Origin of the sequence: Mycobacterium colombiense, from assembly GCF_001953985.1 — a bacterium.
Taxonomy (GTDB): domain Bacteria; phylum Actinomycetota; class Actinomycetes; order Mycobacteriales; family Mycobacteriaceae; genus Mycobacterium; species Mycobacterium colombiense_B.
In genome coordinates, this window is record NZ_MBEI01000083.1 from 1 (window position 1) to 93,825 (window position 93,825).

The 93,825-nt window shown below is 68.7% G+C and carries 95 protein-coding genes, 3 tRNA genes and 1 pseudogene; 61 read left to right on the forward strand and 38 right to left on the reverse strand.

Annotated elements, in window-relative coordinates; genetic code table 11:
* Positions 1 to 361, reverse strand: a pseudogene (locus A5732_RS25955) (L-seryl-tRNA(Sec) selenium transferase); the annotation flags it as partial.
* An 18-nt stretch (positions 362 to 379) separates the two neighbouring features.
* Positions 380 to 474: transfer RNA gene (locus A5732_RS25960), tRNA-Sec, on the reverse strand.
* A gap of 45 nt (positions 475 to 519) precedes the next feature.
* Here A5732_RS25960 and selD point away from each other — a divergent pair.
* The 9 genes from selD (at position 520) to A5732_RS26010 (ending at position 10,288) form a co-directional block, all read left to right on the forward strand.
* Positions 520 to 1,521, forward strand: coding sequence for a selenide, water dikinase SelD (gene selD / locus A5732_RS25965; protein WP_081396096.1), 1,002 nt, complete (start codon positions 520 to 522; stop codon positions 1,519 to 1,521).
* A gap of 130 nt (positions 1,522 to 1,651) precedes the next feature.
* Entirely contained in the window at positions 1,652 to 4,987 is a 3,336-nt protein-coding gene (fdh, locus tag A5732_RS25975; protein WP_253189121.1) for a formate dehydrogenase, read from the forward strand.
* On the forward strand, positions 4,962 to 5,945 hold the full coding sequence (locus A5732_RS25980) for a 4Fe-4S dicluster domain-containing protein (RefSeq protein ID WP_076103845.1): 984 nt from the start codon (positions 4,962 to 4,964) through the stop codon (positions 5,943 to 5,945). The genes fdh and A5732_RS25980 overlap by 26 nt, the downstream gene beginning before the upstream one ends.
* Positions 5,942 to 7,027, forward strand: coding sequence for an NrfD/PsrC family molybdoenzyme membrane anchor subunit (gene nrfD, locus A5732_RS25985; RefSeq protein ID WP_076103771.1), 1,086 nt, complete (start codon positions 5,942 to 5,944; stop codon positions 7,025 to 7,027). Before A5732_RS25980 ends, nrfD begins: the two co-directional genes overlap by 4 nt.
* A gap of 46 nt (positions 7,028 to 7,073) precedes the next feature.
* Entirely contained in the window at positions 7,074 to 8,060 is a 987-nt protein-coding gene (locus A5732_RS25990) for an LLM class F420-dependent oxidoreductase (RefSeq protein ID WP_076050795.1), read from the forward strand.
* Positions 8,061 to 8,247: 187 nt separating this feature from the next.
* Positions 8,248 to 8,655, forward strand: a complete 408-nt coding sequence (locus tag A5732_RS25995) for a malate dehydrogenase (protein WP_076050794.1) — start codon at positions 8,248 to 8,250, stop codon at positions 8,653 to 8,655.
* A 31-nt stretch (positions 8,656 to 8,686) separates the two neighbouring features.
* Positions 8,687 to 9,241, forward strand: a complete 555-nt coding sequence (locus A5732_RS26000) for a type 1 glutamine amidotransferase domain-containing protein (RefSeq protein ID WP_076050793.1) — start codon at positions 8,687 to 8,689, stop codon at positions 9,239 to 9,241.
* 106 nt (positions 9,242 to 9,347) lie between these two features.
* Positions 9,348 to 10,037 carry a HemK2/MTQ2 family protein methyltransferase gene (locus A5732_RS26005; RefSeq protein ID WP_075235154.1) on the forward strand — a complete coding sequence of 230 codons (690 nt, stop codon included), beginning with the start codon at positions 9,348 to 9,350 and terminating at the stop codon, positions 10,035 to 10,037.
* A complete protein-coding gene (locus A5732_RS26010; RefSeq protein WP_075234956.1) occupies positions 10,034 to 10,288 on the forward strand; it encodes a CDGSH iron-sulfur domain-containing protein in 255 nt (84 codons plus the stop codon). The genes A5732_RS26005 and A5732_RS26010 overlap by 4 nt, the downstream gene beginning before the upstream one ends.
* On the opposite strand, the gene A5732_RS26015 is transcribed toward A5732_RS26010, so the two are convergent.
* The 6 genes from A5732_RS26015 to A5732_RS26040 all read right to left on the reverse strand — a co-directional run bounded on the left by A5732_RS26015 (position 10,215) and on the right by A5732_RS26040 (position 15,871).
* Entirely contained in the window at positions 10,215 to 11,237 is a 1,023-nt protein-coding gene (locus A5732_RS26015; protein WP_436971842.1) for an iron-containing redox enzyme family protein, read from the reverse strand. The genes A5732_RS26010 and A5732_RS26015 overlap by 74 nt on opposite strands.
* Before the next feature lie 79 nt (positions 11,238 to 11,316).
* Positions 11,317 to 13,542, reverse strand: a complete 2,226-nt coding sequence (locus tag A5732_RS26020) for a SpoIIE family protein phosphatase (protein WP_076103775.1) — start codon at positions 13,540 to 13,542, stop codon at positions 11,317 to 11,319.
* Positions 13,539 to 14,111 carry a SpoIIE family protein phosphatase gene (locus A5732_RS26025; RefSeq protein WP_170879905.1) on the reverse strand — a complete coding sequence of 191 codons (573 nt, stop codon included), beginning with the start codon at positions 14,109 to 14,111 and terminating at the stop codon, positions 13,539 to 13,541. The genes A5732_RS26020 and A5732_RS26025 overlap by 4 nt, the downstream gene beginning before the upstream one ends.
* A 46-nt stretch (positions 14,112 to 14,157) precedes the next feature.
* Positions 14,158 to 14,568, reverse strand: a complete 411-nt coding sequence (locus A5732_RS26030; protein WP_064952621.1) for an ATP-binding protein — start codon at positions 14,566 to 14,568, stop codon at positions 14,158 to 14,160.
* Positions 14,558 to 14,947, reverse strand: a complete 390-nt coding sequence (locus A5732_RS26035) for an STAS domain-containing protein (protein WP_064952620.1) — start codon at positions 14,945 to 14,947, stop codon at positions 14,558 to 14,560. Before A5732_RS26035 ends, A5732_RS26030 begins: the two co-directional genes overlap by 11 nt.
* 21 nt (positions 14,948 to 14,968) lie before the next feature.
* A complete protein-coding gene (locus tag A5732_RS26040) occupies positions 14,969 to 15,871 on the reverse strand; it encodes an STAS domain-containing protein (RefSeq protein WP_076050788.1) in 903 nt (300 codons plus the stop codon).
* 160 nt (positions 15,872 to 16,031) lie between these two features.
* Between A5732_RS26040 and A5732_RS26045 the strand changes: the two genes are divergently transcribed.
* Complete coding sequence (locus A5732_RS26045) at positions 16,032 to 16,400, forward strand: STAS domain-containing protein (RefSeq protein WP_249266647.1); 369 nt, start codon at positions 16,032 to 16,034, stop codon at positions 16,398 to 16,400.
* Positions 16,401 to 16,655: 255 nt separating this feature from the next.
* Positions 16,656 to 17,156 (forward strand): DUF6328 family protein, encoded by a 501-nt coding sequence (locus A5732_RS26050; protein ID WP_076103847.1) that lies wholly within the window; start codon positions 16,656 to 16,658, stop codon positions 17,154 to 17,156.
* A 15-nt stretch (positions 17,157 to 17,171) separates the two neighbouring features.
* Here A5732_RS26050 and A5732_RS26055 read toward each other — a convergent pair whose 3' ends face one another.
* Positions 17,172 to 17,855 (reverse strand): HAD family hydrolase, encoded by a 684-nt coding sequence (locus A5732_RS26055; protein WP_076103778.1) that lies wholly within the window; start codon positions 17,853 to 17,855, stop codon positions 17,172 to 17,174.
* A gap of 242 nt (positions 17,856 to 18,097) precedes the next feature.
* Between A5732_RS26055 and A5732_RS26060 the strand changes: the two genes are divergently transcribed.
* The 3 genes from A5732_RS26060 (at position 18,098) to A5732_RS26070 (ending at position 19,659) form a co-directional block, all read left to right on the forward strand.
* Positions 18,098 to 18,415: a hypothetical protein gene (locus A5732_RS26060; RefSeq protein WP_076103781.1), complete on the forward strand. Its 318-nt coding sequence runs from the start codon at positions 18,098 to 18,100 to the stop codon at positions 18,413 to 18,415.
* Positions 18,416 to 18,597: 182 nt separating this feature from the next.
* Positions 18,598 to 18,900, forward strand: coding sequence for a DUF4193 domain-containing protein (locus A5732_RS26065; protein ID WP_065054529.1), 303 nt, complete (start codon positions 18,598 to 18,600; stop codon positions 18,898 to 18,900).
* 108 nt (positions 18,901 to 19,008) lie between these two features.
* Positions 19,009 to 19,659 carry a restriction endonuclease gene (locus A5732_RS26070; RefSeq protein WP_076103783.1) on the forward strand — a complete coding sequence of 217 codons (651 nt, stop codon included), beginning with the start codon at positions 19,009 to 19,011 and terminating at the stop codon, positions 19,657 to 19,659.
* A gap of 46 nt (positions 19,660 to 19,705) precedes the next feature.
* Here A5732_RS26070 and A5732_RS26075 read toward each other — a convergent pair whose 3' ends face one another.
* Positions 19,706 to 20,395, reverse strand: coding sequence for a GAF and ANTAR domain-containing protein (locus A5732_RS26075; protein ID WP_076050778.1), 690 nt, complete (start codon positions 20,393 to 20,395; stop codon positions 19,706 to 19,708).
* A gap of 290 nt (positions 20,396 to 20,685) precedes the next feature.
* Between A5732_RS26075 and A5732_RS26080 the strand changes: the two genes are divergently transcribed.
* Genes A5732_RS26080 through A5732_RS26090 form a run of 3 tightly spaced genes read left to right on the forward strand, consistent with a single transcriptional unit; the run spans position 20,686 to position 23,612 of the window.
* Entirely contained in the window at positions 20,686 to 21,246 is a 561-nt protein-coding gene (locus tag A5732_RS26080) for a hypothetical protein (protein ID WP_076050777.1), read from the forward strand.
* Between the two features lie 19 nt (positions 21,247 to 21,265).
* A complete protein-coding gene (locus A5732_RS26085; RefSeq protein WP_076050826.1) occupies positions 21,266 to 22,582 on the forward strand; it encodes a Dyp-type peroxidase in 1,317 nt (438 codons plus the stop codon).
* Positions 22,583 to 22,598: 16 nt separating this feature from the next.
* Complete coding sequence (locus A5732_RS26090) at positions 22,599 to 23,612, forward strand: hypothetical protein (RefSeq protein ID WP_076050775.1); 1,014 nt, start codon at positions 22,599 to 22,601, stop codon at positions 23,610 to 23,612.
* A gap of 5 nt (positions 23,613 to 23,617) precedes the next feature.
* Here A5732_RS26090 and A5732_RS26095 read toward each other — a convergent pair whose 3' ends face one another.
* Positions 23,618 to 23,821 carry a hypothetical protein gene (locus tag A5732_RS26095; protein ID WP_076050773.1) on the reverse strand — a complete coding sequence of 68 codons (204 nt, stop codon included), beginning with the start codon at positions 23,819 to 23,821 and terminating at the stop codon, positions 23,618 to 23,620.
* Positions 23,822 to 24,062: 241 nt separating this feature from the next.
* Between A5732_RS26095 and A5732_RS26100 the strand changes: the two genes are divergently transcribed.
* A complete protein-coding gene (locus tag A5732_RS26100) occupies positions 24,063 to 24,296 on the forward strand; it encodes a DUF7218 family protein (RefSeq protein WP_075234960.1) in 234 nt (77 codons plus the stop codon).
* Positions 24,297 to 24,380: 84 nt separating this feature from the next.
* Here A5732_RS26100 and A5732_RS26105 read toward each other — a convergent pair.
* The 4 genes from A5732_RS26105 to ponA2 all read right to left on the reverse strand — a co-directional run bounded on the left by A5732_RS26105 (position 24,381) and on the right by ponA2 (position 29,138).
* Positions 24,381 to 24,454: transfer RNA gene (locus tag A5732_RS26105), tRNA-Pro, on the reverse strand.
* Between the two features lie 60 nt (positions 24,455 to 24,514).
* Positions 24,515 to 25,621, reverse strand: a complete 1,107-nt coding sequence (locus A5732_RS26110) for a PLP-dependent cysteine synthase family protein (RefSeq protein ID WP_076103785.1) — start codon at positions 25,619 to 25,621, stop codon at positions 24,515 to 24,517.
* Positions 25,618 to 26,577 carry a metallophosphoesterase gene (locus A5732_RS26115; protein WP_064952607.1) on the reverse strand — a complete coding sequence of 320 codons (960 nt, stop codon included), beginning with the start codon at positions 26,575 to 26,577 and terminating at the stop codon, positions 25,618 to 25,620. Before A5732_RS26115 ends, A5732_RS26110 begins: the two co-directional genes overlap by 4 nt.
* A gap of 113 nt (positions 26,578 to 26,690) precedes the next feature.
* The gene (gene ponA2 / locus A5732_RS26120; protein WP_076050769.1) at positions 26,691 to 29,138 is read right to left on the reverse strand and encodes a transglycosylase/D,D-transpeptidase PonA2; all 2,448 of its coding nucleotides are present in this window, start codon (positions 29,136 to 29,138) and stop codon (positions 26,691 to 26,693) included.
* Between the two features lie 353 nt (positions 29,139 to 29,491).
* On the opposite strand from ponA2, the gene A5732_RS26125 reads away from it, so the two are divergent.
* Positions 29,492 to 29,842 carry a WhiB family transcriptional regulator gene (locus A5732_RS26125; protein WP_007772220.1) on the forward strand — a complete coding sequence of 117 codons (351 nt, stop codon included), beginning with the start codon at positions 29,492 to 29,494 and terminating at the stop codon, positions 29,840 to 29,842.
* Between the two features lie 113 nt (positions 29,843 to 29,955).
* Here the strand turns inward: A5732_RS26125 and A5732_RS26130 are convergent, their stop codons facing one another.
* Together A5732_RS26130 and A5732_RS26135 are read right to left on the reverse strand one after the other, a co-directional pair.
* Entirely contained in the window at positions 29,956 to 31,113 is a 1,158-nt protein-coding gene (locus tag A5732_RS26130; protein ID WP_076050767.1) for an ArsA family ATPase, read from the reverse strand.
* The gene (locus tag A5732_RS26135; protein ID WP_076050765.1) at positions 31,110 to 32,129 is read right to left on the reverse strand and encodes an ArsA family ATPase; all 1,020 of its coding nucleotides are present in this window, start codon (positions 32,127 to 32,129) and stop codon (positions 31,110 to 31,112) included. The genes A5732_RS26130 and A5732_RS26135 overlap by 4 nt, the downstream gene beginning before the upstream one ends.
* Before the next feature lie 70 nt (positions 32,130 to 32,199).
* Between A5732_RS26135 and A5732_RS27195 the strand changes: the two genes are divergently transcribed.
* From A5732_RS27195 to A5732_RS26150, 3 genes are read left to right on the forward strand one after another with little or no spacing between them, the layout of a single operon-like run.
* The gene (locus A5732_RS27195; RefSeq protein WP_007772224.1) at positions 32,200 to 32,361 is read left to right on the forward strand and encodes a DUF4177 domain-containing protein; all 162 of its coding nucleotides are present in this window, start codon (positions 32,200 to 32,202) and stop codon (positions 32,359 to 32,361) included.
* Between the two features lie 10 nt (positions 32,362 to 32,371).
* Positions 32,372 to 32,827 carry a RidA family protein gene (locus A5732_RS26145; RefSeq protein ID WP_076050763.1) on the forward strand — a complete coding sequence of 152 codons (456 nt, stop codon included), beginning with the start codon at positions 32,372 to 32,374 and terminating at the stop codon, positions 32,825 to 32,827.
* A 4-nt stretch (positions 32,828 to 32,831) separates the two neighbouring features.
* Entirely contained in the window at positions 32,832 to 33,635 is an 804-nt protein-coding gene (locus A5732_RS26150) for an MBL fold metallo-hydrolase (protein ID WP_076103787.1), read from the forward strand.
* Positions 33,636 to 33,907: 272 nt separating this feature from the next.
* On the opposite strand, the gene crp is transcribed toward A5732_RS26150, so the two are convergent.
* Both crp and A5732_RS26160 read right to left on the reverse strand, forming a co-directional pair.
* A complete protein-coding gene (crp, locus tag A5732_RS26155; protein ID WP_036465140.1) occupies positions 33,908 to 34,582 on the reverse strand; it encodes a cAMP-activated global transcriptional regulator CRP in 675 nt (224 codons plus the stop codon).
* 104 nt (positions 34,583 to 34,686) lie between these two features.
* Positions 34,687 to 35,082, reverse strand: a complete 396-nt coding sequence (locus A5732_RS26160) for a hypothetical protein (RefSeq protein WP_231127968.1) — start codon at positions 35,080 to 35,082, stop codon at positions 34,687 to 34,689.
* Positions 35,083 to 35,222: 140 nt separating this feature from the next.
* Here A5732_RS26160 and nth point away from each other — a divergent pair, with 140 nt between their 5' ends.
* The 4 genes from nth to marP are packed head-to-tail and all read left to right on the forward strand — an operon-like array spanning position 35,223 to position 38,646.
* On the forward strand, positions 35,223 to 35,903 hold the full coding sequence (gene nth, locus A5732_RS26165; RefSeq protein ID WP_065054795.1) for an endonuclease III: 681 nt from the start codon (positions 35,223 to 35,225) through the stop codon (positions 35,901 to 35,903).
* A 30-nt stretch (positions 35,904 to 35,933) separates the two neighbouring features.
* A complete protein-coding gene (locus A5732_RS26170; RefSeq protein WP_076050761.1) occupies positions 35,934 to 36,602 on the forward strand; it encodes a TlpA family protein disulfide reductase in 669 nt (222 codons plus the stop codon).
* Between the two features lie 29 nt (positions 36,603 to 36,631).
* Complete coding sequence (locus tag A5732_RS26175) at positions 36,632 to 37,447, forward strand: NUDIX hydrolase (protein ID WP_076050759.1); 816 nt, start codon at positions 36,632 to 36,634, stop codon at positions 37,445 to 37,447.
* Between the two features lie 5 nt (positions 37,448 to 37,452).
* A complete protein-coding gene (gene marP / locus A5732_RS26180) occupies positions 37,453 to 38,646 on the forward strand; it encodes an acid resistance serine protease MarP (RefSeq protein ID WP_139334491.1) in 1,194 nt (397 codons plus the stop codon).
* 10 nt (positions 38,647 to 38,656) lie between these two features.
* Here the strand turns inward: marP and A5732_RS26185 are convergent, their stop codons facing one another.
* On the reverse strand, positions 38,657 to 39,616 hold the full coding sequence (locus A5732_RS26185; protein WP_076050757.1) for an alpha/beta fold hydrolase: 960 nt from the start codon (positions 39,614 to 39,616) through the stop codon (positions 38,657 to 38,659).
* Complete coding sequence (locus A5732_RS26190) at positions 39,617 to 40,159, reverse strand: phage holin family protein (protein WP_076103790.1); 543 nt, start codon at positions 40,157 to 40,159, stop codon at positions 39,617 to 39,619.
* Between the two features lie 250 nt (positions 40,160 to 40,409).
* On the opposite strand from A5732_RS26190, the gene A5732_RS26195 reads away from it, so the two are divergent.
* Positions 40,410 to 41,108: a S1 family peptidase gene (locus tag A5732_RS26195; RefSeq protein WP_142256683.1), complete on the forward strand. Its 699-nt coding sequence runs from the start codon at positions 40,410 to 40,412 to the stop codon at positions 41,106 to 41,108.
* A gap of 11 nt (positions 41,109 to 41,119) precedes the next feature.
* Here the strand turns inward: A5732_RS26195 and acs are convergent, their stop codons facing one another.
* Positions 41,120 to 43,072: an acetate--CoA ligase gene (gene acs / locus A5732_RS26200; RefSeq protein ID WP_076103795.1), complete on the reverse strand. Its 1,953-nt coding sequence runs from the start codon at positions 43,070 to 43,072 to the stop codon at positions 41,120 to 41,122.
* Positions 43,073 to 43,206: 134 nt separating this feature from the next.
* Between acs and A5732_RS26205 the strand changes: the two genes are divergently transcribed.
* Positions 43,207 to 43,749 (forward strand): DUF4232 domain-containing protein, encoded by a 543-nt coding sequence (locus A5732_RS26205; RefSeq protein ID WP_170879898.1) that lies wholly within the window; start codon positions 43,207 to 43,209, stop codon positions 43,747 to 43,749.
* A gap of 5 nt (positions 43,750 to 43,754) precedes the next feature.
* Here the strand turns inward: A5732_RS26205 and A5732_RS27700 are convergent, their stop codons facing one another.
* Positions 43,755 to 44,534, reverse strand: a complete 780-nt coding sequence (locus tag A5732_RS27700) for a hypothetical protein (RefSeq protein ID WP_076103798.1) — start codon at positions 44,532 to 44,534, stop codon at positions 43,755 to 43,757.
* An 84-nt stretch (positions 44,535 to 44,618) separates the two neighbouring features.
* Here A5732_RS27700 and A5732_RS26215 point away from each other — a divergent pair, with 84 nt between their 5' ends.
* The 5 genes from A5732_RS26215 to A5732_RS26235 are packed head-to-tail and all read left to right on the forward strand — an operon-like array spanning position 44,619 to position 50,411.
* A complete protein-coding gene (locus A5732_RS26215; RefSeq protein ID WP_171975109.1) occupies positions 44,619 to 46,247 on the forward strand; it encodes a peptide ABC transporter substrate-binding protein in 1,629 nt (542 codons plus the stop codon).
* 2 nt (positions 46,248 to 46,249) lie between these two features.
* Positions 46,250 to 47,176, forward strand: coding sequence for an ABC transporter permease (locus A5732_RS26220; protein WP_076103802.1), 927 nt, complete (start codon positions 46,250 to 46,252; stop codon positions 47,174 to 47,176).
* Positions 47,169 to 48,032 (forward strand): ABC transporter permease, encoded by an 864-nt coding sequence (locus A5732_RS26225; RefSeq protein ID WP_076103805.1) that lies wholly within the window; start codon positions 47,169 to 47,171, stop codon positions 48,030 to 48,032. The genes A5732_RS26220 and A5732_RS26225 overlap by 8 nt, the downstream gene beginning before the upstream one ends.
* Positions 48,029 to 49,648 (forward strand): dipeptide ABC transporter ATP-binding protein, encoded by a 1,620-nt coding sequence (locus tag A5732_RS26230; protein ID WP_076103808.1) that lies wholly within the window; start codon positions 48,029 to 48,031, stop codon positions 49,646 to 49,648. Before A5732_RS26225 ends, A5732_RS26230 begins: the two co-directional genes overlap by 4 nt.
* Before the next feature lie 4 nt (positions 49,649 to 49,652).
* Positions 49,653 to 50,411: an oxidoreductase gene (locus A5732_RS26235; protein ID WP_076103810.1), complete on the forward strand. Its 759-nt coding sequence runs from the start codon at positions 49,653 to 49,655 to the stop codon at positions 50,409 to 50,411.
* Between the two features lie 450 nt (positions 50,412 to 50,861).
* Here A5732_RS26235 and A5732_RS26245 read toward each other — a convergent pair whose 3' ends face one another.
* A complete protein-coding gene (locus tag A5732_RS26245; RefSeq protein ID WP_064952585.1) occupies positions 50,862 to 51,719 on the reverse strand; it encodes an HAD-IB family hydrolase in 858 nt (285 codons plus the stop codon).
* Between the two features lie 489 nt (positions 51,720 to 52,208).
* Here A5732_RS26245 and ssd point away from each other — a divergent pair, with 489 nt between their 5' ends.
* The 7 genes from ssd to A5732_RS26280 all read left to right on the forward strand — a co-directional run bounded on the left by ssd (position 52,209) and on the right by A5732_RS26280 (position 56,749).
* Positions 52,209 to 53,261, forward strand: coding sequence for a septum site-determining protein Ssd (ssd, locus tag A5732_RS26250; RefSeq protein ID WP_076103852.1), 1,053 nt, complete (start codon positions 52,209 to 52,211; stop codon positions 53,259 to 53,261).
* Positions 53,258 to 54,421, forward strand: coding sequence for a TadA family conjugal transfer-associated ATPase (locus tag A5732_RS26255; protein WP_076050740.1), 1,164 nt, complete (start codon positions 53,258 to 53,260; stop codon positions 54,419 to 54,421). The genes ssd and A5732_RS26255 overlap by 4 nt, the downstream gene beginning before the upstream one ends.
* Entirely contained in the window at positions 54,418 to 55,215 is a 798-nt protein-coding gene (locus A5732_RS26260; protein WP_076050739.1) for a type II secretion system F family protein, read from the forward strand. The genes A5732_RS26255 and A5732_RS26260 overlap by 4 nt, the downstream gene beginning before the upstream one ends.
* A gap of 61 nt (positions 55,216 to 55,276) precedes the next feature.
* Positions 55,277 to 55,870: a type II secretion system F family protein gene (locus A5732_RS26265; RefSeq protein ID WP_076103849.1), complete on the forward strand. Its 594-nt coding sequence runs from the start codon at positions 55,277 to 55,279 to the stop codon at positions 55,868 to 55,870.
* Positions 55,871 to 55,888: 18 nt separating this feature from the next.
* Positions 55,889 to 56,089, forward strand: coding sequence for a DUF4244 domain-containing protein (locus tag A5732_RS26270; RefSeq protein ID WP_076050737.1), 201 nt, complete (start codon positions 55,889 to 55,891; stop codon positions 56,087 to 56,089).
* A 23-nt stretch (positions 56,090 to 56,112) separates the two neighbouring features.
* Positions 56,113 to 56,415 (forward strand): TadE family type IV pilus minor pilin, encoded by a 303-nt coding sequence (locus A5732_RS26275; protein ID WP_170879895.1) that lies wholly within the window; start codon positions 56,113 to 56,115, stop codon positions 56,413 to 56,415.
* Complete coding sequence (locus tag A5732_RS26280) at positions 56,375 to 56,749, forward strand: Rv3654c family TadE-like protein (RefSeq protein WP_076050735.1); 375 nt, start codon at positions 56,375 to 56,377, stop codon at positions 56,747 to 56,749. The genes A5732_RS26275 and A5732_RS26280 overlap by 41 nt, the downstream gene beginning before the upstream one ends.
* Here A5732_RS26280 and A5732_RS26285 read toward each other — a convergent pair.
* Complete coding sequence (locus A5732_RS26285) at positions 56,746 to 57,783, reverse strand: PAS domain-containing protein (RefSeq protein ID WP_076103812.1); 1,038 nt, start codon at positions 57,781 to 57,783, stop codon at positions 56,746 to 56,748. The two genes, A5732_RS26280 and A5732_RS26285, sit on opposite strands and share 4 nt — an antisense overlap.
* A gap of 95 nt (positions 57,784 to 57,878) precedes the next feature.
* Entirely contained in the window at positions 57,879 to 60,218 is a 2,340-nt protein-coding gene (locus A5732_RS26290; RefSeq protein WP_076050732.1) for a DEAD/DEAH box helicase, read from the reverse strand.
* A gap of 297 nt (positions 60,219 to 60,515) precedes the next feature.
* Between A5732_RS26290 and cspA the strand changes: the two genes are divergently transcribed.
* The 3 genes from cspA (at position 60,516) to topA (ending at position 64,513) form a co-directional block, all read left to right on the forward strand.
* Positions 60,516 to 60,719, forward strand: a complete 204-nt coding sequence (gene cspA / locus A5732_RS26295) for a cold shock protein CspA (protein ID WP_007166602.1) — start codon at positions 60,516 to 60,518, stop codon at positions 60,717 to 60,719.
* A gap of 166 nt (positions 60,720 to 60,885) precedes the next feature.
* Positions 60,886 to 61,485 (forward strand): hypothetical protein, encoded by a 600-nt coding sequence (locus tag A5732_RS26300; RefSeq protein WP_065057028.1) that lies wholly within the window; start codon positions 60,886 to 60,888, stop codon positions 61,483 to 61,485.
* A 214-nt stretch (positions 61,486 to 61,699) separates the two neighbouring features.
* The gene (topA, locus tag A5732_RS26305) at positions 61,700 to 64,513 is read left to right on the forward strand and encodes a type I DNA topoisomerase (RefSeq protein ID WP_076103814.1); all 2,814 of its coding nucleotides are present in this window, start codon (positions 61,700 to 61,702) and stop codon (positions 64,511 to 64,513) included.
* Here the strand turns inward: topA and A5732_RS26310 are convergent, their stop codons facing one another.
* On the reverse strand, positions 64,514 to 66,142 hold the full coding sequence (locus A5732_RS26310) for an adenylate/guanylate cyclase domain-containing protein (RefSeq protein ID WP_249266643.1): 1,629 nt from the start codon (positions 66,140 to 66,142) through the stop codon (positions 64,514 to 64,516).
* 154 nt (positions 66,143 to 66,296) lie between these two features.
* Here A5732_RS26310 and A5732_RS26315 point away from each other — a divergent pair, with 154 nt between their 5' ends.
* Complete coding sequence (locus A5732_RS26315; protein ID WP_076103816.1) at positions 66,297 to 67,505, forward strand: DNA polymerase III subunit delta'; 1,209 nt, start codon at positions 66,297 to 66,299, stop codon at positions 67,503 to 67,505.
* Between the two features lie 85 nt (positions 67,506 to 67,590).
* Positions 67,591 to 67,666: transfer RNA gene (locus A5732_RS26320), tRNA-Thr, on the forward strand.
* 5 nt (positions 67,667 to 67,671) lie between these two features.
* Here the strand turns inward: A5732_RS26320 and A5732_RS26325 are convergent.
* Positions 67,672 to 69,489: a hypothetical protein gene (locus A5732_RS26325; RefSeq protein ID WP_253189122.1), complete on the reverse strand. Its 1,818-nt coding sequence runs from the start codon at positions 69,487 to 69,489 to the stop codon at positions 67,672 to 67,674.
* Here A5732_RS26325 and A5732_RS26330 point away from each other — a divergent pair.
* Complete coding sequence (locus A5732_RS26330; protein ID WP_142256684.1) at positions 69,455 to 70,399, forward strand: NAD-dependent epimerase/dehydratase family protein; 945 nt, start codon at positions 69,455 to 69,457, stop codon at positions 70,397 to 70,399. The two genes, A5732_RS26325 and A5732_RS26330, sit on opposite strands and share 35 nt — an antisense overlap.
* Here the strand turns inward: A5732_RS26330 and A5732_RS26335 are convergent.
* The 3 genes from A5732_RS26335 to A5732_RS26345 are packed head-to-tail and all read right to left on the reverse strand — an operon-like array spanning position 70,396 to position 72,730.
* The gene (locus A5732_RS26335; protein WP_007772279.1) at positions 70,396 to 70,737 is read right to left on the reverse strand and encodes a DUF2304 domain-containing protein; all 342 of its coding nucleotides are present in this window, start codon (positions 70,735 to 70,737) and stop codon (positions 70,396 to 70,398) included. The two genes, A5732_RS26330 and A5732_RS26335, sit on opposite strands and share 4 nt — an antisense overlap.
* Entirely contained in the window at positions 70,734 to 71,426 is a 693-nt protein-coding gene (locus A5732_RS26340) for a glycosyltransferase family 2 protein (protein WP_064952565.1), read from the reverse strand. Before A5732_RS26340 ends, A5732_RS26335 begins: the two co-directional genes overlap by 4 nt.
* A gap of 35 nt (positions 71,427 to 71,461) precedes the next feature.
* The gene (locus A5732_RS26345; protein ID WP_076050724.1) at positions 71,462 to 72,730 is read right to left on the reverse strand and encodes a hypothetical protein; all 1,269 of its coding nucleotides are present in this window, start codon (positions 72,728 to 72,730) and stop codon (positions 71,462 to 71,464) included.
* 128 nt (positions 72,731 to 72,858) lie between these two features.
* On the opposite strand from A5732_RS26345, the gene A5732_RS26350 reads away from it, so the two are divergent.
* Positions 72,859 to 73,953 carry a DUF475 domain-containing protein gene (locus tag A5732_RS26350; protein ID WP_076050722.1) on the forward strand — a complete coding sequence of 365 codons (1,095 nt, stop codon included), beginning with the start codon at positions 72,859 to 72,861 and terminating at the stop codon, positions 73,951 to 73,953.
* A 21-nt stretch (positions 73,954 to 73,974) separates the two neighbouring features.
* Here A5732_RS26350 and A5732_RS26355 read toward each other — a convergent pair whose 3' ends face one another.
* Both A5732_RS26355 and A5732_RS26360 read right to left on the reverse strand, forming a co-directional pair.
* Positions 73,975 to 74,697, reverse strand: coding sequence for a hypothetical protein (locus A5732_RS26355; RefSeq protein WP_076050720.1), 723 nt, complete (start codon positions 74,695 to 74,697; stop codon positions 73,975 to 73,977).
* Between the two features lie 76 nt (positions 74,698 to 74,773).
* On the reverse strand, positions 74,774 to 75,262 hold the full coding sequence (locus tag A5732_RS26360) for an inorganic diphosphatase (protein WP_076050719.1): 489 nt from the start codon (positions 75,260 to 75,262) through the stop codon (positions 74,774 to 74,776).
* Positions 75,263 to 75,368: 106 nt separating this feature from the next.
* On the opposite strand from A5732_RS26360, the gene dacB reads away from it, so the two are divergent.
* The 4 genes from dacB to hpt are packed head-to-tail and all read left to right on the forward strand — an operon-like array spanning position 75,369 to position 79,427.
* The gene (dacB, locus tag A5732_RS26365) at positions 75,369 to 76,754 is read left to right on the forward strand and encodes a D-alanyl-D-alanine carboxypeptidase/D-alanyl-D-alanine endopeptidase (RefSeq protein ID WP_076050717.1); all 1,386 of its coding nucleotides are present in this window, start codon (positions 75,369 to 75,371) and stop codon (positions 76,752 to 76,754) included.
* Positions 76,751 to 77,812, forward strand: coding sequence for a zinc-dependent metalloprotease (locus tag A5732_RS26370; protein WP_076050820.1), 1,062 nt, complete (start codon positions 76,751 to 76,753; stop codon positions 77,810 to 77,812). The genes dacB and A5732_RS26370 overlap by 4 nt, the downstream gene beginning before the upstream one ends.
* The gene (gene tilS / locus A5732_RS26375; protein WP_076103820.1) at positions 77,791 to 78,765 is read left to right on the forward strand and encodes a tRNA lysidine(34) synthetase TilS; all 975 of its coding nucleotides are present in this window, start codon (positions 77,791 to 77,793) and stop codon (positions 78,763 to 78,765) included. Before A5732_RS26370 ends, tilS begins: the two co-directional genes overlap by 22 nt.
* A gap of 50 nt (positions 78,766 to 78,815) precedes the next feature.
* Positions 78,816 to 79,427 (forward strand): hypoxanthine phosphoribosyltransferase, encoded by a 612-nt coding sequence (hpt, locus tag A5732_RS26380; RefSeq protein WP_076050713.1) that lies wholly within the window; start codon positions 78,816 to 78,818, stop codon positions 79,425 to 79,427.
* Positions 79,428 to 79,492: 65 nt separating this feature from the next.
* On the opposite strand, the gene A5732_RS26385 is transcribed toward hpt, so the two are convergent.
* Entirely contained in the window at positions 79,493 to 80,233 is a 741-nt protein-coding gene (locus A5732_RS26385) for an SIMPL domain-containing protein (protein WP_076103823.1), read from the reverse strand.
* Between the two features lie 416 nt (positions 80,234 to 80,649).
* On the opposite strand from A5732_RS26385, the gene A5732_RS26390 reads away from it, so the two are divergent.
* Together A5732_RS26390 and A5732_RS26395 are read left to right on the forward strand one after the other, a co-directional pair.
* Positions 80,650 to 80,949 (forward strand): PE family protein, encoded by a 300-nt coding sequence (locus A5732_RS26390; RefSeq protein ID WP_064952557.1) that lies wholly within the window; start codon positions 80,650 to 80,652, stop codon positions 80,947 to 80,949.
* A gap of 13 nt (positions 80,950 to 80,962) precedes the next feature.
* Entirely contained in the window at positions 80,963 to 82,198 is a 1,236-nt protein-coding gene (locus A5732_RS26395) for a PPE family protein (RefSeq protein ID WP_076103824.1), read from the forward strand.
* A gap of 351 nt (positions 82,199 to 82,549) precedes the next feature.
* Here A5732_RS26395 and A5732_RS26400 read toward each other — a convergent pair whose 3' ends face one another.
* The 4 genes from A5732_RS26400 to A5732_RS26415 all read right to left on the reverse strand — a co-directional run bounded on the left by A5732_RS26400 (position 82,550) and on the right by A5732_RS26415 (position 86,284).
* Positions 82,550 to 82,951 (reverse strand): nuclear transport factor 2 family protein, encoded by a 402-nt coding sequence (locus tag A5732_RS26400; RefSeq protein WP_253189123.1) that lies wholly within the window; start codon positions 82,949 to 82,951, stop codon positions 82,550 to 82,552.
* A 176-nt stretch (positions 82,952 to 83,127) separates the two neighbouring features.
* A complete protein-coding gene (locus A5732_RS26405; RefSeq protein WP_076103830.1) occupies positions 83,128 to 84,141 on the reverse strand; it encodes a zinc-binding dehydrogenase in 1,014 nt (337 codons plus the stop codon).
* Complete coding sequence (locus A5732_RS26410) at positions 84,141 to 85,328, reverse strand: LLM class flavin-dependent oxidoreductase (RefSeq protein WP_076050703.1); 1,188 nt, start codon at positions 85,326 to 85,328, stop codon at positions 84,141 to 84,143. Before A5732_RS26410 ends, A5732_RS26405 begins: the two co-directional genes overlap by 1 nt.
* On the reverse strand, positions 85,325 to 86,284 hold the full coding sequence (locus A5732_RS26415) for an alpha/beta fold hydrolase (protein ID WP_142256685.1): 960 nt from the start codon (positions 86,282 to 86,284) through the stop codon (positions 85,325 to 85,327). Before A5732_RS26415 ends, A5732_RS26410 begins: the two co-directional genes overlap by 4 nt.
* 107 nt (positions 86,285 to 86,391) lie before the next feature.
* Between A5732_RS26415 and A5732_RS26420 the strand changes: the two genes are divergently transcribed.
* The 8 genes from A5732_RS26420 to A5732_RS26460 form a co-directional block, all read left to right on the forward strand.
* Positions 86,392 to 86,805 carry a VOC family protein gene (locus A5732_RS26420; RefSeq protein ID WP_076050702.1) on the forward strand — a complete coding sequence of 138 codons (414 nt, stop codon included), beginning with the start codon at positions 86,392 to 86,394 and terminating at the stop codon, positions 86,803 to 86,805.
* Between the two features lie 137 nt (positions 86,806 to 86,942).
* Positions 86,943 to 89,372 carry an ATP-dependent zinc metalloprotease FtsH gene (gene ftsH, locus A5732_RS26430; protein ID WP_076103832.1) on the forward strand — a complete coding sequence of 810 codons (2,430 nt, stop codon included), beginning with the start codon at positions 86,943 to 86,945 and terminating at the stop codon, positions 89,370 to 89,372.
* A gap of 16 nt (positions 89,373 to 89,388) precedes the next feature.
* Positions 89,389 to 89,991: a GTP cyclohydrolase I FolE gene (gene folE, locus A5732_RS26435; RefSeq protein WP_064952550.1), complete on the forward strand. Its 603-nt coding sequence runs from the start codon at positions 89,389 to 89,391 to the stop codon at positions 89,989 to 89,991.
* On the forward strand, positions 89,988 to 90,839 hold the full coding sequence (gene folP / locus A5732_RS26440) for a dihydropteroate synthase (RefSeq protein ID WP_139334483.1): 852 nt from the start codon (positions 89,988 to 89,990) through the stop codon (positions 90,837 to 90,839). Before folE ends, folP begins: the two co-directional genes overlap by 4 nt.
* Positions 90,832 to 91,233 carry a dihydroneopterin aldolase gene (gene folB / locus A5732_RS26445; RefSeq protein WP_076103834.1) on the forward strand — a complete coding sequence of 134 codons (402 nt, stop codon included), beginning with the start codon at positions 90,832 to 90,834 and terminating at the stop codon, positions 91,231 to 91,233. The genes folP and folB overlap by 8 nt, the downstream gene beginning before the upstream one ends.
* Positions 91,230 to 91,778 carry a 2-amino-4-hydroxy-6-hydroxymethyldihydropteridine diphosphokinase gene (folK, locus tag A5732_RS26450; protein WP_076103837.1) on the forward strand — a complete coding sequence of 183 codons (549 nt, stop codon included), beginning with the start codon at positions 91,230 to 91,232 and terminating at the stop codon, positions 91,776 to 91,778. The genes folB and folK overlap by 4 nt, the downstream gene beginning before the upstream one ends.
* On the forward strand, positions 91,778 to 92,254 hold the full coding sequence (locus A5732_RS26455; protein WP_076103840.1) for a DUF3180 domain-containing protein: 477 nt from the start codon (positions 91,778 to 91,780) through the stop codon (positions 92,252 to 92,254). The genes folK and A5732_RS26455 overlap by 1 nt, the downstream gene beginning before the upstream one ends.
* A 126-nt stretch (positions 92,255 to 92,380) precedes the next feature.
* Positions 92,381 to 93,825, forward strand: a 1,445-nt coding sequence (locus tag A5732_RS26460) for a DUF6779 domain-containing protein (RefSeq protein ID WP_253189124.1), incomplete at its 3' end; no start/stop codon positions are given.

Consider the following 93,825-nt stretch of genomic DNA (forward strand, 5'->3'; position numbering starts at 1 on the left):
CACCCCGGCCGCGGCGCGCGCGCCGCCCGGGCCCCCGGGCGAACTCGCGGGGGGTGGCCCCGCCGGCGGCGACCACCGCGTCCAGCGCGGCCCGCGACAGCGGGGCGCGGCCCAGATTGGTGTGCACCACCACCCCGGTGGCGTTGATGACCGGGCGCAGGCTCGAGGCGGTGGCGGGAAGGGCGGCGACCGCGTGCTCGGCGACCTGCTCGGGTGCGATCTCGCCGGCCCGCGCCCGCTGCTGGGCCGCGGTGATCACCGACTTCACCAGGTCGCGGCCCAACACCCGCTGCGCCGCGACCAGCCGCGGATCGGCGAGCAGCGTGTCGGTGCCGGGCACCCGTCGGCGCGGGTCGCTCATGCCGGGCCCGAAAGAACATGGCGGAGGCGGACGGGAATTGAACCCGCCAACGGCAGCGACTGCCGTTCGACGGTTTTGAAGACCGCGCCGGTCACCAGACCGGACACGCCTCCTTCAGCCATGGCGCCAATTGTCGCAGCCTCCGCGGCGCGGGCACCATGGACGCCGTGACGTACCGACTGACCCAATACGCCCACGGCGGCGGCTGCGCCTGCAAGATCCCGCCTGGTGAGCTCGAGGAGGTGGTCCGCGGGCTGGGATCCAACCCGCCCCGCGATGCGGTCGGGGAGCTGCTGGTGGGCCTGGACAACGGCGACGACGCGGCGGTGGTCCGCATCCAGGACGGTACGGCGCTGATCGCGACGACGGACTTCTTCACCCCGGTGGTGGACGACGCCTACGACTGGGGCCGGATCGCGGCCACCAACGCGCTGTCCGACGTCTACGCGATGGGTGGGCGCCCGGTGGTCGCGGTGAACCTGCTGGGCTGGCCGCGCGAGGTGCTGCCGTTCGAGCTGGCCGCCGAGACGCTGCGCGGCGGGCTGGACGTGTGCGGCCTGGCCGGTTGCCACCTGGCCGGCGGACACAGCGTCGACGACCCCGAGCCCAAATACGGGCTGGCGGTCACCGGAATCGCCGATCCAAACCGCCTGCTGCGCAACGATTCCGGCAAGCCGGGAACGCCGCTGTCGCTGACCAAGCCGCTCGGTGTCGGCGTGCTGAACAACAGGCACAAGGCCACCGGCGAGCGATTCGAGGAGGCGATCGCCGTGATGACCACGCTCAACGCCGAGGCGGCCGCCGCGGCGCTGGCGGCCGGCATCGAATGTGCCACGGACGTAACCGGTTTCGGGCTGCTCGGACATCTGCACAAGCTGGCGCGGGCCAGCGGCGTGACGGCGGTGATCGACTCGGCGGCGGTGCCCTACCTGGACGGCGCGCGCGAGGCGCTGGCGGCCGGCTACCTGTCCGGCGGCACCCGGCGAAACCTCGACTGGGTGGCGCCGCACGCCGACCTGTCGGCCGTCGGCCGGGACGACGCCCTGTTGCTCGCCGACGCGCAGACCTCCGGTGGGTTGCTGATCGCCGGGGAGATTCCCGGGGCGCCCGTCATCGGCGAGCTGGTGCCGCGCGGCGAGCACACCATCGTGGTGCGCTGAGCGGGCCGATCGCACTAGGGCAAGGGCATGGCGACCCGTCCCCCGCAAGCGGGCGGGCCCACACCGAAGGTAGGGGAGTACCCCCGGCGCCCGGCTTCGCCGCGCTTGCGATCGCCATTAAGGTGAGCACATGGCCCTGCGCAAAGTCTTTCTGGAATGGCCCGTCCTGCGCCAGCTGCGGTCGACAGACAAGCTCGGCCGCGGCTCGGCGGTGACCTCCAAACACACCCGCGCGCTCACGCCGCGCACCTCTACCGCCGACCGCGTCGTGCAGAGCATCTGCCCGTACTGCGCCGTGGGCTGCGGGCAGCGGGTGTACGTCAAGGATGAGCGGGTCGTTCAGATCGAGGGCGATCCCGATTCGCCGATCTCGCGAGGGCGATTGTGCCCCAAGGGTTCTGCGAGTGAGCAGCTGGTGAATTCGCCCGGGCGGCAACTGCAGGTGCTCTACCGGCCGCCCCGGGCGACCGAATGGCAACCGCTGGAGCTGGACACCGCGATCGACATGATCGCCGACCGCTTCGTGGAATCGCGCCGGAACACTTGGCAGGACATCGACAAGAAGGGCAACCTGCTGCGCCGCACCATGGGTATCGCCGCGCTCGGCGGTGCGACCCTGGACAACGAAGAGAACTACCTCATCAAGAAACTCTTCACCGCCGCGGGCGCCATCCAGATCGAGAACCAAGCTCGTATTTGACACAGCGCAACGGTTCCCGGTCTGGGAGCCTCCTTCGGGCGCGGCGGCGCCACCCAATCACTGCAAGACATGGCCAATGCGGACTGCATCGTCATCCAGGGCTCCAACATGGCCGAGTGCCACCCGGTCGGGTTCCAGTGGGTGGAAGAGGCCAGGGCCCGCGGCGCGCGGGTGATCCACGTCGACCCGCGCTTCACCCGCACCTCGGCGGTCTCCGACCGGCACATCCCGATCCGCGCCGGTTCGGACGTGGTGCTGCTCGGCGCGCTGATCAACCACATCCTGTCCAATGATCTGTGGTTCAAGGAGTACGTGGTTGCGTACACCAACGCCGCCACCCTGATCAACGAAAACTTCAGGGACACCGAGGATCTCGGCGGCCTGTTCTCCGGATTCGACCCCGAAACCGGGCACTACGACACGTCGAGCTGGGCCTACGACGAGCAGGGCGACGGCCAGACGGAGTTCCCCGGCGGAGGCCACACGCACGGCGCCACCGCCTCGCAAAGCGCCGCGGGCGACGAGCACGGCAGCGGCGGTCCGCCGCTGGCGCACGCCAAGGTGAAGCGTGACGAAACCCTGCAGCACCCCCGGACGGTCTTCCAGATCGTCAAGCGCCACTACGCCCGCTACACCCCGGAGATGGTCAAGGACGTTTGCGGAATCAGCCGCGAGGACTTCGACTATCTGGCCCGATCCATCGTGGAGAACTCCGGGCGCGAGCGCACCACCTGCTTCGCCTATGCCGTCGGCTGGACCCAGCACACCCTCGGCGCCCAATTCATCCGCACCGCAACGATTTTGCAACTTCTGACCGGCAACGTCGGCAGACCCGGTAGCGGGATCATGGCGCTGCGCGGGCACGCCACCATCCAGGGCTCCACCGACATCCCCACGCTGTTCAACCTGCTGCCCGGCTACCTGCCGATGCCGAAGGCGGGCATGCACGACACCCTCGCCGATTACCTCGACGCGGTGGGCTCCAAGAAGCAGAAAGGCTTCTGGGCCAACGCCGATGCCTACACCGTCAGCCTGCTCAAGGCGTGGTGGGGCGACGCGGCCACCGCGGACAACGACTGGGCCTACGACTACCTGCCGCGGCTGACCGGCCCGCACGGCACCTATCAGACCGTGATGGGGATGCTGGACGACGAGGTCGAGGGCTACTTCCTGCTCGGGCAGAATCCCGCGGTGGGTTCGGCCCACGGCCGCATGCAGCGCATGGGCATGTCGCATCTCAAGTGGCTGGTGGTCCGCGACCTCAACCTCATCGAATCGGCCACCTGGTGGAAGGACGGGCCGGAGATCGCGTCGGGCGAACTCAAGACCTCCGACATCGAGACCGAGGTGTTCTTCCTGCCCGCCGCAACGCATGTCGAGAAGGCGGGATCGTTCACCCAGACCCAGCGACTGGTGCAATGGCGTCACAAGGCCGTCGAGCCGCCGGGCCAGTGCCAGAGCGAACTGCAGTTCTTCTACGAACTCGGCAAGCGGATCCGGCAGCGGCTGGCCGGCTCGACCGACGAGCGGGACCGCCCGCTGCTGGACCTGACGTGGGACTACCCGACCGACGAGCACGGCGATCCCGACGGGGAGGCGGTGCTGGCCGAGGTCAACGGCTATCGGGTCGGCGGCGCACGAGAATCCTTGTCGTCGTACACCGAGCTGCGCGCCGACGGGTCGACGGCCGCCGGCTGCTGGATCTACACCGGGGTGTACGCGAACGCCACCAACCAGGCCGCCCGCCGGGTGCCGCACGGCGGTGACTCGCCGAGCCAATCCGAGTGGGGCTGGGCGTGGCCGGCCGACCGGCGGGTGCTCTACAACCGCGCGTCGGCCGACCCCGAGGGCAAGCCGTGGAGCGAACGCAAGAAGTACGTCTGGTGGGACTCGGACGAAAAGCGCTGGGTCGGCTACGACGTGCCGGACTTCGTGGCCGACCGGGCGCCCGGCAGCCGGCCCGACCCTGAGCTTGGCGGTCCCGATGCACTCGCCGGGGACGACCCGTTCATCATGCAGGCCGACGGCAAGGGCTGGCTGTTCGCGCCGAAGGGTGTGGTCGACGGGCCGTTGCCCACTCATTACGAGCCGCAGGAGTCGCCGGTCACCAACGCGCTCTACCCGCAGCAGCGCAATCCGGCGCGAATCACGTTCCCGCGCAAGGATAATCTGAGCGCACCGAGCGCCGGTGACCCCGGCGCCGAGGTCTACCCCTTCGTCTTCACGACCTATCGGCTCACCGAGCACCACACCGCGGGCGGCATGAGCCGGTGGCTGCCTTACCTGTCGGAGCTGCAACCGGAGATGTTCTGCGAGGTGTCCCCGGAACTGGCCGCCGAACGCGGCCTCGAGCCCTACGGGTGGGCCACCATCATCTCGCCGCGCGCCGCGATCGAAGCCCGGGTGCTGGTCACCAAGCGGGTCAGCCCGCTGATCATCAACGGCCACACCGTGCATCAGATCGGGCTGCCGTACCACTGGGGCGTGGGCAGCGACGCGGTGGTCAGCGGCGACGCGGCCAACGACCTGCTCGGCGTGACGCTCGATCCCAACGTGCAGATCCAGGAGTCCAAGGCCGGCTCGTGCGACATCCGCCCGGGCCGCCGCCCGCAGGGCCAGGAGCTGCTGCGCCTGATCGCCGAATACCAGTCCCGGTCGGGCGTCACCACCGAGACGGACAATGTACGGGTCGACGATGCCGTGTGGGACATCGTCGGGCCGCCGGACACGAGGAGGGCCGATGGGTCAGCTGATCGGACGGACTGACCCGGCCGCCGATGCCGGTTGGTCGGATCGCAAGCCGCGCAAGGGGTTCTTCACCGACACTTCGATCTGCATCGGCTGCAAGGCCTGCGAGGTCGCGTGCAAGGAGTGGAACCGCAACCCGCGCGACGGTGACCTCGAGCTGCTGGGCTCGTCGTACGACAACACCGGGGCGCTGGGCGCCAGCACCTGGCGGCACGTGGCGTTCATCGAGCAGGGCCGCGACCGCATCGAGGAGGCCCGCGAATCCGGTCGCGCGCTGATCAATCTCGGCATGCCCGCCATCCCCGGTGCCGCGAAAGCCGAGGAGCCGGAGCATGTTTCGCAGCCGCTGCACACCCCGGAGTTCCGCTGGCTGATGTCGTCTGACGTGTGTAAGCACTGCACGCACGCGGGCTGCCTGGACGTCTGCCCGACGGGCGCATTGTTCCGCACCGAGTTCGGCACCGTGGTGGTGCAGCACGACGTCTGCAATGGCTGCGGCACCTGCGTGGCGGGCTGCCCGTTCGGCGTCGTCGAACGCCGCAGCGACGGCACCTACGCGACGCCCGTGGAACGCCCCGGCAGGCCGAAAGAAGAGTTCGTCACCGGGGTCGCCCAGAAGTGCACGCTCTGCTACGACCGCCTGGTCGTGGACCAGACACCGGCGTGTGCTCAGACCTGCCCGACGACGTCGATCAAGTTCGGCGATCACGACGAGCTGATCACCCAGGCGCGCGAGCGGGTCGCGCAGCTGCACGCCGAGGGACGCACCGAGGCAAGGCTTTACGGCGCCAACGAGAACGACGGCGTCGGCGGCATCGGGTCGGTGTTCCTGCTGCTCGACGAGCCGGAGGTGTACGGACTGCCGCCCGACCCGCGGGTGTGCACGGCCGACCTGCCTAGCATGTTCAAGCGTGCCGGCCTGGCCGCGGCCGGCATGGTCGGCGCGGCGGCGCTGGCGTTCTGGAGGAGCCGATGAGCACCTCGGAATTCGACAGCTTCCGTCCGCCGGAGCCCGCGGGCGGCAAGCGCCGCAAGGGCAGGCGCGCGGGCCGGCGCGGCGGCGCGGATGGCTCGCGCGAGATGCCGATGGTGCCCGACGCCGAGTTCACCTCCTATTACGGGCGGCCGGTGGTCAAGCCCGCGCCCTGGGGGCACGAAGTGGCGGCGTACCTGTTCCTGGGGGGCGTCGCGGGCGGGTCCGGTCTGCTGGCGGCAGGTGCCCAGCTCACCGGCCGAAATACGTTGCGCCGCAACACAAGGCTGTCCGCGCTGATCGCGGTGGCCCTGGGCGCGGTCGCGCTGGTGAAGGACCTGGGCCGGCCCGAGCGCTTTGTCAACATGCTGCGGACGGTCAAGCTGACCTCGCCGATGAGCGTCGGCTCGTGGATTCTCAGCCTGTTTTCCGCCGGGATCGGAGTCGCCGCGGCCGCCGAGGTGGACCGGATGACCGGCGAGCGAATCCCGTTGGGCCCGTTGCGGCCCGTGCTCCGCGCCGCCGAGGGGCCGGCGGGGCTGGAAGCCGCGGTCTTCGCGGCGCCGCTCGCCGTCTACACCGCGGTGCTGCTCACCGACACCGCAACCCCCACGTGGAACGCCGCGTACCGGGACCTGCCGTTCGTGTTCGTCAGTTCGGCGAGCCTGGCCGCCTCGGGGTTGGCGATGATCACCACCCCGGTCGCCGAGGCGGGGCCGGCCCGCAAGCTGGCCGTCCTCGGCGCGGTCGGCGACCTGATCTCCACCCGGTTCATGGAGCACCGGATGGACCCGGTGACCAGGGAACCGCTGCATCACGGCACGCCCGGCCAGTTGCTGTCGGCCAGCGAATGGCTCGCCGCCGCAGGGGGTTTGGGTGCGCTGCTGGGCGGACGCCGCCGCGGTGTCGCCGCCCTGTCCGGTCTGGCGCTGCTGACGGCGTCGGCGCTGCTGCGGTTCGGCTTCTTCGAGGCTGGCAAGGAATCGACCGGCGACCCCCGCTACACGATCGAGCCGCAGAAGCGCAGGCTCGCCGCCCGCCGGGCGGCCGGCATCACCGGGGATTCCATCACCACCGCGGGCTGAACGCCGGGATCGTTTGCGCCCTGCGCAGCCGGGTACTCCGTCACGCATGACGAATTTTGGCTACACTTTGATGACCGAGCAGAGTGGACCCAAAGACCTTGTCCGGTATGCGGTTTCGGCTGAAGAGCGTGGCTTCGACTTCCACGTGTGCAGCGATCACTTCTCGCCGTGGCTCACCACGCAAGGACACGCGCCGAACGCCTGGGCGGTGCTGGGTGCGGTGGCACAGGCCACCGAGCGGGTCGACCTCTATACCTACGTGACCTGCCCGACGATGCGCTATCACCCCGCCATCGTCGCCCAGCAGGCGGCCACCGTGCAGATCCTGTCCGACGGCCGGTTCACCCTGGGCCTGGGCAGCGGTGAAAACCTCAACGAGCACGTCGTCGGCAGAGGCTGGCCGACCGTCACCCGCCGGCAGGACATGCTGCGCGAGGCCATCAAGATCATTCGGGAGCTGTTCGGCGGGCAATTGGTGGACTTCACCGGCGATTACTTCCAGGTCGATTCGGCCCGGCTGTGGGACGTGCCCGACGTCCCGGTGGGCATCGGCGTGGCGATGGCGGGTGCGCGGGGTGTCGACAAGTTCGCCAAGCTGGCCGACCACCTCATCGCGGTGGAGCCGGACGCCGAACTGGTCAGGGAATGGCACTCGGCCCGCCAAGCCGCCAACCTCGCCGGCGGCGGGCGGGTGATCGGCCAGATACCGGTGTCCTGGGATCCCGACCGCGACACCGCGGTGAAACGCGCGCACGACCAGTTCCGCTGGTTTGCCGGCGGCTGGAAGGTCAACGCCGATCTGCCGACGCCGGCCGGCTTCGCCGGGGCGACCCAATACGTGCGGCCCGAAGACGTCGCCGACACCATTCCCTGCGGTCCTGACCTCGATGCCATCGTCGAGGGCGTCCGGCCGTACTGGGAAGCCGGGTTCACCGATATCGCGCTCGTACAGATCGGCGGGGAAGCCCAGGAGCGGTTCCTGGCAGAAGCCGCCGAGCCGTTGCTCGCGGCTCTGCGCGACGCAGCAAACTGATCGCAGGTTTGACCGCTGCGCGCCGGGGTATTCGCTTCGCAGTCGTGCGCAGCCAGCCAACGCGCGTCGGACGCCGGTAGAGCTGGGACGTGAACGCCGCGTTCCGGCGTGCGTTGGCCCCACAAGCTGCTGCCGCACAGCCGGCCTGCAAGCGTCCGCATTCCGGCAAAGCAGGGGGAGCGAGTTCATGAGCGATCAAGCCGGCGACACCACGAACACACTCGTCAAGGCGCTCAGCGGCGCCAGTTTCGGCTTGGGTGTGAGCGAAATGGTGGCCCCCGGGAAAGTCGCCGCCATCGCGGGCGTAGACGACACCGGCCGGTCGCGGCGGGTGATCCGCGCGCTCGGGGTTCGGGAATGCGGCCACGGCGCGGCGCTGCTGGCCGGGCCGGCCAAGCTGGTGTGGACCCGCGTGGCCGGTGACGTCCTGGACATGGCGCTGTTGATCGCGAGCGTGGTCGCCCGCGGGCCGGGGCGACGGCGCCGGGGTGCCATTTCGGCCACGCTGCTGTCCGGTATCGCCGGACTCGACCTCTACACGGCGTTGCGAACCGCCGGGGCTCGACGCGGCGCTCCGCAGCTACGAGCAGTTTGATCCGACGGGCGATCGCAGAAAGGAAGCGACGATGTCAAATGAATTGCAGGGCAAAACGATAGCGATTCTGGCGGCCGACGGCGTGGAAAAGGTGGAGCTCGAACAGCCGCGTGCGGCGCTGCAGGATGCCGGCGCCCAAGTGCAGCTGCTGTCCCTGAAGGACGGCGAAATCCAGGCACGCAACCACGATCTCGAACCGGCCGGAACCTTCGCCGTCGACCGGAAGGTATCCGACGCGTCGGTGGACGAATATGACGGCCTGGTCCTGCCGGGCGGCACCGTCAACCCGGACAAGCTGCGCATGGACAGCTCCGCCGTGTCCTTCGTCCGTGATTTCGTCGGGTCGGGCAAGCCGGTGGCGGCCATCTGTCATGGCCCCTGGACGCTGGCGGAAGCCGGTGTGGCAGTGGGCCGCACGCTGACGTCGTACCCCAGTATCCGCACCGATCTGCGCAATGCGGGCGCACACGTCGTCGACGAGGAGGTCGTCGTCGACGGCAATCTGATCTCGAGCCGCTCGCCGTCGGACCTCCCGGCGTTCTGCGCGGCCATCCTCAAGCAGTTCGCCCACGTGGCGACGGGTTAGCCGCCAAGACTTTCCGGCTGGTCCGTTTGAATGCGCCGGTTTGCGGGCATTATCCCGCCAAGCCGTGATGAGCGGCAATCCTTGTAGGGTTCTCGAAAGGCCAACAGTGACAACCACGTATCCCGAGCCCGCTGTGTCGACGGTTCCGAATGTGTATCAGCCGCAAGAGGACTCTCGATTGCTGGTCGACGTGATGCACGACACCGGCCTGATCCCTGGGCGGCGGGTTCTCGATCTGTGCACCGGCAGCGGTTTCGTCGCCATCGCGGCCGCCACGATGGGATGCGCCGGCGCGACGGCGTTCGACATCTGCCCGCAAGCGGTGCGCTGCGCCCGGGAAAACGCGGCGGTGGCCGGTGTCGAGGTCGACGTGCGTGAAGGATCGTGGGTCGCGGCGGTGGACTGCGCGCCGTTCGACGTGGTCGTGTCGAACCCGCCTTATGTGCCCACGCCGCCCGGTGCGGAGATGGAAGAGATCTGCCCGACCGCGGGACCGTCCTGGGCGTGGAACGCGGGTGTGGATGGCCGGATGATCCTCGACCCGCTGTGCGAATCGGCGCCAAAGCTCCTGCGCGACGGCGGATCCCTGCTGCTGGTGCATTCCGCGCTCGCCGGCGTTCAGCAGTCCCTGGATTCGCTGAAGTGGGCCGGCATGGATGCGAAAGTGATTGCCTCCAAATGGATACCGTTCGGCCCGGTGATGTCTTCGCGGGCGAAGTGGCTGGAGGAGGTCGGCCTGATTCCGCGCGGGCGGCGGGAAGAAGAGCTGATCGTGATCCGCGCGGAGAAGCGATGACCACCACCCGGGTGCAGGTGGTGCCCAACGGGCCCGTGCTGGTGTCGGGCCCGGTGCGGATCGAGATGCCCGGTGGCGAGGTCGTCGAGTCCGACCGGTTCATGGTGGCCATCTGCACCTGCCGCCGCAGCGGCCGCTACCCGCTGTGCGACACCAGCCATCGGCGGTGCCGCCGCCTCAAGGCGTCGGCAGACTCGTCTGCTCCAGCGGGCTCCGCAGCGACGTCTGATTCCGCCCCCACGACGTCATAATCCGTTCTGCCAAGCGGTCTTCCACGGCCGCATGGGCGCGGATGCCGAAGATGACGTCGTGCTCGAGCCGCGGGTCCTGGGCCACGAGATCGCCCACCACATCGTTGCGCACGACGTGTTCGTGCACCGCGTCGGCCTCGACGTGCTCGCTGTAGAACTCGATGCAGGCCGCCGGTGCCTGCAGGCGCCGCAGGGCCTTCACCATCCGCTGCGATCCCGGCGGTGAGGTGATTTCCGTCGAGGCGAAGTGCCCGATCGCCGCGCCTCGCATCGAGCGGTGCAGACCGAACAGCGACATGAGGTTGACCACCGCCAGGGACTCGGCGGGCACCGTGTCGACATAACCCCAATACGTCGCGTCCAGACCCGCCGCCGCCAGCAGATCGGCGAACAGCTGCTGGTGCAGCCGCGGGCCCCGTCCGGCGCCGTATTCGTCGAATTCGATTGCCACAAATGCCGCTTTAGCCACGCCGGTGAGGCGCGGGATGGCAAAGGCGTGCGGATCGCCCTCTTTGAGGTGGTACAGGGACCGATGTACGAAGTATTCGCACATCTGCTCCCAGGTTCCGGTGTCGCGCAGGTAGTACGACGGGCCGGTGCCGTCGACGGGTTCGACCGTGAGCGCTTCCATCTCGGCGGCCGCCGTCTGACCGGGATCGATGTGCCCGACGTCGCGGCGCACGCCGGACAGGAACACCCGTTCGAGTTCAGCGCGCAGCCCCAGCAGCGCCGGATTCCATTCCCAGGCGGGGTCCACGCCGGCGAGACCGCGGTAGTGCAGCTCGTAGCACATCGACAGCGCCAGTTGCAGATCGAGGCCGTAGGGATCGGATTCGCGCACGGAGGCGCCGATGCGCGCCAGGTGGTCGACCGAGGGTGGACCGGCCAGCGCGCAGCGTACGGCTGTTGACAGGGGCCCGTGCGCCGCAGGCAGGACGGGTTCGGTCAGGGTCGTTGCGTGGGTCACGCCGATGTCTACCCGCTGCGCGGGGCGGGCAAACGGCAGGGCGGCTAGCCGAAAACGGCCTTCAACGCGCCTCAGACGGCCCTGAGGGCAACCGGAAGGCGATGTCCGCGGTGGTTCCGCTGGCCGTCTTGTCGAGCTCCATCGAGTCGCTGAGCACCCGCATCAACGGTAGGCCGCGCCCGCCGTTGCCCGGGGGAATGGCCGGCGTCTTCCATGACCCGTAATCGGTGATCCGGGTGCGCACTTCGCCATTGGCGATGCTGACCTCGAGCAGCATGGTTCCGGCCGCGAATCCACGATAGGCGTGTTCGACACAGTTGGTGCAGGCCTCGTTGACCACCAGCACGATGTCCGCCGCCCGGTCCTCCGTCACGCCGGCGGCGTGCAGCCAGTCCGCCAGCCGATGCCGGATGAGGACCAATTGGTCCGCGGTGGCCCCGGTTTCGATCCGCAGCGGCGTCTGCCGATGCCGGTAGATCACCATCGCGACGTCGTCGTCATACCCCGCGGCCGGGGCCAGTTCGCGAAGCACCACATCGGCGACGGTGTCCAGCGGCGACGTCATGGTCTGCGCCAAAACATCTGCCGCACGGGCGATTCCGTCATCGATCGGCTCATGCTTACGTTCGACGAGCCCGTCGGTGAACAGCATCAGCGTAGAGCCGGGCGGCAGCACCTGCGTGGCCTGCGGGCGTGGCTCGTTGCGGCGGACCGCCAGCGGCACCGACGCGGCATCGGTCAACAACGTCGTCGTGCCGGGCTCCGGGCCGGCCAGCACGGCCGGCATGTGGCCGGCGTTGCTGTACTGCAGCACCCCGGTGTCGGTGTCCAGGATGGCCAGAAACACGGTCGTGCAGTACGCGTTCGGGATGAGTGAGGCCGCCGAGTCCAGCTGGTCGAGCAGGACGGCGGGCTCGGCGCCGTTGATCAGCAGCGCCCGCGCGGAACTGCGCAGCTGACCCATGATCGCGGCCGCCGGCAGGCCGCGACCCACGCAGTCTCCGACGACGATGCCGATGTGATGCTCGCCGATCGGCAGCACGTCATACCAGTCACCGCCAATCTCCAGGGGCGGCACCGCGGGTTCGTAGCGAACGGCGAAGCCCGGCGGCGGCTGAACCGGCGGGAGCATGGCCCGCTGCAACGTCAGCGACGTCTCACGCGCGCTCTCGAACTGGCGCACGTGCTGCATGGCCAGGCTCAGGTGACCGATGAGCACGGTGACCAGCAGCCGGTCCTCCCCGCTGACCCAGCGAGGGGTGCGCAGCTCCAGCCACAGCGTCAGATCTCCGGTACCGGAGAGCACCGCGACCAGTCCCTGGGCCTTGCCCGGATTATCGGGCGCCTCAACCGTTTTCGCCGTGAGCGGCAGCTGGTGACGCGCGTCCTGGAAGGTATGGCGCAACCATGGATCCAGCCGGCGCCACGATTCGGCCGACGGCTCGCCCGCCACCTGCACCGTCGGGTCGCTGTCGCCGTTGGGCCACGAGACCGCGATCACCCGTTGCACATCGATCGCCGCGCTGCACTCGTCGAGCGTGATCGACAGCAATTCGTCCACGCTCTTGGCCACCGCCACGGCGGTGGCCAGCCGCAACACCGCACTTTCCCGGGCCGCGAAGGCTCGCTCGGCGGTGACGTCGCGGATCGTTCCGACGTAGGCGTCTCGATCGCTGCCGGTTTCCTTGACCGCGCTGATGCTTACCTTCACCCAGGCCAGGTGGCCGTCGGCATGGCGGATCGGTGTTTCGTAGTCGGCGCGGCCGTGGGTCAGCACCAGTGATATCTTTTCGGCCGCCGTCTTCGTGTCGACCAGCCACGGGTGCGGCCACTTGTACGGCAGGCCCTCGTTGGGATATCCGAGGATCTCGATGAAGGCGTTGTTCATCTCGACCACGGAGCCCTCGTGATCGGCGACGAAGAAGCCTTCCTGCAGCGAATTCACCAGTGCGGTGCGGAATTTGTCGCGGTCCTCCAGCCCCTCGGCGCGGGCCCGTTGTTCGGCGTAGCGCCTGTTGCCGTCGATGAAGCCGCGCGTTGCGACGTCAAGCGGAACCAGCAGCTGTAGAAGGAATTCCAGCGCGATCGGCGCATCGATGCGCACGTCTTTCGAGATTTCGAACACCAGGCGGACGTGCTGCTCGACGATGTCGAGCAGGCTGATCTGTTCCTTCAGGGCCCTGCGCCCGAGCTCGTTGCCGACCGACAGGCTGGCCTCGTCGTGTGAGTCCAGATAGGCGCGTAGCGCGGCCTCGTACCGGTCGTGAAAGTCGTTGTCGCCGCTCAAATCGATACTCCCCTGTGACGCGCCGCCAGCACCATCGCATCATCGGTCTCTTTCGCATCCTTGCCGAGGAGCCCCTCGGCGATAGCGACAGCGGTGGCCGAGAAGTCGATGTGGTCCAGGTAGTCTTCGGCGATTCCGTCGGTGCTCATCACGAGCAGATCGCCGGGGCGGACCGAAACCACTTGTGCTGGCATGATTTCCGGTATTCGGTAGCCGACGATGCCTCCGATAAGCCGGGCGCTGGACCGAATCTGGATACCGGTTGGCGCCTTGGTCACCAGGTCGGCGGTGACATTGCCGACGCCGGACCAGGTGACTGTGTTTGCGGCGAAATCCACCCGCGCCAACGTCATGGCGACTCCGCGGGTGCCGGCCAACACGCGGTGGCAGAGCTGGATCAGCACCTCGACCCGCTCGGAGCCGGCTCGCGTGACCACGTCGACGGCACGCAGCGCGGCCTCCGCGGCGGCCGGCCCATGGCCGAGGCCGTCCACCACGCCGAACAGCGCGGCCCCACCGCCGACATCGACTGCGATTCCCCGGTCACCGGAGGTGTACTCGCTGGGCAAAGGCCGCCCCGCCCTTGCCCATTCCATAGGTCCGAAGCGACCGCTCTCATGCACGAGGGGGGACCCATTTCCACATTTCGATGACGGTTCCCTGTCCCAGTGTGGACTCGACGACCAACCGATCCATCAGGCGGCGGGCGCCCGGCAGACCCAGGCCCAGCCCGCGTCCGGTCGTGTAACCGTCTTCCATTGCCCGTTCGATGTCGGCGATGCCGGGGCCCTGATCCTCGGCGCGCACCACCAGGGCCTTGCGTCCCTCCCGGTCGGCGACGGCGACCCGGACGGCGCCGCGGCCGGCGTAACTGGTGATATTTCGGGCGATCTCGGAGATCGCCGTGGCGATCATCGTGACGTCGGTCAGGGAGAATCCCAAATCAAGGGCGAGCTCGTGTCCGGCTTTGCGGGCTTGGACGATGTCGTCGGGGTGGTCGATGGCGACGACGATATCAGCCGCCACCGTCGAGCCCGATCGTTGACTTCCCCGCTGCGCCTTGGCGATTCAGCAGCGCGAGCCCCTCTTCGAGATCCAGCGCTGTGTTCATGTCATCGAACGCCAGGCCAAGCTGGACCATTGCGAAGGCGACTTCCGGCTGCAATCCGACGATCACGGTGTCCGCGCCGCGCAGCCGGGTCATGTGCGCAATCGTCCGCAGCGACCGGGCGGCGAAGGAATCCATCACATCGATGGCGGTGACGTCGACGATGATGCCCTGCGCGCGGAACTGGCTGACCCGTTCCATCAGGTCGTAGCGCAGGCGTTCGGCGTCGGAGTCGGTGAGGGCGGCCTGTACCGACGCGATGAGGATCGAGCCCTGCTTCAGGATCGGTACTGGCATGGGGTGCTCGTGTCGATGTGCTTAGCCGGTCTGCTCGCCCGTGCGGGTCACCTCGTAACCCAGCAGGCGTTCGGCTTCCTCGATGCCGCCCTGCAGGTCACCGACGGCGTTCATCTTCGACAGGTCCAACCCGATCGTCACCAGCGTCAGCGCGATCTCGGAGGACAGGCCGGTGATGATCACGCTGGCGCCCATCAGGCCGGACGCGTCGACTGTCTGCACCAGGTGGTTGGCGACCGTCGAGTCGATGGTCGGCACACCGGTGATGTCGATGACCACCACTTTGGCGCGGTTCGCGCGGATGGCCCGCAGCAGCTGTTCGGTGACCTGGCGGGCGCGCTGGCTGTCCAGCACGCCGATGATCGGCAGGATCAGCAACTGTTCACGCACCTGCAGCACCGGCGTCGACAGCTCGCGGATGGCCTCCTGCTGCTGGCGGATGATGCGCTCGCGTTCCTGCACGAAGGACACGGCGACGGTGTTGGCGATGCGGTTGGCCGCCGGCTCGTAGGCGTCGAGGACGCGGTTGAGCATCTCGAAGTCGGTCTGGTACTTCTCGAACAGCGACCGCGCCAACACGTCGCGGAGCAGCAGCACGATGCCGACGACCTCGTCGGTCTCCACGCCCCGGGGGATGATGCGTTCGGACAGGTCGCGAGCGTAATCCTGCAGCGCCTCGACGCTACCGGTCTCGAGCACCTCGACGTAGCTGTCGTACACCGTCGTCGCCTCGGAGAAGATCTCCTCGGGGGTCATCGCGGTGAGGAGCTCGGCCTCGGTGATCCTGCGGGCCCATTCCTCCCGCAGGACGGTTCGATTCTGCCGCAGATGCTGGACTAGCTGGGGAAGGAGCCCCTCACTGGATATACCGACGGTCTGCGCCGCGATGCCGGTACTGTTGAAATCCGACGGCGAATCTGACATCTGGCCTCCCGAGTGCCACGTCGCGCCCTGCGGTCTGCAGTTCCTTTTGCGAGACTAGCGTGGGTTGTCGCGGGGCACGTGTAGAGGGCATATTCTTCTCGCAGTTCGGTAACGCAGGCTAGGGTTGAACCACGCCACGGCCCAGGACAAAGGATTGCCATTGTCAGCTCCTGATTCGATTACCACGTTGGTTGAGGACCACGACGGCGTTTCTGTGGTCAGTGTCAGCGGCGAAATCGATTTGGTCACGGCTCCAGCCCTGGAACAAGCCATCAGCGCGGTCGTCGCCGACAGCCCCACAGCACTGGTCATCGATCTCTCCGCGGTGGAGTTTCTGGGCTCGGTCGGCCTGAAGATCCTGGCGGCGACCTACGAGAAGCTGGGCCGTGAGACCGGGTTCGGCGTGGTCGCGCGCGGCCCGGCCACCCGCAGGCCGATCCATCTGACCGGCCTGGATAAGACCTTCCCGCTGTACCCGACGCTCGACGACGCGTTGACCGGGGTGCGGGACGGCAAGCTGAACGGATAGCTATCCGCCCCGCCGGCGCCGCACCCTGGCCCGGTGAGCCGAATTTCGGCAGGTCTAGTTGTCTGACAACATGTTTGGCGCAAATGCGGTGAGTCTGATTCCGCATTGCATCGATTTCGGGAGTTATTCCGGGTTTTTCCCGGAAACGCCGCCGGCCGCCGGAATTCACCCGAGCGAAATCGGCGAAAACCTTTATCGGCGGCGCGTCGGGTCGAACCGGTGTTCCCGCGCAGCCCAGGTGCGATGATCAGGACTATGGACGTCGACCATCCGCAAGACGACCAGCGGTGGGATCGCCGTGAGCGAGGCGAGACCGAAGTTCAACGGCTGGACCGCAATTGGAACAGCCTGTTGCAGGAGCTGCGGGTGGTGCAGACCGGGGTGCAGCTGCTGACCGGCTTCCTGCTGACCCTGCCGTTCCAGCAGCGCTTCGACGTGCTCGGTCAGCACATGCGCGTCGTCTACCTGGCCACCGTGGTGTGCGCGGTGGGCGCGACGGTCTTGCTGATCGCCCCGGTCGCCATGCATCGGATACTCTTCCGGCGTCATCGGCTTCAGGTCCTCGTATCGGCCGCGCACCGGTGCGCCTTCGCCGGGCTCGGCCTGCTCGGCCTGGCGCTGATCGGCCTCACCACGATCATTTTCGCCGCGGTGGCCGGGCGAAATGTCGGCCTGATAGCCGGAGCGTGTGCGCTGCCGCTGTTCACCGTCTTTTGGTGGGTGCTGCCGCTGATGCTGCGGGCACGAAGCGACTGACGCGAAACTCGTCGGTCAGCGGCCCGGCGCGAGGGCCGCGATTCGGGTGGAGTCCAGGTGCTCGAGCAGGTCGCGTGGATCGGCGAAGATGGGTTCGGCGCCCGCCTCTGCCAGCTCCGCGCGGGCGATGCCACCGCTCAGCAGCCCGATGCACGGCAATCCCGCGCCGGCGGCGGCGTGTGCGTCCCACACGGCGTCCCCGACGAACACGGCGTGCTGGGCGTCCACGCCGGCGCGGTCCAGCGCCACCCGCACGATGCCTGGTTCGGGCTTGGCGGTGTCGACGTCGCGCGACGAGGTCGTCTCGGAGATCACGTCGTCGCAGTCGAGCGCCTTGCGCAGGATCTCCAGCTCGTCTTCGGGTGCCGAGCTGGCCAGCACGACCTGTAGGCCCAGGTCGGCGACGCGGCGCAGCAGGTCGCGGGCCCCGGGCAAAGGCTGCAGCAGCGGGGTGATCTCCCGGTAGTACTGGCTGTGCTTGTCGCTGAGCCGCTCCTGCACGTCGTCCGGGGCGTCATCGGAGAGCGTTCGGACCAGCCGGGATCCGTCCATGCCGATGCACCGATGGATTTGCCAGGACGCCACCCGCATGCCTTCGGCGTCGAACGCGCGCTGCCAGGCGTGGACGTGCAGATAGTTGGAATCCACCAGCGTGCCGTCGACGTCGAACAGGACGGCGGGTGTGCCGCCACGCGCCATCAGGGCAGGCTCCCGGCGGCGGAGTCGGGAAGCGTGTCCGCGTGCGGTCGTGATGTCATGTGCGCGGCATACCCAGGCCGGGCGCGGCTGACACGGTGCGTGGTTTCGTTTGGCCGCCGACGCTGCGGGTACACGTGCGTGGTGATCCGCGACATCGGGGCGGCATCGGCACGCCCGCCGGCGGATCGGTCGCGACCGTATGCGTACGAATAATGCTGGTGCACAATAATTCTCGACGAGGAATGACGTTGGATTACCCCAAGAACCCCCCGGTCGACCATGCCCGTATCACTCGTCAGCACGCCGGCGAATCCTTCAAGAACGGCGCCAACGCCCCCGGCCTCGCCGGTTCGGCCGTCGCGGTCATCGCCCTGACCGTGGGCCTGTTCGCCGTCGCGGCCGGACATCTGGTGGGCGGCGCTGTCGCCCTGCTCGTTGCGGTCGCGCTTGGCGCGCTCAGTGCGGCGTGGTTGCTGCGCGCCCACCGTAGAGTCCGCGACGCCGAACTGCGCTGGCACGCCGCACATTCCGATCAGCCGGCACCACCGCCCAGCAGCTGAGGGCGCGGTTTGCCGCCGGTGCGACACACCGCCGCCCAGCTAACGACTGTCGGCCCATTTCCCGGCTGCCACAACTTTTTCGGGCCGCGACCGTGTAACGCGCCCCCGAACGGGGTACTGCCTGCGCCACGGGTGAGTACAGGAAAGTGCGTCAACCCGTTCCATCGCAGGAAGGAACAGCAATGGCGACCACCACTGACTACGACGCACGCCGTGTATCCGACGCCGACACCCAGGACAAATCCTCGCTTCGGGAACTGGCGCCGACGCTGCAAGGGTCTGCCACCGCCGTGGTCGACGAGGACCCCAACGACGCGCATTTCTTCGAGCTGCCGGGCGCCGACCTGTCCGGAGAAGAGCTGTCGGTGACAGTGGTTCCCCAGCGGGCCGACGAGTTCACCTGCTCGAGCTGCTTTCTAGTGCAGCACCGCAGCCGGATGCGCCGCTCCAGCTCCGGGCTGCCGGTGTGCGCCGACTGCGCCTGACACCCCGGTTCCCGACCGGGCGAGGCGCCTCGCGCGCCATGCCGCGACGGTGAACCTGCGCCGGATTGCCCTGGATTGTCAGTGGCATCCACTAGGTTCATCGGACAAATGGAGAAGGTACTCGGGTCGCTGCTGCTGCCGGGTTTAGCGTTCCCTTGGTATTTCACGCAAAAGGCCACCGGCAGCCTGCCAGCGGGATGCCTCGCCGGGCTCGGTGGGCTCGCCGTCGCTGTGGCGATCTTGTGGTGGCTGTCGGTCCAGCGGGACCGCTATCAGGCCGACGCGCACCGACGCCGCGACCTCAAACTCTCGAAATCCGGGCTGCGGGCGATCGACCGGATGTCGGGCACCGAGTTCGAGGAATTCGTTGCGGCGCAGCTTCGCGTCGCGGGCTACAGTGTCACCCCGACCGCCGGCACCGGTGACTACGGCGTGGACCTGATCGCCAAGAAAGACGGCGCCCGCGTGGCCGTCCAATGCAAGAGGCTCGCGAAGGCCGTCGGGGTGGCCGCGGTCCAGCAGGTCGTGGCAGGGGCGCTGCAGCATGGGTGTAATCGGACGGTCATCGTGACCAACCAGACCTTTACCAAGGCGGCCCGCCGGTTGGCCGGTACCCACCATTGCCGCCTGGTGGGCCGCTCGCAGGTGCAGGGCTGGACGCGAATTCAGCCCGTCGTCGTGCGGGGTCCGCGGCGCACACACGGGGTCGTCGCCCCGCACGCGGGAGCGCAACGGCTGGAACCGGAGTGGGAAAGCTAACGAGATAGCTTGGGCCACAACATATTCAGGCCGAACCCCCGTGGCGTCAGCGCCCGGTTGCGTCCTCGATCACCCGGCGCGCGATGTCGCGCAGCGGGGTGTTCATGCTCTGCGACAGTTTGATCAGCGTATTGAAGGCGGTCTGATCGTCGAGGTCATAGCGCTCGATGAGAATGCCTTTGGCCTGTCCGATCGTGTCCCGGGTGCTCAGCGCTTCCTTGAACTGCTGGGTGCGCACCACGTTGCTCCATGCCAGGGCGCCCAGCGTCGCGAAGATGGCGGCGATCCGGCGCGAGTCCTCCGAGAAGGACTGCGGGCGCTCGGCGTAGAAGTTCAGCGCGCCCATGCTCAGCTCGTCGGCGAACATGGGCAGCGACAGCACGCTGCGAATCGGCGTGTGCGCGAGCGCGTCGGCCCGGTACTTCGGCCAGCGCTCATCGGCTTCGAGGTCGTCGATGACGACGACCTTGCGGGTCCAGGCGGCGTGGACGCAGGGTCCCTCGAGGTGGCGCTGCTGGAACTCGTCGAGCACCCGGGCGCAGTCGTGCGTGACCGACGGGGTACTGACCTCGTTCTGCCGGCTGGTGACGGTGATCCCGGCTTCCTGGGCGCCCGGCACCCAGCGCGCGGCCGCCCTGGTCAGGTCGTCCAGCACCTGGGGGAAGTCGCCGGCGTCCGCCGAATAGATGGCCCGCAGAACGTCGGTGAGCAGGCTGAAATCGTCAAGATTGGTCACTGAGTGTCGCCCTCATGCTTCGAGACCGGTGGCAGGCATCAACCCGTGCCGTTCAGGAGCCTGCGGTCTCGCGAGGCGATCACTTGGAGTTTTGACGGCGACGAATGTCAATGCTGTTTGCTCAGCATTACGGTGAGATCCACTATATCGGGCCCGGTTTCGGCGGATTACGCCCGCTACCGATCCCGTAAACGTGTGTCGGCGGCCGGGTTACCGGCATCGGCCGATCCGGGTTGCACGGGCCCAGTCAGGTGGTAGCGTCCGGCGCACCGGCCTGCACTTTGGAGCGAATGGTGGCAACCGAAGACGAGTGGACTAAACCCGCGGCCCTGGCCATCCCCAAGGAAGGCTATTTCGAGCTGGAACGCGGCCGGTACGGGCCGCTGTATCCGCGCACCCCGGCCTGCTACGGCTTTTCCATCATCGCCAAGGTCAAGGAAGGCCGCGAGGAAGCCGTTCGCGCCTACGGCAAACAGATCGAAGAAGCCGTCAAGGCAAACCCGGAAGTGCTGGCACCGCTGCGGCTGCACTATCTGCGCTGGCAGCTCTTCGACGTCGGGTCGGGGCTGCACTTCCAGTACCAGGGCATCTTCGACACCGACTTCGACAAATACACCGAGGACGCGGTGCAGCTGTTCAGCCAGACCGGGATCACCACCGTCTTCACCAACCTCGAGGGCTTCCCCGAGGACTGGCGAGAGAACCCGGAGGCCTTCGTCAAGTTCGTTCGCGAGCACCAGTGCCCGAGCTTCCTGGAATACGGGGAGTACCCCTATGTCACGGCCGACGAGATCAAGAAGGGGCTGCGGCTGAAAGCCGCGTTCGGCACCATGCTGGATCAGATGCAGTGACGCCCATCGGAGCGTGCAGATGCTTGAGCTCGACGACATCCAGCACATCCTGCTGACCCGTACCCCGGCCCTGACCGGGCGTTACGAGTTTCTCTCGTTCGATGATCCGGTGGCCGGCCGCGCCTGGCTGTCCGAACTGGTGGACGTCGTGGAGTCCGCCGCCTCGGTGCGAGAAACCATGGACGACACCAAGCGCTGGGTCACCCTGGGTTTCACCTGGAGCGGCCTTCGGGCGCTCGGTGTGCCGGAAGAGGCGCTCGCGACCTTCCCGGAAGAGTTCCGGCAGGGCATGGCCGCCCGGGCCGACATCCTCGGCGATACCGGACGAAACCACCCCGACAACTGGGCCGGGGGTTTGGCGGGCGACGACCTGCACGCGATCGCGATCCTGTTCGCGCGAGACGACGCCGAACACGCCCGCGCCACCCGCGCCCACGACGAACTGCTGCAACGGTGCGGCGGCGTGCGCCGGTTGTCGTACCTGGATCTGAATGCGACACCCCCGTTCAACTATGCCCACGACCATTTCGGCTTTCGGGATCGGTTGTCGCAGCCGGTGATCGAGGGATCGGGCGAGGAACCCACGCCCGGCTCGGGCGCGCCGCTGAAGGCCGGCGAGTTCATCCTCGGCTATCCCGACGAGGTCGGACCGGTGGCCAACGCGCCCCAGCCGGATGTGCTCTCGCGCAACGGGACCTACGCCGCGTACCGGCGGCTGCGCGAGCACGTGGCGTTGTTCCGCGACTACATCCGTTCGCAGGCCCGCACGCCCGACGACGAGGAGCTGTTGGCCGCGAAATTCATGGGCCGCTGGCGCAGCGGCGCTCCCTTGGTGCTGGCGCCGGGCGCCGATGATCCCGAGCTGGGCGCGGACCCGATGCGCAACAACGACTTCAACTACAAGGAGATGGACCCGCTCGGCTACGCGTGTCCCCTGGGTGCCCACGCCCGGCGGCTCAACCCGCGAGACACCGCGCCCAACATGAACCGGCGACGGATGATCCGTCGCGGCGCCACCTACGGGCCGGCGCTTCCTGACGGCGCCCCCGACGACGGAGTGGACCGAGGCATCGCCGCCTTCATCATCTGCGCCAGCCTGATCCGGCAGTTCGAATTCGCGCAGAACGTCTGGATCAACGACCGCACGTTTCACGAACTCGGCAACGAGCACGACCCGATCTGCGGAACACAAGACGGCACAATGGAATTCAAGATACCGAAGCGGCCGATCCGCCGAGTTCTCAAGGGCCTTCCAGCGTTCACGACGCTGACCGGTGGGGCGTACTTCTTCCTGCCGGGCATCACCGCCATGCGCTACCTCGCGGCGCTCGACTGACAACCGGGGAACCATCATGAGCACCTTGCCCGCGGCACGCACGTACAACCAGACCCACATACCGCGACCGCGCACGGCCGGGCGACGCATCAGCATCTACTGGACGTGGAGCTATCCGTGGGAATCCCAGCGCGACGTCGAAGTGCTGGACAACCGGTTCTCGACGATGACCGAAGTGCGCAGAGCGGCGTGGCCGCACTACGAGGGAGCCGACTGGGACGAGGCGCACTTCCTGCAGGGCATCGCCGGCACCCTGGAGCTGTTCCACCGCTCGACGCTGGCGTTCCAGGAGCTGGCGGGCGACGCGACCGGCCATCCGGTCGCGGTGTTCCAGCGCATCGACCAGGCCGGCTACCGGCAGCTGATCGACGAACGGATACTGGCCGACACCGACACCCTGATGGTGTTCGGGCTCGACCATCTCGTGGGCCAGGAGGAGGCGCAGCCCGAAGAGATCGCCGCCCTGCGCGAGTGGCTGAAACGCGAGGGCACCTGCCTGCTGCTGGCGCCGCACCACGACGTCGGCTTCACCGACGACCCGGCACAGCGCCAGGTCGAATACCTGCACCACGGGGACCCGCTGGTGCCACGACAGCAGCGGTTCACCGCCTACACGCGCTCACTGATGCAGGCGCTCGACGTTCCCGTGCACAACACGTGGGGATTGCGTCCCGCCCTGGTCGAGGGAACCGGCGAGATCGCGCCGCTGACCGGCTTCCGCGATCTGGACGCGCCGGGCCTGCTGAACAACGTGACGACGCTGAACTTTCACCCGCACCTGCCGCACTACGAACTCACCGCCCCGGAAGGCGACCTGCTGCGCGTGCTCGGCAGGCAACGCGTGGACCCGCAACGGCCCCATCCCTTTACCGCGGCGGGCAACAGCGAATTCAACGCGCTGATCTGGATGCCGCCGGCCGGCGACCGGGCCGGCGACATCGTGCTCGTCGACTCGACGAATTTCACGACGCTGTTCGGCGGAACCGACAGCCTCAAGAACTTCTGGCACAACCTGGCGACGATGAAGTGATCGAGTTAATGCTCGCTGTGCGCGGCCTCGACGTGCGCGATGTGTTCAAGTTGGCGGTCGATCGATTCCAGTTGCCCGGAAAGCGTGCGAATCTGTGCCAGTGCGACCACGCGCTGGCGAACGAGCTCGTCTCGCCTCAAGGCTAGGGTGACGCGCAGATCGTCATCCCGTGCGGGACTCACCGGCTGCGACGTGTCCTTGGTGGTCATGGAGGGAGCCCTCCTTTGCAATGGGCGCCCGCTCCGGTAACCGAAGCAGGAACTTCGCTAGGTCCCGGGCGCCAACGTCCCGCCGAACCCATCTGAGTCTGTCCCGGACGCCAACGTCCCGCCGAACAAGGATGACGCTACACCGAATAGCTCGCCGCTTACATGGCCGCAGATGGACTCGGACAGCTGTTCTCACCGGTTGGAAACGGGTATTCCGCTGCGAGAGGTAAAGGAGTCCAAAGTGACGAAAGATCATGGGTCGAGCGTCAAGAACGACAAACAGTATGAGGGGCTGCGCAAGAAGGGAATGAGCAAGTCGAGAGCGGCGGCGATATCGAACTCGCCTGGCGCCTCCAGCAGGGGCGGCAAGAGCTCGGGCAGCAGCCAAAGCAGCCGTAGCAGCGGTAGCGGCAGCGGCGGCAATCAGTCCCAGAAGAAGGCCGCCGGACGCAAAGGCGGCAAGAAGTCGAGCTAGACGCTTTTACCGACGCATTGCCGATCACGGCGAACACATCGGGCGACTGACCGTTGCGCTGGCGGTCAGTCCCTTGATTACGAGTCGGGGTGGCGGGATTCGAACCCACGGCCTCTTCGTCCCGAACGAAGCGCGCTACCAAGCTGCGCCACACCCCGCTTGAAGCCTCGACAGCCTATCGCACCCGCCCATCGGGAGGCCAAACCGCGGTGGGCAGCTCACTTCCAGGAGCACGATCGCTCGAACTCCACCAGCGCCTCGGCCGGTCCCGCCGGGTCCAGCCCCTGCGCCGTCACCCACTCGTCGCTGAAATAGGTGTCGCGGTAGCGGTCGCCGCTGTCCGCGAGCAGCGTGACCACCGAGCCGCTGCGGCCCTCGGCGACCATCTCCGCGAGCAGGCCGAACGCACCCCACAGGTTCGTGCCCGTCGACGGCCCGACGCGGCGCCCCAGCACGGCGCTGACGTGGCGGGCGGCCGCGATCGACGCCGCGTCCGGGACGGACACCATCCGGTCGACCACGCCCGGCAGAAACGACGGCTCCACCCGCGGCCGGCCGATGCCCTCGATGCGCGACGAGGTGGGCAGCACGACGTCGTCGCGGTCCTCGGCGTAGGCGGGAAAGAACGCGGAATTCTCCGGGTCCACGACGCACAGCCGGGTGGCGTGCCGCCGGTAGCGGATGTAGCGGCCGATCGTAGCGCTGGTCCCGCCGGTGCCCGCCCCGACCACGATCCAGTCCGGGACGGGATATCTCTCCTCGCGCATCTGCTCGAAGATCGACTCGGCGATGTTGTTGTTGCCCCGCCAGTCGGTGGCGCGCTCGGCGTTGGTGAACTGGTCCAGGTAGTGCCCGCCGGTCTCCCGCGCCACCCGCTCCGCCTCGGCGTAGACCTCGCTGGAGCTCTGCACGAAATGGCAACGGCCGCCGTGGGATTCGATCAATGCCACCTTCGACGTGCTCGTCGCCGCGGGCATCACGGCGACGAACGGCAGACCCAGCAGCGCCGCGAAATAGGCCTCGGACACCGCGGTCGAACCCGACGACGCCTCGACCACCGTGGTGCCCTCGTCGATCCAGCCGTTGCACAGCGCGTAGAGGAACAACGAGCGGGCCAACCGGTGCTTGAGGCTGCCGGTGATGTGCGTCGTCTCGTCCTTGAGGTACAGCGCGACGTCGGCACCCGCGCTCCACGCGGAGGGCAGCGGGTAGCGCAGCAGGTGGGTGTCGGCGCTGCGCCGGGCGTCGGCCTGGATCAGCCGGATCGCGTTGTCTGCCCAGCAACGTGAGCGACTGCGAACCGCGATCCGGGTCTGGTCGGTCAACGCACCGATGCTGTTGGCTGCGAACGGCTCAGGTCGCTGGCCGCGTCGCGGTCGCCCATCGGGGTGGCGATCAATGTCAGCAGGGTCGCCTCCGGCCGGCAGCAGAATCGCACCGGCGCGAACGGCGAGGTGCCCATCCCGGCGGAGACGTGCAACTGCATGTTGGCGCCCCAGCGCGACGGTCCCTTCGCGCGCGAGCGATCCAGGCCGCAGTTCGTCACCAGCGCGCCGTAGAACGGCAGGCAGACCTGACCGCCGTGGGTGTGTCCGGCCATCACCAGCTGATAGCCGTCGGCGGCGTAGCGGTCCAGGACGCGCGGCTCGGGCGAATGGGTCAGTCCCAGCCGCAGATTCGCGGCGGGACTGGCCGGGCCCGCGATGGTTTCGTAGCGGTCGCGGTCGATGTGCGGGTCGTCCACGCCCGCGGCGGCGATGTGCAGACCGGCCACCTCGAACTCGCGCCGGGTGTGGGTGAGGTCGAGCCAGCCGCGCTCGGTGAACGCCGCCCGCAGGTCTTGCCAGGGCAGCGGTTCACCGCGCACCCGGTGCGACGGGTTGGTCACATAGTTCAGCGGGTTCTTCAGCCGCGGGCCGAAGTAGTCGTTGCTGCCGAACACGAAGACACCCGGCCGCGACAGCAGATCGCCCAGGGCCTGGATGACCGACGGCACCGCCTTGGGGTGGGCCAGGTTGTCACCGGTGTTGACCACCAGATCCGGTTCCCAGCCCGCCAGTTCGCGCAGCCACGCCTGTTTGCGGCGCTGGCCGGGAGTCATGTGGAGGTCGCTGACATGCAGCACCCGCAGCGGGGTCGAGCCCGGGGTCAGCACGGGCATCGTGATCTCGCGCAGGACGAACGCGTTGCGCTCGATGACCGCGGCATAGCCGAGGCCGGCGACGCTCGAAGCTAGGGTGGCGGCGCCGGCACGTATCAGGACGGGCAAAACATCAGCCATGCTGGCAGCCTACTGCCGGTCGGGGACTGGCAGCGTATCTCTTGGGTCACGACGCTTCGCCGTACGACGATGCGGCCCGCGAAGCGGGGTGAGGAGGAGTGCGGCAATCACGCCTACGGGGGCGGCTCGCCGGGCGCCGGCGGCGGCCCACCCGCCGGCGGCGGTGGCGCCAGCAGCGGAATGGTGATCGGCGGCAGGCCCGGAATCTCAACGACCTGCGAGCCGACCGGTGGCGGTGCGCCTGCCGGCGGCGGCGGCGGGGCCGGCGGGATGCCGTTGCTGACCTGGATGGTGACGATCGACCCCGGAATCGTCGCGCCGCTGGGGGTCGTCCCGACCACCTCGCCCTGCTTGGCGCTGCTGTTGACGAAGTTGTTCTGGTCGGCGACCTGGAAGCCCGCCTCCTTGATGCGCTGGCGCGCCGCGTCGATATCCAGGCCGGCGACGCTGGGCACCCGGGAGCCCGGTGAGCCGTCGACGTAGCGAGGGTCGGTGGGGGGCAACTGCACCGGCCCGAAATTGGTGGCGATCGGCTTCATCGCGGTGAACCACGTGCGCGCCGGTTCGTTACCGCCGTACAGGTCGCCCTCGCCGCAGTGGCGCAGCGGGGCGGAGCACAGATCGGTGGGGGTGGTGGAGTCGTCGTAGATGTAGTTGGCCGCCGCGTAGTGGTTGGTGAAGCCCACGAAGCCCGACGAGCGGTGCGCCTCGGTGGTGCCCGTCTTACCGGACATCGGCAGGTCCCAGCCGGCCGCGCTGGCCGAACCGGCCGCCGTGCCGCCGCCCAGCGCGTCCTTACTCATCGCGTTGGCCAGGGTGTTCGCCAGGCCGTCGGGCACCACCTGGTCGCACGTCTCGGTGGTCACCGCGACCTCGTTGCCCTTGCGGTCGACCAGCTTGTCGATCGGATTGGGCGGGCACCACGTGCCGCCCGAGGCCAGGGTGGCCGCGACGTTGGACAGCTCCAGCGCGTTCACCTCGATCGGGCCGAGGGTGAACGAGCCGATGTTCTGCCGTTTGACGAAGTCGGCCAGGCTCTCGTTGCTGTCGGGGTTGTAGTCGCGGGCGGTGCCCGGGTCGGCGTAGGACCGCAGCCCGAGTTTGATGGCCATGTCCACCGTGCGCGTCACGCCGACCTGCTGGATCAGCTTGGCGAACGCGGTGTTGGGCGAGGTGGCCAGCGCGTCGGTGACGTTCATCGACCCGCGGTAGTTGCCGGCGTTGACCACGCACCAGTTGTCCTTCGGGCAGCCCTTGGCCCCACCGCTACCCATGCCCTTGGCCTGGAAGCGGCCCGGCACCTCGAGGGTGGCGTTGGTGCCCATGCCCATGTCCAGGGCCGCGGCCGTGGTGAAGATCTTGAACACGGATCCCGCGCCGTCGCCGACCAGCGAGAAGGGCTGCGGGCGCATGGTCTGGCCGGCGTCGACGTCGAGCCCGTAGGTGCGGTTGCTGGCCATGGCCATCACCTTGTGCGACGTCTTGCCCGGCTGGATCACGCTCATCACGCTCGAAATGCCCGGCAGCGTCGGGCTGGCGAACTTGTCGATGGCCGCCTTGACCGGGATCTGCACGTCCGGGTCCAGCGTCGTCTTGATCAGGTAGCCACCCCGGGCGACCTGTTCCTTACTGATGCCGGCCCGGGACAGGTACTCCTGGACGTAGTCGCAGAAGAACGCGCGGTCGCCCGCCGCGATGCAACCGCGGGGCAGCTCGTTGGGCTGCGGCAGGATGCCCAGCGGCGCGGCCTTGGCGGCGCGCAGCGCCTCCTCCTCCTGCGGGATGTTCTCGATCATGGTGTCCAGCACCAAGTTTCGCCGTGCCAGCGCGCCGTCGGGGTTGATGTACGGGTTGAGCGCACTGGTCGACTGCACCATGCCCGCCAGCAGCGCCGCCTGCTGCCAGTTCAGGTCGGACGCGTTGATGCCGAAGTAGGTCTGGGCGGCGTCCTGCACACCGAACGAGCCGTTGCCGAACGAGACCAGGTTCAGATACCGGGTCAGAATCTCGGGCTTGGTGAAGGTCTTGTCCAGCGTCAGCGCCATGCGGATCTCGCGCAGCTTGCGGGCGGGAGTGGTTTCCACCGCCGCGCGCTTCTCGGCGTCGGTCTTCGCGGTGACAAGCAGTTGGTAGTTCTTGATGTACTGCTGCTCGATGGTCGAACCGCCGCGGGTGTCGACGTCGCCGCGGGCATAGCCGGCCAGACCGGTCAGGGTGCCTTTCCAGTCCACCCCGTTGTGGTCGGCGAACCGCTTGTCCTCGATGGAGACGATCGCCAGCTTCATCGTGTTGGCGATCTTGTCGGTGGGCACCTCGAACCGGCGCTGCGAATACAGCCAGGCGATCGTGTTGCCCTTGGCGTCGACCATCGTCGAGACGGCCGGTACCTCGCCCTCGAGAAGCTGAGCCGAGCCGTTGGCGACCACTTCCGACGCCCGATTGGACACCAGTCCTATTCCGCCGGCGAAGGGGAACAGCAGAGCCGTGGCGACGACGCTGGCCAACAAACAGAGCCCCGCAAGCTTGAGGATCGTGAGTGCGGCCGGGGGGCGGTCTGACATGGGTACTACAGTAGCGGCCCCCAGTCACGCCGCCACGCTGCGCATTCTCCCAAAAATTTCGTCATCTCAAGACCGGCGCCGACGGGCGCGGATTTGGAATTGCGTCACAGGTCAGACGGGCAACGGGGTGTCCAAGATCACTTCTTCGGCGATCGTTTGGTACGAGCCTGGACGCTCGTCCCAAAAAAAGCGTTATCGGACTGTTGCGCAATTGGCACCTGACCACCTAACTTAGACACACGGTGAGATTCAGGTAACACCGAAGTACACAGTGTGGCGTAGATCGCGAGACGGGATCTGCACCCCAAGGAGGGCGGCCGTGACGGGCGGCCGGTAGGGAAAGGGAACAGTTCGTGTCACCAATACGGCCGGCGGCGCGTAGGACAAACATTGCAGCCGCACAAGGGGTACTCCGCAGTGTCGATGCCGAAGAGCGGATCGCGTGGGTCTCGAAGGCGCTATGCCGGACCACCGATCCCGACGAACTGTTTGTCCGCGGCGCCGCCCAGCGTAAGGCGGCAGTGATCTGCAGACATTGCCCGGTGATGCAGGAATGCGGGGCAGACGCGCTGGACAACAAGGTCGAGTTCGGCGTCTGGGGCGGCATGACCGAGCGGCAGCGCCGTGCCCTGCTCAAGCAGCACCCCGAGGTGGTTTCCTGGGCGGACTTCTTCGACAAGAGGCGGACCCGCAGCGTCGGCTGACCCTTCGCCCCGCTGACGGGTCACGCCACCGTGGACCGTAGGCCTGCCCGGGACCCGTCGTTCGTGATTACGTTTCTGTTACGGCTGGCCGGCGCCGCGGAGTTGGAAGTGATTCAGCGGGCGGTCGCCCGGGCCGCATCGTCACCGACCGACGTGATCTGATCGGCCAGCGCGCGCAGCGCCTCCAGATCCGAGACATCAAACGGCAGCGACGGAACGCCGATGACCGGCACGTGCGGATTGGCGCCGGTGAACCGGGAAAGCAACCTGATCTCCCGCTTGGCGGTCTGCGCCCGGTCGGCGTGAATCTTCAGCACCGCCGAGGCCAGCGACGCCGCCTCGGAGTCGGCGTCGTGGTCCAGCATTTCGCTGCCGTCGATCGCCCGCTCCGCCGGCAGGGAGCACAACGGCGGATGGGTGCGGTTGAGGACCAGCCCGGCGAGCGGCATCCCTTCCTGCGACAGCCGGTCGACGAAGAAGGCCGCCTCGCGCAGCGCGTCCGGCTCAGCCGCCGACACCACAACGAACTGCGTCCCACGCCTTTTCAGCAGCGCGTACGTGCGATCGGCCTTCTCCCGGAAGCCGCCGAAGGTGGCGTCCAGCGACTGCACGAACGCCGCGGCATCGCCCAGCATCTGTGAACCCAGGATGGTGGACATCGCCTTCATCGCCAAACCCATTGCGCCGGTGACCAACCGCCCGATGCCCCGGCCCGGCGCCAGCAGCAGCCGCCACAGCCGGCTGTCCATGAAGCTGCCCAGCCGTTTGGGCGCGTCCAGGAAGTCCAGCGCGTTGCGCGACGGCGGGGTATCGACCACCACCAGGTCCCAGCGATCCTCGGCCAGCAGCTGGCCCAGCTTCTCCATCGCCATGTACTCCTGCGTGCCGGCCAGTGAGCTGGCGACCGTTTGATAGAACTGGTTATCCAGAATCGCTTGTGCCCGACCGGGTCCGGAGTACTGGATCACCATCTCGTCGAAGGTGCGCCGCATGTCGAGCATCATCGCGTGCAGCTCGCCGGGAACCTCCGCCGCCAGCGGGACCCGCTGCGGAGTGTTGCCGAGATCGCTGACCCCCAGCGCCTGCGCGAGCCGTTTGGCCGGATCGATCGTCAACACGCAGACGTTGCGTCCGTACTCGGCGGCGCGCAGCGCGATCGCGGCCGCGGTGGTGGTCTTGCCCACCCCACCCGCGCCACAGCACACCACCACGCGGTTGGTGGTGTCGGCCAGGATGGCCGCCATATCAAGCCGTTCAGGCGTAGTGCTCATCGAACCCCCTGCTGTGCAAGCGATTCCGATAGCTCGTAGAGGCTACCGAGGTCGACCCCGTCGGAAATGGCGGGTAATTCCAGTCGGGCCACCTTCAGCGCATCGAGCTGTTGCGCGATCTCGGCGCGCGTAGCGACGACGGTCGCATGCTCGATGGTCTCCGTCAGCAGGCCCGCGAAGTCTTTGTCGTTCAAGCTGATTCCGGACTTTTCCAATCCGGCCCGCACCGAGTCCGCGTCGACGTCCCCCTCGGCTGCCTTCGCCAGATCGGCCGGCTGCAAGTACGTGGGGATGTTGCGGTTGACGATCACGCTGCCGATCGGCAGCTTCATCTCCGCGAGCTCCTCGATGGCTTCCAGCGTCTCCTGAACCGGCAACGCCTCCAGCAAGGTGACTAAGTGAATGGCCGTCTGATCGGAGTGCAGTAGCTTGACCACGCCGTCGGCCTGCGAATGCACCGGTCCGCCCTTGGCCAGATCCGACACCGCCTTGGTGACATCCAGGAAGCGCGCGATCCGTCCGGTCGGCGGGGCGTCGACGACGATCGCGTCATAAACCGGGAGCCGATTCTTGTCGACCCGGATCACCGTCTCCTTGATCTTGCCGGTCAACAGCACGTCGCGCAGACCCGGCGCGATCGTCGTCGCGAACTCGATCGCGCCGATGCGGCGCATCGCGCGGCCCGCGATGCCCAGGTTGTAGAACATGTCGAGGTATTCGAGGAACGCGGCCTCGATGTCGATCGCCAGGGCGTTGACCTGACCGCCGCGTTCGGCGGTCGCGATCTTCACCTCCTGATACGGCAGGGGCGGGACGTCGAAGAGTTGCGCAATCCCTTGGCGGCCCTCGACTTCCACGAGCAGCACCTTGCGGCCCCCGGCGGCCAGGGTCAGCGCCAGCGCGGCCGCGATGGTGGACTTGCCCGTGCCGCCCTTGCCGGTCACGAAATGTAAACGGGCCTTCGTCAAGCGCGCAGGCCAGCCGACGGCAGCTCCGCCGCCCGATGTGGTTGCCACCTTCGCATGCTAGCCCGACGGGCCCTTGGGCTGGCCGGAGCGGTTCAGCTGCGACCGATAAGCTCGCGGCATGAGCCAACCCACCGCATGGGAGTACGTCACGGTTCCGCTGCTGACGCATGCCACCAAACAGATCCTCGACCAGTGGGGTGCCGACGGCTGGGAGCTGGTGTCGGTGCTGCAGGGGCCGACCGGTGAGCAGCACGTCGCGTATCTGAAGCGCCCCAAGTAAGGGTCGGTCGATGAGTGCTTCGGCCCGTCTACGGCAGCTCGGCCTCGCGCTGCCGGAGGTGGTTGCGCCGCTGGCCTCCTACGTGCCGGCGGTGCGCACCGGAAGCCTGGTCTACACCGCGGGCCAGCTCCCGATGCAGGACGGCAAGCTGTTGGCCACCGGCAAGGTCGGCGCCGGCGTCAGCCCGGATGAGGGCAAGGCGATGGCGCGGATCTGTGCGCTCAACGCGCTGGCCGCCGTCAACTCGCTGGTGGGCATCGACGAGGTGGCCCGGGTGGTCAAGGTGGTCGGATTCGTCGCCTCGGCCCCCGGATTCAACGGCCAGCCCAGCGTCATCAACGGGGCCTCCGACCTGCTCGCCGAGGTGTTCGGCGAGCGGGGCGCGCATGCGCGCTCGGCGGTCGGCGTCTCCGAGCTGCCACTGGATGCGCCGGTGGAAGTGGAGCTGATCGTCGAGGTCGGCTGACGCCATGACCCAGGCCGCCGAGCCGCTGACCCATCCCGCGTACGCCAAGTTGCGGCCGGTCACCGAGACCGCGTCGGTACTGCTGGCCGATAACCCCGGGCTGCTCACACTCGAGGGCACCAACACCTGGGTGCTGCGCGGCCCGGGCAGCGAGCGGCTGGTGATCGTGGATCCCGGACCCGACGACGACGAGCACATCGCGCGGGTGGCCGCGCTCGGCCGGATCGCCCTGGTCCTCATCAGCCACCGGCACAGCGATCACACCGACGGCATCGACAAGCTGGTCGAGCGGACGGGCGCGACCGTCCGCTCGGCGGGCAGCGGTTTTCTGCGTGGCCTCGGCGGCGAGCTGACCGACGGCGAGGTGATCGACGCCGCGGGCCTCAAGATCAAGGTCATGGCGACCCCGGGCCACACCGCCGATTCGCTGTCCTTCCTGCTGGACGACGCCGTGTTGACCGCCGACACCGTCCTGGGCCGCGGCACGGCCGTCCTCGACAAGGAGGACGGCAGCCTGACGGACTACCTGGAATCGCTCCGGCGGCTGCGCGGCCTGGGCCGGCGGACGGTGCTGCCCGGCCACGGCCCGGACCTGACCGATCTGGAAAGCGTCGCGCAGGGCTATCTCGAGCACCGGCGGGAGCGACTGGATCAGGTACGGTCGGCGGTGCGGGAGCTGGGGGAGGACGCCAGCGCCCGCCGGATCGTCGAACATGTCTATGTCGATGTCGACGAGAAGCTGTGGGACGCCGCGGAGTGGTCGGTGCAGGTGCAGCTGAATCACCTGCGCTCGGAGCCATCGGCGTAACTGCGTCGCACAAGTCACTAGCGCCCCATGAGTCCCGGGTCTGGAGGGACAGAGTGCTTCTCAAATGCGCTAGCGCCGGCGCTAGCGTGTTTTGAAGTCGCCTCATGCATGCCACGGTGGTGCTCATGTGACTGGTGTGGCAAAGGGCGGCCGGTTGCGCGCGCTTACCTCGCTCGGTGTTTGATGCTCGCTCGGTTGCGCCCGCGCTTCGCGCGCGCTTACCTCGCTCGGTGTTTGATGCTCGCTCGGTTGCGCCCGCGCTTCGCGCGCGCTTACCTCGCTCGGCGGGCCAGCCGCTCGGAGTCCGAGATCAGCACGCTCTTGCCCTCCAGGCGGATCCAGCCGCGGTGGGCGAAGTCGGCCAGCGCCTTGTTCACCGTCTCCCGGGACGCCCCGACCAGCTGCGCGATCTCTTCCTGCGTCAGGTCGTGGGTGACCCGCATGGCGCCGCCCTCCTGGGTGCCGAACCGCTGCGCGAGCTGCAGCAGCTGCTTGGCCACCCGGCCGGGCACGTCGGTGAAGATCAGGTCGGCCAGGTTGTTGTTGGTGCGGCGCAGCCGTCGGGCCAGCACCCGCAACAACTGCTCGGCGATCTCGGGACGATCGGCGATCCACGCGCGCAGCGCGTCACGGTCCATCGACACCGCGCGCACCTCAGTGATGGTGGTGGCGCTGGACGTTCGCGGACCCGGGTCGAAGATCGACAGCTCGCCGAACATGTCCGACGGGCCCATGATCGTCAGCAGGTTCTCGCGTCCGTCGGGCGAGCGGCGACCGATCTTCACCTTCCCCGAGACGATGATGTACAGCCGATCACCGGGTTCCCCCTCGGCGAAGACCGTGTGTCCGCGGGGGAAGTCGACGGGTTGCAGCTGCTTGGTCAGCGCTGTGACTGCGCCGGGTTCAACCCCTTGGAAGATTCCTGCCCTTGCCAGGATCTCGTCCACGTTGCCTCTTCAACTTTCCCAAAAAATTAATGTGATACGGGCAGGCTAACCCCTTGCTCGCGTGACGAGTCTAGAGGAACGCCGTTGTGTCCAACGTGCCAACGCTACACACGATTGGCGTGTCGAGGTGCCCTAAACTGCGGATTGACGTGCGAATGGCCGTGGATCCGGGTCGGCAAGGTCATCTCGTTGCGGTCGACGAAGCTGACGGCGAACGACGGCGCGGCGTGACGCGGCCCCCCGCCGCGGCCGTCGGCCGGGGCCTCGGACAGCTGCGCGAGCTCGCGCCGATGCAGGTATTCCAACGCCTCGGGCATGCCCTCGGAGGCCAGCGTGTGCATGTCCACGCCGCCGGCACGTTCCAGGAATTCGTCGACGTCGGCCACCGCCAAGGCGCCAGGGGCGAGCTCGGACTCGAGCCGCCCGAGACCCAGCGCCGCCAGCATCAGCAGCGCCGGAATACCGGCCACCAGCAACCACGACACACGAAGAGTAAACATCGCCTGGAATCAACTCGGGGTCTCGGCGAGATCACGAAATCAGTACTCTGTCGTAGGTGACAGCGGCTAAGTCGTCCGGGCGTTCGAAATCGACTCCAGCCCCGGAAACCCGGGTCGGCTTGGTGCGACGGGCGCGGCGCATGAATCGTGCCCTGGCACAAGCATTTCCGGACGCTCACTGCGAGCTGGACTTCACCACGCCGCTCGAATTGACGGTCGCCACAATCCTTTCGGCGCAGAGCACCGACAAGCGGGTCAATCTGACGACTCCCGCACTGTTCAAGCGATACCCGTCGGCGCTGGATTACGCCCAGGCGGACCGCGACGAGCTGGAAAATCTGATCCGGCCGACCGGATTTTTCCGCAACAAGGCGTCCTCGCTGATCGGTTTGGGGCAGGCGCTGGTCGAACGATTCGACGGCGACGTGCCGTCGACCATGGCCGAACTGGTCACCCTGCCCGGGGTCGGACGCAAGACGGCCAACGTCATCCTGGGAAACGCCTTCGGCGTCCCCGGCATCACGGTCGACACCCATTTCGCGCGGCTGGTGCACCGGTGGCGCTGGACCGCGGACAAGGATGCGGTCAAAATCGAGCACTCCGTCGGTGAGCTCATCGAACGCAGTGAGTGGACCATGCTGAGCCACCGGGTCATCTTCCACGGCCGCCGGGTCTGCCATGCGCGGAAACCGGCGTGCGGCGTCTGCCTGATCGCCAAGGATTGTCCCTCCTTCGGCCTCGGTCCCACCGAACCGGCGTTGGCCGCGCCACTGGTGAAGGGCCCGGAAACCGAGCACCTGCTCGCCCTGGCCGGGCTGTAAGCCGGCCCGCGACCGACGCGCAGGGACCGCATGCCAATTTGGAGGCCGACCTTGACCCGGAAGGCTGGCTGGCACATCGCGATTCTCGCGGTGGTGGCCGCGCTGATCGTGGCGCTGGTCGCCCAGCTGCGCGACGACTCCGCCTCGACGCCGACGCCCGCGAGCGATCAGCCGGTGGCCGACCGGGAACACCGCGACGCCGACACCCCCGCCGCGCTGGCCGGTCCGCGGCAGCGCGCCAACCTGCCGCCGTGCCCCGGCGCCGGAACTGGCGACGGTCCCGCGGCTCTGCGCGGGGTGACGGCCGACTGCGCCGCGGACGGTTCCCCGGTCGACGTCGCCCGCGCGCTGGCCGGGCGCCGGGTGGTCCTCAACCTGTGGGCATATTGGTGCGCGCCGTGCGCGGCCGAACTGCCCGCGATGGCCGAGTATCAACGTCGGGCCGGTTCGGACGTGACGGTGGTGACGGTGCATCAAGACGAGAACGAGACCGCGGCGCTGCTGCGGCTGGCCGAGCTCGGGGTGCGGCTGCCGACCCTGCAGGACGGTCGTCGCCGGGTCGCGGCCGCGCTGCGGGTGGTAAATGTGATGCCCGCGACGGTGGTCCTGCGGCCGGACGGTAGCGTTGCCCAAACGCTGCCACGAGTTTTCACCACTGCCGATGAGATCGCGGCCGCGATCGGCAACGACAGGGGATAAGCGCAAAAATTGAACCGACTGGAGGGGCCGTGAGTGCTGGGGGTTCGCCCCTGCGGAATGGGGACCCCGCCCCCGCGCGCGGGTCCGTTCCGCTGAGGCCCGACGCCTGCCCGTCCTGGCTGCGTCCGCTGGTCGACCACGTCGATGACGTTCCCGACGCGGCCCGGCGCCGCCTGCCGGCCGACGTGCTGGCGATGATCACCACCAAGGCCGCGTCGGCGGTGGCGACCCTGCGCGGCGCGAGCCGCGAAGCCGCTGTGCTGGTGTTGTTCTCCGGACCGGAATCCGGCGCACCCGACGGCGGTTTCCCCGAGAACGCCGATCTGCTGGTCACCGTGCGGGCGTCGACCCTGCGCCACCACGCCGGCCAGGCGGCGTTTCCCGGCGGTGCCGCCGATCCCACCGACGACGGTCCGATCGATACCGCGCTGCGCGAGGCCCGCGAGGAAACCGGCATCGACGTCAGCAGGCTGCATCCCCTGGCCACTATGGAAAAGATGTTCATCGCGCCGTCGCAGTTTCACGTGGTCCCGGTGCTGGCCTACTCGCCGGACCCCGGCCCGGTGGCCGTCGTCAACGAGGCCGAAACGGCGATCGTCGCGCGAGTTCCGTTGCGCGCCTTCGTCAATCCGGAGAACCGGCTGATGGTGTACCGCGGCGATCTCGGCCGCCGATGGGCCGGTCCGGCGTTTCTGCTCAACCAGATGCTGGTCTGGGGATTCACTGGCCAGGTGATTTCCGCGCTGCTGGACGTCGCCGGCTGGGCCCAGCCGTGGGACACCAGCGACGAGCGGGAGTTGGACGCGGCGATGGCGTTGGTCGGCGACGAGAGTGGGTCTCGATGAATTCCATGAGCCCGTCGCAGTGGCTGGACGTCGCCGTTTTGGCGGTCGCCTTCATCGCGGCGATCTCGGGCTGGCGGTCGGGCGCGGTGGGCTCGTTGTTCTCGTTCGTCGGCGTGTTGCTCGGCGCGATCGCGGGCGTGCTGCTGGCGCCCCACCTGGTCAGCCACATCGCCGCTCCGCGGGCGAAATTGTTTGCCGCGCTGTTCTTGATCCTCGCGCTGGTCGTCATCGGAGAGGTCGCCGGTGTGGTGCTGGGACGCGCCGTGCGCGGCGCGATCCGCAGCCGTTCGATCCGCACGGTCGACTCGGTCATCGGGGTGGCGGTCCAGCTGGTCGTGGTGCTGACCGCGGCGTGGTTGTTGGCGACGCCGCTGACCCAGTCCAAGGATCAGCCGGAATTGGCCGCCGCGGTGCGCGGTTCGCGAGTGTTGGCTCAGGTCAACGACGTAGCGCCGCCGTGGCTCAAGACGGTGCCCAAGCGGCTGTCCGCGTTGCTGAACACCTCCGGCCTGCCCGCGGTGCTGGAGCCGTTCAGCCGCACCCCGGTAATCCCCGTCGCCTCACCCGATCCCGAGCTGGCCGGCAACCCGGTGGTGCAGGCCACCGCGCCCAGCGTGGTGAAGGTGCGCAGCCTGGCCCCGAGCTGCCAGAAAGTGTTGGAGGGCAGCGGATTCGTGATCGCACCCGACCGGGTGATGACCAACGCGCACGTGGTGGCCGGATCCAACAGCGTGCAGATCTACGCCAGCGGCAATCCCCTGGACGCCACCGTGGTGTCCTACGATCCGGCGGTCGACATCGCGATCCTTTCCGTCCCCAATTTGCCGCCGCCCCCACTGGCTTTCGCGCAGGGCGACGCGAAAACCGGTGCCAGCGTGGTAGTCCTGGGGTATCCCGGTGGCGGCAACTTCACCGCGACGCCGGCCAGGATTCGCGAGCTGATCAAGCTGAGCGGCCCCGACATCTACCGGGACCCGGCCCCGGTCACCCGTGACGTCTACACGATCAGAGCCAGTGTGGAGCAAGGTAATTCGGGTGGGCCGTTGATCGATCTCGACGGTCACGTGCTCGGAGTGGTGTTCGGCGCCGCGGTCGACGATCCCGACACCGGGTTCGTGTTGACCGCCGACGAGGTGGCCAGTCAGCTCTCCAGGATCGGTGACACCCAGCTGGTGGGCACCGGCTCCTGCGTCGGCTGAGCCGGCGCGCTCATCTGGCTCGGGTCAGGTGCACCTGTTCGAGGAACTTCGTCAGGTGCCGGTTGATTTCGTCGGGAGCCTCTTCGTGGCTGAAATGCCCTGCGCCCGCGATGGATACGTAGCGGCCCTGCGGCGCGTAGCGCCGCGTACGGTCAACCGGGTCGGCCAGCACGTACGGATCCGCCTCGCCGCGCAGGTGTAACAGCGGCACGCTGAGCTGCTGGCTCATCGACCTCATGAAGCGCCGGCCCTCATCGCGCAGCTGGCTGCGCGCCGCCCACCGCTGGTATTCCAGTGCGCTGTGCGCGGCCGCCGGGATCTGAATTACCGTCCGCAGGTGGCCGATGGTTTCGGAGAAGTCTTCGGAGGCAAGCCATTTGCCGCAGCTACGACTGCGGACCAGGCGCTCGATCTCGGCGCCGTCGTCCCGGGTCAACACGCGCTCGGGCCACAACGGTATTTGGTATTGCAGCAGCGTCGGCAACAGCGCATAACCCTGGTCGCGTCGCGTCAACGTGGATCGCCGCAACGCCGCCGGGTGCGGTGAACTGATCAGCGCGATCGCCGACACCAGCCGCGGGTGCAGCAAGGCGGTGGCCCAGCACGCCAGCCCGCCATCAGCGTGGCCCACCAAGGTGGCCGAGGAGTGCCCCAGCGCCCGAATGAGTCCGGCGGTGTCGCCGGCCATCGTCCAGCCGTCGTAGCCGCGAGGCGGCTTGTCGCTGCCGCCGTAGCCGCGCAGGTCGACGGCGACCACTCGCGCGCCGCGCAGTGCGCGCAGCTGATGACGCCAGGACCACCAGAACGATCCGAAACCGTGCAGCAGCATCACCAGCGGGCGCGCCGTCGCGGGCGGGCCGTCGGCGTCGCTCAGCGCCTCGACGACGTGGAAGCGGATGCCATTGGCGTGCACATCGAGATGACGCCACGGCCCCTCGATGCGGGTTACCGACGGATCCGGCGGCGCCATCTACCAACCCGATGGATCGCCGGCAGCGCCGTTGCCGGGCTTCGCGTGCTTGCCGTGGGGCTCGGGGAGCGCCTTGGCGTCGCCGGGGGCCTTGTCGTGGCCCGGGGTCAGCGCGGTGCGCGTCTCCTTGACCGATTCGATCGTCTCGCGCGGGCCGCGGATCCGGCGTACCTTGAGGAAGCCGAACAGGGCCAGCACGGCGCCGACCACCACCATGATCCCGAACACGATCAGGAACGACACCCAGCGCCACAGCCAGGTGTCCAGCAACTCGGCGACGAAGAAGAAGAAAAAGAAGGTGGAGTAGAACAGCACCACCAGCGCGGCGATGAAGAAGACGCTGCCGGTGAGACCCTTTTTGACGTCTCGCGTAATTTCGGCGCGGGCCAGTTCGACTTCGGCGCGCACCAGCGTGGAGACCTGGGCGGTCGCGTCTTTGATCAGATCACCGATCGACGGCTCGGCAGGTTTGGCATGCGGGTCGGTCAACGGAATCGTGGTCAGGGTGCTGGGCACACCGTTCTTGCCATCGGCTTTGCTCACGGACGGTCCTCTTTCGTCGTCACCCGGCTCACTGTCGTCGCGGTTTATGTTGCCATGCGGCGCCTGGACAGGAGAAGCCAGACGAGGCCAGCCGAGCACCGCGCCGCAGGTTCGAGCGCCCGACGGCCAGTTCGGTTCGGCCAGAAGGCGGTCGGGGACGCCGGGCTTTCAGAGCGCGAACATCACCGCCCACCCGATTACACTCGGCCAAGCCGGTCGTGATTTCCGGCCTACTGATTGGAGTAAGGCTGTGCGGAGGGCGCACCGATGCTTCCTGGTGGCGATGGTTGCCCTGCTCGTGGCCGCGCTGGGTTCGTTTGCCCGCGCCGCCGCCGCTGACGTCCGGATCCCACTGGGCGGTGGGGCGGGCATCGTCATCAACGGGGACACCATGTGCACCCTGACCACCATCGGCGGCGACGCGGCCGGTGAGCTGATCGGCTTCACCTCCGCGCACTGCGGCGGCCCGGGAGCGCAGGTGGCGGCCGAGGGCGCCGAGGGCGCGGGAATCCTGGGCACGATGGTTTCGGGCAACGACAACCTGGACTACGCGGTGATCAAGTTCGACCCGGCCAAGGTGACACCGGTGGCCAACTACAACGGTTTTCTGATCAGCGGCATCGGACCGGACCCGGCCTTCGGCCAGATCGCCTGCAAACAGGGCCGAACCACGGGTAATTCGTGCGGTGTCACCTGGGGACCGGGGCAGGACCCGGGCACGATCGTCATGCAGGTGTGCGGCCAGCCGGGTGACTCCGGGGCGCCGGTCACCGTAAACAACATGCTGGTCGGCATGATTCACGGCGCATTCAGTGACAACCTGCCGACGTGCATCATCAAGTACATCCCGCTGCACACCCCGGCGGTGGTGATGTCGTTCAACGCCGCCCTGGCCGACATCAACGCAAAACACCGACCGGGTGCGGGGTTCAGCCCGCTGCCGGGCTGAAGCGGCAGCGACTACTTCGCCGCCCTGATCGCATCGAAGACGCCGGGATCCAGCAGCGTCGACGTGTCACCCAGTTCGCGGTTCTCGGCGATGTCGCGCAACAGCCGGCGCATGATCTTGCCGCTGCGGGTCTTGGGTAGTTCGGGCACCACGTGCACCTCGCGCGGGCGGGCGATGGGCGAGATCTCCCGGGCCACCTCGCCGCGCAACTCGTCGACGATCCCGTCGTGCACTTGGTAATCCGCGCACAAGACGACGAATGCGCAGATGGCCTGGCCGGTGGTCGAATCGGTCGCCCCGACCACCGCCGCCTCGGCCACCGCGACGTGGCCGACCAACGCCGACTCCACCTCGGCGGTGGACAGCCGGTGTCCCGACACGTTCATGACGTCGTCGATGCGGCCGACCACCCAGATGGCGCCGTCGCGGTCGTAATAAGCGCTGTCGCCGGCGAAATACCAGCCCTGCTCGGCGAACCGGGACCAGTAGGTCTCGACGTATCGCTCGGGATCGCCCCAGATGCCGCGCAGCATGGACGGCCACGGCTGGTCTAGCACCAGGTAGCCGGTGATGTGCTCGCCCTTGTGGATGCCCGGCACCAGTTGATCGCCGTGGTCGTCGACGATCTTGGCCGAGATGCCCGGCAGCGCCCTCATCGCCGAACCTGGTTTGGCCGCAGCGACTCCCGGCAGCGGGGAGATCATCGTGGCGCCCGTCTCGGTCTGCCACCAGGTGTCGACGACGGGCAGCCGGTCGGCGCCGATCACCTTGCGGTACCAGCGCCACGCCTCGGGGTTGATCGGTTCGCCCACCGAACCCAGCAGCCTCAGGCTGGACAGGTCGTGCGCGTCCGGGATCTCACGTCCCCACTTCATGAACGTGCGAATCAGCGTGGGCGCGGTGTAATAGATTGTCACACCGTACTTTTCGATGATCTCGAAATGCCGGTGCTGGCTGGGCGAGTCGGGTGTGCCCTCGTAGAGGACCTCGGTGACGCCGTTGGCCAGCGGGCCGTACACGCCGTAGGTGTGTCCGGTGACCCAGCCGATGTCGGCGGTGCACCAGAACACATCGGTTTCGGGCTTGACGTCGAAGACGTAGTAGTGCGTGTAGGCGGCGTGGGTCAGATAGCCGCCGCTGGTGTGCACGATGCCCTTGGGCTTGCCGGTGGTTCCCGAGGTGTACAGCAGGAACAGCGGCTGCTCCGCGTCGAAGGATTCCGGGGTGTGTTCGGGGGAGGCGGCGTCGACGACGTCATGCCACCACAGGTCGCGGTCGTCGTTCCAGGACACGTCAATTCCGGTGCGCCGCACCACAAGAACGTGCTCGACGGGGCTGTCGCCGCCGTTGACGGCCTCGTCGGCCGCGTCCTTCAACGGCGCCGGCTTGCCGCGGCGGAATTGGCCGTCGCTGGTGATGAGCAGCTTGGCCTGCGCGTCGGCGATCCGGGCCTGCAACGCCTTGGCGGTGAACCCGGCGAACACCACGCTGTGCATCAGGCCCAGGCGCGCGCAGGCCAGCATCGCGATCACCGCCTCCGGAATGAGCGGCAGGTAGATCGCGACCCGGTCGCCGGCGACCAGACCGAGATCGGTCAGCGCGTTGGCGGCCTTGCACACCTCGGCTTGCAGATCGGAGTAGGTGAGGCTGCGGTGATCGCCGACGGGTTCGCCCTCCCAGTGGATGGCGACCCGATCCCCGTGCCCGGCCTCCACATGGCGGTCCACGCAGTTGTAGGCGACGTTGAGCTTGCCGTCGGCGAACCACTTGGCGAACGGTGCCTCGGACCAGTCCAGCACCTCGGTGAACGGCGTCGCCCACGACAGCCGGTTGGCCTGCTTGGCCCAGAAGCCCAACCGATCCTGCTCGGCTTCGCGGTACAGCTCCTCGCCGGCATTGGCCTGCTCGGCGAATTGCGCCGACGGCGGGTACGACGACGGGCCTGCGGTGTTGGTGGCGGTCACTGGGTTCTCCTGTGTCGAGACTGCGCCGATCGGTGGCCGACTGCGAGCCTAGCCGTGTGAGGTGTAGCTGTGCGAGCGGTAGCCGCGCGCGAATCCGGGGTCAAAGTGTGCCCTGATGCCGGATAATCACCCGTGTGCCGGGTCATGGGCGGGGCGTCCGCCGACTAATCCCCAGCTTTGCCGGGGCCGCAACGATTTACGCGGCGGCCACCACGCTGGGGTGGCCCGCATCGGCCATGCCCGCCGACAACGCCGACGCGCCGACGCCGTGCTGGTCGGACCAGATCGCCGTCACCGCCTCGCCCGCCGAGTCCGCCGTGGGGCATCGCGCGGTGACCCTGATGTTCGCCCTCGCCGGCGGCGCCGACCCGTGCACGCTCACCGGATACGCCGGAGTCGACTCGGGTGCGGGCGGACCGTTGATTCATGCCGAGCCCACGCTGCGCGGATACATGGGCGGCCTGCCGGCCGGCATCAATGAGCCGCCGACGGTCATCCTGTCGATATCGACCCAGGGACAGGCCATCGTCGAGGGCATCGCCGTCGACGCCGACGGCAAGCCGTGCCCCACCTATACCGACCTGATCGTCAATTCACCGGACACCACCAATGTGGTGACCGTGGCGGCGACCATCGACGCCTGCGCGCTGCAGGTGCACCCGATCACCGCGGTCTGAGCGGCTCAATCGGCTCTGACCAGGCAGTAGACCCGCGCGGGGACGGGATAGGCGATACCCCTGCTGTCTCGCGGGCACCGACTCTTGTCAGAGCTGCCGTCGATGCGCTGACTGACTCTGACGTGCAGCGGGCTCGATTCGTTGCAGTCATCCGGTTTCATGCTCACGGCTTCGCCGTCGCGGATCACCTGGTAGCACTGGTCCTGCCGCAGATTGATCATGAAGCACAGGGCCGTCGAGTGGTTGCTGGTTCGCTCATAGATCGAGTGCTCCCGTTTGCCGTCGGGGCAGGTGTCCGAGGCGCTTCCTTTGAACGCGAGTTCGTAGGTGGCAGCTGGATCGATGCAGCCGTCGATCAGGTGTAAGTCGAAATGATGTGCCGCGTAATCACTTTCGGTGATGCAATCGCCAACCCGCAAGGCGACGTCCTCCGGGCGCTCGGACAAAACGTGCGCGACTCTGCCGAGGAGGCCCAGACCGCCCAACGCCAGCAGCACGGCGCCGATGGTGATGAGCGTGGTGGCCGACTTCGGCGTCCGCGGCCGCGGCGGATAGCTCGGATAAGCCGGATAGCCCGGCGGTGGCGGGTAGGGGTAACCGGGGTTGACGGGAAAGCCCGGCGGGTACTGCGGCGGCGGGTAGGCCGGAGCCCGCCGGCGGCCGCGGGAGCGCTCTACCAGCCCGATGACCAGGCACACCAACCCGATTGCCGGCACACCGAGCGAGAACATCAAAACGCCCGCTTGCACACCTGATTCATGCGAGGCCAGATACGCCACAGTCACGGCGGGATTCTAAATTGGCGAAGCCGTGCCGGGCACTTCACCGCCGCGCGACTTCAGCCCCTAGGGTCGGGTGTCATGCGTCGGATGCGGAGACCGTTGGCCTTGCTGGCCCCGGTCGCCGCCGCGGTGCTGACGGTCGCCTCGCTGGCCGGTTGCGGCGGCGGCGCGCTGAGCCCGGATCTGGTGGTGGTCAACGGCGGGGAACCGCCGAACCCCCTGATTCCCACCGGCACCAACGACAGCCAGGGCGGCCGGATCCTCGATCGGCTCTTCGCCGGGCTGATGTCCTACGACGCCGCCGGCAATCCGTCGCCGGAGGTCGCCCAGTCGGTCGACACCACAGACAACGTCAACTACCGGATCGTCCTCAAACCCGGCTGGACGTTCACCGACGGCTCGCCGGTGACGGCCCATTCCTTCGTCGACGCATGGAACTACGGAGCGCTGAGCACCAATGCCCAACTGCAGCAGGACTTTTTCAGCCCCATCGACGGGTACGACGCGGTCGCCGGGCTGACCGGCGACGGCAAGCCGACGGCCACCACCATGTCCGGCCTGCGGGTGATCAACGACCGGGAGTTCACCGTCCGGCTGAAGGCACCCACCATCGACTTCAAACTGCGGCTGGGGCACAGCGCGTTCTATCCGTTGCCGCAGGCCGCCTTTCGGGACATGAGCGCTTTCGGGCAGCACCCGATCGGCGACGGCCCGTACCAACTCGCCGACGGTCCCGACGGGCCCGCGTGGGAGCACAACGTCCGAATCGACCTGCGCCCAAACCCCGGTTATCGCGGCAACCGCAAGCCGCACAACAAGGGGCTGCGGTTCGAGTTCTACTCCAACCTGGACACCGCCTACGCCGACCTGCTGTCCGGCAATCTCGATGTGCTGGACACGATTCCGTCCAGCGCGTTGACGATCTACCAGCGCGACCTGGGTGACAACGCCGCCCGCGGGCCCGTCGCGGTCAGCCAATCCGTCGACACGCCGCTGCGGCTGCCGCATTTCGGGGGCGAGGAGGGCCGGCTGCGCCGGCTGGCGCTGTCGGCGGCCATCAACCGTCCGCAGATCTGCCGGCAGATCTTCAACAGCACCCGCAGCCCGGCCCGCGACTTCACCGCCAGTTCGTTGCCGGGATTCGATCCGAACATCCCGGGCAGCGACGCGCTGGACTTCAACCCCGGACGGGCACAACAACTCTGGGCCCAGGCCAACGCGATCTCGCCGTGGAGCGGGCGGTACGCCATCGCCTACAACGCCGACAGCGGCCATCAGGAGTGGGTGGACGCGGTGGCCAACAGCATCAAGAACGTACTGGGCATCGATGCCGTCGGTGCGCCGCAGCCCACCTTCGCCGGTTTTCGCACCCAGATCACCAACCGCACCATCGACACCGCGTTCCGGGCCGGCTGGATCGGCGACTACCCGTCGATGATCGAATTCCTCGCCCCGCTGTACGCCACAGGTGCGGGATCCAACGACGTCGGGTACTCCAGCCGCGAATTCGACGCCGGTCTGGCCGCGGCCGAGGCGGCTCCCGACCTACGGCAGGCCGATGCGCTGGTCAACGTCGCGCAGCGAACCCTGTTGCACGACATGCCCGCCGTGCCGCTGTGGTACTACATCGCCGTGGTCGGATGGTCGCCGGAGGTCAGCGCCGTCAAGGTCGCCTGGAACGGCCTGCCCGATTACGAGAACGTCGTCAAGGCGTGAACATGGGTTGGTACATCGCACGCAGGATCGCCGTCATGGTGCCCGTCTTCCTGGGCGCCACCCTGCTGATCTACGGCATGGTCTTCCTGCTGCCCGGCGACCCGCTGGCCGCGATCGCCGGCGATCGCCCGCTGACGCCGGCCGTGGCCACCGCGCTGCGCGCTCGCTATCACCTCGACGATCCGTTCATCGTGCAGTACCTGCGCTACCTGGGCGGCGTTGTGCACGGCGACCTGGGCCGCGCCTATTCCGGATTGCCGGTCAGTGCCGTTCTCGCACATGCGTTTCCGGTCACGCTCCGGCTCGCCTTGATCGCCTTGGTCGTCGAGGCGGTGTTGGGCGTCGGGTTCGGCGTGATCTCCGGGCTGCGCCAGGGGGGACTCTTCGATGCCACGGTGCTGATCGCCGGACTGATCATCATCGCAATCCCGATCTTCGTGCTGGGCTTCCTGGCCCAATTCCTGTTCGGGGTCAAGCTGGGCATTGCGCCGGTCACCGTCGGCGAACGGGCGAGCTTCGCGCGCCTGCTGCTCCCCGGAATCGTCTTGGGCTCAGTCTCATTCGCATACATCGTCCGGTTGACCCGATCGGCGGTGGCCGCCAATGCGCACGCCGACTATGTCCGCACCGCCACCGCCAAGGGCCTGTCGCGGCCCCGGGTGGTGACCGTGCACATCCTGCGCAACTCGCTGATCCCGGTCGTGACGTTCCTGGGCGCCGACCTGGGGGCGCTGATGGGCGGGGCCATCGTGACCGAAGGCATTTTCAACATCCACGGCGTGGGCGGCGTGCTCTATCAGGCCGTCACCCGGCAAGAGGCGCCCACGGTGGTCTCCATCGTGACGGTGCTGGTGCTGATCTACCTGATCACCAACCTGATGGTGGACCTGCTCTACGCCGCGCTGGACCCGAGGATCCGCTATGGCTGAGCACTCCGGCTTCTGGGGTGAAACCTGGCGAAAGCTGCACCGCCGCCCGAAGTTCGTCATCGCCGCCACGCTGATCCTCCTCATTCTTCTCGTCGCACTGTTTCCCGCGTGGTTCACCAACGCCGACCCGGGCTATGCCGATCCGGCCCAAAGCCTGCGCAGCCCGTCGGCGGCGCACTGGTTCGGCACGGATCTACAGGGGCACGACATCTACGCGCGCACCATCTACGGGGCCCGGGCGTCGGTGACGGTCGGGTTGGGCGCCACGCTGCTGGTGTTCGTCGTCGGCGGGGTGTTGGGCGCATTCGCCGGCTTCTACGGGGGATGGCTCGACGCCGTCATCTCCCGCGTCACCGACATCTTCTTCGGGCTGCCGCTTCTGCTGGCCGCGATCGTGCTCATGCAGGTTCTGCACCATCGCACGGTGTGGACGGTGATCGCCATCCTCGCCCTGTTCGGCTGGCCGCAGATAGCCAGGATCGCTCGCGGCGCGGTGCTGGAGGTGCGCGGCAGCGACTATGTGCTCGCTGCTAAAGCGCTGGGGATGAGCAGGTTTCAAACGCTGCTCCGGCACGCCCTACCCAACGCGGTGGGGCCGGTGATCGCGATGTCCACGATCGCACTCGGTGCGTTCATCGTCACCGAGGCCACGCTGTCCTACCTCGGCGTCGGCCTGCCGAGTTCGGTGGTGTCCTGGGGCGGCGACATCAACCTCGCCCAGACGCGGCTGCGGGCCGGATCGCCGATCCTGTTCTATCCCGCCGGCGCGCTGGCGATGACGGTGCTCGCGTTCATGATGATGGGCGACGCGCTGCGCGACGCCCTGGATCCGGCCTCGCGGGTCAGGCGCGCATGAATACCGGGGCAGCGCCGCTGTTGGCGGTCGAGGGCCTGGAAGTCCGGTTCGGCGACCACGCCACCGCGGTGGCCGGAGTGGATCTGCGCGTTGAACGCGGCCAGACCGTCGCCGTGGTCGGCGAGTCGGGATCCGGGAAGTCCACCACGGCCGCAGCGATCCTCGGGCTGCTGCCCCCGGGAGGGCGAATCACGGCTGGCCGCATTATGTTTGACGGGATCGACATCACGTCGGCGGATCGTCGGCTGCTGCGCTCGATCAGGGGGCGTCGCATCGGGTACGTGCCTCAAGACCCGATGGCCAACCTCAACCCCGTGTGGAAGGTCGGCTTTCAGATACGAGAAGCGTTGCGGGCGAACACCGATGGCCGTCAGGCGCGGCGGCGGGCGGTGGAACTGCTCGCCCAGGCCGGCATGCCGGATCCGGCGAAGCAGGCGGGCAAGTACCCGCACCAATTATCGGGCGGCATGTGCCAGCGCGCGCTGATCGCGATCGGGTTGGCGGGGCGTCCACAGCTGCTGATCGCCGACGAGCCGACGTCCGCGCTCGACGTTACGGTGCAGCGGCAGGTCCTCGACCATCTGCAGCGACTCACCGACGAGCTGGACACCGCGCTGCTGCTGATCACGCATGATCTGGCGCTGGCCGCCGAACGGGCGGAACGCGTCGTCGTCGTCCACCGCGGCGTCGTCGTGGAAACCGGTGCCGCACAGGCCATTCTGCGGGAACCCCAACACGAGTACACCCAGCGGTTGGTGGCCGCGGCTCCGTCGCTGACGCGCGCGAGCCGGCCGACGCCCACCCCAACCGACGACATCCTCGTCGCCTGCGAGCTCACCAAGGTCTACCGGGACTCACACGGTGCACCGTGGCGGCGCGGCGAGTTTCGCGCGGTCGACGCGGTGTCGTTCCGGCTGCAGCGGGCGCGCACCCTGGCCATCGTCGGGGAATCCGGCTCGGGAAAGTCGACGGTGGCCCGCATGGCGCTCGGCCTGCTCCAACCCACGTCCGGCACAGTCGTTTTCGACGGCACGCGGATCTCCGACGCGGCGGACCGGAACACGATGATGGCCTTTCGACGGCGCGTGCAACCGGTCTTCCAGAACCCGTACAGCAGCCTGGACCCCATGTACTCGGTGTTTCGCGCCATCGAGGAACCGCTGCGCATCCACCGCGTGGGCGACCGCAGGCACCGCGAGAAAACGGTGCGCGAGCTCGTCGACCAGGTGGCGCTGCCGTCGTCGGTGCTGAGCAGGTTGCCGCGCGAGCTCTCGGGCGGCCAACGTCAGCGGGTCGCGATCGCGCGGGCCTTGGCGCTGCGGCCCGAGGTGCTGGTCTGCGACGAGGCGGTGTCGGCGCTCGACGTGCTGGTGCAGGCGCAGATCCTCGATTTGCTGGCTGAGCTGCAGGCCGAACTGGGCCTGGCCTACCTGTTCATCAGCCACGACCTGGCGGTGATCCGGCAGATCGCCGACGACGTCCTGGTGATGCGGGCGGGCCGCGTCGTGGAGCACGCGCGCACCGACGAGCTGTTCACCGACCCCAAGCACGACTACACCCGGCAGTTGCTGGACGCCATCCCGCATGCGCCGAAATCCGACGGGGATAGGTTGTGAGGTTGTGACAGCTGATCCGCTGGCCCCCCTGATGGAGCTGCCCGGCGTCGCCGAGGCCAGTGACCGCGCCCGCGAGGCGCTGGGTCGTGCCCACCGCCACCGCGCCAACCTGCGGGGCTGGCCCGTGACCGCCGCCGAGGCGGGGCTGCGGGCGGCGCGCGCGTCGTCGGTGCTGGACGGTGGCCCCGTCCGGCTGGAGGATCTGGCCGACGCCGGGCAGATCAGCGACCCGGTGTTCGCCGGGGCGCTCAGGGTGGCCCAGGCGCTGGAGGGCGGCGAAGGCCCCGTCGTGGCCATCTGGCGACGGGCGCCGCTGCAGGCACTCGCCCGCCTGCACGTGCTGGCCGCGGCGGAGCAGGTCGACGACGAGCGGTTGGGCCGCCCGCGTGCCGATGCCGGCGTCGGCCCGCGACTGGAGTTGTTGGCGGACTTGGTGAACGGACGCACCCGGGTGCCGGCGCCGGTGCTCGCCGCCGTCGCCCACGGCGAACTGCTGACGCTGAAACCGTTCGGCAGCTCCGACGGTGTGGTGGCTCGCGCGGTGTCCAGATTGGTGACCATCGCCAGCGGGCTGGACCCGCACGGCTTGGGTGTGCCCGAGGTCAGCTGGATGCGCCAGCCCGCCGCGTATCGCGATGCCGCGCAGGGATTCGCCGACGGCACACCGCAGGGCGTGGGGGCCTGGCTGGTGCTGTGTTGCCGGGCGATGAAAGCCGGTGCGCAAGAGGCCGTGTCGATTGCCGACTCGATGTCGAACCGATAGCTGAAGCGGTCATCGAAGGCGGGGAAACTTCACCGCAAAAAGGTAGAGCGGGCGACGTTCCGAATATTCGGTCCGCCGCCCGCTAGCACGGGGCTCGGTTACCAAGCGTGCATCTCGGGGCTGCGTGGGTTGGCCTCGGCGATCTCACGACGCTTACGGTTGCAACCCCACCCAAAGGGTCGTCGATACCTTCGGCATTTTCGCAATTTCGCAGGCCCGCAACACTTCTGCCATCTTCGCGGCTATGACTCCGCGTGGGTGCCGAGCACCGTGCTGGGCGCCCGGGTCGGGAGACCGAACCTTCTCTTCCGGATCGACCTAGGCCTCACCGGGCTTCCGTGGTTTCCTTTGTACTACTAGACCCCTAGCTCAGCAAGGCCCAATTGCGAATAGCAACGAATCCGTTTTGGATTGCGCGTTTAACGGGTTTGCTGTCGCGCGCCGCCGGGCTCAGAACGCGTAGCGGCGCAACAACGAATAGGTGACCGCGCCGGCGGCCAGGGCGCTGATGCCCACCGCGGCCGTCGTGGCGATCGCGGCGCCGGAGGGCGCCGGGATGCGGTCACGCAGAGACACCGGACGGGAGAACGACATCACGGGCCAACCGCGTTCGACGGCCTCCCTGCGCAATCCGCGGTCGGGATTGACCACGCTGGGGTGGCCGACCGACTCGAGCATCGGCAGATCGGTGATCGAGTCGGAGTAGGCGTAGCAGTGTTCCAGCGGGTAGCCCTCGCGCGCGGCCAGCTCGCGGATCGCCTGCACCTTGCCCTCGCCATAGCAATAGAACGCGATCTCGCCGGTGTACCGACCGCCGTCGACGACCATCCGGGTCGCCATCGCGTGGGTGGCGCCGAGGGCCCGGGCGATGGGGGCGACGATCTCCTCGCCGGAGGCCGACACCACTACGACGTCACGCCCGCACAGCTTGTGTGCCGCGATCAGGTCGGCGGCTTCGGCGAACACCAGCGGAGTGACGATGTCGTGCAGCGTCTCGTTGACGATCGACTTGACCTGTTCGACGTCCCAGCCGGTGCACATATTGGTCATGTGGGCGCGCATCCGATCCATCTGGTCATGATCAGCACCGGACAGCAGATAGATGAACTGCGCGTAGCTCGACTTGAGCACGGCGCGGCGGTTGAGCAGGCCCTGGTTGAAAAACGGTTTGCTGAACGCCAGGGTGCTGGACTTGGCGATGATCGTCTTGTCCAGGTCGAAGAAGGCTGCCGTTCGGGCGTGGGGAGCGGTGCTCGCCGCTGATTGCTCCGGGGCTGACTGCTCCGCGGTCGGGTCGAAGACGGTCACCGACCCAGCATAGGTCGAGGGTCCCGCGACGCCGCGATCCCGCACCGGAAATGGCCGCTCAGGGGGTTCGGGTGGCGGACGGAGCAGTGTTTACGCGGCTCAAGCTGTTTTTTCAGAAAATGATCTCTTGCGTTACTCCGGCTTGTCATGTGTATAGTAAGCATTACTCGGCCTGAGCCGAGGGTGCATCAGCCCGACCCCCCGGGGCTGATGCACGACGACCCTCGCCTCCTCCCCCCCTGGCGGGGGTCGTCCCTTTTCTACGGTCAGTTTTTCTCGCTGCACGGCGCCGGGCTCCGCTCTGGGTGCGTTGCGGGAAAGTGTGTCCGTCGTCGCTGGCGGCGTGCCCCGCGACGCGTTTGTGCACACTCGCGTCTCTATCCACAAATCCGCGTTTGGGACTGTCGTGCCAAGGCCGCGGCCGCGCACAGTGGTCGGGTGGCTAGCAGCTCCGGAGTTGACGCGACGGGTTCCGCGGGTGTGTTGGCGATGCTGGCGGAGCCCGACATGCGCGCCGAGTTGGACCGGGTGGCGGCCGCCGCCGGTGTCCGAGTGGTGCATGCCGGTGGCGGTTCTCCGGTCAGCCGCAAGAGTTGGGCGGCGGCCGCGGCCGTCGTGCTGGACGCGCGGGCGGCGGCGCGCTGCGGGCGATCGGCGCTGCCGCGACGCGATCACGTGACCGTCCTGACGGTCGCCGAACCGGAGGCGACGACGTGGGCGGCCGCCGTCGGGGTCGGCGCCGCGCATGTGTTGCGGCTGCCGGCGCAGGAAGCGGATTTGGTCCGCGCACTCGCCGAGGCCGCCGAATCGTCGCGCGACGACGGGGCGCGCGGCCACGCGGTCGCCGTCATCGGGGGCTGCGGCGGGGCGGGTGCGTCCCTGCTCGCGGTCGCCCTGGCCCAGGCCGCCACGGATGCGTTGTTGGTGGACCTCGACCCCTGGGGTGGCGGCCTCGACTTGTTGCTGGGCGGTGAAAGCGCGCCGGGGCTGCGCTGGCCGGATCTGGCGTTGCAGGGCGGACGGCTGAATTGGTCGGCCGTCCGCGACGCCCTGCCACGACACCGCGGAATCAGCGTGCTGTCCGGCACCCGGCGCGGTTACGAGCTGGACGCCGGGCCGGTGCACGCCGTCATCGACGCCGGCCGGCGCGGCGCGGTCAGCGTCATCTGCGACCTTCCCCGTCGTCTCACCGACGCGGCGCAGGCCGCGCTGAGCGCGGCCGATCTGGTCGTCGTCGTCAGCCGCTGTGACGTGCGGGCCTGCGCGGCGACCGGGGCACTGGCGCCGGTCCTGGCGTCCATCAATCCCAACGTCGGCCTGGTGGTGCGCGGGCCGTCGCCCGCTGGACTGCGGCCGGCCGAGATCGCCGAGATCGCCGGCCTGCCGCCGCTGGCCTCGATCAAAGCACAGCCGCAGCTCGCCGAGCAGATCGACCGCGGCGGCCTGCGGATAAGCGGGCGCTCGGCGCTCGCGGTGGCGGCCCGACAAGTGCTCGGCGTGCTCGCGCCCGCCGGGTCGCGGCGGAACGGCAACGCGGCGTGAGCGGTTCGCTGATCGAACGGGTCCGCGAGCGGTTGGCCGGCGAGGCCGGCCCGCTGGGACCGGCCGTGGTGGCCGCCGCGATCAGGGCCGAGTCCGGCGGGATGCTCGGCGATACCGAGGTGCTGGCCAACCTGCGGGTGCTGCAGACGGAGCTCACCGGTGCAGGCATCCTTGATCCGCTGCTCGGCGCGGACGGGACGACCGACGTGTTGGTCACCGCACCGGATGCGGTGTGGGTCGACAACGGCACCGGCCTGCGGCGGACCGACATCCGCTTCCCCGACGAGGCGGCGGTGCGGCGGTTGGCGCAGCGGCTGGCGCTGGCCGCCGGCCGGCGCCTGGACGACGCGCAGCCCTGGGTCGACGGCGAACTGACCGGCATCGGCGCCGGCGGGTTCGCGGTGCGGCTACACGCGGTGCTGCCGCCGGTGGCGCCCGCCGGCACCTGCCTGTCGCTGCGCGTCCTGCGGCCCGCCAGCCAGGATTTGGCGGCGCTGACCGCCGCCGGCGCGATCGAGCCCGCGGCCGCCGCGCTGGTCACCGACATCATCGGCGCCCGGTTGGCGTTCCTGGTCAGCGGTGGCACCGGCGCCGGGAAAACGACACTGCTCGCCGCGATGCTAGGCGCCGTGCCGCCGGGCGAACGGATCGTCTGCGTCGAGGATGCCGCGGAACTGGCGCCGCCGCACCCGCACCTGGTGAAGCTGGTCGCGCGGTGCGCCAACGTCGAAGGCGTCGGCGAGGTTCCGGTACGCGAACTGGTCCGGCAGGCGCTGCGCATGCGGCCCGACCGCATCGTGGTCGGCGAAGTCAGGGGCGCCGAAGTCGTGGACCTGCTGGCCGCGCTGAACACCGGCCACGACGGCGGCGCTGGCACCGTGCACGCCAACAACCCCGGGGAGGTGCCCGCCCGCCTCGAGGCGTTGGGTGCGCTCGGCGGCCTCGACCGGGCCGCGCTGCACAGCCAACTCGCCGCCGCCGTGCAGGTGCTGCTGCACGTCGAGCGCGACCGCGCCGGCCGGCGGCGGCTCGGCGAAATCGCGGCGCTGCAAAACGATCACGGTCTGGTACGCGCGGTCACGGTGTGGCATGCGGATCGAGGTATGACGGATGCCGCCCCGCAGCTGCAGCGCCTGGTGCGCAGCCGGATGCCGGCATGAACGGCCCGCTGGCCGGCGCGCTGCTGTTGGCGCTCGCGCTCCTCGTCGTTCGGCCCTCGCCGCGACTGCGCCTGTCGGCCTTACGGCGCCGCCGGCTCCCAACGGTCGGGCTTCGTGGGGCGGGCTGCGTCGCCGCGGGTGTCGGCTGCTTCGCCCTTGTCGTGCTGCCGCTGACCACCGTCCTGTGCCTCGCGGTCGTGGGCACGACCGCGGGACTGCGATACCGGCGGCGGCGGAGCATCCGGCGCGCCACGGCTGAGGGCGACGCGCTGCAATCCGCGCTCGACGTGCTGGTCGGTGAATTGCGGGCCGGTTCGCATCCGGTGCGCGCCTTCGGCGTCGCCGCCGACGACACCTCCGGCGCGGTTGCGGCGTCGCTGCGTTCGGTGGCGGCGCGGGCCCGGCTGGGGGCCGACGTCGCGGCCGGCCTGGCCGCCGCGGCCCGCGGCTCGGCGCTGCCCGGGCACTGGGAGCGCCTTGCGCTGTGCTGGCGGCTGGCCAGCGACAACGGGCTGGGAATAGCCACCCTGATGCGCGCCGCGCAGCGCGACATCGCTGAGCGGCAACGGTTCTCGGCTCGCGTCTCGTCGAGCATGGCCGGCGCGCGGGCAACCGCGACGATACTGGGCGCGCTGCCGGTGCTCGGCGTGCTGCTGGGCCAGCTGATCGGGGCCAGGCCACTGGGCTTCTTGCTCGGTGGGCACGCGGGCGGATGGCTGTTGCTCGTCGGGTCGACGCTGGCCTGCGTCGGGCTGCTGTGGGCGGATCGCATCGCCGATGGGGTGGCGTCGTGAGGAGGGCCGCATGAACCTCGCCGCCGACGATGCAGAGCGAAGTGATGAGGAGGAGGGGCGCATGAACCTCGCGGCGGTGCTGCTGGCCGCGGCGCTGTGGGTCGGTCCCGGTCCCTCGCTGGTGCGCAGCCGCGCGGGGACGCCGATGCGTGGCGGTCGGCGGGGGCGGGGCCAGCCACCGTCGCGCGGGCCGGATCCGCTGGCGGTCGCCTCCTGCCTGGACGTGTTGGCCGTCTGCCTGGCGGCGGGGATGGCCGGGTCGACGGCCGCCGCGGCGGCGGCCCCAGCGGCGCCGCCGAAGCTGGCCGGGGTGTTGCGCCGCGCCGCCGACCTGCTCGCGCTCGGTGCCGATCCCGCTGTCGCATGGTCTATTCCGCCCCGTCCGCAGAACGCGGCCGATCCGAAGATCGATGCGCTGCTGCGGCTGGCGAGGCGGTCGGCGTCCTCGGGCATGGCGCTGGCCGGCGGCGTCACCGAGCTGGCCGAGGAGTCCCGCCACGACGCCGCGCACGCGGCGACCGCCGCGGCCGAGCGGGCCGGCGTGCTGATCGCCGGACCGTTGGGCCTGTGCTTCCTCCCGGCGTTCGTCTGTTTGGGCATCGTCCCGGTGGTGGCCGGTCTGGCCGGCAATGTCTTGCAGTCGGGCCTGCTGTGAAACGAAAGGAAACGATTGATGGTCAACATGTTTCGCGAATTCGCGGCACGCGTGGCCGTGCTGATTGCCGACGAGTCGGGCATGTCGACGGTCGAGTACGCCATCGGCACCATCGCGGCGGCCGCCTTCGGCGCGGTGCTCTACACCGTCGTCACCGGCGATTCGATCGTCTCGGCGCTGACCAACATCATCGGTCGTGCGCTCAACACCAAGGTGTAGCCGGCGATGCCGGTGCCTCCACGGTGGAGGCGGCGCTGGGCATCGCCGCGCTCGTGGTGGTGTTGGTGCTCTGCCTGGCCGGTGTCAGCGCGGTGTCGATGCAGGTGCGCTGTGTCGACGCCGCCCGCGAAGCCGCCCGGCTGGCGGCCCGCGGCGACGAACGCCTCGCGGTGGCCGCCGCGCGCCGGCTGGCGCCCGGTGGTGCGAGAGTCGACCTGCGCCGCGACGGCGACTTCCTGGTGGCCACCGTCGTCGCGCATTCGAAGCTGTTGCCCACCATCGAGATTGCGGCCAAAGCGGTCTCGGCGGCCGAGCCGTCGCGGTGAGCGGGGCTCGGCCACCGTAGTCGCGGCCTGGATGATCATCGCGCTGCTGGCGGCGACCGGTGCCGGCGCGTACCTGGGCTCGGCGGTGGTGGCGCGGCATCGCGCGCAGGCGGTCGCCGATCTGGCCGCCTTGGCGGGCGCGGCGCGGGTGACTTCCGGAGCGGATGCGGCCTGCGCCAGTGCCGCGGGCGTGGCACGCCGGATGCGGGTCGACGACATCGGCTGTGCGGTGGACGGTCTCGATGTCATCGTCACCGCGCGGGTGGCCGTCGCGTTCGGCGGCGCGGCGCGGGCCGCCGCGCGGGCGGGGCCCGCGACCGCAGAAGTCGGCTAAGGCGCGGCGTCGGGGCTCGGTGACAATCCCGCGGTGGCCAGTTCCTCGTCGGTGGGCAGGCGCAGCGAGACCAGTCCGGCGTACGTATCCGGTTCGAGTTCCACCCGGTTGACGGTGGCGTGCACCGGCACCCAATCCCCGCCGTGCCCGGGCAGCCGCAATACCCGGCTGGTGGCACCCCCACTGAATTCCCTTGTCATGGTGGACATCAGGTCGTGGTCATCGGGGTGAACCCGGGGCTTGCCCGTCTCACTGCTGCGCCAGTCGTAGAAGGTGCAGGGCTCGTCGAGCCATTTCAGCAGCGACCAGGTGTTGAGGTCGATCAGCGCCCGGTGCACCCCGGCCTGGGCCAGACCGCTGAGGATCCGTTGCGCCAGATCATCGGTCGACACGTCCGGGCCCCTGAATTCGGACTGCCAGTTCATCGCCCGCGCCACCAAGTGCTCCCGGCCGTCGGGTCCCGGTTCCAGAATCGTGCGTGCGACAAAACCTATCCGGATCGCCTCTCCCCGCCAGTCGGTGAGATCCCAGGTGCTGCACAGTGTTTGGTCGGGCTTCGCCTTGACCGCCATCGCCAGCACTTTGGTTTCGTTCGGGTTGAGTTCGCGGGATGGGAGGTCTTCGGCGAAGGCCCTGCCGAAGGTGACCTCGACTTCGGGATTCTTCCCGCTGTTGATCAACGATTCGCGGGTATCGGTGGCCACGCCGAGAGTCAGGTCCCACTTCAGCGGCCCCGGAAGCGGCCGCTCGGGCGGCTCGACGTCGGCGGGACCGGTCCAGACATGCACGCCGTGGATGAAGCCGTCGGACATCACCACCGGTTCGGTGCGAATGATGCGGTCACGCTTGGGCGTGATGCTGGTTAGGGCCTGGCCGGTCTGCACCGACTCGGCGATCGCCGTGCGAACCGCGGCCAGAAAGGGACTGCGGCGCAGGAACGTGGTGATGGGGACGAGATTTTTGAGCTGGCGACCCTGCGCCACCACGGTGGGATCACCCCCGAGTGTCTCCACGAGCAACCAGTCGTGGGCCATGCGGCCGATTTTACGGTGGGGCGACGGGTCTAGGGGAGTGCGGCCGTGGGCATCACGAGGCAAATCGAGTGGGTCGACCGTCGAGCGGTCGGTCGTCATCCGCGGAAGGTGTTCTCCCGGGGCCCCCGCGCCAACTCCGCGAGGACCAGCTTCAGCACCAGCACCGCGCCTGCCTTGTCGAGCGGGTCGTTGCCGTTGCCGCACTTGGGGGACTGCACGCATGACGGGCATCCCCGGGGGCACTCGCATGCTTCGATGGCGGCTGCCGTCGCCCCCAGCCAGGTGCGGGCTTGGCGAAAGCCCCGTTCGGCGAATCCCGCGCCGCCCGGGTAACCGTCGTAGACGAAGACGCTGGGCAGGCCGAGGGGATCGGGTCCGACGGCGGTGGACAGCCCACCGATGTCGCCGCGGTCGCAGCTGGCCACCAGCGGCAGCAGCCCGATCGCCGCGTGTTCGGCGGCGTGCAACGCCCCGGGGATTCGTGTCGCCTCAATGCCCTTGCGCTGCAACGCATCTTCGGTGATGGTGTACATCACCGCCGTGGTGGCCAGGGTGTGTTCCGGCATGTCCAATTCGATGAAGTCGATCACCTCCCCGGAGAGCCGGCGGCGCAGATATCCCACCACCTGATGGGTGACCCTGACCGGCACCACACCCAGCGTGACCGGCCCGAACGTCAGGCGCTCGCCTGCTCCGGTGACGGCGATATCGGTGATCTCGCGCGCGAACGTCGCGTAACCGGGGTCCTCGGCGTGCACGAACGCGATGCCTTCCTCGGTGTCCAGGGAGTCCACCACGTAGCTGTCGCCTTGATGGAGATACACCGCGCCGGGGTGGACGGTGGCCGGCGCCTGACCGACGCCGGCGCTGCCCAGCAGCCTTCCGGTGTCGGCCTCCACGATGACGATCTGGCCACCCGCCGAGCCCCGGATATCCACCGCCGCATGGGGTTCCAGGCCAGGCACCGGAAAGTACTTGCCGCCGCGCCGCCGCAGCAGCCCGTCGTCGACTAGGCCGTCGGCCACCTCGGTGGCGTCGAGGGCGCGCACCTCCGCTTCGTCCAGCGGCAGTTCGGTTGCGGCGCACAGCAGCTGCGGGCCCAGGATGTAGGGGTTGCCCGGGTCGATCACCACCCGCTCGACCGGCTTGTCCAGCAGCGCGGCGGGGTTGTGCACCAGATAGGTATCCAGCGGGTCGTCGCGGGCCACCAGCACCACCAGCGCGCCCTGGCCGCGCCGCCCGGACCGGCCGGCCTGCTGCCAGAACGAGGCGACCGTGCCCGGGAAACCGGCCAGCACCACCGCGTCCAGACCGGCGATGTCCACGCCCAATTCCAGCGCGTTCGTGGTGGCCAGGCCCCGCAGCCGGCCCTCGGCCAGCGCACGTTCCAGCGCGGTGCGATCCTCCGCGAGGTAACCGGCCCGATACGACGCGACCTGTCGGGACAGCTCCGGCGCGATGTCGTCCAACCTGGCTTGGGCGCCCAGCGCGGTCAATTCGGCGGCGCGGCGGGACCGCACGAACGTCAGCGTCTGAGCGCCCTCGGCGATCAGGTCGGCCATCACGCGCGCCGCCTCGGCGCCGGCGGAACGGCGCACCGGTGCGCCGTTCTCGCCGGTCAGGTCCGCCCGCAGCGCGGGCTCCCACAGCGCCACCGTCCGGGCGCCCTGCGGTGAACCGTCCTCGGTGACCTCCTCGACCGGCAGCCCGATGAGTTCGGCGGCGGTCGCGCCCGGCGAATCCGTTGTCGCGCTGGCGAAGATCACCGTTGGCGAGGACGAATAGCGGGCGCACAGTCGTAGCAGGCGGCGCAGCACCATCGCCACGTTCGAGCCGAAAACTCCACGGTAGTAATGACATTCGTCGACAATCACGAAACGCAGGCCACGCAAGAGGACGCCCCAGCGGGCGTGATTGCGCAAGATCGACAAATGGATCATGTCGGGGTTGGAGAACAACCACCGCGAACGTTCCCGCGCGAAGCGTCGGACTTCGGTGGGACTGTCGCCGTCGTAGGCGGTCGGCGCGACGTCGTGCAGGCGCGGAATCGCCGCGGTGAGCGCGTGAGCGGCCCGCAATTGGTCGTGGCCCAACGCTTTTGTCGGCGACAGGTAGAGCACCCGCGCGCGCGGATCGGTGGCCAACGCGTTGAGGACCGGAAGCTGGTAGGCCAGTGACTTGCCCGACGCGGTACCAGTGCTGAGCACGACGTGACGGCCGGCGTACGCCAGGTCGGCGGCCGCGAACTGATGCGACCACGGTGATTTGATCCCGCGTTCGGCGAACGCGCCGACCACATCGGGCTCGGCCCAGGCCGGCCAATCGCGCGGCCGGCCGCTGCGCGGTGGCAGTTCGGCGACATGGCGCAACGGGTGCTCGTCCGAGGCTGTTCCGGCGAGCGCGGCGGCAAGCAGGTCGCGGCCGAAACTCGCCATCTCACCCCCTCGGTGGATCCGTTGTGAAATCGGCCTTTGAATCGGCCCTGGAATCGGCGTTCGAATCGAGCGGCAGACACAAGTCTGTCGCCGACGCGATGAACATGGTTGACTATTTGCGGTCGCAGCTTCTGTGTTCGTGTAAAACTTTCGCAGGATCGACGTTGCGGCCGCGGTTCCTGCGAGGTTAATCGGTCGGGTGAAGTTCCGGCGACTCAGCGAGGTATGGCGGTCGTACCAGGCCCGGGGCATCGAAAGGCGATGCTCCGCACCCAGAAGAAAAGGAAAGATCGAGAGATGCCACAGGGAACTGTGAAGTGGTTCAACGCGGAGAAGGGCTTCGGGTTCATCGCCCCCGAAGACGGTTCCGCCGATGTGTTTGTCCACTACACGGAGATCCAGGGTTCGGGCTTCCGCACCCTCGAAGAGAACCAGAAGGTCGAGTTCGAGATCGGCCACAGCCCTAAGGGCCCCCAGGCCACCGGAGTCCGCTCCGTCTAGACCGAGCAGACCTGAAACGGATGCCCCCCGTGCAGACCCGCCCAGCGGGTCCGGCCGGGGGGTTTCCTATTTTGTCGCCGCGACCAGCTGCGCATCCCCGTTGGTCCGGGACGCCGCGCCGATTACCTCAAGACGCGGATGGGTGCCCTGGCCTACTGTCGGTGGCGTGAGCCAGCTGTCCTTCTTCACAGCGGAGTCGGTGCCGCCCGCGGTCGCCGATCTTTCCGGGGTGCTGGCGGCGTCCGGGCAGATCGTTACCGTGGGTGCCACCGGTGAAAGCCCCGTCGCGGGCGCCCGCCTGTCCGTGGTCGTGGACCAGTCCTGGCGGGCCACGGCGCTGGCCGAGATGATCCGCGAGGCCGGTCTGGTGGCCGAGATCAGCCGGACCGACGAGGACACCCCGCTGGTGCGCACGGCTGTGGACCCGTCGTTGAGCACGCTGGCCACCGAGTGGACGCGCGGTGCGGTCAAAACCGTGCCGCCGCGCTGGCTGCCCGGGCCGCGCGAGCTGCGGGCGTGGACGTTGGCGGCCGGAAACCGCGAGGGCGAGCATTACCTGCTGGCATTGGACCCGCACGCGCCGGACACGCACTCGCCGCTGGCGTCGGCATTGATGCGCGTCGGGATCGCGCCCACCCTGATCGGCACCCGCGGTGGCCGGCCGGCGCTGCGGATCAGCGGGCGCCGCAGGCTATCGCGCCTGGTAGAGAACGTGGGCGAGCCGCCCGACGGCGATGAGGCGCTTTCGCGGTGGCCGCGAGTCTAGGCTGGACATAACGCCCGCAATTGCGTCGGCTTTCCGTCATTTTCGCGGAGGTCAGTTTGCGCAGGCCCCGTCAAGGGTGCGAAATTGTCAGATGCCGCAGGGCGAAGGAACGGTCGCGTACCTGAATTTCACCGGAATTTTCGATGCCGACCTGTCATTCTTCCTGCAGGTGGTCTCGCAGGGGGGACCAATCAGAGATGGAGCGTAAGGGCAGTTGGCTGACCCGAAACTAAAGGACACCGGCAGCGGCGGGAATGGCAGCCGCCGGCGACTCGTGATCGTCGAGTCGCCCACAAAGGCGCGCAAACTGGCCAGCTACCTGGGCTCCAGGTACATCGTCGAGTCGTCGCGCGGTCACATCCGCGACCTGCCCCGGGCCGCCGCCGACGTGCCGGCGAAGTTCAAGTCGGAGCCGTGGGCCCGCCTCGGGGTCAATGTCGACGCGGACTTCGAACCGCTGTACATCATCAGCCCCGAGAAGAAGAGCACGGTCACCGAGCTCAAGGGCCTGCTCAAGGAAGCCGACGAGCTCTATCTGGCCACGGATGGTGACCGCGAGGGCGAAGCGATCGCCTGGCACCTGCTGGAAACCCTGAAGCCGAACATCCCGGTCAAGCGCATGGTGTTCCACGAGATCACCGAACCGGCCATCCTCGAGGCAGCCGAGAACCCCCGCGACCTGGACATCGACCTGGTCGACGCGCAGGAAACCCGGCGCATCCTGGACCGCCTGTACGGCTATGAGGTCAGCCCCGTGCTGTGGAAGAAGGTCGCGCCGAAGCTGTCGGCCGGCCGGGTCCAATCGGTGGCCACCCGCATCATCGTGCAGCGCGAACGCGACCGCATGGCGTTTCGCAGCGCTTCCTACTGGGACATCGTGGCCCAGCTCGACGCCAGCGTGTCCGACCCGCAGGCGTCGCCGCCCACCTTCACCGCCCGCCTGACCGGCGTCGACGGCCTGCGTGTGGCCGCCGGCCGCGACTTCGACTCGCTGGGGCAGCTGCGCAAGGCCAACGAGGTCACCATTCTCGACGAGGCGAGCGCGACACAGCTGGCGGCGGGCCTGCGCGGCGCCCAGCTCACCGTCGCGTCGGTGGAGGAAAAGCCCTACACCCGGCGTCCCTACGCGCCGTTCATGACCTCGACGCTGCAGCAGGAAGCCGGCCGCAAGTTGCGGTTCTCCTCCGAGCGCACGATGAGCATCGCCCAGCGGCTCTACGAGAACGGCTACATCACCTATATGCGTACCGACTCCACCACGCTGTCGGAGTCGGCGATCAACGCCGCGCGCACCCAGGCCCGCCAGCTCTACGGCGCCGAATACGTGTCCCCGTCGCCGCGCCAGTACACCCGCAAGGTCAAGAACGCCCAGGAGGCCCACGAGGCCATCCGCCCCGCGGGTGAGACGTTCGCGACCCCGGACGCGGTGCGCCGCGAACTCGACGGCGACGAATTCCGCATCTACGAGCTGATCTGGCAGCGCACGGTGGCCTCGCAGATGGCCGACGCCCGCGGCACCACGCTGAGCCTGCGGATCAACGGCCAATCCGCCGGCCGCGACGTGGTGTTCTCGGCCAGCGGTCGCACCATCACGTTCGCGGGCTTCTTGAAGGCCTACGTGGAGACGGTGGACGAGTTGGCCGGCGGCGAGGCCGACGACGCCGAGAGCCGGCTGCCGCAGCTGACCCAGGGCCAGCGGCTGGACGCCATCGAGCTCACCCCCGACGGCCACGCCACCAACCCGCCGGCGCGCTACACCGAGGCGTCACTGGTCAAGGCGCTCGAAGAGCTGGGCATCGGCCGCCCGTCGACGTACTCGTCGATCATCAAGACCATCCAGGACCGCGGCTACGTGCACAAGAAGGGCAGCGCGCTGGTGCCGTCCTGGGTGGCGTTCGCCGTAACCGGTTTGCTTGAACAGCATTTCGGCCGCCTCGTCGACTACGACTTCACCGCCGCGATGGAAGACGAGCTGGACGCGATCGCCTCGGGGCAGGAACGACGCACCGACTGGCTCAACAACTTCTACTTCGGCGGCGAGCACGGGGTGGCCGACTCGGTGGCCCGCTCCGGCGGCCTGAAGAAACTCGTCGGCGTCAACCTGGAAGGCATCGACGCTCGAGAAGTCAACTCGATCAGGCTCTTTGACGACGAGCAGGGCCGGCCGGTTTACGTCCGGGTGGGCAAGAACGGGCCGTATCTGGAGCGCATGGTGACCGGCGACGACGGCGAGCCCAAGCCGCAGCGGGCCAACCTCAACGACTCGCTGACCCCCGACGAGCTGACGCTGGAGGTGGCCGAGCAGCTGTTCGCGACGCCGCAGGAGGGCCGCGTGCTGGGGGTGGACCCGGAAACCGGTCACGAGATCGTCGCCAAGGACGGCCGTTACGGGCCATACGTTTCCGAGGTGCTGCCGGAGCCGCCCCCGGGCGACGAGGGGGGCAGCGCCGCGCCGGCGAAGAAGGGCAAGAAGCCCACCGGTCCCAAGCCACGCACCGGTTCGCTGCTGCGCACCATGGACTTGCAGACCGTCACGCTCGAGGACGCGCTGCGGCTGCTCTCGCTGCCGCGGGTGGTCGGCGTGGACCCCGCCACCGGCGAGGAGATCACCGCGCAGAACGGCCGCTATGGTCCATACCTGAAGCGCGGCACCGATTCTCGCTCGCTGGCAACCGAGGAGCAGATGTTCGACATCACCCTCGAGGAAGCGCTGAAGATCTACGCCGAGCCCAAACGTCGTGGCCGGCAGGGCGCCGCCGCGCCGCCGCTGCGTGAGCTGGGCGCCGATCCGGCGACGGGCAAGCCGATGGTGATCAAAGACGGCCGGTTCGGTCCGTACGTCACCGACGGCGAGACGAACGCCAGCCTGCGCAAGGGCGACGACGTGCTGTCGATCACCGATGAGCGCGCCGCGGAACTGCTGGCCGATCGGCGGGCTCGTGGTCCGGCGAAGCGTCCCGCCAAGAAGGCCACGCGCAAGGCCCCGGCCAAGAAGGCCGCGGCCAAAAAGGCCGCCAAGCGCAGTTGATCAGTAGCCCGGGCCGATGGTCTCGCCGGACATCTCTTCGGCGCGAACGCGGGTGGGCTCCGAGTCGGCCGTTCCGGCCAGGTTCACCGGACGCGCCAGCTGGGTGGGCGCCCGACGGCCGCGCAGCTCGACCACCTCGCCGACGTCCCAGCACAGGGCCTCGGCATCCAGCGCCCCGCTGACCGCGATGGCCGACGCGAGCACGTGACCGGGCTCCAGCTTGGCGAGTTCGGTCAGCCGGGCCGCCTCGTTGACCGGGTCACCGATCACCGTGTACTCGAAGCGGGCCTGCGCGCCGATGTGGCCGGCGATGGCCCGCCCGGATGACACCCCGATGCCGAACTCCGCCGAACCGATCACCGGCAGCAGCGCGTCGTGCAGTTCCCGGGCAGCGGCCAGCGCGCCACCGGGTGAGTCGGGGTGCTCGATCGGCGCGCCGAAGATGGCCAGCGCGGCGTCACCCTGGAACTTGTTGACGAAACCACCATGCTTGCCAACGGTTTCCACGACCACTCGGAAGAATTCGTTGAGCAGGTGGACGACCTCGGCGGGCGGCCGGGTCGAGGCCAGCTGGGTGGAGCCGACCAGGTCCACGAACAGCACCGCGACATCGCGCTCCTGGCCGCCCAGCTCGGTGCCGCGCTCCAGCGCACGGCGGGCCACGTCCTCGCCGACGTAGCGGCCGAACAGGTCACGCAGCCGCTGCCGCTCGGACAGGTCGCGCACCATGTCGTTGAAGCCGGCCTGCAGCAGGCCCAGCTCGCTGGCGTCGTAGATCTGCATGTGCGCGTTGTAGTTTCCGCGCTGCACCTCGGAGAGCGCCCAGCGCAGCTGGCGCAGCGGGTCGGCGATCGACATGGCCACCAGCAGCGTGCTGACGAGCCCGATGCCGAGCGCCGCCACCGCCAGCAACAGGATGGGCGTGAACAGCTTCTCCGGCGTGGCGTGCAGCAGCGAGGTCTTGTCGGCCACCACCGCCAGCACGATCGCCAGCACCGGCACGGCGGTGGACAGCATCCAGGTCAGGATCTGCCGCAGGATGACGCCGGGCGCCTTGACGTTCTCGGGCACCCCGCTGCGCAGGGCGGCCACCGCCACGGGCCGCAGCACCCGCTCGGACTGCAGGTAGCCGATGATCGAGGTGGCCGCGGCGCCGAGCCCGGTGGACACGGCGACCACGGGCGCGGCGAATCGGGCCACCGACCAGCTGGCGATGATGAATACGACGCTGCCGATCGCCCAGGCCACGATGCTGATCAGGGTGCGGTAGAACGGCATTCGCAGCGCGCGGCTGCGGGCCAGTTCGGTGGCCGCCGGGTCGGCCTCGGCGAGCATGTTGTCGCGGCGCTGCCACCGGAACACCGGCATCAGCAGGCGCAGGGTCACGGCCAAGCCGGTGAGGAAGACGACCACCAGTGCGGTGGCGAAGATCGCCAGGTTCAGAACCGGCAGATCCTGCAACTGGATGCGGTCCTCGGGCGGCAGCGCGTAGCGGAGGAAGCCGAGCACGAACAGGGCGCCGATGATGTCGGCCTGCAGCATGCTGAGCGAGAACAGCGGCCAGGGCGTGCGCATCACCCAGCGGATGAATGCGCTGATCCGCCCCGGTAGTGCCGCCGCCGTTGTCACTAACCCACCGTATCGGTCACCGCCGACCTCCCGGAAACTTAATAACGATCTCGGCAGGTCGTTCGGGTACCCTCGCCGACGCCGTTGATAACGGAATGGTCGCAGTACGGTGGCCGTTCGGTATCTGTCGGCAGCGCCACTACTGTTACCGGTGATGTCCGGGGTGTTTACGCGGCTGGTAGGCCAGGATGCGGTGACGGCCGTGCTGCTGTCCGCCGCCAGAGCCGCTCGCGGTGACTCAAGCCACAGCGGCGCGGGCGCCGGGACTATGACACATGCGTGGCTGATCACCGGTCCGCCGGGTTCGGGGCGCTCGGTGGCGGCGTTGTGCTTCGCGGCCGCGCTGCAGTGCACGTCCGACGGGGACCCGGGCTGCGGGCGCTGCCATGCATGCACGACGACCATGGCCGGCACCCACGCCGACGTGCGGCGGGTGATTCCCGAAGGCCTGTCCATCGGGGTCGACGAGATGCGGTCGATCGTGCAGATCGCGTCGCGGCGCCCCGCCACCGGGCACTGGCAGATCGTGGTGATCGAAGACGCCGATCGGCTGACCGAGGGCGCCGCTAATGCCCTGCTGAAGGTGGTCGAGGAACCTCCGCCGTCGACGGTGTTCCTGCTGTGCGCGCCGTCGGTGGATCCCGAGGACATCGCCATCACGCTGCGCTCCCGGTGCCGGCATGTGGCGCTGGTGACGCCGTCCACCGAGGCGATCGCGCACGTGCTGGTCGACAGCGACGGCCTGAGCCCGGACACGGCGAGCTGGGCGGCGTCGGTCAGCGGCGGCCACGTGGGCCGGGCGCGCCGGCTGGCCACCGACCCCGAGGCCAGGGAGCGCCGGGAGCGGTCGCTGTCGCTGGTGCGCGACGCCGCGACCCCGTCGCGGGCCTACGCCGCCGCCGAGGAGCTGGTGGCCGCGGCCGAGGCCGAGGCCGTCGTGCTGACCGCGGACCGCGCCGAGGCCGAGACCGAGGAGCTGCGCACCGCCCTGGGCGCCGGCGGCACCGGCAAGGGCACCGCGGGCGCGATGCGCGGCGCGGCCGGGGCGATGAAGGACCTTGAGCGACGGCAGAAGTCGCGGCAGACCCGGGCCTCGCGCGACGCCCTGGACCGCGCGCTGATCGACCTGGCGACTTATTTCCGGGACGCGCTGATGACCTCCGCCAACGCCGGGGCGGTGCGGGCCAACCATCCGGATATGGCCGAGAAGGTCGCGGCGCTGGCCGCGCACGCCCCGCCCGCGCGGTTGCTGCGCTGCATCGAAGCGGTGCTCGAATGCCGCGAGGCGCTGGCCATCAACGTCAAGCCCAAGTTCGCCGTCGACGCCATGGTCGCCACCATCGGCCAGGAACTGCGGGACTGATCGCCCGGCGAGGCGGAGCGGGCAATCCTGATTTCGTGGTGCCAGCCCGCCTGCCGTAGACTCGTGCCGCCCGGCGTGCGGGTATGCCGCCTTAGCTCAGTCGGTAGAGCGATTCACTCGTAATGAATAGGTCGGGGGTTCGATTCCCCCAGGCGGCTCCATAGCTTCAGGCCGGCGCCACGAAGCCCACCGGGCCCGACGCGATGCACAACGCCAGCGCGGCGGTGTTGGCGCGCACGGTGATCGCGTCCCCGGCACCCGGCAGCCTGGCGAAGACCCGGTTGAGTCCGGGGTGCAGCGGTACCTTGACCTCTGGGCCCTGCGTCATCTTCAGCGTCATCGAGCCGTCGCTGTTGGCCAGGTAGTTCAGTTCGACGGTCCAATCGGCGGGCAGCAGCGGGCCGTCGAGGACCAGGCGGGCCGGCCTGTCCGGCTGGGCGAAGTAGCCGCACTGCGGCATCGGCCCGGGCACGATGGTCCGCACCCAGGTGACCCGCGCATTGATCAGCCGGCCCGACCTGTCGAACATGCGCAATTGCGTTGTCGCGGGCGCGAATTCGGGCCTGTCCCGCAGCAGCGCGAACAGGTGGCTGGCCAGGTTCTCCGGTGCGGCCACCCGCTGCAGCACCAACGGATCGACCTCCTGGTCCAGCAGCGGCGGATCCGAGGCGGCGTGGGCCGCGGCCAGGGAAGCCCGGGCGTTGCGCAGATAGGGCTGGGCGGGGTTGTCGCGCCAGCTGGTCAGGAACGTCGCCGTCGAGTACAGGCTGCTGGCCGCGAACAACACCGCCAACACCGCGACCACCGCGATGCGCTTCGGCGAGGCGTCCAGCCAGCGCGGCCCGACCTGCCGGTTGGGCGCACACAACGCCACGGCGGCCAGCAGCGCCAGCACCACGACCAGATCCGGCAGGTAGCGCAGCGTCTGCGCGAGTTCGAGCGCTGTCTGCTTGGACGACCGCATCAGATAGATCGGCACCTGGCAGGCGACGGCGTAGCCGACGGCGATCAGCCACACCGGCCAGATGCGCTCCTTGCGCACCAGCGACACCGCCAGGATCGCGGCCAGCACCAGCCAGCCCAGCGCCATCACCGTCGGCGGGGGCGTCGCCCAGGGTGAGGCCGGGGCCCACCGGTCCCAGTGCCACGGCCCGCCGGCCAGTCCCGGCACGATGCCGTGCGTCGCCGAGCGGATCAGCAGCTGCCCGGTCATCGACAGATCCGAACTCCACCGCTGCTGGTTGACCACCGCCAGATACAGCGCGATCCAGGCCGCGGTGAGGGTCAGCGCGGCGATCCACAATCGCAGGCCGGCCCGCCACACCCTCGCCAGCGCCGATCCCACGCTCCGATCGCCGGTGACGTGGCACAGCAGCGCGGTCACCGCGAACGCGACGAACGGGATCACCGCGGCCTTCTCGAAGAACAGCAGCCCGCCGAAGTAGACCAGCATCCCGGTCACGGCGTACCGCTGTTTGCCGGTGCGCACCAGCAGGATGGCGTCGGAGCACACCCAGGCCAGTGCGGCCAGCATCGGCAGCGAGTTCAGCGCCGCCGCCCACCACGCGAATCCGGGCACGGCCAACGGTGTGAACAACGCGAACGTCAACGGGATCAGCAGCACCGGCCGCCAGCCCAGGATGACGTACAGCGCGCGCAACAACGCCAGCGACGCCAGCAGTTGCAGCACCAGCAGGCTGACCGCCGGCCAGGTCCAGTTCAGCGGCGCCAGCCGGATGATGGTGCCCGCGACCAGAAATGCCCCGGGCATGACGTGCCCGTCGTGGTCGTCGAACAGATACGACGGCGCGAGCAGGTTGTGGGTGCCGGCCTTGCCGATGAGGATCAGGTCGTCCCAGTAGAAGTAGCCACCGAAGGCCAGCACCGCCCGCACCGCGAGCTGCACCGCGATGAGCGCGGCGGCCGCGGTCGCTATGTATGGTGGGCCGGTGCGTGCACTGGTTACCGGGGCGGCCGGATTCATCGGCTCGACGCTAGTCGACCGTCTGTTGGCCGACGGTCACACGGTGGTGGGGCTGGACAACTTCGCCTCCGGCCGCGCGACCAACCTCGAGCACCTGGCCGACAATCCGGCTCACGTCTTCGTCGAGGCCGACATCGTGACCGCCGATCTGGAGGCAATCCTCGGCGAGCAGCGCCCGGAGGTGGTGTTTCACCTGGCGGCCCAGATCGACGTGCGGCACTCGGTGGCCGACCCGCAGTTCGACGCCTCGGTCAACGTCATCGGCACGGTGCGCCTGGCCGAGGCGGCCCGCCGGGCGCAGGTCCGCAAGATCGTGCACACCTCCTCGGGCGGATCCATCTACGGCACCCCGCCGCAATACCCCACCCCCGAGACCGTGCCGACCGACCCCGCGTCGCCGTATGCCGCTGGGAAGCTGGCGGGCGAGATCTACCTGAACACCTTCCGCCACCTCTACGGGCTGGACTGCTCGCACATCGCCCCTGCGAATGTCTATGGGCCCCGCCAGGATCCGCACGGCGAGGCCGGCGTGGTGGCGATCTTCGCCCAGGCGCTGCTCTCGGGTAAACCCACCAAGGTCTTCGGGGACGGCAGCAACACCCGCGACTACGTCTTCGTCGACGACGTCGTGGACGCCTTCGTCAGGGCGTCCGGTGACGCCGGCGGCGGGCAGCGCTTCAACATCGGCACCGGCATCGAAACCTCGGACCGCCAATTGCATTCGGCGGTGGCGGCCGCTGTCGGGGGACCCGACGATCCAGAGTTCGCGCCGCCGCGGCTCGGCGATCTCAAGCGGTCCTGCCTCGACATCGGTTCGGCCGCAGAGGTTTTGGGCTGGAAACCGAAGGTCGAGCTATCCGACGGGGTGGCCCGCACGGTGGAGTTCTTCCGGCAGGCGCAGGCCGACTAGCCCCCTTCGGGCGCCTGCGCGGAGTCCATCGCCACCGCCCGGGCCAGCCGCGCGTAGCGCAGCTCCAAGTCCTTGAACCGCATGTAGGTGCTCAGCGTGGTGAAGCAGAACGCCATGATCAGCGCGTAGAGCATCAGGTCGGTGCCGCGCCGCACCCCGAACCAGTGCGCGACCACCGTCGTGTCGTCGGGCCGCAGCACGGCGTAGATGCCGGCCAGCACGAACACGACATAGCCGACCTTGACCCACGCCTTCGACCGCGAATTGCGGCGCGACCGCAGCAGATACACCAGCAATGCGACGATCGCCCCGATCAGCAGCACCTGGATCCAGTTCATGGAGTCCTCCCTCGCAGGAACCCGTCGAAAATGATGTTGACACCGTTGAGCAGGGGTTGCCCCTTCGATCTCGAGTACTCGGTGTAGAGCACTTCGATCGGCTCTTCGGCGACGCGCCAATGGTTTTCGTCGATCAGCATGATGAATTCGTTGGCGTGGCTCATGCCGCTCATGGTGATGTCCAGGCCGTCGGCGACCTTCTTGTTGAACACCCGCAGCCCATTGTTGGTGTCGGTCAGGCCAAGTCGGCGGCCGCGCCGGCTCAACCGCGCGGCGGTCTGCAGCACGATCCGCTTGACGAACGGTGGCCGGGCGCTTTGTTGCGTGCCGAACCGGGTGCCGATGACGACGTCGACATCGCCGGCCCGCAACCGGTCGACCATGGTCGCCAGGTCCTTGACGCGGTGCTGGCCGTCGGCATCGAAGGTGGCGAAGATCTGGGCACCCGGCTGCTTACGGGCGTACTCGACGCCGGTCTGGATGGCGGCGCCTTGCCCGAGGTTGATGGGATGCCGCACCAGGTGGGCCCCGGCCCGCAGCGCGATCTCACCGGTGTCGTCGGCGCTGCCGTCGTCCACGCAGACGACATGGTCGAACACCGAGCGCACATCGGCGACCACCTCGCCGATGACAGCTGCTTCGTTGAAGGCGGGAATGACGACCCAGACGGCATGCGTTTCAGTACCCATCTAAGCCCACAAGGTACACGCTGGTGCAGGTCATATCAGCCGGTAGAGCGCGCGGCGCGCGACAGCGCCAGCAGATGGACGCCGATCCCCACCAGCGGGCCGCACAGCAGGCCGACCACGGTCCGCGTCTGCAGGGACAGCGGCAGCAACAGCAGCAATCCCGACGCGACCGTGGCGATCACCCAGCCCAGCGAGTAGGCGCGGTGCAGCGCGGCGGCCACCGCCGCCGCCCCGGTCAGCGTCAGCATGGCGATCGCCACCGCGGCCGCGGTCAGCCACGCCAGCAGCGCGCTGCTCGCGTGGTACTGCGGCCCGAACGCGACCCGCAGCAGCCACGGGCCCACCACGCCCGCGGCCACCACCCCGACCGCGCCGATCGCCCCGACGATCCCCGCCGGGGCGAGCAGCGCGCGGATCCGGTCGCTGCGCTCGTCGACGAAATGGGCAATCAGGTTGCCCTGCATGGCCGTCAGCGGCACCAGCAGCGGCGCCCGGGTCAGCGTGACGGCCAGGATGATCACACCGCCCTGCGCGCCGAGCTCGGCGCTGGTCAGCTTCAGCAGCACCGGAAATCCCATCACCAGGATGGCGCTGGCGCCGGCCGCGGTGATCGAATGCGCCGCGCCCCGTAGGAACGTCGCGGTGCCGCCCGGGGTCAGCAGGCGGGCGGTGGCCCTGGTGGCCGGCGAGGCCACCAGCAGGAGCAGCCAGGCGACCGCGCCCGCCACCGTCGCCCACAGGAAGCCGACCAATCGCCAGCCCAGCGCCACGGTGGCCGCGGCCACCAGCACCCGGATGACGGCGTCGGTCACCATCAGCGCGCCGTAGCGGGTCCACTGGTTGGTGCCGGCCAGCATGCCCAGCAGGGTGGCGTGCACGCAGAACCCGGCCAGCCCGACGGACAGCAGCGCCACCGACAGCAGCCGCGACTCGACGAACACCCGCCCGCTCCACAGCGGCGAGCTGCCGGCGATCACGACGGCCGCGGCGATCCCGACCATCATGGCGACGCGCATCGGATGGGTGCGGGGTTCGCCGGTCGCCGGCAGGGCGGCCAGGTCGCTGATATAAGGCGTCGTGCGGACTTCGCGGGTGGTTTCCTGCAGCAGGCCGTTGGCGGCGCCGGTGACCAGTCCGAACGCCCCCCAGAACACGCCGAATATCGAAAACCCGCTCGGCGCCAGGTCACGAGCGGCCAGATAGATCACCGCGTAACCGCACAGCGCCGTCACGGCGGTGGCGGTGCCGACCCGGGCCATGCTGCCGCGAGCCACCGGCCCCTGCGAGGCGCTGATCTCGGTCATCGGGGCGGCGGTGCTTTCGGCCGACTGCCCCGATGTTTCGCCACAATTTGAAAATTCTATGCGGACCGCGGCGATCGCCCATCGCGGCGATCCGGTTCACTAATGTGGTCGGCTGTCGGAAAGGATCCATGTCCGCTTTGCGTACCTTCGGGATCTCGCTGGTGGTCACCGCGGCGGCCCTCGGCCTCGGATATGCCTATGGCGGCTTCAAAGGTCTTTATCTGCTGCTGGTGCTGGCCGTCCTCGAGGTGTCGTTGTCGTTCGACAACGCCATCATCAACGCCTCGATCCTGAAGCGGATGAGCCGCTTCTGGCAGCAAATGTTCCTGACGATCGGGATCCTCATCGCCGTGTTCGGCATGCGACTGCTCTTCCCGCTGCTCATCGTGTGGGCGACGGCGGGGCTTGAACCGGTGCGCGCGATGGAGCTGGCGCTGCATCCGCCGCCGCACGGCGCGCTGGAGTTCCCGGACGGCTCGCCCAGCTACGAAAAGCTGGTCATCGCCGCGCATCCTCAGATCGCCGCGTTCGGCGGCATCTTCCTGTTGATGCTGTTCCTGGATTTCATCTTCTATGACCGAGATATCATGTGGCTCAAGTGGATTGAGATCCCCTTCGCGCGCATCGGCCGGTTGGGGCAGGTGTCGCTGGTGGTCACCGGCCTGGCGCTGGTGCTGGTGGGCACCCGGTTGACGCACTCGGGCGACGAGGCGGCCACGGTGCTGACCGCCGGGCTGCTGGGCATGGTGACCTATCTGGTGGTCAACGGCTTGAGCCGGGCATTCCGGCCGGCCGATACCGACACCGACACCGATACCGGCTCGGCAGGCGCGGCGACGCGCTGGGCCGGTCTGACCTTGTTCGCCTACCTCGAGGTGCTCGACGCCGCCTTCTCGTTCGACGGCGTCACGGGCGCGTTCGCCATCACCTCGGACCCGATCGTCATCGCGCTGGGGCTGGGACTGGTCGGCTCGATGTTCGTCCGGTCGATCACCATCTACCTGGTCCGCCAGCAGGCCCTGGGCCGGTACGTGTACCTGGAGCACGGCGCGCACTGGGCGATCGGGGCGCTGGCGGTGATCATGCTGGCCTCCATCGAGCCCAAGTTCGAGGTCCCCGAGCCCGTCACCGCCTCGGTCGGCGTGGTGTTCATCGCGGCGGCGTTGGGCTGGAGCATCCTGCGCAATCGCCGCGTCGCCCGCGCCCGGACCAACGCGGTCTAGGCCCGATGGCGGTGACCCGCTTCACCCGGCTCCGCCGCGCTTGCGATCGCCGCTGGCCTCGATCTGCCCGGCGATGCGCTGTTCGATGGCGGCCCGGGCGGGGGCGGGAAGCGCGATCAGACCGTCGAGCTCCTTGGTCGCCCGCGCGTAGGCGTTCTGGCGTTCCTCGCGCGTCGCCGCGTCGTCGTTCGCCAGGTGCAGCAGGTTCTGGGCGCGCGCCAGCCGCTGTTGGTCGTCGGCCGAGAAGTCGCTGCGCCGCCGCCGGATCGCCTCGGCTTCGGCGATCTCGAACGCGCTGAGGTATTCGTGGACGGCATCGCGGTAGTCCAGCAGCGCATCCCGGTCGCCCACCAGGGCGTCAGGTGGTTCGGGTCGCAGCAGGTCGGCGCGCCGCTTCGCCTTGTGGAACGCGATGGTGAGCGGGTCGCGCATGTTGGTCATCAGCGGGAAGTCCAACAGCTTCGCGATGTCGATCTCATAGTCGAACCACCGGGCGTCGGTACGGTCATGCGCGGCAACGAGCTTGGCGATTTCCCGGCGGTCGGCTTCCGCGTGGGTCCGCCCCCGCCCGGACGCCTCGGCCACCGCGATCTTGGCCTGCTGCTTCAACCGGTAGCGCTCCATCCGGCGCTCGGCCCGGCGCTCGTTGGCCGCGGCGATGGCCCGCAGCCCGCCGCCGATCACACCGCCCAGTGGGAAAACCAGCCACCAGAAGTTCGCGGCGAAGTGCAGCACCGGGGTCACATCGCCAGGATGCCACCGAGAATCCCGCAGCGGCGCGGGCGCGATTACGCCGAAAGCATCAACGCGCCGGCGTGGTTCAGTGCCCTTCGGTCTTGAACCGCTCGATCGAGCGCAGGATCTCCGCCTCGGCCTCTTCGCGGCCGACCCAGTCCGCGGCCTTGACGAACTTGCCCGGTTCCAGGTCCTTGTAGTGCACGAAGAAGTGCTTGATCACGTCCAGCTCGAACTCCGGAACGTCGCCGATGTCCTGGATGTGGTCCCAGCGGTGGTCGCCGGCCGGCACGCACAGCACCTTGTCGTCGCCGCCCTTTTCGTCCGTCATCCGGAACATGCCCACGGGACGGGCCTCCACGATGACGCCGGGAAACACCGACTGCGGCAACAGCACCATCGCGTCCAGCGGGTCGCCGTCCTCCCCGAGGGTGTCCTCGATGAAGCCGTAGTCGGTCGGATAGGCCATCGCGGTGTACAGGTAGCGGTCCAGACGTAGCCGTCCAGTCTCGTGGTCGACCTCGTACTTGTTCCGCTGGCCCTTTTGGATCTCGATGGTCACGTCGAATTCCACCGCGTCGGCTCCTTGTCTTTCGGGCAGGCCAATTTTGCTCTGCTACACCCTAGTCGAGCGCATCTCCGCCGATTCGGCAGAATGGGTTCAGACAGTCAGGAGAGTGATGGCCCGTACTCGCTGGCAAAAATCCACCCCAGTGTTCATCGGGTTGGGCGTGCTGGTGTTTGTCGCCGCCGTAGTGGTCGCGGCAACGTTCTTCACCACGGCCGGACACGGCGCCAACAGCGCGCATGCCCCGATCCCGCCCCCGCACGCCCCGACGGTGAAGCCCGGCATGGTCCCGGTGAGCGACACCGCCGAGCTACCCAGCCGACCCGGCGTCGCCGCGATGCTGGCGCCGGTGGCGGGCGACCCCAACCTGGGCCGGTTAGGCGGACGGGTCACCGACGCCATCACCGGAAAAGAGCTGTGGCAGGTCGGCGACGACATGCCGCTGGTGCCGGCGTCGACCAACAAAGTGCTCACCGCGGCCGCTGCCCTGCTCACGCTGGACCACCAGGCCCGGATCAGCACCCGCGTGGTGGCCGGCAGCCAAAACGCCCAGGGACCCGTGGTCCTGGTGGGCGCGGGCGATCCGGCGCTGTCGGCGGCGCCGCCCGGAGTGCCAACCTGGTACCGCGGGTCGGCCCGGCTCAGCGACCTCGTCGAACAGATCCGCCGCAGCGGCGTGACGCCGACCTCGGTGCAGGTGGACATCTCCGCGTTCAGCGGGCCGACGATGGCGCAGGGGTGGGACCTGGCCGACGTCGACAACGGCGACATCGCGCCGATCGAGTCGGTGATGATCGACGCCGGCCGCATCCAGCCTTCGACGGTCAACTCGCGCCGGTCCCGGACCCCGGCCCTGGATGCCGGCCGGGAGCTGGCCAAGGCGCTGGCCCTGGACCCGAACGCGGTCACGATCGCCGCGGCGCCGTCGGGAGCGCGGCAGCTGGCGGTCGTGCAGTCGGCGCCGCTGGTCCAGCGGCTGTCGGAGATGATGGACCACTCCGACAACGTGCTGGCCGAAAGCATCGCCCGCGAGGTGGCGGCCGCGATCAACCGGCCGCGCAGCTTTGCCGGCGCCGTCGACGCGGTGACCAATCGGCTGACCACCGCTCACGTCGACACCGCGGGTGTGACGCTGCTGGATTCCAGTGGACTTTCGGTCGACGATCGGCTGACGGCCAAGACGCTGGACGGCGTGCTGCAGGCCGCGGCGGGGCCCGACCAGCCGCCGCTGCGGGCACTGCTGGATCTGCTCCCGATCGCCGCCGGCAGCGGGACGCTGGCCGATCGCTTCACCGACGCCTCCACGGCCCAGGGCCCCGCGGGCTGGCTGCGGGCCAAAACCGGCTCGCTGACCGGCATCAACGCACTGGCCGGGGTGCTCACCGACCGCAGCGGCCGGGTCCTCACCTTCGCGTTCATCTCCAACGATGCTGGCCCGAACGGCCGCAACGTGATGGACGCCCTGGCCACCCGGTTGTGGTCCTGCGGGTGCTCATGACGCCGTCGCCGGACCTGACGCTGGGTACCGCCGTCGACTGGCAGTTCGCGGCCACCGTCGGGCGGCGGCTGGCCCGTCCGGGTCCCCCGTCCAGCGACTACACCCGCCGTCAGGTGATCGACGAGCTCGCCACCGCGTCCACCAAAGCCGAACCGCTGGTGCGTGACGTCACCGGCCTGGTCACCGACGGCGCGGTGCCGGCCGCGCGCATCGTCGACCGCCCGGACTGGATCGCCGCCGCCACCGAGTCGATGCGGGTGATGATGAACGGCGCCGAGAAGCCGCGCGGGTTTCTCACCGGCCGCGTCACCGGCGCGCAGACCGGCGCCGTCCTGGCCTACGTGTCGTCGGGGATTCTGGGCCAATACGACCCGTTCGCCGCCAACAACGGAGCCAGAACCGGCTGCCTGCTGCTGGTGTATCCCAACGTCATCGCCGTCGAGCGGCAGCTTCGGATCGAGCCGTCCGATTTCCGGCTGTGGGTGTGCCTGCACGAGGTGACCCATCGCGTGCAGTTCACCGCCAACCCGTGGCTGCCCGACTACATGTCGCAGGCGCTGGGCCTGCTGACCCGCGACGTCGGCGAGGACATAGGGCAGGTGATCGGCCGGCTCGCCGAATATGCCCGCAACCGCGGCACCGGAACGCCGGAATCCGACGCCAACTCGTCGGGCATTCTCGGCCTGGTGCGCGCCGTGCAGTCCGAACCGCAGCGGCAGGCGCTGGACCAGCTGCTGGTGCTGGGCACCCTGCTGGAGGGCCACGCCGACCACGTCATGGATGCCGTCGGGCCGATGGCGGTGCCGTCGGTGGCCACCATCCGCCGCCGGTTCGACGAGCGCCGCCACCGCAAGCAGCCCCCGCTGCAGCGGTTGTTGCGCGCACTGCTGGGGCTCGACGCCAAGCTCAGCCAGTACACCCGCGGCAAGGCGTTCGTCGACCACGTGGTCGGTCAGGTGGGGATGGCCCGGTTCAACGCCATCTGGACCGGCCCCGACACGCTGCCGCTGCCCACCGAGATCGAAGAACCTCAGCGGTGGATCGACCGGGTGCTGTAGACCGGCTGCGCGCGGCTGTCGAGGCGTTCGTCAAGGCCCACCTCGGCAGCGGCGAACAGTGGTGCGTGGCGCTGTCCGGCGGTCCCGATTCCCTGGCCCTGACCGCGGTGGCGGCCCAGCTGCGGCCCACCACGGCGGTGATCGTCGACCACGGCCTGCAACCCGACTCGGCCACCGTCGCCGAGACCGCACGGGCGCAGGCCGTGGCATTGGGATGCGTTGCGGCTCAAGTGGTCCGGGTGCAGGTGGGCAACCAGGGCGGTCCCGAAGCGGCGGCGCGCGCGGCCCGCTACGCCGCGTTGAGCGCCTATCACACCGGCCCGGTCCTGTTGGGGCACACGCTCGACGACCAGGCCGAGACGGTGCTGCTGGGGCTGGGCCGCGGGTCCGGGGTGCGCTCGATCGCCGGGATGCGCACCTACGACCCGCCGTGGTGCCGGCCGTTGCTGGAGGTGCGGCGCGCGGTGACGCACGCCGCCTGCGCGGAGCTGGGGCTGACCCCCTGGCAGGATCCGCACAACACCGACCGCCGCTTCACCCGAACCCGGCTGCGCACCGAGGTGCTGCCGCTGCTGGAGGACGCGCTCGGCGGAGGCGTGGCCGAGGCGCTGGCCCGCACCGCGACGTCGTTGCGGGAGGACTCCGAGCTCATCGACGGGCTGGCGGCGCGGGCGCTGCCCGAGGCCAAGGCGGACTCCGGCCTGCGGGTTCAGGCGTTGGCGACGCTGGACGCCCCGGTGCGGCGCCGGGTGATCCGGGCGTGGTTGTTGGCCGGCGGCGCAACGAACCTGACCGACAAGCAGATTCGTGGGGTGGACGCCCTCGTCACCGGCTGGCACGGGCAGGGCGGAGTGGCGGTCGGGTCGTCGCTGCCCGACGAGCGATTGTTCGCGGGCCGCCGCGACGGCGTGCTGACGCTGTGGCGCGAGCCGGTCGGCAAACCGATCCGTTAGCCGCAATACCGGGGCTGCCGTTGGTTATTCGCCCGCCGTCGTGGCACTCTGTGGGCGTGGCCCAGATCTCCTCGGCGATCACCCCCGCCCAACCCGCGGAGCTCTACCCCGGGGATATCAAGTCTGTCCTGCTGACGTCGGCGCAAATTCAGGCGCGAATCGCCGAACTCGGCCATGAAATCGGCGAGAGCTACCGCGATGCCGCGATCGAGACCGGACAGGACCTGCTGCTGATCACCGTGCTCAAGGGCGCTGTGATCTTTGTCACCGACCTGGCCCGCGCGATCCCGCTGCCCACCCAGTTCGAATTCATGGCCGTCAGCTCCTACGGGTCGTCGACGTCGTCCTCGGGCGTGGTGCGGATTCTCAAGGACCTGGACCGCGATATCCAGGGACGCGACGTGCTGATCGTCGAGGACGTCGTCGACTCGGGCCTGACGCTGTCCTGGCTGCTGCGCAACCTCAAGACGCGGCACCCGCGTTCGCTGCGGGTGTGCACGCTGCTGCGCAAGCCCGACGCGCAGGGCGCCCACGTCGACATCGCCTATGTGGGCTTCGACATCCCCAACGACTTCGTCGTCGGCTACGGCCTCGATTACGACGAGCGCTACCGCGACCTGTCCTACATCGGCACCCTGGACCCCAGGGTCTACCAGCAGTAGATCCCGGCCCGAACCGTCGGGCTCAGTCATGGCGGCGACCCGCTGCGCGGCGCTTGCGATCGCCGCTAGTCCAGCTCCCACACCGCGGTCACCGAGAAGTTCACGGTCTGCTGGCCGGGCTCCATCGGAACCATCGACGGCATGGCCCGCGGCGCCCCGACGGGCGGCGGGGTATTGCCGGTGGCTTCCGAGATGGACAGCACCCGGCCCAGGCGCAGCCCGGACAGCTGGGCGTACTGATCGGCCCGGTTCTTGGCGTCGTTGAAGGCCCGCGACCGGGCGTCCTTCACCAGCTGGGAATCGTCGGCGATGGAATAGCGGACGGACTTGATCCGGGTGGCGTCACCGCCCGTGCCGACGATGAGGGCCAGCAACTTCGACGCGGCATCCGTCGGGCGAATCTTGACCGCGACGGCGTTGGTGGCGCGGTACGCCGTGATGGCGGCGGTACCGCTGGGCTCGGGGTTGTTGTATTCCGGCGACAGGGTGACCTCGGTGGTGCTGATGTCCTTGCGGTCGATGCCGGCGCCGGTCAGTGCGTTGATGACCGCCTGTTGACGGTCGTTGGTCTGGTTCATCGCCGTGGTGACGTCGGACGCGGTGAATTCGATGCCGACGTCGGCGGTCAGGGTGTCCGGAACGCCCTGCACCTGACCGGTGCCCACGACCGTGACCTGACGGGGGTTGGCCCCGGGCAGCGGCGGGTTGTGTTTGTCGCAGGCCGAGACCGCTGCAATCGTCAGGCCGGCCGCGGCCACGGTGATCGATCGGTGGATGAACTTCCAGGCGTTCGTTGCGACCGGCATGCCTGGCACCCTAGCCGCTGGGCCGCCGTCTATGGGAGCGATCTTCGCTTCGGTGTGCGGCGGCGTTGTCGTTGGCGCGGCCAGGGCGGCTGCCCGGGCCAGCTATTGCCCCGAATAATTATGTGCGACAGCAGGATTGAGATCGCGGCCGCAGCTGGCAAAGCCGAATGACCAGCCCCGGCAGCTCATATAAGCTCATATATGACTCCAATCATATTGGTTTGTAATACTTTTCATGCGATATCCAAATGTCGCAGCATTTCGGATCAGCTAAGTGAACAGTTCCCGTCCCGGTCATGAATTAGCGACTCGCGGGCTGTCATCTCTGGACGTGCCTGGCCTAACGTGTCCAGGCGTCCGACTCGGTGCGACCGTCAGTGCCGAGAGCTATTGATTTGAAAGGGTTTTGAGAAGAAATGTCTTTCTTGATGGCGCAGCCGGAAATATTGGCCGCTGCTGCCCGCGAGCTGCATAGAATCAGTGCGTCCGTGCGCGAAGGAAGCTCGGCGGTGGCAGCCACCACGACCGGGGTGGTGCCCGCCGCAGCCGACGCTGTCTCGATATTGACCGCGCAACGGTTCTCCCGGCATGGCCAGCTCTTCCAGGAGATCAGTGCGCAGGCTGCGGTGGTTCGTGAGCAGTTGGCGACAATGCTTGGCATCAGTGCTGGTTCGTACGCCGCCACGGAGATCGCCAACACCGCCGCGGTCGGTTAGGCAAGGGCGCACCATGCTGGACTTCGCGCAGTTGCCGCCGGAGATCAACTCCGCGCTGATGTATTCGGGACCCGGTTCGGCGCCCCTGCTGGCTGCCGCGGCCGCTTGGGACGGTTTGGCCACCGAATTGGATTCGGCGGCATCCGCCTATGGGTCGGTGATCGCGGGCCTCACCGACGGACCATGGCAGGGGCCGGCCTCGTCCGCGATGGTGACCGCGGCGGTTCCGCAAGTGGCGTGGTTACGCGGCACGGGCGGACAGCTGGAACAGGCCGCCCTGCAAGCGCTGGCGGCCGCGAGTGCCTACGAGTTGGCGTTCGCCGAAACGGTGCCGCCGCCGGTGATAGCGGCGAACCGGGCGTTGCTGATGGAGTTGCTGGCAACGAACTTCCTTGGTCAGAACACCCCGGCTATTGCCATTGCCGAGGCGCAATACGGCGAGATGTGGGCCCAAGACGCTGCCGCGATGTACGGATATGCCGGTACGGCGGCCGCGGCGTCGACACTGCCGCCGTTCGAGCCGGCCGAATCCGTTACCGATCCGGCGGGCGCCGCCCGTCAGGCTGCTGCGGTCGCCCAAGCAGCAGGCACCAGCGGAAGCGAGAGAGCGCTAGACGCGGCGCCCCAAACGCTATCGGCGCTGGCCGGGTCGACGAACAATCCCGCGTCGTCTGCCAATCCCATGCTTTCCCTGGGAGGAATCAGCCTGAACCCCGAAGGCGATGGCATCGTGGTCGGCGGCCCACTGGGTGATCTCCTGGAGGGCCTGACCGGATCGCAAACATTGGATGCCAGCACACCTTTCGACGCCTTCATCCGATTGATTTCTCCAACGCGGCTGTTCACCACCTCGTTCAAAGACATCCAGAGCCTTGCGCAGGGCTTCATGCCCGCCGCGAAGTCCGCGGCCGAGGGCGTCGCCAAAGCCGCAGAATCTGTTGCCCCCGCGGCTATTTCGGGCGCGGGCCTGGGCTCGATCGGCGCGATTGGCGGAGCCGTCGGCAAGGCGGCGTCGGTCGGTGGGCTATCTGTACCGGCGGCCTGGGCGAGCGCGGCCCCCACGCCGCCCTCGGTCGCCGTGGCACTCAACGCCGCCACCGGTGCGGGTGCGGTTGAACGTGCCACCAATGCGGTGGGCGGGGTACCGATGCTGCCCACCGGGACGGCTGGACGCACCGGCGCCCAGTTAGTCACTCCCCGATACGGTTTCAAGCCCACCGTAATCGCGCAACCCCCGGCGGGAGGTTGATGCGAACACCGTATGGCGAAACCAGCTGCACGCCAACTTGCGTTGGCGCCGGAACGTCGATGCGCCCGCGACCGGCCCGCACTACAGAAACGGCCAGGATTTGCCCCCACCTTTTTGCCTCGACCGTTTCGCCATGCCTCGGCCAGGTCGGATAACGCTTCCCTTAGCGTTGAGACATACTTCGTCTGATTCCGGTAGCTGGGGCAAGAAGTCCAACGGCGTGCAGCTATTCGCGTTTGATTCGTGCGCCAGCCCAGAACGTCGTCAGCCGATGATGGGTGCGAAAACGCAAAGGACCTTTTAGCAGTCCTGCGGCGGGCTTCCTGGTTGCGCCAACAGAAGCGGTCTTGCCTAAGCGCCTTTTGTCCAAGTCCACGCTGACAAGCGCCAGTCGGTGTCGACCTTGCGAAGCGCCACGGTGAAGAGTGACCCGGACTGAGCGACTTGCCTGCCGTCTAGGACGAACGTCATGGTGGCGGGAACGACGACATAGGCGCAGTCGCCTGTCACATCGACATGTCGTGGCTCGCCCATATTGATGTGGTAGCCGGAAGCCCCTAAGTGCTCTCCCTCGGCGAGCACGTCACTCCACCAGTCCTCGCAAGCTGTCGGTCCCTGCCACACATGGGGTGACATCCCGTCAAGAATCTGCATCGGGTCAGCGCATGCTGTCGCCATCGCCTTCACATCGCCGTCGTTGAAGGCATCTACATACGCCCGTACCGCCACCATTGGGTCGTTGGAGTTGGTCACGAATCATGACAATAGTTGCGCACCAAGAGTTGCTGTAGCGGTTGAGCCGCCTATGTTGACGGCAAAGGCATTTAAGGGTCTCCGCCGTGGTCGATCCACCTGCCGCTGGGTAGGGAGGCGGGATCGTCCCGTAGTTCGAACATAGGCTCGATTACAGGCAGGCCGACCGGCAACCTTCAGGGCGTGACGACGATCTTGCAGTGCCGCTCGGGGTCGGCGAGGTCGTCGAACGCCGTGCCGACCCCATCGAGGCCGACCTCGCCGGTGATCAGCGGGCTGGCGTCGATGTCGCCCTCGGCCAGGGCGCGTAGCGAATCGCCGAACTCCTCCGGCGTGTAGGCGAGGACGAATTGCACGTTGATCTCCTTGGCGATCGCGAAGAACGGGTGCACGGTGTCGGGTTGCATGCACACGCCGGCGACCACCAGGCGGGTGCCGGGCCGCGCACGAAGGAGCACGTCGTCGATGATGCCGGGCACGCCGACCGCCTCGAACACCACCGCGGGCTTGATTGCATCGAAGGGCGAACCCTGCGCCGGATCCAGCGTCTGGTGGGCCCCCATCGCGGTGGCCAGCTCACGGCGCTTGGGCGAAAAGTCAGCCGCCACAACGGGTTCCACGCCCTTCGCCTGCAGGGCGGCGATGATCGCGATCCCGATCGGGCCGCAGCCGAGCACGAGGGCCGTCTCGCCGGGCGCGATATTCGACTTGTTGACCGCGTGCAGGCCCACCGCCATCGGCTCGGTGAGGGAGGCGTGTTTGAAGTCCAGCCCGTTGGGGACGGGTAGCAGCAGCGGCGCCGACAGCAGCATGCGTTCGGCGTAGCCGCCGATCGTGCTGTTGCTGTAGACGATCGGCTCGACGCCCTTGGCGGACAACAGCACCGGCAACGAGGTGACCAGGGTGCCAGGCGGATGGGTATCGGTGTCGGGGCCGGCTTCGAGTATCTCGGCGCTGAACTCGTGACCCATGAAGATGTCGTGGTCCAGGTCGACGTGCATGGCGCCCGACCCGCCGGCCACCCGATCGCTCATCTCCAGCACCTGCGCGCCGTGGGCGGCGAAATGCAGGTCGGAGCCGCAGATTCCGCACGCACGCACGCCCACCAGCACCTGGCCGGTTTCGGGTATCGGGTCGGGCACGTCGTCCCGATAGACCATGCGGCCGTCCCGCAGCACCGCCGCGCGCATCAGTGCACCACGTCTTTCTGCTCGTCGACGTGCTCGGTGATGGCCTTGACGACAGCCTCGCCGGCCCGGCCGATCAGCTGGTCGCGCTTGCCCTTGGCCCAGTCGTGCGACGAGCGGGACGCTTCGAGCTGCCGTTTGAAGTGGGGAATCACCTTGCGCGCCATCAGGTCATAGCTGTGGTAGGTCGCCTGCGGCGAGGCCCAGTCGTGGCCGAGCATCAGCAGGGTGCCGAAGCCGCCGGAGCGGTCGAGCAGGTCCTCGATGTGGGCGATGGCGTCCTCGGGCGTGCCGATGCAGCAATTTCCTTTGGCCGCATAGTCGGCGACGAACTCGTGCGGTGTCTGCGTGTCTTCCACGCTGTTGGCCAGCGGCACAAATCCGGCGGCGCCAAAGTAATTCGCGAAATCCTGCAGCCCGTAGGTGCAGTCGTCGATGGCCTGCTCGCGGCTGTCCGCGATATGCATGATGCTCAACACGCGCCAGTCGCCCCGGTCCGGCTCGTCCCGCCCCGCCTTCGCGGCCTGTTCACGGACCACGTCCCAGGTGGTTTCCAGTGCCGCGTAGCCGCCGGGCACCGACATCGACAACGACAGCAGCGAGGTGCCGAGCGCGCCGGCCAGCCGTGGCCCCGACGGCGAAATCATTGCCGCCGTGGATATTTCGGGGTAAGGCCAGGTGTAGGGCCGGATGTGCAACTGGGCGTCACGCAGGGTGAACCAGTCGGAGTGCCGGTCGATGCGCTCGGTGGGTGCGGCGCGGAACAGCGCCAGGATCGCCTCGAGGGATTCCTGCATCATCCGGCGCTGCTCGATGGGGTCGATGCCCATCATGTAGGCGTCCGACGGCAGCGCGCCGGGCCCGGTACCGAACATCACCCGGCCGCGGGTCAGGTGATCGAGCAGCACCCACCGGTCGGCCACCATGAGCGGATGGTGGTAGGGCAGCGATACCACGCCGGTGCCCAGCCGGATGTGCTTGGTCCGCTCCGCCGCCGCCGCGATGAAGACTTCCGGGCAGGCGATCAGTTCGTAGCCGCCGGAGTGGTGTTCGCCGAACCACGCCTCGTCGAATCCGAGCCGATCCAGGGCGACGACCCGCTCCATGTCGTATTCCAGTGCCACCGTTGGGGATTGGCCGGTGGGATGAAACGGGGTGATAAAGACACCGAAACGCAGGGGTGCGCTCATTGCAGCTCCAATCCGTTGAGGAATTCCAGTAAGGCCGCGTTCACCTCGTCGGGGCGCTCCTGCTGCAGCCAATGCCCGGCGCCGTCGATCATCACCTGTCGGTAAGGCCCGGAGATCGCGTCGGCGGCGCGGTCGGTGCGGGTGAAGGACAGGACGGGATCAGCCGTGCCGCCGATGAACAAACACGGGACCGAGATCTTCACGCCGTCGAGCTCGGGAGTGGTCTCCCAGTTGCGGTCGAAATTGCGATACCAGTTCAGGCCGCCGGTGAAGCCGGTGCGGGTGAACTCGGCGATGTAATGGTCGAGCTCGTCCTGGCTTATCCAGTCCGGCAGCCCGTCGGGTTCGGGTAGCCGCTCGATGAAGCCTTCCGGACCGGGGGTGGCCATCCGCACCAGCGCATCCTTGCCGTCGGCTCGCAGGCTGCCCATCATGCGTCGCATCACCCGGGCGGGATCGGCGTTCAATTCGGCGTCGGCGACGCCGGGCTCCTGAAAGTACAGGATGTAGAAGAAGTTCTCGCCGAACATCTTGCGCCAGGCCTTCGTCGGCGCCACGTGCGGCCGCGGCGTCACCGGCACGCTCAGCGCCGCGACGGCCGCGACCCGGTCCGGGTGCAGCAGCGGGGCGTTCCACACCACGGCGGCGCCCCAGTCGTGCCCCACCCACACGGCGCGCTGCGCGCCGACGTCGTCGAGCAGCCCGACCAGGTCTGCGGTCAGCTGATGGATGTCGTAGGCGTCGACGGCGTCCGGACGATCCGAACCGCCGTAGCCGCGCTGATCGGGCGCCAGCACGTGGTACCCGGCGTCGGCGAGGACAGGTATCTGGTGACGCCAGGAGTAGGCGAGTTCGGGAAAGCCGTGCGCCAGGAGCACCACCGGTGCGTCGCGGTCGCCCGCCTCGATCACCCGTAGCCGCGCACCATTGGTCTCTACTAACCGTTCGGTTGGCACCGTCTCACCAAAGCACAACGGTTGCTGGCTGAGAAGGCCCGAATACGTCTCACTCGCCCGCGCCGGGTTGGCGATCAAAAAGGCGCACGGCGGGAATACTCGATTCGATGCGCTTGGACCATGTGGTGCTCTGGACGAGAAACCCGCGGGCGTCGATGGACTTCTACACCCGCGTCGTCGGGCTGGAACCGGTCCGCTTCGCCGAATTCGAAGCCGGGGACGCGCCGTTTCCTAGCGTGCGGATTTGCGGGGACTCCATCATCGACCTGATGCCCACCGAAGGCATTTCGTCGACCGAGACTTTGACGCGCATCGAGGGCAGCGCCGGCCATCCGGTGAATCACGTCTGCCTGGCGCTGTCGAAGGCCGAATATGACGCGTTGGACCGACGGCTGCAGGCCGAAGGCGTGGATACCGGCGCGCGGCTGAACCGGAGCTTCGGCGCGCGCGGGTGGGCGCCGCAGGGGTACTACTTCTCCGATCCGGACGGAAACGTGGTCGAGGCCCGCTATTACGACTAGCCGGGAACTCCCGGTCGTTATCCGAAGAGACGGTGGCGACCGCTCTGCCGGAGCTGGCGATCGCCGCTAGCGGTAGCCTGGACTTTTTCAGCTGCGTGTATATCGGGGAAGGACCTGGCCGCTAAGGCCGATGATTGATGAACCGGAAAAACGTGATTCGCACCATCACGGCAATTGCTGTCGTGGTGCTGCTCGGTTGGTCGTTCTTCTACTTCAGCGACGACACCCGCGGCTATAAGCCCGTCGACACATCCGTGGCGATGTCCCAGATCAACGGCGACAACGTCAAAAGCGCGCAAATCGACGACCGGGAACAGCAACTGCGATTGACCCTGAAGAAGGGCAATGGTGACACCGACAATTCCGACAAGGTCATCACCAAGTTCCCCAGCGGCTACGCCGTCGACCTGTTCAACGCGCTGAGCGCCAAGAACGCGAAGGTCAGCACGGTCGTCAACCAGGGCAGCATCCTGGGCGAGCTGCTGGTCTACGTCCTGCCGCTACTGCTGCTGGTGGGGCTGTTCGTGATGTTCTCCCGAATGCAGGGCGGCGCCCGGATGGGCTTCGGCTTCGGCAAGTCGCGCGCCAAACAGCTCTCCAAGGACATGCCCAAGACCACATTCGCCGACGTCGCCGGCGTCGACGAGGCGGTCGAGGAGCTCTACGAGATCAAGGACTTCCTGCAGAACCCCGGCCGCTATCAGGCGCTGGGCGCCAAGATCCCGAAGGGCGTGCTGCTCTACGGCCCGCCGGGAACCGGTAAGACGTTGCTGGCCCGCGCGGTCGCCGGGGAGGCCGGTGTCCCGTTCTTCACGATCTCGGGTTCGGACTTCGTCGAGATGTTCGTCGGCGTGGGTGCGTCCCGCGTCCGCGACCTGTTCGACCAGGCCAAGCAGAACAACCCCTGCATCATCTTCGTCGACGAGATCGACGCGGTGGGCCGCCAGCGCGGCGCGGGCCTGGGCGGCGGGCACGACGAGCGCGAGCAGACGCTGAACCAGTTGCTGGTCGAGATGGACGGATTCGACCCGCGCGCCGGCGTCATCCTGATCGCCGCCACCAACCGGCCGGACATCCTGGACCCGGCGCTGCTGCGCCCCGGCCGCTTCGATCGGCAGATCCCGGTGTCCAACCCGGACCTGGCGGGTCGCAAGGCGGTGCTGGAGGTGCACTCCAAGGGCAAGCCGATCGGCCCGGACGCGGACCTCGCCGGGCTGGCCAAGCGGACCGTCGGCATGACCGGCGCCGACCTGGCCAACGTCATCAACGAGGCCGCGCTGCTGACCGCTCGGGAGAACGGCACCGTCATCACCAGCGCCGCGCTGGAGGAAGCGGTGGACCGGGTGATCGGCGGGCCGCGCCGCAAGGGCCGGATCATCAGCGAGCAGGAAAAGAAGATCACCGCCTATCACGAGGGCGGACACACCCTGGCGGCCTGGGCGATGCCCGACATCGAGCCCATCTACAAGGTGACGATCCTGGCGCGTGGGCGCACCGGTGGCCACGCGGTGGCGGTGCCGGAGGAGGACAAAGGCCTGCGGACCCGCTCGGAGATGATCGCGCAGTTGGTGTTCGCGATGGGCGGACGCGCCGCCGAGGAACTGGTCTTCCGCGAGCCGACGACCGGCGCGGTGTCCGACATCGAGCAGGCCACCAAGATCGCCCGCGCGATGGTGACCGAATTCGGCATGAGCTCCAAACTCGGTGCGGTCAAATACGGTTCGGAGCACGGCGACCCGTTCCTGGGCCGCACCATGGGCACGCAGGCGGACTACTCGCACGAGGTCGCCCGCGACATCGACGACGAGATCCGCAAGTTGATCGAGGCCGCTCACACCGAGGCGTGGGAGATCCTCACCGAATACCGGGACATACTCGACACTTTGGCGGGCCAGCTGCTGGAAAAGGAAACCCTGCACCGGGCCGAGCTGGAGGCCATCTTCTCCGGAGTCGAAAAACGGCCCAGGCTAACGATGTTCGACGATTTCGGCGGCCGCATCCCGTCGGACAAACCGCCCATCAAGACGCCGGGCGAGCTGGCCATCGAGCGCGGCGAGCCCTGGCCGCCGCCGACCCCCGAGCCGGCCTTCAAGGCGGCCATCGCGCGGGCCAGCGAAGCGGCCGCCGCCGCCCGGGTGGAGGCCGACCGAAACGCCAACGGCAGCAACGGTTCTCACGGCGCCCAAGGCAGCGGCAATCGTCAGGGGGAGGGACCCACCCAACCCGACTACGGCGCCCCGGCCGGCTGGCGCGCGCCCGGATGGCCACCGCAGCAACAGCAGCCGACCTACTGGCAGCCGCCCGCGCAGCCCGGCCAGCAGCCCTACTGGCAGCAGCCGGCCCGCGGCTACCCGGGCCCGCAGGGCTACCCTGGGCAGCAGGGCCACCCGGGCGGTCAGCAAAGTTATCCCGGTCAGCAGGGCGGCGCGGGTCACCCCGGCCAGGCGCGTCCCGCCTACCCGCCGTATCCGCCGTATCCACCGCCCGGCCAACCCGCCCCGGAAGGCGGCTCGCCCGACCGGCAGGATGACGACGTAAGCCGGTCCAACCCGCCGGCTCACGGCTGAGCAAACGGAGGATTCGATGGCGCTGCCGGATACCGCGATGCCTAGGACGCGGGTGTTCGATCAGGAGCGCGCCGAGGCCGCGGTCCGCGAGTTGCTGCACGCGATCGGCGAAGACCCCGACAGGAACGGCCTGCGGGAAACTCCCGCGCGCGTCGCCCGCGCCTACCGGGAGATGTTCGCCGGGCTCTACACCGATCCCGACAGCGTGCTGAACACCATGTTCGACGAGGACCACGACGAGCTGGTGCTGGTCAAGGAAATCCCGCTGTACTCCACGTGTGAGCACCACCTGGTGGCGTTCCACGGCGTGGCCCACGTCGGCTACATCCCGGGCAACGACGGCCGGGTCACCGGCCTGTCGAAGATCGCGCGGCTGGTCGACCTCTATTCCAAGCGGCCCCAGGTGCAGGAGCGGCTCACCAGCCAGATCGCCGACGCACTGGTGAAAAAGCTCAATCCGCGCGGCGTGATCGTCGTGGTCGAGGCCGAGCACCTGTGCATGGCGATGCGCGGTGTCCGCAAGCCCGGAGCGGTTACCACCACCTCCGCGGTGCGCGGCCTGTTCAAGACGAACGCAGCTTCTCGAGCCGAAGCGCTCGACCTGATCCTGCGTAAGTGAGTCTGGCGCCTGTGCAGGTAATGGGAGTTCTGAACGTCACTGACGATTCGTTCTCCGACGGTGGCCGCTATCTCGACCCCGACAAGGCCGTGGCCCAGGGTTTGGCCCTGGTCGCCGACGGGGCCGACATCGTCGACGTCGGGGGAGAGTCGACCCGGCCCGGCGCCACGCGGATCGATCCTCGCGTCGAGACATCCCGGGTCGTCCCCGTCGTCAAAGAACTTGCGGCACAGGGCGTCACCATCAGCATCGACACCATGCACGCCGACGTCGCGCGGGCGGCGCTGGGTGCCGGAGCGCGGATCGTCAACGACGTGTCCGGCGGCCGCGCCGATCCAGCGATGGCGCCGCTGTTGGCCGACGCGAAAGTGCCCTGGGTGCTGATGCATTGGCGTTCGGTGTCGGCCGAGCGGCCGCACGCGGCGCCGCACTACCGCGACGTGGTCGCCGAGGTGCGCGACGAGCTGCTGGCCAGCGTCGACGCCGCGGTGTCCGCCGGTGTCGACCCCCGCCAGCTGATGATCGATCCCGGGCTGGGATTCGCCAAGACGGGACAACACAATTGGGCGCTGCTACATGCCCTGCCGCAGTTGGTCGGCACCGGCATTCCGGTGCTCCTGGGTGCATCACGCAAACGGTTCCTCGGTACGTTGTTAGCCGGGGCCGACGGTTCGCCGCGACCGCCGGATGGGCGTGAGACGGCCACCGCGGTGGTGTCCGCGCTGGCCGCATTGCACGGCGCCTGGGGGGTGCGTGTGCACGATGTGCGGGCCACGGTCGACGCCCTCAAGGTCGTCGCGGCCTGGACCGACGGGTCGCGCACGGAGCTGGCTGGAGACAATGGCTGATCGAATCGAGTTGCGCGGATTGAAGGTTCGCGGACAACACGGGGTTTTCGACCATGAGCGGGCCAACGGTCAGGACTTCGTCGTCGACATCACGGTGTGGATCGACCTCGCCGGCGCCGCCGCCAGCGACGAACTCGACGACACCTACGACTACGGCGCGCTGGCCCAATTGGCCGCCGACGTGGTGGCCGGCCCCGCGCGCAATCTGATCGAAACCGTCGGAGCCCAGATCGCCGACCAGGTGATGGACGACGAACGCGTGCACGCCGTCGAGGTGGTGGTGCACAAGCCGCAGGCTCCGATCCCGCAGCAGTTCGCCGACGTCGCGGTGGTGGTGCGACGGTCGCGCCGCGGCGGCCGCGGTTCGGTGGTGCCGGCGGGCGGGTCGTTATGACGCGCGTGGTGCTGTCTATCGGCTCCAACCTGGGTGACCGGCTGGCGCGGTTGCAGTCGGTCGTCGACGGGCTTGGAGACAAGGTGCTCGCCGTGTCGCCGGTGTACGAGACCGACCCTTGGGGCCGGGTGGACCAGGCGCCGTTTCTCAACGCGGTGCTGATCGCCGACGACCCGGCCTGCGACGGGCAGGCCTGGCTGCGGCGGGCGCAGGAGTTCGAGCAGGCGGCGGGCCGCGTGCGCGGCGAGCGCTGGGGCCCGCGCACCCTCGACGTCGACCTGATCGCCTGCTACGGCCCGACCGAGGTGATCTCCCGGGAGAACAACTTGACCCTGCCGCATCCGCTGGCCCACCTGCGGGCGTTCGTGCTCATCCCATGGCTGGATGTCGACCCGGACGCGCAGCTGACGCTGGCCGACGGGCCGCAGCCGGCCGCCGGCCTGCTGGCCCAGCTGGAAGCGGCCGACCGGAACGGCGTGCGCCCGACCGGCCTGACGCTTCGGCCGAGCGGGAAGCCGCCGGGCGATCAGGAGCCGACGGCCTGATGGGACCCACCCGCAAGCGTGACCTGACCGCCGCGGTGGTCGCCGCCGCCTTTGTGGGATATCTGCTGGTCAAAGGCCTCTACCGGTGGTTTCCGCCGATCACGGTGTGGACCGGCCTGTCGCTGCTGGCGGTGGCGGTCGTCGAGGCGCTGTGGGCGCGCTACGTGCGGGCCAGGATCAGCGAGGGCGAGATCGGGTCCGGCCCGGGTTGGCTGCACCCGCTTGCGGTGGCGCGCAGCCTGATCGTCGCCAAGGCCTCGGCCTGGGTGGGTGCGGTGATGCTGGGCTGGTGGGTCGGCATCCTGGTGTACTTCCTGCCGCGCAAGTCCTGGCTGCGGGCCGCCGCCCAGGACACCTCGGGGACCGTGGTCGCGGCCGTCAGCGCGCTGGCGCTGCTGATTGCCGCGCTGTGGCTGCAACATTGCTGCAAATCACCGCCGGATCAGACTGAGCACGGCGAGGGTGTGGAAACCTAGCCCGGCGCCGCGATTGCCGGCTGGCGGCGGGCGATCAACTCTGCCGGCGACGCCGCCGATAACCCGCGCGAGAATCGCCGGACCCGCGCGACACGCGGATTGACCTCGCGCAGGTACTCTCAGGCCATGACCGTTCTGTCCCGCGGCGCCCGGGGGCGGCGCGGCGGCCGCAGGCCGGGGTGGGTGCTCTTGACAGCGTTGCTGGTCCTCGCGATGGGGGCCAGTTCCGCATTGGTTTTCACCAATCGGGTGGAACTTCTCAAGCTCGCTGTAATCCTGGCGCTGTGGGCCGCAGTCGCCGGTGCCTTCGTCTCCGTGCTCTATCGGCGCCAAAGCGACGCCGATCAGTCCCGCGTCCGCGACCTCAAGCTCGTCTACGACCTGCAGCTGGACCGCGAGATCTCGGCCCGGCGTGAATACGAGCTGACCGTCGAGTCACAGTTGCGCCGCGAGCTGGCCTCCGAGCTGCGCGCCCAGGCCGCCGACGATCTGGCCGAGTTGCGCGCCGAACTTTCCGCCTTGCGGACCAGCCTGGAAATCCTGTTCGACACCGACCTCGCTCACCGCCCGGCCCTCGGCGGCACGCCGGAGGCCGAGCCGCAACCGGAGCGCGCGTACAGCGAGTGGGATCGCAACGGCGAGAACCCCCGCGACAGCCCGGTCGATTGGGTGACCAGCGACCGGGTGACGTCGGTGCCGCAGGACAACGCCGGCCGCGCCGACGACGCCATCATCGACGTGCCCGAGGAACCGCTGATCCCGCCGCGGCAGCAGCCGCCGACCCGCCGGGAACGAGTCCGTAACCAGTACGAACCGGCCCCGGATCCGGCGTACGCAGAAGAGCCCGCGTACGCCGAGGAATCCCCGTATGCGGGACCGGCGGAGTCGAGCTTCGAGCCCCGTTTCCAGCCGCCGCCCGCGCCTGCGGCCCAGTTCCAGCCGGAGCCCACACCGCAGCCCGAGCCGGAGCCGGAATCGCAGCGGCAGCCCCAGCCGCAGTGGCCGGGGCAGGGTTGGCAGCCGGCCGCCGCGGAGGGTCAGTGGGCACCGCCCGGCGCCCCCGGCAGCAATTGGGCCGGCGCCGATCCCCCCGCGTCGACCGGCGGCCGGCGGCGTGCCCGGCATTCGGACGCCGACGAGGCATGGGATGGCCTGCCCGTTGAGCCGGTGCCGCCACCGCCGTACGGCGACTCCGGTCGCCGGGCACGGTCGCGCCACTCGGCGGAGTACCGCGACTACGGGATGCGCAACTTTTCGCCCGTCGACGAGCCGCAGGCCGGACCGCCGCCCCCGGCCGCGCCGCCCCCGCCGGCCGCCGCGACGCCGCCGCCCTCGGAGGGCTGCACCTGCAGGCGGGCCAGCAGGTCGGCCACCGACTGGCCGCCCGTGGAGGTGCCTTCTCCGGTGCCATCGGGGCCCTCTTGCTGCGGGTCACCGCCGTGCCGGGGCGCCTGCTCCGGGACGGGCGGCGGCGCCAAGCGTGGCGGCGGTGGCGCGCCGGCGGACGTGGCGGCCGGTGCCGAGCTGTTGTTGCGCGCGGTCGACGACAGCGTGCTCGCACGCCCCGCGGC

Coding starts and splice junctions, on each gene's coding strand:
- ftsH (WP_076103832.1), top strand. CDS start 86,943: ATGAACCGGAAAAACGTGATTCGCACCATCACGGCAATTGCTGTCGTG.
- A5732_RS26260 (WP_076050739.1), top strand. CDS start 54,418: ATGAACGGCCCGCTGGCCGGCGCGCTGCTGTTGGCGCTCGCGCTCCTC.
- A5732_RS26390 (WP_064952557.1), top strand. CDS start 80,650: ATGTCTTTCTTGATGGCGCAGCCGGAAATATTGGCCGCTGCTGCCCGC.
- folB (WP_076103834.1), top strand. CDS start 90,832: ATGGCTGATCGAATCGAGTTGCGCGGATTGAAGGTTCGCGGACAACAC.
- A5732_RS26000 (WP_076050793.1), top strand. CDS start 8,687: ATGTCAAATGAATTGCAGGGCAAAACGATAGCGATTCTGGCGGCCGAC.
- A5732_RS26185 (WP_076050757.1), bottom strand. CDS start 39,616: ATGGCGCCGCCGGATCCGTCGGTAACCCGCATCGAGGGGCCGTGGCGT.
- A5732_RS26145 (WP_076050763.1), top strand. CDS start 32,372: ATGAGTGCTTCGGCCCGTCTACGGCAGCTCGGCCTCGCGCTGCCGGAG.
- selD (WP_081396096.1), top strand. CDS start 520: ATGGACGCCGTGACGTACCGACTGACCCAATACGCCCACGGCGGCGGC.
- A5732_RS26315 (WP_076103816.1), top strand. CDS start 66,297: ATGTCCGGGGTGTTTACGCGGCTGGTAGGCCAGGATGCGGTGACGGCC.
- A5732_RS25990 (WP_076050795.1), top strand. CDS start 7,074: ATGACGAATTTTGGCTACACTTTGATGACCGAGCAGAGTGGACCCAAA.
- A5732_RS26340 (WP_064952565.1), bottom strand. CDS start 71,426: ATGGGTACTGAAACGCATGCCGTCTGGGTCGTCATTCCCGCCTTCAAC.
- A5732_RS26345 (WP_076050724.1), bottom strand. CDS start 72,730: ATGACCGAGATCAGCGCCTCGCAGGGGCCGGTGGCTCGCGGCAGCATG.
- A5732_RS26290 (WP_076050732.1), bottom strand. CDS start 60,218: ATGGCGAGTTTCGGCCGCGACCTGCTTGCCGCCGCGCTCGCCGGAACA.
- A5732_RS26230 (WP_076103808.1), top strand. CDS start 48,029: ATGAATACCGGGGCAGCGCCGCTGTTGGCGGTCGAGGGCCTGGAAGTC.
- A5732_RS26080 (WP_076050777.1), top strand. CDS start 20,686: ATGGTGGCAACCGAAGACGAGTGGACTAAACCCGCGGCCCTGGCCATC.
- A5732_RS26060 (WP_076103781.1), top strand. CDS start 18,098: ATGACGTTGGATTACCCCAAGAACCCCCCGGTCGACCATGCCCGTATC.
- nrfD (WP_076103771.1), top strand. CDS start 5,942: ATGAGCACCTCGGAATTCGACAGCTTCCGTCCGCCGGAGCCCGCGGGC.
- A5732_RS26410 (WP_076050703.1), bottom strand. CDS start 85,328: ATGAGCGCACCCCTGCGTTTCGGTGTCTTTATCACCCCGTTTCATCCC.
- A5732_RS26095 (WP_076050773.1), bottom strand. CDS start 23,821: ATGACCACCAAGGACACGTCGCAGCCGGTGAGTCCCGCACGGGATGAC.
- A5732_RS26420 (WP_076050702.1), top strand. CDS start 86,392: ATGCGCTTGGACCATGTGGTGCTCTGGACGAGAAACCCGCGGGCGTCG.
- A5732_RS27195 (WP_007772224.1), top strand. CDS start 32,200: ATGAGCCAACCCACCGCATGGGAGTACGTCACGGTTCCGCTGCTGACG.
- A5732_RS26150 (WP_076103787.1), top strand. CDS start 32,832: ATGACCCAGGCCGCCGAGCCGCTGACCCATCCCGCGTACGCCAAGTTG.
- A5732_RS26115 (WP_064952607.1), bottom strand. CDS start 26,577: ATGGCTGATGTTTTGCCCGTCCTGATACGTGCCGGCGCCGCCACCCTA.
- A5732_RS26065 (WP_065054529.1), top strand. CDS start 18,598: ATGGCGACCACCACTGACTACGACGCACGCCGTGTATCCGACGCCGAC.
- A5732_RS26055 (WP_076103778.1), bottom strand. CDS start 17,855: ATGGCGCGTGGCGGCACACCCGCCGTCCTGTTCGACGTCGACGGCACG.
- A5732_RS26035 (WP_064952620.1), bottom strand. CDS start 14,947: ATGCCAGTACCGATCCTGAAGCAGGGCTCGATCCTCATCGCGTCGGTA.
- A5732_RS26040 (WP_076050788.1), bottom strand. CDS start 15,871: ATGTCAGATTCGCCGTCGGATTTCAACAGTACCGGCATCGCGGCGCAG.
- cspA (WP_007166602.1), top strand. CDS start 60,516: ATGCCACAGGGAACTGTGAAGTGGTTCAACGCGGAGAAGGGCTTCGGG.
- folK (WP_076103837.1), top strand. CDS start 91,230: ATGACGCGCGTGGTGCTGTCTATCGGCTCCAACCTGGGTGACCGGCTG.
- A5732_RS26130 (WP_076050767.1), bottom strand. CDS start 31,113: ATGAGCACTACGCCTGAACGGCTTGATATGGCGGCCATCCTGGCCGAC.
- ssd (WP_076103852.1), top strand. CDS start 52,209: ATGCTGGCGGAGCCCGACATGCGCGCCGAGTTGGACCGGGTGGCGGCC.
- A5732_RS26215 (WP_171975109.1), top strand. CDS start 44,619: ATGCGGAGACCGTTGGCCTTGCTGGCCCCGGTCGCCGCCGCGGTGCTG.
- A5732_RS26265 (WP_076103849.1), top strand. CDS start 55,277: ATGAACCTCGCGGCGGTGCTGCTGGCCGCGGCGCTGTGGGTCGGTCCC.
- A5732_RS26395 (WP_076103824.1), top strand. CDS start 80,963: ATGCTGGACTTCGCGCAGTTGCCGCCGGAGATCAACTCCGCGCTGATG.
- A5732_RS26070 (WP_076103783.1), top strand. CDS start 19,009: ATGGAGAAGGTACTCGGGTCGCTGCTGCTGCCGGGTTTAGCGTTCCCT.
- A5732_RS26270 (WP_076050737.1), top strand. CDS start 55,889: ATGGTCAACATGTTTCGCGAATTCGCGGCACGCGTGGCCGTGCTGATT.
- A5732_RS26370 (WP_076050820.1), top strand. CDS start 76,751: ATGACGCCGTCGCCGGACCTGACGCTGGGTACCGCCGTCGACTGGCAG.
- A5732_RS26405 (WP_076103830.1), bottom strand. CDS start 84,141: ATGCGCGCGGCGGTGCTGCGGGACGGCCGCATGGTCTATCGGGACGAC.
- nth (WP_065054795.1), top strand. CDS start 35,223: ATGAATCGTGCCCTGGCACAAGCATTTCCGGACGCTCACTGCGAGCTG.
- A5732_RS25980 (WP_076103845.1), top strand. CDS start 4,962: ATGGGTCAGCTGATCGGACGGACTGACCCGGCCGCCGATGCCGGTTGG.
- ponA2 (WP_076050769.1), bottom strand. CDS start 29,138: ATGTCAGACCGCCCCCCGGCCGCACTCACGATCCTCAAGCTTGCGGGG.
- A5732_RS26085 (WP_076050826.1), top strand. CDS start 21,266: ATGCTTGAGCTCGACGACATCCAGCACATCCTGCTGACCCGTACCCCG.
- A5732_RS26385 (WP_076103823.1), bottom strand. CDS start 80,233: ATGCCGGTCGCAACGAACGCCTGGAAGTTCATCCACCGATCGATCACC.
- A5732_RS26285 (WP_076103812.1), bottom strand. CDS start 57,783: ATGGCCCACGACTGGTTGCTCGTGGAGACACTCGGGGGTGATCCCACC.
- A5732_RS26455 (WP_076103840.1), top strand. CDS start 91,778: ATGGGACCCACCCGCAAGCGTGACCTGACCGCCGCGGTGGTCGCCGCC.
- A5732_RS26335 (WP_007772279.1), bottom strand. CDS start 70,737: ATGAACTGGATCCAGGTGCTGCTGATCGGGGCGATCGTCGCATTGCTG.
- dacB (WP_076050717.1), top strand. CDS start 75,369: ATGGCCCGTACTCGCTGGCAAAAATCCACCCCAGTGTTCATCGGGTTG.
- A5732_RS26225 (WP_076103805.1), top strand. CDS start 47,169: ATGGCTGAGCACTCCGGCTTCTGGGGTGAAACCTGGCGAAAGCTGCAC.
- A5732_RS26010 (WP_075234956.1), top strand. CDS start 10,034: ATGACCACCACCCGGGTGCAGGTGGTGCCCAACGGGCCCGTGCTGGTG.
- A5732_RS26170 (WP_076050761.1), top strand. CDS start 35,934: ATGCCAATTTGGAGGCCGACCTTGACCCGGAAGGCTGGCTGGCACATC.
- A5732_RS26160 (WP_231127968.1), bottom strand. CDS start 35,082: ATGTTTACTCTTCGTGTGTCGTGGTTGCTGGTGGCCGGTATTCCGGCG.
- folE (WP_064952550.1), top strand. CDS start 89,389: ATGGCGCTGCCGGATACCGCGATGCCTAGGACGCGGGTGTTCGATCAG.
- A5732_RS26325 (WP_253189122.1), bottom strand. CDS start 69,489: ATGAATCCGGCCGCCCCGGTAACCAGTGCACGCACCGGCCCACCATAC.
- A5732_RS26350 (WP_076050722.1), top strand. CDS start 72,859: ATGTCCGCTTTGCGTACCTTCGGGATCTCGCTGGTGGTCACCGCGGCG.
- A5732_RS26050 (WP_076103847.1), top strand. CDS start 16,656: ATGGACGTCGACCATCCGCAAGACGACCAGCGGTGGGATCGCCGTGAG.
- A5732_RS26220 (WP_076103802.1), top strand. CDS start 46,250: ATGGGTTGGTACATCGCACGCAGGATCGCCGTCATGGTGCCCGTCTTC.
- A5732_RS26090 (WP_076050775.1), top strand. CDS start 22,599: ATGAGCACCTTGCCCGCGGCACGCACGTACAACCAGACCCACATACCG.
- A5732_RS25995 (WP_076050794.1), top strand. CDS start 8,248: ATGAGCGATCAAGCCGGCGACACCACGAACACACTCGTCAAGGCGCTC.
- marP (WP_139334491.1), top strand. CDS start 37,453: ATGAGCCCGTCGCAGTGGCTGGACGTCGCCGTTTTGGCGGTCGCCTTC.